Here is a 115,343-nt window from a genome sequence, read left to right on the forward strand (position 1 = left end):
ATCAGGATGGTCGGCGTCATGTCCATGGCCGTGCCGATGACCACGACCAGCGCCATGATCGCGAACATCAGCAGCATCGGGCTGCCCATCAGCGGCTCCAGCAGGTCGGTCAGCTCACCGGGCAGGTCGGCGACCGTGATGAGCCAAGACGACACCATGGCCGCGGCGACCAGGAACATCACCACCGCCGTCGTCTTGGCCGCGGTGGCGAAGACGGCGTAGAGGTCGGCGACGGTCATCTCGCGGTACACGAAAAGCGCGACGACCAGCGAGTAAACCGCGGCGACCACCGCCGCCTCGGTCGGCGTGAAGACGCCGAGCTTCAGCCCGAAGATGATGATGCCCGGCAGCACCAGCGCCCAGAAGGCGTCGAAGAACGCACGCACCATCTCTTTCAGCGGCCGCCGGGGTGGCGGAGCGATGGTCTCCTGCCGCACCACATACCACCAGGCGACGCACAGGCCGAGCGCCAGAAGGACGCCCGGAACGATGCCGGCCAGAAACAGCTTGGTGATGGAGACGTTGGCGGCGACACCGAAGATGATGAAGCCGATGGAGGGCGGAATGATCGGGGCGATGATGCCGGCCGCGGCGATCAGGCCGCCCGAGCGCGCCTTGTCGTGCCCGGCCGCCACCATCATCGGCACCAGCAGCGCGGCCAAGGCGGCCGCGTCCGCCACGGCGGAGCCGGACAGGCTGGCGAGGATGGTCGCCGCCAGAATGGCGACGTAGCCGAGCCCGCCCTTGACGTGCCCGACCAGGGTGAGGGCGAAGGTCACGATGCGCCGGGACAGGCCGCCGGTGTTCATGATCTCGCCGGCCAGCATGAAGAACGGCACCGCCATCAGCGGGAAGCTGTCGGCGCCGTTGATGACGTTCTGCGCGATCACCTGCGCGTCGAACAGGTCGAGGTGCACCATCAGCGCCGCGCCGCACAGCAGCAGCGCGTAGGCGATGGGCATGCCGATGGCCATGGCCCCGAGCAGAGGCACCAGAAAGACGGCGATGGTCATAAGGGCCTCCTCAGCTCTTGTGGCCCGGGGCCGCGGCGGCGCCGGCCGGCGGCACCGGGGTGCCCAAATCCTTGTGCAGGTCGTCGAACTCCGCCTGCTCTTCGGAGTCGACGACCATGACCAACTCATGCTCGGTCAGCCGACCGGTCAGGACCCGGTACAGCTCCACCAGGAGGATGCCGCCGGTCGTGAGGCTGAAGACGACGCCGATGCCGTAGAACAGCCCCATCGAGAGGCCGGTCGCCGGCGCTTGGACATCGCGGTTGATGAGGGTCTGCACCCAGCTTCCCTTCAGCATCAGGAACGTGATGTACAGCATCAGGAGGTGGCCAATGACCAGAAGGCTCTTCTTCCCCGCCGCGGGCAGCCGCCGGACCAGCGTGTCAACCCCGAGATGAGCATGCTCCCGCAGGCCGATGGCGGCGCCCAGGAAGGTCATCCAGATGAAGAAGAACCGCGACAACTCCTCGGACACGGTGATGCCGCTGTTGAAGGCGTAGCGGAGCACCACATTGCCGAACACGAGGACCACCATGGCCGCCAGGCACAGCACGGTCAGCAGCTTCAACACGCGGAAATAGGCGTCCACAAGGACCTGCATGTCCTCCTCCCCTCATTCTGGCTCACCACCCCGGCTTACCGGTCTGGCCGAGCCACTGCTTTATGAGAGCCGCAGCTCCCGCGGCCTCCTTGTGATGGGCCGGCTTTTCGGGAGGCCGGCGGATCGCGCCCCGTGGCCGCGACACGGTGAATGGTGCCCTCCTGCTGTGCTGGCTCGACTATGTACTAACTGGTACGTCCACGTCAACGCGGATTCGTTCTGGGCTGGACTGTTGGCGGCGCAAGCGGTCCCGGCATTCCGTTGTTCACCCGCCGGGCTGGCGGTGACTAACCGGTTCGTTTACATTACCGCCGAGGCGCAGGAAAGGTGGTCGCGGATGAGCATGGCGGAAGACAAAGGGCGCACCGATAAGGCGGCCGCTTCCCGGAAGAACGATCCCGAGAGCACAAGGCGGGACATTCTGGCCGTGGCGACGGAAGAATTTGCCACGCATGGCCTGAGCGGTGCGCGGGTCGACGCCATCGCGGAGCGCACGCGCACCACCAAGCGCATGATCTATTATTACTTCGGCAGCAAGGAGGGCCTCTACATCGCGGTCCTCGAGAAGGTCTATGGCGACATCCGTGCGGTGGAGAGCGACCTGCGGCTGGAGGACCTCGACCCGGAACAGGCGATCCGCCGTCTCGTCGAGTTCACGTTCGACTACGAGGAGGCCCATCCGGACTTCATCCGCCTGGTCAGCATTGAGAACATCCACCATGCCAAGTACATCGCGCAGTCTTCGGCGATTCGAAACCTCAATGTGCCGGTGATCGACACGATCGCAGAGATTCTCGCCCGAGGCCATCGACAGGGCGTGTTCCGCGTTGACGTAGACCCTGTTGACCTGCACATGCTGATCAGTTCCTTCTGTTTTTTCCGGGTGTCGAACCAGCATTCCTTCGGCACCATCTTCCGTCAGGACCTGGGGGCGCCGGAGATCCGCGGGAAACATCGCGCAATGATCGGTGATGCGGTCGTCCGCTACCTGAAGGGCGACTAAACGGGCGCCGAACAGCCCGCCACAACGTGGGGGCTCCGACGATCGACCGAGCCGCAGGGCACGCCGAACTGCGCTGCGCGCCGACACAGAATGACGGCCAGGAACGATGTCCCATAAAAGCGCAAACCTGCGAGCATAGCCCTTACAGCGCGACACGAGCGTGACGACGAGGCAGGCCGGCTGGCGCGGTGACATCCACGCGGCGTCGTTGACGGCGGGGAGAGTCAGTTTCACAGCAACGAGTTGGCCGCTGCTGGTATCGACACCGGCGTGCCTTCGCCGAGATCGGCCCACCTTGGGCCTGTGTTTCTCCACCAACCACTTGCCGGGCCTGCTAAGTTCGCGGCCGCGATTGTCCACCAACTGGGGCTCCGGACCGGCGGTCATCGACCGTGGCGCCGCGGCCTGAGACCGGACCCGTGGGTTCGGGATGGTGTGGTCGCCGCGCTGGACCTTCGCGGGTTCCGGCGCCCGCAGGTCCGGTTGGAGCCGGGGCATCAGCGAGCCGGGCAGCCTTCGGTCGGCGGGAAGGTCTCAACATCGTTTTGATCGCCAGGCCCGATCTCCTCGGCTGCCCACCGCGGGGGCTGCGTGGGGCGGCACGTCACGCCGGAATGACACCCTCGCTGCGCCAGATCGGCAAGCTGCCGCGCTGGCGTAGCCTCGCTTCAGGCGCTGGCTGATTCGTCACGCAGTGTCTGACGCGGGGGAAATGGCGGTGTACAGCATGGTGTTTGAACCGCATCGGTCGGGGAGGCGGCGGGTCTCAACGGAATAGAGCTTCTACGCCAATCCGGAAGTCGCCGCCACGCCAGCCCCGTTTCGCTCGCACACTGCGAAAAAGCTCTAACCTCGGCCCTTTGGAATCAGGCCTGCGGCACGCTGCCGATCAGCCGCGCCAGCCGCTGGAGTGCCAGCGCGTAACCCTGTGTGCCGAAGCCGGCGATAACCCCAGACGCCACCGACGAGACGTAGGAATGGTGCCGGAAAGGCTCCCGCTTGTGGATGTTCGAAATGTGCACCTCGAGGATCGGAAAAGCGCAGGCATGCAGCGCGTCCAGGATGGCGACGGAGGTGTGGGTGAAGGCCGCCGGGTTGATGACGATGCCGCTGGCCACCTCGCGCGCCTCGTGGATCCAGTCGATGATTTCGTACTCGCGGTTGCTTTGATGAAACTGGATCTCCAGTCCGAGGTCCTGGCCGACTTTGCGGCAATCGGCCTCCACGTCCGCTAGGGTTTCGTGGCCGTAGATGTGCGGCTCGCGCTTGCCCAGCAGATTGAGATTCGGGCCGTTCAGCACGTAGACGACGCGGCTCATGAGGTTTCCTCCCCTGTGTTTTCCGTTCACCGCTACCCTACATCAATGTGTGTACCGCGGCCCGGAAATGAGACACCCGGCTTGGCTTATTCAGGCGGCCAAGGGTAGCTCGGCCATGGGCGTCTCATCAACCCCGAGTTGGTCGGCGCGCACCTGGGCTGGGGTGCGGTGTCCATGCCGGGCGACGAGCCAGGTTTCATTGTCGTGACGGGCGAACTCGACCAGAGCGCGACGCAGGTCCTCGACGGTGTCGAAGGTGTGGATCCACAGCAGGGGTGTTGTCAGGTTGGCGGTAGGCGGTCCAGCATGGCAGGTTGCGGACATGAGCACGTCCATCAATCCGTACCGCGGCTTCCGCTTTCCGGCGGTGATCATCAACGAGGCCGTATGGTTGTACCATTGCTTCAGCCTGAGCCTGCGCGAGGTCGAGCTGATCCTGGCGGCGCGCGGTATCGAGGTCAGTTACGAGACCATCCGGGAATGGGGCCTCCGGTTCGGGCGTGACTTCGCCAACACTCTCAGGCGCCGCCGGCACCAGCCGGGCGATAAGTGGTTGTTGGATGAGGTATTCATCCGTATCCGCGGCAAGCAGCACTATCTGTGGCGGGCCATCGACCAGAACGGTGTGGTTCACGACATTCTCGTCCAGAGCCGGCGCAACAAGAAGGCGGCCAAACGATTCTTCCGCAAACTGCTGAAAGGGTTGCGCTACGCCCCGCGTGTCCTCGTGACCGACAAGCTGAAGTCCTACGCGGCGGCGAAGAAGGACCTGAAGCTCGACGGCGCACACAGGCAAAGCCGATACCTGAACAACGCCTGCGAAGTCTCGCATCAACCGACCCGACGGCGCGAGCGGCATATGAAGAGGTTCAAATCCGCCCGACATGGGGACTGTCAGGAATTTTGTGTGCGGGCGGGCGGTTTGCACATGATCAGGCCATGGCCCGGGCGAACCGCTCGGCAAAGAGCACGGCGAACTGGGCCTTGGCCATGCACCACTCCCGTGCCGGCATGGTCCACTCTTTTTCGGCGCGGTTCAAGACCAGGAAGAGCAGCTTCAACACCGCCTCGTCGGTCGGGAAGTGGCCGCGGGCGCGCACCGCCCGCCGCAGCTTCGAGTTGAGCGCTTCAATGGAATTCGTAACTGGTATGATGATGCCCGATGCCGCCCTCGTCCGGTTGGGGCCTCTTGGGCTCTGATGTATGGTGCGACCATCCGGGACAAGGGGCATCGGGAGCGCGTAAGGTGGGCAGGCCGATGTATACGATGAGCTGCGAGCTCGTGTTAGTAGCTGGCCGCCCCTGCGACCCACCCGGTTGCGCTGCGAGCGCGGATCCGTAGTTGTCGTGTTGCCCGCCGCTCCCGCCGTTCATGAGGGAGAGCCATCATGCGACGCATCGTCGGAATGGACATCCATCGCACCTTTGCCGAGGTCGTGTTCTGGGAGGACGGCCGGCTGCGACCGGCCGGCCGGGTCGACATGACCCGCTCGGGCCTGGAAGGCTTCGGCCGCCTGCTGACCACGGAGGACGAGGTCGTCGTCGAGGCGACCGGCAACAGCATGGCCGTCGTCCGCGTTCTCTCGCCCTTCGTGGCGCGCGTGATCATTGCCAACCCGCTGGAGGTCAAGGCGATCGCCCACGCCCACGTCAAGACCGACAAAATCGACGCCGGCGTGCTGGCGTCTTTGCGGGCGGCCGATTTCCTGCCCGAGGTCTGGCTGCCGGATGCCGAAACCGAACGGCGCCGCCGTCTGGTGACGCGGCGCAACCAAGTGGTCCGGCACCGCACCCGGATCAAGAACGAGGTCCACGCGATCCTGCACGCCCATCTGATCCCGCCATGCCCGCACGCTGATCTGTTCGGCCACCGGGGGCGGGCCTGGCTGGCGCGTCAACCACTTCCCGATGACGAACGGGCGGCCATTGAGCGCCACCTGCGCGAACTTGATCGCTTGGGCGAGGACTTGCAGGGGCTCGACCGTGAGATTGCCCAATCCGTCTGTGATGATCCTGCGGTCAGACGGCTTCTGACGATCTCCGGCGTCAACCTCACCGTCGCCGCCGGGCTGGTTGCCGCGATTGGTGATATCCATCGCTTCGACAGCCCGCAGAAGCTGGTGAGCTACGTCGGGCTCAATCCTCGGGTTCACCAGTCCGGGCTTGGGCTCGCCCAATATGGCCGCATCAGCAAGCGGGGACGCTCCCACGCCCGCGCCCTGCTGGTCGAGGCGGCCTGGGCGGCGTCCAAGGCGCCGGGACCGCTGCGGGCGTTCTTCCTGCGCATTCGCGCCCGCCGTGGCCACCAAGTCGCCGCCGTCGCCGTGGCTCGCAAGCTGGCGGTGCTCTGCTGGCATCTCTTGTCCAAGGGCACGGATTACCAGTGGGCACGGCCGGCTCTGGTCGCCCACAAGACCCGCGCGATGGAATTGCAGGCGGGAGCGCCGCTGAAGAAAGGCAATCGGCCTGGTGCGGCCTACGCCTACAACATCAAGGTCCTGCGCGATCATGAGATCGTCATGGCGCAACAGGCCCAGCAGGCTTACGAGGCGTTCGTCAGCCACTGGCAGCCACGCCGCCCTAACAGGATGCGGAAAAACGGGCCGATGCAGCGCCTTCGCCTCTGCTGAGGCTTGAAGATGGCGTTTTGAACGCCCGTTTTGGTCGGGATGGAGCGTTTTTCCTCGCTCCGAGGCTCCCGGAGCCGCCGTTCAGGCGGACTCCGGGCACGATTACGCTGCAGCCAGCAGCTTGGGCAGGCGGATCAGGTTGTAGGCGGCAGCGGTCAGGGTGAACATCCAGCCGACGCGAGCCGTGCCTCGGTGACGGGTCTTGCGCAGCCCGGCCGCTTTGATCCAACCGAACACCTCTTCGATCCGCTTGCGGATCCGAAGGCTGACGGCGTAGCCGGGGTGACGGGTGGTCCGGCCGTCGATCGCCGAGCGGCGGTTGCTGGTGTTCTGCGCGACATGCGGGGCGGCGCCCAACTCGCGCAGGTTCGCCACGAAATCCTTGGTGTCATAGGCCTTGTCGGCGGCCACCGTGATGCGGTGGCGCCCGGGAATGGATCGCGTCCCACCGCGTGGTGTCTGAGGCGTGAGGCTGGCCCGCCGGAGCGCTCCCCCATAGCTGGCGCAGGCGGGCCGGCCGTTCGGGAGCGGCGGTCACCGTGTTCTTCGGCTAAGTTGAGGTTGCTTAACGACCATCAACCAAGACGGAGACCACGATGACCGAGGACAGGATCGCTCTTCAGGAGCTGATTGGGAAGAGCGCCGATGCCGACTTTCTGCGCGAGATGGTCGGCTTCGCCGCCCAGCGCCTGATGGAGCTGGAGGTGGAGAGCCTGTGCGGCGCCGGGTATGGCGAACGCAGCGAGGACCGCCAGACCAAGCGCAACGGCTACCGGGAGCGGACCTGGGAGACGCGCGCCGGGGCCATCGACCTGCGCATCCCCAAGCTGCGGCGCGGCTCCTACTTCCCGGCCTTCCTGGAGCCGCGCCGCACCGCGGAGAAGGCGCTAATCGCGGTGATTCAGGAGGCCTACGTGCAGGGCATCTCGACGCGCAACGTCGATGATCTAGTCAAGGCGATGGGCATGACCGGCATCTCCAAGAGCCAGGTCAGCCGCCTGTGCCAGGACATCGACGAGCGCGTGCAGGCGTTCCTGAACCGGCCGCTGGAAGGCGACTGGCCCTTTGTGTGGCTGGATGCGACCTACGTGAAAGTGCGCCAGGACGGCCGCATCGTCTCGCTCGCCGCCATACTGGCCATCGGCGTCAACAGCGATGGCCGGCGCGAGGTGCTGGGGCTCGGCCTCGGGCTGTCGGAAGCCGAGACCTTCTGGACCGATTTCCTGCGCACCCTCACCCGCCGGGGCCTACGCGGCGTAAAGCTGGTGATCGCCGATGCGCATCTCGGGCTGAAGGCCGCCGCTTCCAAGGTGCTGGGCGCCACACTTCAACGCTGTCGTGTTCATTGCATGAGGAATCTCCTCGCCTGCGTCGGCAAGGCGCACCAGACGATGGTCGCGGCCACCATTCGCACCGCCTTTGCCCAGGAGACCGCTGAGGCGGCGCATGAGCAGTGGCGCCGGGTGGCCGACAGCCTGCGGCCGCGCTTTTCCAAGCTGGCGGCGCTGATGGACGAGGCGGAGTTCGACGTGCTGGCCTACATGAAGTACCCCAAGGACCTGCGCACCAAATTGCACAGCACGAATCCTCTGGAGCGGCTGAATGGCGAGATCAAGCGGCGCACCAACGTCGTCGGCATCTTCCCTGGCGAAGGGGCGGTTGTGCGCCTCGTCGGCGCCTTGCTGCTGGAGCAGCATGATGAATGGGCGGTGGCCCGGCGCTACATGACCATGGAAAGCCTGGCCGAGCTGTGCCACCCTCACACCCCTGATCCGCTGTCCATCGCAGCGGAGTAGACCGGCGGCCTCAACCCGCCGAAGAGCACAGAGGCCCCCTCAGACACCACGCCTCGGGGCACGATCCGGGAATGGCCTCGACCATGGAGACCGCCGCCTCGCGTTCGGCCAAGCCGGTGGCCGCGGTGAGCCGGACATCGACCACCAGGGCGTGGCGGTTCTCCATCAGCGCGTGGCCCATGAAGGCCAGTTTCGCCGGCTGCCCGTGGCCCTTGCGGTACAGCCGCGCCTCGGGATCGCTGGTCGAGGCGTGCGTTTCGTTGGACCGCTTCTCGCCATGGAAGTCGCGTTCACCGTTGCGCCCCGGGCCCGGCGGCTCGCCGCTGCCGTCCTTGGGCCGGAAGCTCTTCACCGAGGCCCACGCTTCGATCAACGTGCCGTCCACCGAGAAGTGCTCGTCCGACAACAACGCCTTGACCTTCGGCTGGCCCAGCACGGTGGCCAGGAACTTGGCCGCCACATCGCCGGCCAGCAGACGCTCACGGTTCTTGGTGAAGACCGTCACGTCCCACACCGGGGCATCCATCGACAGGCCGACGAACCAGCGGAACAGCAGATTGTAGTCCAACTGCTCCATCAACTGGCGTTCCGAACGCACCGAGTAGAAGGCCTGGAGCAGCAGCGCACGCAGCAGCTTCTCCGGCGGGATCGAAGGCCGTCCGATCTTCGAGTACAGACCCTCGAAGGCTGGCGACATCACCTCCAGCGCTTCATCCACGATGGCCCGGATCGCTCGCAGCGGGTGGGTGGCCGGAACCCGCGCCTCGCAACTTACGTAGCTGAACAGACCCTCGCTGCGTTCGTCCGAACCCCGCATCGTCCCCTCGCCGGCCGCTTTCTCCACGACCGGAGGGAATCACGACCGCCCGGCCGGGCAAAGCCTTTTTCCGCGTCCTGCTAAAGCAGCGTCGGCGCCAACGCAAGCCGCACCCGCGGGAGAGCCGTGACGGCGGACCGCCACCGATGCCACCGGCGAACTGAGTGCAAGATCAGCCCGCCTTCGGGACGAAGAAAGGGTCGCGCGGCACGGCTTGCCGTCAAGCCCTGCGCCGAAGGCGCACCGCTGCGCGGCTGCGGGGCTTGACCGCGGCACCGCGCCGCGCAGAGGGGCATTCATGTCCCGAATGCCGGGGAGCGAGCCGATGCTTGCGAGGGCCTGTACCACGGTCACGGGTGAAAAACGCTGTCGGCAGATCAGGTCACATCGGAACTTGTCAATCTCATCCGTGGTGTAGAGAAGGCGCCGGACCTCGCCGGGGAAGGCGTAGAACGGCACCACCTCGGTCCAGGCCCGGCGCCAGCTCTGGCCGATGGCCGGATACTTGCGGCCCCAGGCGCTGTCCTCGAAGGCCGCCAGGGCGGCCGCGCCGGCGTCGGCGTCCACGGCTCGGTAGATGTCCTTCAATGCCGCCGCCACCGCTTTGCGGTCCTTCCAGGAGACGAAGTCCAAGCTGGTGCGAAGCAGATGAACGATGCAGGTCTGGACCGTGGTCTCGGGGAACACCGCCTGAATGGCGTCCGGAAAGCCCTTCAGCCCATCAACGACGGCGATCAGGATGTCCTCAACGCCGCGGTTCTTCAGCTCATTCAGAACGCGCAGCCAGAACTTGGCCCCCTCGTTCTGTTCCAGCCAGAGGCCGAGCACCTCCTTGGTGCCGTCGGCGCGCACGCCCAGCGCGATGTGGACGGCCTTGTTGCGCACCAAGCCCTCGTCGCGGATCTTGACGCGCAGGGCGTCGAAAAAGACCAGGGGGTAGACCGGCTCCAGCGGCCGGGCCTGCCAAGTGGCAACCTCCTCCAGCACGGCGTCGGTCACCGCGCTGATCAGGTCGGGCGACACCTCCACCCCGTACAGCTCCCGCAGATGCCCGACGATCTCGCGCGCGCTCATGCCGCGCGCGTACATCGAGATGATCTTGTCGTCAAAGCCGGGGAAGCGGCGCTGGTACTTGGCGATGAGCTGCGGATCGAAGCTCGCCTGCCGGTCGCGCGGAATGTCCAGCTCGATCTTGCCGGTCTCGGTCAGCACCGTCTTGCGGCTGTAGCCGTTCCGGCCATTGCCGGCGCCTCCCTCGCCGGACAGGTGATGGTCCATCTCGGCGTTCAGCGCGCGCTCGGCGAGCGCCTTCTTCAGGCTGTCCAGCAGGCCGTTCGGATCGAACGCGCTCTTCGGATCGGCGCCGGCCAACAGCTGGTCGAGCAGCGCGTCAGGAATAGCGGGCGGTTTGCGTCGGGCCATCGGAGGTCTCCTTTTTCCTCACTATGCCCGCCCGCACACAAAATTCCTGACAGTCCCCCCGACATGCCCAACGGTTTCTCGCCACCCACAGCTCGATCCACAACCACTTCCAACTGCGTCGCCATCGCCTCTTCGCCACCGAATACCGTGCCGCCCGCACTCGCGCCTTCACCACCTGGCGCGAGGTGACCGGCCTCGCCCGGACCGCCTGAATCTTTCAGCAAGCAGGTTGTTCAGGCCCTCGGTTCGTCAGCCGACCGTGAAGTTGACAGCACCGCTCCAGCCGATCCGTCAGTTCGCCCGGCAGGATGCCGGAAACGCGCGTTGCGCGGAGCGGTGCAAGCGTTTGCTGATTGGAGCCGCTCCAGGGATCGGGCCGACGTGGCCGAAACCAGCACCGTCCGCAACGCTTCACAACCGAGGTGCGGCAATCGGTCTCATTCGGTGATTCCTCGGCCCGCATCGCGTTCGTTTACTTTGTAACACAGTACGACTATATGACGCGGCGCATCGCGGTGACCCAAGGCGGCCGCGCTAGGAGGAATGTGTGAAGAACGGCGATAGTCTGAAGGTGAGCGTTGCTCCGACGCTGCGGAAGCAGATCGCGGACACACTTCGAAACGCCATTGCGCTTGGCGAGTTCGACGCGGGTGAGCGGCTGGTCGAGCGCGTGCTGTGCGAACGCATCGGGTGCTCGAGAACCTCGTTGCGCGAAGCGCTCCGCGAGTTGGAAAACGAGGGGCTCATCACCAATCTGCCGAATCGCGGACTGATCGTCGCGACGCTGACCAAAAAGGAAGCCCGCGCCATTTTCGAAGTCCGCGCGGCCCTGGAAGCGCTCATCTGCCGTCTCTTCTGCGAAAAGGCCACGCCGGAAGACCTGCAGGAGTGCCAAAATGCGTTCGAGGGGGTGGTTGCCGCCTATGAGGCTGGTGTGCCCCGCGACATGATCATCGCCAAGTCCCGGCTTTATGACGTGCTGATGGCCGGGGCGGACAGTGTCATCGCCGAACGGATGCTGCGCAGCATTCACATCCGTGTTTCGCAACTGCGCGTGATGTCCCTCGCCTCCACGGGGCGGCGCGAGGCATCGCTCCAGGAACTCCGCGCGCTCGTGGAGTGCCTGCTGGCGCGTGATGCCAAGCGTGCGGAAGAGTTGAGCCGCCATCACGTCGAACAGGCGACCGAAAGCGCCCTGGCGCGCCTCGATTGATGCTGCCGGCGTCCGACGGCAGAGGAAAGGGGAAAGCCGGGACGCCGCCCGTCAGCGCGGACTGTTCCGTTCCAGGAAGTCGATCAGAAGGGACGCGAACTCGGTCGGTTGCTCATGCATGACCCAGTGGCCGGCATCGAGCGCGTGGAAATCGGCACCGGGGATCAACGCCTGCAGCGCCTGCCCTCGTGCCACCGGGACGGTTTCGTCGCGTGATCCCCAGATCAACAGGCTCGGCAGGGCCAGCGAGGGAAGGAACGGCAGAAGGGTGGCTTCCTGGATCGCGGTGTATCCCGTGTAGCCGGACATCGCCCGCGCGCGCGACAGGAAGGCCTCCCTGTTGCCGGACGCCTGCGCCACCCGGAAGTTCTCGCGGAGGACCGCTTCGAACGCGGGATCCGTGCCGTGGCGCAAGTGCCCTTCCGTGCGTACGAAGGTGTCTTCATCCACCGCCCGCGTCCGATAATCGTAAGCGCGTTCCGACGCCGCGATCCATGCCGCGTCGCGCTGGCCGCCCAGGGACGGGGCGGTGCCACCGCTCGTCACGATGACGAGGCCACGGATGCGGTCCGGACAGTCGATCGCGAGCCGGCTGGCCACGTAGCCACCCTCGGAATGCCCGACCACCGTGACATCGTGCAGGTCGAGTGCCTCGACGAGGGCGCGGGCATGAGCGGCGCGTGCGCGTCGGTCGAGGTAGCCGGGCACGTCGCTGCGACCGAAGCCCGGCTGATCGTAGGTGATCACCCGTGCTCGCTTCTCCAATTCAGGAACGAGCCGGAACCACGTCAGCCGGGCATCGACGGCGATGCTCGATCCGTGGATCAGCAGGACCGGCGCCCCGGCTCCGGATTCCGTGAGGCGGGTGCGATAGCCGCCGATCGTCTGATCCCATTCGAGCATCGTCGGTCGTCCTGTCAATGGCCACCACCCGTCAGCGGACGAGGGGCGTACGCTCCAGCGATGAGCGCGATGTCGTCGGGCGCAAGCTCGATGCCGAGCGCCGCGACGGCCGCGTCGACGTGCTCCTCCGACGTGGCGCCGAAAATCGGCGACGTGATTCCCGGCTGAGCGAGGGTCCAGGCAAGGGAAATCTGGGCCGCGGTCCGGCCGTGCCGTTCGGCAACCGTCGCGACGGCCTCGAACACGGTGAAATCGGCCGGACGGTGATAGTGCTTGGTCGTGTAGTCGTCGCTTTGCGTCCGGACGGTGGTGTTCGCCGGATCGCGGCGGTCCGCGGCGAGGAAGCCCCGGGCCATCGGGCTGAAGGGGATCAGGGCGAGGCCTTCGTGCCGGCAGAGCGGCAGCAGCTCGCGTTCGCATTCGCGATGGGCGGGATTGTATTCACACTGCATCGAAACGAACCGTGGCAGGTGCTTGACCGCGGCCTTGGAGAGCGCGAGCGCCATGGACCAAGCCGGCATCGTTGCCGCGCCGACGTAGAGCGCCTTGCCGGAGCGAACGATGTCGGCGAAGGCATCGACGAGCTCGTCGAGGTCCGTTGCGGGATCCCAGATGTGCGTCTGGAAGAGATCGACGTGGTCCGTGCCGAGCCGGCGGAGCGAGGCATCGACCGCGTCGAACAGGTGCTTGCGGGAGAAGCCTCGGCCGTTGCAATGCGACGCCATCGGGTTGCCCGCCTTCGTCGCCACCACGACGCTGTCGCGCGGAACGCGGCGCAGAAGGACCTCGCCCAGGATCCGTTCGCTCTCGCCGGCGGAATAAAAGTCGCACGTGTCGAAGAAGTTGATCCCGAGGTCAAGCGCACGGCCGACAATCTTGTGCGCTGCGCGCGCGTCGAGGACCCAACGGCGCCACTCGCTGGACCCGAACCCCATCGCGCCGAGGCACAGCTGGGACACTTTCAGATTGCTGCGGCCGAATTTCACGTATCGCATGAGAACTCCTGTGTTGGCATGGTCTGCGCTCGCGCCGGTGCGGTCACGCCTCGTGAAGCACGTCCTGGGCGAATTTGGCGGAACGTTCGATGTAGGCCCGGGTGAGCTGTTCGGCCAAATCGGCATCGCGCCGCCGATAGGCGTCCACGATCCGGTGCAGCATCGCCATGGTCTCGCCGCGGCGTTCGCGCGAGGCCGAGCGCGCGGTGATGGTGCGCAGGTAGGTGACCCGTGCGCGCAGGACGGCGACCATCTGGCGGGCAACGTCATTGCCGGCCCCCGACATGACGATGTCCGACACGGCATCGAGCCGCTGGGCATGGAGCAGCGCGCTGGTGGGCTCGTTCACGGCCTCGGCGGCGTTGACCGCGACCTCGAGCGCATCGATGTCCGCGTCGCTGGCGCGCGCCACAAAAAGCCGCGCGGTCGCGGCTTCGATGATCGCGCGCACCTCATAGATTTGCTGCGCCTCTTCCGCGGTGACACGCGTGACAAACATGCCTTTGCCCGGCACGCGCTGCACCAGCCCCTCGGCCTGCAGTTGGCTCAGCGCTTCGCGAATGCTGGTCCGGCTGACGCCCGTCTCGTCGGCCAGCACTCTTTCGGCCAGCTTCTCCCCCGGTTTGAAGTGCTGGGTCAGAATCGCATCGCGCAGCACTTCCACGGTCCTGTCGCGGAGCGTCGGCGTGTCCGCCATCGTCCATGAGATCGTCCCAATCACTTTTCCGTCACTCCTGTTCGTTCCCGCCCTCGGTGGCCGTCCCGACCCGAGCGCCACGCCATCAATTTGGCCGGTTGACTGTCGGACTGTACGCCGGTATACCGTCATACAAGACAAAACGCCAGACCAAACGATGGCTCGGAGTCCAAATGCCCACCACACGCGACGGCAGCATTCGGTACGAACGCAGCGGACGGGGGCAGCCCCTGATGCTCATCCACGGAGTCGGCGCCAATCTCGAGAGTTGGGACGGGGTGTGCGCCACACTCGGCGGGGAGTTCGATGTCATCCGCCTCGATCTCCGCGGCCACGGCGGCTCCGCTCGCATCGACGGCGCCCTGGCCATCGACGACTTTGCCATGGATGTCCTGAAGGTCATGGACGACGCCGGGGTGTCGCGAGCCCACCTTGTTGGCTTCTCTCTGGGCGGGCTCATCGCGCAGCGGCTCGCCCAGGGATGGCCAGAGCGTTTCGACCGCGTCGTCATCCTCTCGGCGGTCGCCGCCCGGACGCCGGAGGAACGGGAACGCGTGCTTGCGCGGCTGAACGCGATCCGCGAGGGCGGCATGGAGGCCATCGTCGGCGCCGCCACCGACCGCTGGTTCACCGAGGCGTTCGCGCGCACACACCCCGACGTGATCGCCAACCGGATCGCCGAGCTAAAGGCGGTGCACGTGCCGTCCTATCTGGAGGCGTATCGCGTGTTCGGTCAGACCGAGCTGGTCGACAGCCTCCACCTGATTCCGCATGAGACCCTGGTGATGACCGGCGAGTTCGATCAGGGATCGAACGTCCGCATGGCCGAGACCATGAAGGCGCGGATTCCGAACGCCGAGCTTCGCATTCTGCCCGGGCTCAAGCACAGCGTGCTCGCCGAGGCCCCGGACCTCGTCGCCAGCCACGTCAGCGAATTCCTGAACCGCCATTCCACGTAAGGATCGAACAACCCATGGACAACGCTCTCTTCGAGCGCGGACTTGAGAAGCGCAAAGCCACGCTTGGCCCGGACTATGTCGAGCGGGCGATGACGAACGCCACCGAATTCTCGAAAGACTTTCAGTCGTTCATCACAGAATATTGCTGGGGTGCGGCCTGGGGTGACCCGACATTGCCGGCGAAGACACGCAGCATGGTCAACGTGACCATGATCGCGGCGCTGAACCGGATGCACGAATGGGAGCTGCACTTCCGCGGGGCGCTGCGCAACGGCGTCACGCAGGAGGAACTGCGCGCTCTCATCACCCAAATCACCATTTACTGTGGCGTTCCGGTTGGCGTCGAATGCCACCGCATCGCCAACCGTGTTCTGGCCGAGTTGGACGCGGAGCGTGAACGGTCATGACCGACATCGTGATCCGCAAGGTCGTCGACCACGTCGAGGACGTCCTGATGGAAGGCGGCCGCGCCGCGCCGCGACCGCTTCGCATGGCGGCCTGTGCGGCTGTGATCCGCAATCCCTGGGCGGGGCAGGGGTTCGTCGACGATCTGGCGCCGGCCATCCTGGCACATGCCCCCATTCTGGCAGAGGCCCTGGTGCCGCGCCTGGTCGCCCTGATGGGCGGGGCGGAGCGCATTGAAGCCTACGGCAAAGCCGCGGTGGTTGGCACGAACGGCGAGATCGAGCACGCCGCGGGGCTGATTCACACGCTGCATTTTGGAAACGCGTTCCGCATCGGCGCCGAGGGCAACGCCTTTCTGCCCTTCGTCAACAAGCGGTCCGGCGCCGGCGTGCCCATCGCGTTCCCGCTGACGCACAAGCGCGAAGAGCGCAAGGGGACGCGGTCGCACTTCCTTTCGATCGAATTTGCCATTTCCGATGCCCCGACGGCCGATGAGATCGTGGTCGCGCTCGGCGCCGCGGACGGCGGGCGTCCCCACCACCGCATTGGCGACCGCTTTCAGGACATGAAGGCGATGGGGGTCGATCAGACCGGAAAACCGCACGCCACGCCGTAACGCGCGCATCCCACCCGGCGTCAGGCCGAGGCACAGCCGCCTCTTTGGCACGCTGCACAGGGCTTCTGATCCGTGCTCCCCATGGCCCGACCGGGCCGCTGCCGTCGCGATCACATGACGAACGAAACGCCACTCACACGAGAGGGAGAGCAGCATGCTGAAAAAAGGAATGGCGGCGGTCGCCGCGGCCTTGGTCTTCGGAACCGTGTTTGCGTCCGGCGCCCGTGCTGCCGACGATGCCCAACCGGTTCAGGGGGGGACGCTGAACGTCGGTTACCTCAGTGACACCAAGACCTTGGATCCGATCGTCTCGCAGCAGTGGACGGAACGGCCGATCCTGTTCCTGATGTTCGATTCCCTGGTCGACCTCGCTCCAGACTTCTCCCTGAAGCCGGGCTTGGCCGAGAGTTGGACCTTCGAGAATGGGGAGAAGCGGATCGTCCTGCATCTGCGCAAGGGCGTCAGCTTTCACGACGGAACGCCGTTCGATGCGGCGGCGGTGAAGTGGAACTTCGACGTCCGCCTGGATCCGGCGGCGAATTCCAGCCAGCGCAGCCAGCTTGCCTCGGTGGTGACCTCCGTTGATGTCGTCGACGAGCACACCGTCGCCATCAACCTCACCCAGCCCTACCCGCCGCTGCTCGCGCAACTGGCTGACCGGGCCGGCCTCATGGTCTCACCGACGGCGGCGAAGACCTGGGGCAAGGACCTGGGGTCCCACCCGGTCGGCACCGGTCCGTTCAAGTTCAAGGACTGGGTGCGCGGCAACCACATCACGCTCGTGCGCAACGAGGGCTTCTGGCAGCCGGGCATGCCCCACCTCGACGGCGTGACGTTCAACGATATCCCGTCGAACGTGGTCGGCGTTCAGCGCATCGCGATTGGTGAACTCGATTACGTCGGCCAGATCTCCCCGCTCGACACCCGCCTCGCCGCGGCCAACCCCGACACCGCGCTGGTCGCTGCGACGGGCGGCAATTGGTATTCGCTGCAGTGGCGGTGGGACACGGCGCCCTACAGCAACGAGAAGTTCCGGCAGGCGGTTGCCCATGCGCTCAACCGCGATCGCATCAACGCGATTGTGTGGGCCGGGAAGGGGCAGATTTCGGACGGGGTCACGCCCAACGGCCTGTGGTGGACCCCCACAGACCTCGTCCATTACAGCTACGACCCGGCGAAGGCGCGCGCGCTGCTCGCCGAGAGCGGAATTGCGCCGAACACGACGCTGACCCTTGCCGCTCCGAGCGGGGATCCGCTGCGTCGGCTCGCCGAGTTGATCAAGGAAGATCTCGACGCGGTCGGCCTCAAAATCCAGCTCGCGCCGGTTCCCCAGAGCGAATATTACGCCAAGACGGTCGCCGGCGAGATCAAGTTCACGCCCATGCGCTGGACCCAGCGCGCCGATCCGGACGGCCTCATTCAATATCTGTTCGCCAGCAACGGTGCGGCGAACTCGACGGGGTACAAAAACGCTGACGTCGACACCTGGATTCAGGAGGCCCGCGTCACGACGGACGCTGAACTGCGCAAGTCGCTGTACAACAAGATTCAGCGCCAGATTTCGGCCGACCTTCCGTACGTTCCGATCGGCTTCAGCAGCGAATTCAGCGCCATTCGTAAGGTCGCGCATGGGTTCACGCCGATGCCCGACCTGATCCCCCGCTTCCGCTCCATGTGGAAGAGCGCCAAGTGACCCTCCTGGCGGCGCCTTGACCGCCGCCTGCCGACGGTCGGCCCTCCTCCCGGTGCCTCGGGCATTGGAGCGCGCCGGGCCGACCCTCCCCGAAACCGACCGGACACGGCACGAGACGACGATGATGACCATAGACTATCAAATGTACATCGATGGCGAATGGTGCGAGGCGAGCGACGGCAAGCGGTTCGACTCCGTGAATCCGGCAACGGAGGAGGTGTGGGCGACCTTCCCCGAGGCGACCGCCGCCGACGTGAACCGCGCGGTGATGGCCGCGGATCGTGCCTTCCGGGAGGGCCCCTGGTCGCGCATGAGCGCGACGGAACGCGGTCAGGTGCTGCAGCGAATCGCGCGTGAGATCGAGTCCGCGGGCGAGGCCTTGGCGATCGCGGAGACGACGGACACCGGCAAGCTCCTGCGGGAAACCCGCTGGCAGACCAAAAATCTCGTCCAGATCTACGAGTATTATGCCGGTCTCGCCGACAAGGTGGAGGGCCAAATCCCCTCCACCGGCCCGAACGGACCGCTGTCTCTGATCGTGCGGGAGCCGCTCGGCGTTGTGGCGGCCATCGTGCCCTGGAACTCGCAGCTTCACCTCGCCGCGTTCAAGATCGCCCCGGCTCTGGCCGCCGGCAACACCATCGTCGTCAAGCCGTCGGAAGAGGCGTCGGCGGCGGTGACGGCCTTCGCTGGGGTCATGGCGAAAGCTGGACTCCCCGCCGGTGTGTTCAACGTGGTGACGGGGGCGGCCGACCCCTGCGGCCAGACCCTGATTTCACACCCCCGGGTGCGGCGCGTGAGCTTTACCGGCGGTGTCGAGACCGCCCGCAAGATCATCCCGGCAACGGCGGCGAACATCGCCATGATGTCCCTCGAACTCGGCGGCAAGTCGCCGGTCGTGGTCTACGACGACGCCGACCTGGACAGCGTGGTGAACGGCGTCACCTCGGCCATCTTCGCCGCGAGCGGACAGAGTTGCGCGGCCGGCTCGCGGCTTCTGCTCCAGGACGCGGTCTACGACGAGGTGATGGCCCGGCTCGTCGCGCGGGCGAAGGAGATTGTGGTCGGCGACCCGATGGGCGAGGACGTGCACATGGGGCCGCTCGCGACGCGGCGGCAACGCGACCGGATCGAGCGCTTGCTCGCGGAATCGCAGGCCGCCGGCGCCCGTGTCGCCGTCGGCGGCGGCCGGGCAGGGCGGACCCAGGGCTGGTATTTCGAGCCGACCATCGTTGAGTGCGACGGGCAAGATTACCCGGTCGTCCGAAACGAACTGTTCGGGCCGGTGCTCAGTGTGCTGCGCTTCTCCACCGAAGACCAGGCGATCACGCTCGCGCGGGACTCCGAATTCGCCTTCGCCGGGGGCGTGTTCACGCGCGACTTCGCCAAGGCCTACCGCACGGCGCGGGCCATTCCGGCCGGCCGGTTCTGGGTCAACACCTACCGCGTCACCTCGTACATGGTGCCGTTCGGGGGCTTCGCGTCGAGCGGATATGGCCGGGAGGGCGGCATCCACGCGATCCAGGACTACACCCAGACGAAGGGGATTTTCATCGACGTCTCCGGGGCTGCAGTCGCCGACCCCTTTGTCATGCGCTGAAGCCACGGTTCGACGGCGCGCCACGCGCCGTCGCCTTCTCACCCAGCTTCGCGAAGGGATGCCATGCTCGCCTTCATCGGTTTCCGCGTTCTCATGATGATCCCGAACGTCATCATCCTGACGTTCCTGCTGTTTGCCTGTGTCACCACGTTTCTCGGCACGCCGGCCGCGATCATGCTTGGCGAGGAGGCATCCCCGGAGGCGGTGGCGGAACTCAACGCCCGCCTCGGCTTCGACGGGCCATTGCTCACGCGCTACCTGCGCTGGATGGAAAACGCCTTCTCGGGGGACTTCGGGCGCTCGTACGCCACACAGGAATCCGTCGGCTCGATGATCGTGCACGCCCTGCCGCTGACGCTGGAACTGGCGCTGTGGGCGATCGTCATCGCGTTCATCTTCGCTCCGCTCATGAATTCGTTTCCGGTGCTGCGCCGGACCGTGCAGAGCCTCAATTCGGTGATCAGCCTCGTCGGGATCACCATCCCGAACTTCTTCCTGGGGTTGCTCCTCATCTACGTCCTGTCCGTGGAGCTGCGCCTGTTGCCGACCACCGGCTGGGCGCCCTGGAGCGACGGCGTGCTCGCGCATCTTGAGCACATGGTGATGCCGGTGCTGACGCTGACGAACTTCTACTTCAGCACCTTCACGCTCATCTACGTCAGCGAATATCGGGCGGTGCAGAGCAGTCTCTTCGTCCAGGTCGCCCGGTCGAAGGGGCTGTCGGAGACGCGCATCTCCTTCCGCCACATTCTGCCCAACTCGATCCTGCCGCTCATCACCTATGCGGGCCTTTCGCTCGGGCAGTTGGTCGGCGGGGCCGTGGTCGTCGAGACGGTGTTTTCGATGCCGGGGATGGGGCGGCTTCTCGTCAGCGCCATCGCCGCGCGGGACTTCCCCGTAATGCTGGCCGTCGGCCTGGTGATCATCGTCGGCGTGATGGTCATGAATTTGCTCGCGGATCTGGCCTACGGCCTGGTCAACCCGACCGTCCGGACCGTCGCTTAGGAGGTCGACCATGCGCACCCTTTCCTTCAGCCGCATTCTCGGGCTGGTCCTGCTGGCGATCATTGCCGCGGTTGTCGCCTTCGCGCCGCTCATCGCCCCGTATGATCCCGTTGCGGCGAGCGTCGATGTCCTCGCGCCGCCGTCAGCGGATCATCTCTTCGGCACCGACAGCCTTGGCCGGGACGTGTTGTCGCGCATCATCTACGGCACACGGGTCTCGCTGCAGGTCGGCGCCGCCTCGGCGATCGTCGCGGTGCTCGTCGGCACGCCGATCGGGCTCGCGGCCGGCTATTTCCGCGGACGGGTGGACCTGGTCCTGGTGCAGATCATCGACCTCTTCGTCGCCCTGCCGGGCCTCGTTCTGGCTCTCATCATCACCGCGATGCTCGGGGCCACCGTGGCCAACCTGGCGATCACGCTCGGCGTGGTCACGGCTCCAACGGTTGCCCGCCTCGTGCGCGGTCAGGTCTTCGTGGTGCGTGAGATGCTGTTCGTCGAGGCGGCGCGCGCGACCGGGGCGAGCTCCGCCTGGATCATCCGCCATCACATCCTGCCCAACGTCACGCGCGTGATCCTGGGCCAGCTCGCGATCAAGGTGTCCTACGCGATCTTCACCTCCGCCAGCCTCAGCTATCTGGGCCTCGGGGTGCCGCCGCCCGCGCCGGATTGGGGTGGCATGGTGCGCGATGGCGCGAGCTTCCTCCCCATCCTGCCTCTCTTGAGCCTCGGGCCGGGCGCAGCGGTCGCTCTGACGGTGTTCACGTTCCACCTTGTCGGATCGACCAAGAAATGACCCGCGCCGCCACCTCCACACCCATCAGTCGAGAAAAAATCATGTCGGATTCTGCGTACAGTCTGACTCTGCCCGGCTTCTTGGAGGACCGGCTGCGGGAATTCGTCGGCAGCGCCGGGGCGGACGAGGTCCGCGGCTGGCTGCGACCGCCCGACACGGTGATGTCGGTCGAAACGCTGCGCTGCATGAAAGCGTCCCGGCTGAGCTTCGCCGACCTGCTGCTCCGTCGGATGATCAACGAACGCTGGTCGATTCAGCGGCTGTCCGGCGAATGCGACGAGGAGGGCGCGGGCCGTTTCGTCTACCGCATCGACGCGAACGGTCATGCCTTCACCTACATCGCGCGCGCTTACCCTTGGGACGGAAAGGAGAAGGTTGGCCGGCGGTCGGACGGTGCCAATCGGGACATGTTCGGGGCGCTGTTCCTGGGCCTCGCCGATGAGGCCCGGATCGCGCGCGAGTTCGAGGTGTTCGACCTGCGCGATGTCGATGCGATGCGCACCGATGCGGATGTCATCGGTTGGACGCCCGCCAACCGCAGCAGCCGGTTCTTCGATGAGGTGGTCCAAGCCCTCGCGCGTGGCGAACAGCCGGAGCTGGGGCAAGGCGCCCAATATCTGATGCGCAACGGCGGGTTCCAAAGCAGTGGTCGCAACGGGTCGATCTCCTATCAGGGGATTCCGGCCGATCACCCGTTGTGCCATCCGTTTTTTGCCGATCTCTTTGCGATCTATCTGGTCCGGCTCGTGTCCATCGATCTGGTCAACGCCGTTGCCCGCACGCGCAACCCCAACGCGGCGCAGTTGGCGACCGGGATCGCGCGTCAACTCGGCATCGGCAATTCCTCCGGGCAGGGCATGTGCGTGGCGCTGCAGCGCTGGCCGCATTGGGTGTCGACGTGGGTGACCGTGCGCGAGCTGGCGCTCGCGTACGCCAAAAGCCGCCCGGTGACGGCCGAGACACGGACGACGCTGACGCAGCTCATCACGAAAACCGCAGGGCTCTACGATCGCTTGGAGCCGCAGAGCGAAGACTACGTGACGCCGAACACTGTGCTCGCCGCCGACCTGCGCATGATCTCTGACTGGGTGGACGAGACGACCGAGGGGTGCTGGGGCGATGTCGCCGAACGCGTCGCGTCGGCCGTCGACGGCGAGACGCGCGAACAGTTCAACAGCCTTCTGCTCGACCTCGTGCCCGATTTCTGCGACGCGATCGCCCCCTATCTTGTCATCGGCGCGGCGCGGCAACGGCAGTTGAAGCCACAGGCGACGGTGGGCGACCTGCGCACCGTCCTCCGCCGCAACTACCCGTGGGCCTTGCGCACCGATCGGACGTTGGCGACGAGTCACCAGCACTTCTGGTATCATTCCGAGGATCACGGCGAACAGCGGCGGGGCGACCGGATCATCGATCCGCACGAGGAGTTCGAATCCTTCATCGACCACGTTGGGCTGATCCAGCGCTTGGCCTCCGTCCTGGCGAGCTACGACGACACGGTCACGGCCGGCGAGGTCGTGTTCCGCCATCCGGAGCTGCATTTCGCGATTTCCCGCGTTCAGTACCTTGACGGGCTGCCCTACGCGGAGATCCGCAACGGTCTGGCGGATCGTGATTTCCTCCCGGCGCATCTCATTCGGTTCTTTCTGGCCTCGCTTGGAATCCGGTTCGCGACGCCCTTGAGCATCCGCTACGTGCGGGGAACCTTTTTCCAGGGCACGCCGCTGCCGGAGGATGTGAGGACGGGGACAGCGGCCGGCGGAAACGCTCCGCCGTGCGTCGCAAAACTGCGTGAGACTGCACAGTGAAGGATGTCATGACCGTCGCATATTCGGAACTCACGCGCGTCCTGCCGTGGTCGCTCCGTGCCCTCCGCTACCCCTTCGGTGTGGCGGATCGCGCCTCCCACATCGTCGCCACGGCGGCGGCGATGGCGCCGGAAATTCTGGACCAGATCAGCCGTGGGAAGGATCGCGCCGCGGGCAGCGCGCGCTTCGGCGAAACCGACGCCGGGCTGGACATTGACGCCGGTGGCTTGTCGCTGCTCGAGGTCGGGCCCGCGACGATGGACCTTCTCGGCGCGCGCGCGCCGCAAACCGGATGCCTGCGATGTGCGATCCGCGGGTCGACCGATCCAGAACTGATTCCCGCCATTCTTCTGGTCGGCGCGGACTACGGGCTGACCTGCCTCGCCATCGTCACCGACCCCCAAGGGAAGAGCTGGACACTGGAAACCAACGATGGCACGCCGAAGATCGTGAGAGGCGCGGACCTGTCCTCGCTCGAGGCAGCGCTCGCCTCCGCAGCCCCCGACCTGGTCGCAGCGGCGCGCGCGGCGTGGAGCGCTGCGCTGGCGACCGACGAGCTGGTGCTCCTCGCCACGCGGCACGCCATTGCCCTGCCGCCGGAGCTTGACCGCGTCGAGATCGTCGATGCGAAGGAAAGCGTGGCGCGTGCCCACCGCCACGGCATGCCGATCGCCCCCGAAACGCTGTCGGCGATCTATGATCTTGAGAAGCGGACGTGGGCGCCAAGCTCGGAACGGTCGCGGGCGCAGGCTGGCTTCCAACAGTCATCGGGAGGAACGGCGCAATGACGGTCACGGCTGTCGCCTTGGGGAGGAACGGCGCGATGGCTGACAACGCCGGCGCTCCCGTTCTGGACGTGCGCAACCTGAGCGTGGCCATTGGCACTCAGCGCATCATCTCCGACGTCAGCTTTCACATCAACGCCGGCGAGACGCTGGCGGTGGTGGGCGAGTCCGGCTCGGGCAAGAGCATGACGTCGATGGCGATCATGGGGCTGCTGCCGAAGAACCTTGCGCAGATCGGGGGCTCAATCCGTCTGGGCGGTACGGAAATCGTGGGGGCGAGCGAGCGCACCCTGCGCGGCGTGCGCGGGCGCGTCGCCAGCATGATCTTCCAAGAGCCGATGATGAGCCTCAACCCCGTGCTCACCGCCGGCACCCAGATCAAGGAGATGCTGCGCCAGCACAAGCCCCTCAGCGACGCGGAGGCCACCGAAGAGGGCATCCGCCTGTTCGACCGGGTGCGAATTCCCGATGCACGGCGCCGCTTCCACCAGTATCCGCACATGTTTTCGGGCGGGATGCGCCAGCGCATCATGATCGCGATCGCGCTCGCGTGTTCGCCCAAGCTGTTGATCGCCGACGAACCGACGACCGCCTTGGACGTCACCATCCAGGCGCAGATTCTTGATCTGCTCAACGAGCTTCAGCGAGAAACGGGCACGGCCATTCTCTTCGTCACGCATGACATGGGCGTCGTCGCGACCACGGCGGACCGTGTCATGGTGATGCGGAAAGGGGAGGCGGTCGAGACCGGCACGGTGCGGGAGATCTTCGAACGGCCGCAGGCCCCCTATTCGAAGATGTTGATCGAGGCGGTGCCGCGGCTCGGGCAGCGCCGAACCTCGCTTCCCGAACCGCCGGCAGGCGGACGTGACCAACCGATCCTCAGCGTGCGCAACCTCGTCACGCGGTTTCCCATTCGCGGGGGTGCGTTCCGTCGCGCGGTCGGTCGTGTGCACGCGGTCGAGCGCGTCAGCTTCGACATCGCACCGGGCGAAACGCTCTCGTTCGTGGGCGAGTCCGGGTGCGGCAAGTCGACGACCGGGCGCAGCGTTCTGTTTCTCAATCCACCGCAGGAAGGGGAGATCGTTTTCAACGGCCGGCCGGTGCGTGGCAACAACCGGGCCGAGGTGTCCCACCTGCGCCGCAGCGTGCAGATGATTTTCCAAGATCCCTTCAGTTCTCTCGATCCTCATCAGAATGTTGGCGAGATCCTGGCCGAACCACTCCTCTGCCATGGCCTGGCGACGCGTGCCGAAGCGCGGAAGAAAGCGGAAGGGCTGCTGGAGCGGGTTGGGCTCGAAGCGTCGATGGTTTCCCGGCTTCCGCACGAATTCTCCGGCGGCCAGAGACAGAGGATTTGCATTGCTCGTGCCCTCATGCTGAACCCCAAGCTGGTCATCGCCGACGAGGCGGTTTCGGCGCTGGACGTGTCGGTCAAGTCGCAGGTGGTCGACCTGATGATCGACCTGCAACGGGAGTTCGGCTTGTCCTACCTGTTCATCAGCCACGACATCGCGGTCGTCGAGCGGATCAGCCACCGCGTCGCTGTGATGTACCTCGGCGAAATCGTCGAGATTGGTCCGCGCGAGGCGGTGATTGGCAACCCGGTGCACGAGTACACGCAAAGCCTTCTGCAGGCGGTGCCGCATCCGGTCGCCGCCGAGGATCGCCGCAGCCGCATCGCTCGGCCGGCGCGGGACCTGCCGTCGCCGATCCGGCCGCTGGACTATGTTCCGCCGCGGCGGCATTACCACGAGGTTGGCCCGGGCCATTTCGTCGCGGTGTGATGGGCGGGGTCGTTGTGGAACGGCGACGGTGATGGGCGTAACGCCGCGTTCATCGCCGTTTCTCCACAGGCCGTTGTGGCGGAACGGTTCGGGCGGAGCTGCCATTTTCCGGCCGCGGCTGCGTAGCCTCGCCGTGTTCAACACGCGGACACTCGGCCAATCACGTCGATTGGGAACCACGGTCCTTTTCCGGCGGTCGTCGAGCCTATCCGCTCGTTTCACCACCATGGCTCCGTCATGACGTCGTCCACTCCAGGTGACTGGCATCCACTCGATCAAGCCGCCACGACCATCGCCGCCGGCATCCGGTCAGGGCGCATTCGCGCTGAGTTGGCCGTGACCGAGGCTCTCAGCCGCGCCAGGGCACTGGTCGGGCCACTCAACCCCTTCACGCTGTTGCGCGAAGAGCGTGCGCTCGACGCCGCCCGCCGGGCCGATCAAGCGGTCGAGCGGGCGAGATGACCGGTCCATTGCACGGGGTGCCCTTCGTTGCCAAGGACCTCACCCCAACCGCCGGAGACCTGACCACGCTCGGCTCCTGGACGGTGGACTGGACGCCGACGGAGAGCGCCCTGTGCATCCAGCGGCTTGAGCAGGCGGGCGCCATCCTGATCGGAAAGACCACGACGCCCGAGTTCGCCTATTCCAGCTTCACGACCAGTCCGCGCTGGGGTGTGACGCGCAACCCCTGGAATCCGGACCGTACCTCCGGCGGGTCGTCGGGGGGCTCGGCGGTGGCAGTCGCTGCGGGGGTGGTCCCCTTCGCCGAAGGGACCGACATGGGCGGGTCGGTGCGCATCCCGGCCGCGCTGTGCGGCGTCGTTGGACTGAAGCCCAGCCTGGGCCGGATCCCGATGACCATCCTGCCCAGCCTGTTTGACAACATCTCCCATTTCGGCCCGCTCGCCCGGACGGTGGAGGACGCCATCGCTTTCATGGAGGTTGCGTCCGGACCGAGCGACGAGGACATCGGGTCTCTGCCGCTGGCCTTCTCCGGCGATCGGGCGCGAGCGGGCAAACCGCCCGGTGATCTGCGCGGCTGCCGCTTTGCCCTGTCGATCGACCTTGGCTACTACGAGGTGCAGCCCGGGGTCGAAGTGGTGGTGCGCGACGCAGTGCGGGCACTGCGCGCCGCGGGCGCCGTGGTGGATGAGGTGGCGATCCCCTGGACACGGGCAGTGAACGACCAGTGGTTCGATGTCTGGTGCGTGTTCATGAGCGGCTATTTCGGCGATCGGTTGGCAGGCAACCGTGCGCGCATGGATCCGGCGGTCGTGGCGATGATGGAGCGCGGCTTCGCCATGAACGCCACCCAGCAGCGTGGTGCAGGGATGGGGGACTGGCGGCGGCCTACGGATCGGCGTAGAAGCCATGGCCCGTTGATGCTTGCCCCCACCGTCGCCCGATGCCGTTCAAACACCACGCTGCGCACCGCCACCAGTTCCCTCGCGCCACATACCGTGTGACGAATTGGGCGGCCTATGAGGCCAGTCTGCGCCAGCGTGGCAGCCTGACGATCTGGTTCTGTGAGGAGGCCATTCAGGCCTGGCGCGCCGCCCCGCGGACCACGCGTGGCGGACAGCCGCGCTATTCAGCCGTGGCGATCGAGACGGCGCTGACGCTGCGGGCATTGTTTCACTTGGCCTTCCGCCAGACTGAGGGGCTGATCGGCTCGCTGATGCAGATGTTCCAGCTCGACCTGCCGGTACCGGACCACACCACGCTGAGCCGACGGGCCCGCACTCTGGCCGTGCTCATCCGTCCGCAGACCACTGGCCCACTGCACCTGCTGGTTGACAGCACCGGGCTGAAGCTCAGCGGACCCGGGGAGTGGCTGGTCGAGAAGCACGGCTGCAAAACGCGCCGCTCCTGGCGCAAATTCCACGTCGGCGTCGATGCCGCCAGCGGCCAGATCGTTGCCCTGGAGCTGACCACGCCCGATGTCGATGACGCCTCGCAGGTCGGCCCCTTGCTCGAACAGGTGACCGCCCCGGTGGAGCGGCTGATCGGTGATGGGGCCTACGATCGAACCGACGTGTACGCGGCCGTGGCGGCCCGCCATTCGACAGCGGCGGTGGTTGCCCCACCACGCGCCGATGCCGTGCTCGGCGCGACAGCAGAGACCGCGCCCACCCAACGCGACCGCCACATCCAGGCCATCGCCCGGAACGGACGCATGGGCTGGCAGCGCGCGTCGGGCTACAACGAGCGGGCCAAGGTTGAGGCCGCAATCGGCCGCTACAAACAGGTCATTGGCGATCGCCTGCGCGCCCACAGCGATGAGGGCCGGCGTACCGAGCTCGTGATTGCTGCCAACCTGCTCAACCGCATGTTCGGTTTGGCACGCCCGAGCTATGTCCGCGTCTCTTGAAAAGGCCGGGAACACGGGCGCAGTCCGTCCCCGCTCGCCTCGATGCACCACGCTGCCTCGCGGGCGAGGCGGCGCAGCAGATCCTGGGCGGCGGGATTGCGAAAGTCGAGCGTGATGCCGCGCTTGCTGCGGTTGAACATCAGGTAATAGACGCTCTCGCCGCCGAGGTCCGGGGCGAAGGCGCGGGTGTCATCGCCGCGCCGGGGCCGCTCGACTTTCACCACGTCGGCGCCAAGATCGCCCAACACGGTCGCGCAATGCGGTCCGGCGATGTAGCGGGACAGATCAAGGACCTTCAGGCCCGCAAGGGGTCTGGTCATCGTTCCTCCATGAAATCGTTTCTATGGCCGGATCTTTGCGCCCGGTCTGGTCCCTCCGGTCCTAAGCGCGCAGCAGCGAGCGGCCGGGATCGATGCGCGTGCGAATGAGATCGACCTGAGCCGCGGTCGGTGGAGGCGTTTCCGCCAAATCGTCCGCGACCTCAGGTCGGAATCCCATCAGGCCGAAGACCTCGTCGAGCGACACTCCGTGGTGGAGCGAGCGCACCCGCATCGAGCCGCCCTCGCCTTGGAAATCGAACACGGCCTTGTCGGTGACGCAGAGCTGCGGGCCCGGTCCGGGCAGGAGATAGCGCTCGCGGGTCACTCCCCGGCGCCGGTGGCCGAAGCTGGTGACGAAGTCGACCTCCTCGACGAAGACGCGGTGGCTCAGGTCGACCACGATGATCGGCTTGCGCACGAAAGCAAGGTGTTCGGGCTGCGCCAGGCAGCCGATCAGTCGGATCTTCAGGCTGCCGTCCGGGTGATTGATCCGTGTGATGTTGAGGTTGCCGTAGCGATCGACCTGGGCTGCGGATTCGAAGGACACGTCGAAGCGGCAGCGCGCCAGCATGTCGATCTTCTGCGACGTTTCGGTGAGCTGGCTGGCGCAGGGCCAGCGGGTAAAGCTGTCCTGCAGCCAGCTGTCCGGCATGCGGTCAAGGTCGGGAGACAACAGGTTGCCCCAATAGAGCGATGCGCCCGGCGCGTGCGCCGCCTGAGCCAGCCGGGTCGCTACCACCGGCAGCCCAACGGCAAGCGTGAAGGGGCGTCCGGCGGTGCCGACACCGGTGAAGACGAGATCGTCGTCAGCGATCTCGCGCGCGATGACCGCAGCCATCAGCTCGTTGACGGTGTAATCCGTGCTCACGCGTCGCTCCTTGCAACCGAAAGCCGTTCGCGCAGGGCAGCAAGCCCGCCGAAGCGCGCGAGATAGTCGTCGTGTGACGGACCGGCGTGGATATAGGCGTCGAGGTAGGCCCGCGCGCACTCCGGCGTCGAGCCGGCTTCGGCGTAGGCGCGGATGTGGTCGACGTCCTCGTCGTGGACGGTATCGCAGGCGAGCGGGTGGGCGCCGAAGGGAGCCAGCGCAACCGCCTCCACCCATTGGGCCGGGATGTAGGTCAGGTTGGGCTGGCGCAAGATGTCCTCATGCTCGACGATCTCCTCCACCGTCACGATCAGCCGGCGTGAGCCACGTGCGATGATCTGATCGACGTCGTCGGCGTCGCGCGCCAGTGGCCATTGCACGTTGCCAAAGCGGTCGGCGCGGTAGCCGTGCATGATGGTGAATTCGGCGGCGATGGCGCGCACCGCGGCGTAGGGCTCCCCGGTGAAGGGGCAGGTGGTTTCCATCACCACTGACGGGTCCTGAGCCATCATGTCGGTGCCGAGGATCGCCTTCACCGGCATGAAGCTGAGCCCGCTGCACGCCGCTTGGAAGCGCGCCACGATCGAGGACTCGGAGAAATCGCGCACCTCGACTCGGCCAGCTTCGACCGCGCGGCGGAAGCTGGGGGCGAGGCCGTGCCAGAACAACCCAACATAGACGCCTTCGTACCGGCGCAGCAGGCCGGCGGCGGCCAGCATATCCACCGACAGCCCGGTGGCGAAGGCGTAGACGGTGAGATCGCCAATGCCCTGGCGGATGATCTCACGCACGGCCGCGTTGGGCTGCCGACGCATGATGTTGCCGCCGAAGGCCACCCGGCTGCCGGATGGAATGCGACGGATCGCATCGGAAAGGGTGGTGAGCTTGTGTTTCATGAACCTGCCGCACGTTGTGAGAGGGCCAGGGTCCGCCGCGACCAGCGCGGCAATACACTTGTGTGGAGCTATAGAAAAACGATTTTATGTCCGCGTCAACCCCTGATCGCTGCTCACACGAACAATCTGTCGAGTTAACTGATTCGGGAGCGCCGCCGCGTGCGGCGCGTTGCGGCGGTCGGCGCCCCGGTCGAGCCGCGGACCACCAGTTCCGTGGCGAAGATATGAGCCTCAGCGGCGAGGTCCTCGCCCTCGATCAGGCGGATCAGCATCTCGGCCACCCGCACTCCCATTTTGCGGCGCGGTGGCCGGGTGGTGGTGAGGTCGACGCCGGAGAACTTGGCGAACGGAATATCGTCGGCCCCGACCAAGGACATGTCGGCGGGGATGCGGATGCCACGCTCGCGCGCAACTTCGATAATGCCGAGCGCGGTCATGTCGTTGCCGGCAATGACCGCCGTGGGACGCGGATCCAGAGCGAAGAGCTCCGTCGCCACCTTGTGGCCCGCCTCGATGCCATAGTCGTCGCCGACCACGAGGCGTTCGTCGGTGTCAAGCCCGGAGCGGCGGACGATCTCATGATAGGCGTGCAGGCGCTCCTGCACCGTGCTCGACACATGCGGGCCGCAGACGAAGGCGATGCGGCTATGGCCCAGGTCGATCAGGTGTTGCATCGCCACCTCCACGGCCTGCCGGTTGTCCGTACCGACATAGGGGTCGGGGAACTCGCGGCACCGGCGGTGCATCAGCACAAAGGGAACCCCGTCGAGCTGGGCACGCACGGCCGGAGTCCGGCAATGCTGCGAGAGCAGCAGCATGCCATCGACCTGACGGTCGCGCAGGGTCTGCATCAGCATGATCTGGCGAGCTTCCGAATCGTCGGTGTTGCACAGTACGACGCTGAGGTTCTCCCGCGTGGTGACGTCGTCGATGCCGCGCAGATGATCGACCACCGATGGGTTGGCAACATCGGCGACCAGCACCCCGATGGCCGAGGTGCGGTTAATGCGCAGGCCGCGCGCGATGGCCGACGCGCGGTAGCCGAGCCGGGCCGCCGTCTCCTGCACCTTGCGGCGCGTTTCGTCGGTAACGTAGCTCTTATTGGTCAGCGCGTTGGACACGGTTGACAGGGCGAGTCCGCACTCCTCCGCCACGTCCTTGATGGTCACGCGCCGCTTGTTCCCCGTCGTGCCTGCCATTCCCCACCGTCCTTGTATATCCTTCGGCGGTTGTAGTTCGTATCCCCGCAGAAGTTTACTGGAACGCCTTGCTCAATAACCGAAGCGTCTGCGCGATGTTATGCCCACCTGCGAGCATGCGCCCTTGACGGATCTGGCTCCAATACCTTGAGCGGCCTGCGGTTGGGATCGAGCTGGTGCGAAGGGCGGCGCAGCGGCTGTCACCCAACGCGATAATGCAGCCCGATGCGATCTGCGGAAGCGCTTGGTTGAGCGAGTGCGGCTTATCCTTCATGGCTCCGCCATAGTGGTGTGTCCGTTTCCGCCTTGTGTGCGGGCAAGCTCTTCTTAGCATAAAAAGGTTTCTATGGAAAATGCGCGACTGTCAAGGCGCACTCGGTCCGTGGTTGGGTAAGGCTTATCGATGAAGGGAGCGCCAAAGCGGAGAAAAACCGTTTGATTACTGCATAGTAGCCATGTCTTCGCGCGAATGGCGGGGGCGCATAGGGTGCTTCTCTCCCGATCGTAGCCGGAGCATCGCAATGTCACGCACCTCAAAATCGAGCTTGATTGGCCAGCCAATCTGCTCTACCAACGAACATTGCGTGGAAAAACGTTTTTAATGCAGCTTGCCGTCTGACGGCGGTGCTCCCCCTCTTGCCCGGCCAACATTCCGGTCAGAGCGTGGTCGCACCCCGGCTGGGCAGACCGGGAAAAGCCGTGCAGCCACCACTCGGTCGGTGATGACCACCAACGTGCGGGGCGGCCCCTCGCCTACAGGCCAATCGGCGGTTCGGTGACGGGCGAGCCGCGCCACAAGGGAGGACGCAATGAAGAAGCTGATCAACGCGCCAGAAGCCTATGTTGACGAGATGCTTGATGGGCTAACGGCAGCCAACCCATCCCTGGTGCGCGACGGAGCCGCGGGCCGGGTCATCCGGCGCGCCGAGCCGGCCAGCGGCAAGGTCGGTATCGCGGCTGGCGGCGGATCGGGGCACCTGCCGCTGTTTACCGGCTATGTTGGCAAGGGGCTGCTCGACACCTGTTCGATCGGCAACGTGTTTGAAGGGCCCAACGTCGATTCCTGTGTCGACGCCATCCGCCTGGCCGATGGCGGGCGCGGCGTGCTCTGCCTCTACGGCAACTACGGCGGCGACCGCATGAACTTCGATATGGCGGGCGAGATACTGGAGGCTGACGGGGGTGTCACCAGGACCGTGCTCGGTGCCGACGACGTCGCTAGCGCCCAGCCGCATGAGGCGCACAAACGCCGTGGTGTCGCCGGTATCGTGTACGCCTACAAGGCGGCGGGTGCGGCGGCGGAGCGCGGGGACGACCTCAACGAGGTGGCGCGCATCGCCACCAAGGCGGTGGCCGCCACCCGCAGCATCGGAGTGGCGCTTGCCTCATGTCGGGTTCCGACCGCCGCCAGGCCGACCTTTAGTGTCTGTTTGTAGGCGTCAGGCGCTGCAGTCCTGGGCGGTCAGCCGCCGCAGACGCCTGGACAGGATGGAAACGAAGGCGATCTCGACGAAAGCGATGAGGTGGGTCTTGGTCCGCTCGACGATGACGTTCAATCGGCGGTAGCGGGAGAGCCAAGACAGTGAGCGTTCCACGACCCAAGCGATTTCGGTGGGGATGAACACCCCATTGCGGCCGCGGCAGCGTGGTGCATCGAGGCGAGCGGGGACGGACTGCGCCCGTGTTCCCGGCCTTTTCAAGAGACGCGGACATAGCTCGGGCGTGCCAAACCGAACATGCGGTTGAGCAGGTTGGCAGCAATCACGAGCTCGGTACGCCGGCCCTCATCGCTGTGGGCGCGCAGGCGATCGCCAATGACCTGTTTGTAGCGGCCGATTGCGGCCTCAACCTTGGCCCGCTCGTTGTAGCCCGACGCGCGCTGCCAGCCCATGCGTCCGTTCCGGGCGATGGCCTGGATGTGGCGGTCGCGTTGGGTGGGCGCGGTCTCTGCTGTCGCGCCGAGCACGGCATCGGCGCGTGGTGGGGCAACCACCGCCGCTGTCGAATGGCGGGCCGCCACGGCCGCGTACACGTCGGTTCGATCGTAGGCCCCATCACCGATCAGCCGCTCCACCGGGGCGGTCACCTGTTCGAGCAAGGGGCCGACCTGCGAGGCGTCATCGACATCGGGCGTGGTCAGCTCCAGGGCAACGATCTGGCCGCTGGCGGCATCGACGCCGACGTGGAATTTGCGCCAGGAGCGGCGCGTTTTGCAGCCGTGCTTCTCGACCAGCCACTCCCCGGGTCCGCTGAGCTTCAGCCCGGTGCTGTCAACCAGCAGGTGCAGTGGGCCAGTGGTCTGCGGACGGATGAGCACGGCCAGAGTGCGGGCCCGTCGGCTCAGCGTGGTGTGGTCCGGTACCGGCAGGTCGAGCTGGAACATCTGCATCAGCGAGCCGATCAGCCCCTCAGTCTGGCGGAAGGCCAAGTGAAACAATGCCCGCAGCGTCAGCGCCGTCTCGATCGCCACGGCTGAATAGCGCGGCTGTCCGCCACGCGTGGTCCGCGGGGCGGCGCGCCAGGCCTGAATGGCCTCCTCACAGAACCAGATCGTCAGGCTGCCACGCTGGCGCAGACTGGCCTCATAGGCCGCCCAATTCGTCACACGGTATGTGGCGCGAGGGAACTGGTGGCGGTGCGCAGCGTGGTGTTTGAACGGCATCGGGCGACGGTGGGGGCAAGCATCAACGGGCCATGGCTTCTACGCCGATCCGTAGGCCGCCGCCAGTCCCCCATCCCTGCACCACGCTGCCGCGAGGCCGATGTGCTGATCGAGAACTTCCGCCCCGGCACCATGGAGCGCATGGGCTGCGGCTGGGACGCGCTTCACGCCCTCAACCCGCGCCTCGTCATGGCGCGGATCTCCGGCTTCGGGCAGAACAACTCCATGGCGAGCCGGCCCTGCTTCGACGGCGTCGCCCAGGCCACCACCGGTCTGATGGACCTGACCGGTGACCCGGGCGGGGCACCGATGATGGCCGGCACCTTCGTCGTCGACTACAGCACGGCGCTTTATGCCGCCGTCGGAATCCTGGCCGCCCTTCAGAAGCGCGCGGTCACCGGCAAGGGCGACATGGTCGACGTCAGTCTGATGGGCAGCGCCGCTTCGTTGCTGATGACCGCCTTGCCAGAATATTTGATGCACGGCACGAAGCTGACCCGCAGGGGCAATCGCGACCGTTACACCGCGCCGGCCAACACCTTCCAGGCCGCGGACGGGGCATGGCTCCTGGTGCAGGCCGGCAATGATCAGCTCTTCCGGCGGTTCGTGGCCATGATTGGCCGACCCGAACTGCTGGAGGACCCGCTCTTCGCCACCCTTTCGGCCCGCATGGCCAACGTGGACGCGGCGGAAAAGCTGGTTGCTGACTGGGTCGCCGGCGTGACCGCGGATGAGGCGCTGAGCCGTCTCAGCGCCGCCGAGCTTCCCTGCGCCAGGATCGCCACCATCGGGGACGTTGCCGCAAACCCGTACATGCGGGAGGCGCGGAACATCATCGAGGTCGACCATCCCACCGCCGGCCGTGTGCCGATGAGCGGGCCGGTGGTCCGGGTCGGCGGCAAGGTGCCGGACGTCACCCCGCCCCCGCTGCTTGGCCAGCACACCGACGAGGTGTTGGCAGAGTGGCTCCGCCTCGCCCCGTCCGACATCGCGGCCCTGAAATCCGACCGCGTCGTCTGAGCAGCGCGGCCCACCCTTCGGAGAGAGAGCTATGGGTTCCCCCACACCCGCCGAAAGCCGCATCAACGACCGGCGCACCGGCGCCCAGCTGTTCGCCGCGGCCTTGGCCCGGCATGGCGTCGAGGTCATCTTCGGCCAGAGCATTCCGTCCGCCCTGATCCTCGCCGCGCCCAATGTCGGCATCCGCCAGATCGGCTACCGCACCGAGAACGCCGGCGCCGTGATGGCCGACGGTTACGCCCGCGTCAGCCACAAGGTCCCGGTGGTCACCGCCCAGAACGGCCCGGCCGCCACTCTGCTGGTGCCCGGCCTGGCCGAGGCCTACAAGGCGTCGGTCCCCATCGTCGCCGTGGTGCAGGACGTCAGCCGGCCCTTCGCCGACCGGAATGCCTTCCAGGAGCTCGACCACTTGGAACTGTTCCGCGGCTGCGCGAAATGGATCCGGCGGCTGGCCGACGTCGACCGCATTGACGACTATGTCGATATGGCCTTCGCCGCGGCGGCGTCCGGGCGGCCCGGTCCGGCGGTGCTGATCGTGCCGATGGACCTGTTCGCCGACACCCCCGGCGCTGACAGCGGTGTGCGGAGCGCGAGCCTGGGGACGTTCCCACTTGACCGCAGCGCCGCCGATCCGGAGCGCGTCGTTGAGGCGGCGGTGCTGCTGGCCAAAGCGGAACGGCCGCTGATCATCGCTGGCGGTGGGGTCCATCTGTCCGACGCCGCGCCCGAGCTCGCAGCGCTGCAGGAGGCCGCCGGCATTCCGGTGGCCACCACGGTGATGGGCAAGGGCGCGGTCGACGAACGCCACCCGCTGTCGGTCGGGGTGGTCGGCTATTTCATGGGCACCCGCGGCATGGCGCGTGATCTGCGCCGGCTGGTCACCGACGCGGACGTGGTGCTGCTGATCGGCAACCGCACCAACCAGAACGGTACGGACAGCTGGACCCTCTATCCGAAGGGTGCGACCTACATCCACCTCGACGTCGACGGGCAGGAGATTGGACGCAACTACGAGGCCACGGTGCGGCTGGTCGGCGACGCCAAGGTGACCTTGGCGGCGCTGGGCGAGGCCTTGACCGGCCACGACCTGTCCCGCCGCCGCGACGCACGGCCGGCGCTGGAGCGCACCATCGCCGAGGGTCGCAGGACCGCTCGCGCCGCCGCCGCCCCGCAGACCACCTCCTCCGCCATGCCGATCCGCCCGGAACGTCTGATGGCCGACCTCGACACCGTGATCGACGAGGACACCATCGTTGTGGCGGACGCGAGCTACTCCTCAATCTGGGTGGCGAATTTCCTCACCGCACGCAAACCTGGCCAGCGGATTATAACGCCACGCGGTCTGGCCGGCCTCGGCTGGGGCCTGCCGCTGGCCCTCGGCGCCAAGGTGGCACGGCCGGGTGCTAAGGTGTTCTGCCTCGCCGGCGACGGCGGCTTCGCCCATGTCTGGTCGGAGCTGGAAACCGCCCGCCGCATGGGCCTGCACGTCGTGCTGGCGGTGCTGAACAACCAGATCCTCGGCTATCAGAAGCATGCCGAGAAAGTCACTTTCGGCGCCTATACCGACGTCTGCGATTTCACCGCCGTCGATCACGCCGCCATCGCGCGGGCCTGCGGCTGCGACGGCGTTCGCATCGACCATCCCGACGATTTCCTTCCGGCCCTGAAAGCGGCGTTCCAAGCCGAGCGTACGACGCTGCTCGACGTGGTCACCGACGAACGCGCCTACCCGCCGATCACCAGCTTCGAGGCGAACTCGGCATTGGCCTATTGACGCCGGAAGCCGACGAGAAAAACCGCAGGGAGGAAACGGGATGGTGCAGCCAACACCGTTGCTCAGCGTCAGGGAGGTTACCAAGAGTTTCGGACCGAACACCGTTCTGCGCAACGTAGATTTTGACCTCAACGCGGGCGAGGTTCACGCGCTGATCGGCGAGAACGGGGCCGGCAAGTCGACGCTGATGAACATCATCAGCGGTCATTTTCCACCCACTGCCGGGGTCATTCGCATCGCCGGACAGGAGCGGGCCATCCGCACCCCCGGCGAGGCGATCGACCTGGGCATCGCCATGATGCACCAGGAGCCCAAGGTGGCCGGTGCGCTCAGCGTGGCCGAGAACGTCTTCATGGGCCGGCTGCCCAAGCGCGGCGGCATCTTTCTCGACAACGGGGCGCTGCACCGGCAGGTCGACCCGGTGCTGCGGGACATCGGAGCGTCGTTCACGGCCGCCACACCGGTGGGCAGCCTGAGCGTGGCGCAACGCCAGCTCGTTCAGCTCGCCCGCGCCATCACTCAGAACGCGCGGCTGATCGTGCTGGACGAGCCGACCGCCAGTATGACTCCGGTCGAGGCGGCCACGTTGTTCAGCCTGATGCGCCGGCTGACCGAACGCAACGTCGCCTTCATCTACATCTCGCACCACATGGACGAGGTGATCACCATCGCCGACCGAGTCACGGTGCTGCGCGACGGGGCCCGGGTCGCGACCAAGCGGGTGGCCGAGACCTGCAAGGCGGAACTGATCCGGCTGATGGTCGGCCGTGACCTTGGCTCCCACTTTCCGGAACGGCGCGCCTGCAACCCCGGCGCGGTGGTGCTCGAAGCCAAGAACCTGTCAGGGCCGGGGTTCCGCGACGTCTCGCTGACCCTGCGGCGGGGGGAAATCGTTGGCCTCGCCGGGCTGATCGGCGCCGGCCGCACTGAGCTTGCCCGGGTGCTGAGCGGCGCCCATGTCGCCACCGCGGGCGAGATCCGGCTGGACGGTCAGACGGTGCGCCACGCCGCCCCAGCCGACGCGGTTGACGCAGGCATCGCCTATCTGGCAGAGGATCGCCGAGATTCGGTGCTGCGCCCGCTGACCGTCCAGCAGAACATCACGCTCGCCGCTCGTTCCTTGTTCGCCAAGGGTGGCATGGTCGACGCCGGCAAAGAACGCAAGGCGGCGGAGAGTTACGTCCGCCAGCTCAACATCGCGGCGGCCTCCGTCGGCCAGCCGGCCGGCCAGCTCAGCGGCGGCAACCAGCAGAAATGCGTGATTGCCCGCTGGCTGCTCCAGCAGCCCAAGGTGATTCTGTTCGACGAGCCGACCCGCGGCATCGACGTCGGCGCCAAGCGCGAGATCTACGGCTTCATCCACCAGTTGGCCGACCAGGGCTGCGCGATCCTGATGATCTCGTCCGAGCTGCCCGAGGTCATCAGCATCAGCGATCGCATCGTGGTGATGTGCGAGGGCCGGATCAGCGGTGAGCTGGACGCTGCCACCGCCACCGAGACCGCCGTCATCGAGCTGGCGGTCCCCCACAGCCGCCCCCAAACCGAGAGGACGGTCAGCCATGTCCAACACTGATCCGCAAGCCGCCGCCTTGCTGCGGGGAGCCCCGCAGGGATCCACAAGCCTGCGCGCCGTGCTCAGCCGGCATAGCGTGGCGCTCAGCAACATCCTGGCGCTTGTCCTGCTGCTGGTGATCGGCAGCATCCTGTCGCCGCATTTTCTCAGCGTGCCGAACATCTTCAACGTGCTGCGCGGCGCCAGTATGGTGGGCATCGTCAGCATCGGGATGACCTTCGTCATTCTGAACCGCGGCATCGACCTGTCGGTCGGCTCGTTGACCGGCCTGTCCAGCGTGCTGATGGCCGGCATGATGCCGTGGGGAGTCGCCGGCTGGGGCGTGGTTCCGCTGGTCGCTGCCGTGGCGCTCGGGGTGCTGAACGGGCTTTTGATAACCACGTGCCGGCTCCAGCCCTTCATCGCCACGCTGGGTATGATGATTTTCGCCCGCGGACTGGTCTACATCTATTCCGACGGCAGCCCGATCGTCGCCTCTGGCGTCCCCGCCGAGGTCAAGGCGCTTGGGTCCGGCTATCTCGGCGTGGTGCCGGTCCCGGTGTTGGTGTTCCTGGCTTGCGCGGTGATCGGCCACGTCGTGTTGCGCAGCACGATCTTCGGGCGCGAGATCTACGCCGTTGGCGCCAACGAGGAGGCGGCCCGGGCATCCGGCATCCGGACCAAGCTGAACCACATCAAGGTTTACGCGGTCAGTGGTCTGCTCGCCGGCATCAGCGGCATTGTGCTGACCGCCCGCCTCGGCGTCGGTGACCCCAACGCCGGCCAGATGTACGAACTCGACGCCATCGCCGCCTGCCTGATCGGCGGGACAACCTTCGACGGTGGCGTGGGCAGCGTGCGCGGCACCGTGATTGGCGTTCTGATTCTGGCCTTTCTGTCCAACATACTGAATTTGCTTGGCATTTCGCCCTACACGCAGATGCTGCTCAAGGGATTGATCATCATCGTTGCCGTCATCGTCAGCGAATTCCGCAAGCGTTAACAAGCGTCAAAACGGGGAGGAGCGCACCATGACCACCGACAAGACCTTCACCATGAATCGCCGCCGCCTGCTCCAGGCCGGTGCGGCGGGCGCGGCCGGCATCGCCATGCCATGGATCGCGCGCCCCGCCTTCGCACAATCGGCCGCCGGCAAGACCATCGGCTTTTCGCAATCCTTCGTCACCACCGAATGGATCCGGCAGCAGCGTCAGGGCGTACTCGACACCGCCAAGAAGCATGGACTGGAAACGGTGGTGCTCGATGCCGCCAACCGCCCGGCCAAGCAGGTGAGCGACATCGAGGACCTGGTGACCCGGCGGGTCGACGCCATCCTCATCAGTACCTATTTCGCCGAGGCGATCGCGCCCGCCATTCGTGAAGCCAACCGCGCCGGCATTCCAATCATCGTGCTGAGTTCCGGCCTCGTCGGCGACGTCGACTGGACGGTGCACCTCAACGTCGATACCTACGCTTCGGCCAAGACGGCCGGCGACTATTTCGTGAAGCGCCTGGGAGGCAAGGGCAACCTAATCCAGATCGAGGGCTCGCCCGGGTCCACCGTCAACCAGAACCGTGGCAAAGGCTGGCACGAGGTCGTCGACAAGGAACCCGGCTTCAAGCTGGCCGGCCGCGTCATGGCTGACTACGACCGCGCCAAGGCGCTGAAGGGCATGGAAGACATGCTGCAGGCCAACGCCAAGATCGACGGCGTTTACGCCCATTCCGAGGACATGGCCCTTGGCGCCATCCAGGCAATCCACGAGGCGGGCCGCGCCAAGGAGATGTTCGTCACCGGTTACGATGGTGTGGCGGCGGAGACCCTGAAGGCGATCCACGACGGCGATTTGGCCATGGTGATGTCCTACCATCCGTTCGGCGTCGAGGGTGTGGAAGCGGCCGTGCGTGTCCTGGAGAAGAAGCCGACGCCGAAGACCATCGCCTTTGCCGCGCCGATGATCGACAAAAGCAACGTCGCTGACTACTACGACGCCTCGACCGGCAAGGCCAAGCTCGCCCCGTCCCGCCTTGCCGCGATGAACTTGCCGGACAAGTAACGTCGGGCGCTTTTTTCGTACGCCGTCATCCCACGCAAACGAGATTTCTGCGAACGCGCACGCACTCTTCATGCGTCATGCCCGCAACGGCGGGCGTGACGGGAAGGAGACGGTGTCACGGAGTCTCGCCACGGCGGAGATGACGGAAAGGAATATGTCCACAAAATCCAGGACCGCGGACCGCTGTCCGCCGGGCCCCGCGAAGGTGCGCGCATGATCTCACCCGGAAACAAGATCGGCACCATGGCCGATGCGGTCGCCCTGGTGCCGGACGGCACCCGCTTGGCGATTGGCGGCTTTGCCAACTACCAGCGGCCGATGGCCTTCGTCCGCGAGCTGGTGCGCCGGAAGCGCCAGAACCTCGCCGTCGTCGGCATGGTCAGCGGCATCGAAGCCGACATGCTGGTCGGCGCCGGCGCGCTCGACCGGCTGGAGACCTCCTACGTCGGGCTGGAGAAGTACGGGCTCGCCCGCAACTTCCGGCGCGCCTGCGAAGCCGGCGCGCTGACCATGGTTGACTACCCCGAAGTCCTGAGCTTCGACCGCTTCCGCGCCAGCCGGGAAAACCTCAGCTTCTGGGCCTGCGATTATCTCGGCGGCACCGACATCCTGACCCACAACCCGGACATCAAGCCGTTCGATTGCCCGCTCACCGGCCGTCGGCTCTACGCCGTGCCGCCGGCCGACCCGCAGGTGGCGGTGCTGCACGCCATCGCCGCCGACGCGGCTGGCAACGTGCTGATGCCGAGCCACCGGCTGCTGCCGCAGGAACTCGACCTCCACATCGCCAACAGCTGCGACACGCTGATCGTGACGGTCGAGCGCATCGTGCCGGAAAGCTTCATCCGCCGTCATTCGGCGCTCAACCAAATTCCATCCTACCGCACGACACTGATCGTGGAGGCGCCCTGCGGCGCCCATCCGACACCGACGTTGAGCCGCTGGCTGATCGACGCCGAGCACATGGAGCGCTACGTCGCCGCTTCGGCCTCGCCCGAGGCTTTCGCCGCCTACCTCGACGAGTGGGTGTTCGGCACCACCGACCACGCCGCCTACCTGGACCGGCTGGGAACGGCACGGCTCACCGCCTTGCAGGAGTTCGACGCGCTATGAGAACCGGCCCCGCGACGATTCCCGAAATCATCGCCGCTCAACTCGCCCGCAGCTTCCGCGACGGCGAGGTTGGGTTCACCGGGCTGGTGACCGGCGAGGCGGCAACCCTCTACGGCACCACCATCCCGCTCGCCGGCATGCTGCTCGCCAAGCGCATGCACGCGCCCGACCTCACCGTGCTGCTCGCCGGATGGTCGCACAACCCGGACCTCGCGACGCTCGACGTTGTCCCGGACTCGGAGTTCGACGCGGTGCTGCGCGATCTGCCGTGCGACGCCCAGGCGGTCACCTATCCCGGCCCGTTCTCGTTCAAGCGCGGGCACATCAGCTTCGGTTTCAGCTCGGGCGCCCAGGTCGACCGCACCGGGAGCCTGAACAGCGTGTGCATCGGCGCCTATCGCAAGCCGAAGGTCCGGCTGGTCGGCCCCATCCTCCAGCCCGAGCACATGACCATTTTCGGCCGCGAGTACATCATGATGCCGCACCACACGCGGCGGAGCTTCGTGGAGAAGGTCGACTACGTGTCGGGTGTCGGCTACCCGGGCGGACTGGCCGGTCGCGCCGCGCTGGGCCTGCGCCACGGCGGCCCGGAGTGGATCGTCACCCCCCATTGCATCTTCGACTTTGACAAGGAGGCCGGCCGTGCTCGCCTGAAGAGCGTCCACCATGCCGAGGCGCGGGCGACGCTGCAGGACGACACCGGCTTCCCACTCGACGGGGTGGACACCGCCCCGGTTACCCCCGGCCCGACCGACGAAGAGTTGCGCCTCTTGCGCGGCGTGGTGGACCCCAAGGGCATCCTGCTCGGCCGCACCTGACCCATTCCAGGAGACATGTTCGATGACAGCATCCCCGAGCCTGCGTTGGGGCATCCTTGGCACCGGAGCCATTGCGCGACAGTTCGCCGACGCTCTGGTGACCAGCACCCACGGCCGGCTGGTCGCGGTGGCGAGCCGACAGCCCACCTCTGAACTTGCCCAGGCATTCGGCGGCGCCATCGTGCACGCCGGATACGGCGCCCTTCTGGCCGATTCCGCGGTCGATGCCGTCTACATCGCCACGCCGCATCCCACCCACGCCGAATGGGCGATCCGCGCCTGCGAGGCCGGCAAGCACGTGCTGTGCGAGAAGCCCCTCGGCATGAACGCCGCCGAGGCGATGGCAGTGGCCGACGCCGCGGCGCGCGCCGGGGTAGTCGTGATGGAAGCCTTCATGTACCGCGGCCACCCGCAGACGCGCCGGCTGCTGGAGCTCATCGCCTCCGGCGTCATCGGCGACGTCACGATGATTCAGGCCGCCTACGGGTACCACACCGATTTCGCGGCGGACAAACGGCACTTCGATCCAGCGCTTGGCGGTGGTGCGATCCTCGACGTCGGCTGCTACGGCGTCTCCATGTGCCGGCTGATCGCCGGGGTGGCAGCGGGCAAGCCCTTCGCCGAGCCGGTGGAGATCCAGGCCCAGGGGCATCTCGGCTCCACCGGGGTTGACGAACGGTCCACGGCAGTCCTGCGTTTCCCCGGCGGGCTGTTGGCCCAGGTGGCGGCCAGCATCACCACGGTGCAGGACAATGGGTTGCGCATCTACGGCACCAAGGGCCGCATCGAGGTGCGTTCGCCCTGGTTCTGCTCCGGCAAGACCGGCGGCGTCGGCACCATCACCCTGACCAGCCGCGCCGGCGCCGTGGAGGTCATCGAGGTCGAGACGACGGAGTGGCTTTATGCGCTGGAGGCCGACCTGTTCGCCAAGGCGGTCGCAGCCGGTGTCATACCCTGGCCGGCGCCCAGCCTTCCGGACAGCATCGGCACCATGCAGGCGCTCGATACCTGGCGCCAAGCCATTGGCCTCGACTATCCGTGCGAGCGCCCTGGCCGGCCTCAAACCGTCGCGGGGCGCCCGTTGCGCCGGGCCCCCGATACCGACATGCCTTACGACGACCATCTCGGCCTCGGCAAGCTCGCCTCCCGTATCGTGACCGGCGGCATGGCGCTGAAAACCTACCCACTCGCCGCCACGGTGTATGACGCCTTTTTCGAGGCCGGCGGCACCATGTTCGATACTGCCTACGTCTACGGCCAGGGCAACGTCGACCGGCTGCTCGGCCAGTGGCTGCGCAGCCGCGGCGTCCGCGAGGAGGTGGTGATCATCGGCAAAGGTGCCCACACTCCGCACTGCACACCGGACGCCATCCGGCCCCAGCTCTTTGAGACGCTGGATCGGCTGGGTACGGACTACGTCGACCTCTACTTCATGCACCGCGATGACCCGTCGGTGCCCGTGGGCGAGTTCGTCGACGTGCTGGACGCGCTGGTCCGTGAAGGCCGCATCCGCAAGTTTGGCGGCTCCAACTGGACCATCGCGCGGATGGACGAGGCCAACGCCTACGCCGCCCGTCACGGCAAGCGCGGTTTTGAACTGCTGTCCAACAACTTCAGCCTCGCCGAAATAGTCGAACCGATGTGGGAGGGCTGCATTGCGTCGTCCGACGACGACAGCGTGGACTGGCTGCGCCACACCCAGATCCCGCTGTTCGCGTGGTCGAGCCAAGCGCGCGGCTTCTTCACTGACCGTGCTGGCCGCGACAAGTTCGACGACCCGGTGATGGCGAAGTGCTGGTACAGCGAAACCAATTTCCAGCGTCGCGACCGCGTCCACGCGCTGGCAGCCAAGCTCGGCGTCACGCCAGCCCAGGTGGCGCTCGCCTGTCTGCTGGTCCAGCCACACCCGATCTTTCCGATCATCGGCCCGGCCACGCTGGCCGAACTGCGCGACTCCCTGGGCGCCTTGCGCACCCGCCTCACCCCCGAAGACGCCGTATGGCTGAAAACCGGCCACACCGAGGAGAGACACCATGGATAACTGGCCCGTGGCTGACTGGCAGTCACTGCCCGAGTTGTCGTCGCTGAAGACCGGCCCCCACCTGCGCGAGCCGACCTATGACGGTATTGTGGTTCCCGAGGAGACGCCGGCCGTCCGCTATGTGGCGGACGACGCAGCGATCAAGGCCTATTGCTACGCGGTCGACTGCCAGGACCCCTGGTATTTCGGACCAACGAGCCCGTTCGGCAAGCGCATCGCCCCCAGCGCCATGGTGCTGAAGGAGTTGATGTGGCTTTACCAGACTCAATACAACCGTGATCGGATCCGCGGCTTCCACCAACACGAAGATGTGATCTTCCATGCTCCGATTCCGGCCGGTGCCGAGCTGGTGCTGACCGGCCGCAACACCGAGAAATTCACCAAGCGCGGCAAGGGGTACTTCCGCCATCTGAGTGAGGCGCGCGGGTGCGACGGGCGCCTCTACGTCTCGCAGGTCAACACCGAGCTGATCGACCTGTCACGGTCGGGCATCCCAGACGACCCTGACCCCCGCCAAAGCCGTCGCCTCTCGACCGTCTGGATGGGTGACGCGCCGGTGAGTGTCGGCCTATCACCACCACCGAAGGGGGGCATGCGCCTGCCCGAGGGCACGATGACGGTGGACCGAGCCCAGGCGTCGGTCTTTTCCGGTCTGATTGATGGGTTTGTCAACCTGCACACAGACCGCGGTGTCGCCGCTGAAATGGGGTTTCCCGATCTCGTCGTTCAAGGATTGATGAGCGTCTGCTGGTTGTCGGAGACGCTGACCCGCTGGGCGGGGCCGGTATGGCTCTCCGGCGGATCGATGTCGGCCAGCTTCCTGAAGCCGATGTTGGCCGGTCGTATGACCACGGTCCGCACCATGGTGGCGCAGGCGAAGGACGGGGCCGTAGACCTGGAAACCAGTTTTGTCAACGCCGCGGGAGAGACCCAGGCGGTGGCGTTCAGCCGCCTGAGAACGGGTTGACCGGGCACCGTCCTGTGTGGCCCGACTTGTGAACCCAAAGCCGTTCAATTAAAGCGGCCCCTTGCCTGTTGAGGAGGGATCAGTCCCACTCACAGGCGGACGGGAGCGCGATGGCTGGCAAACCCGTACATTCCGGCGGGTTTCGCGCCATCTTGCCGGTGGTGCGGCAGCTGCCGTAGAGGATCGCCTCCCTTCCGGAGGTGATGGATGCGCTGCCCACACGACCGATCGACGGCAACCCCCGAGCGCTCGGATCGGACGGCGCATGGCGATCGGCGGATTCGGTGCCAGGAGTGCGGCCGGCAGTTCAACGAGCGCACCGGCTCGGTGCTGAACCGGTTGCCGGTGCCGCCGATGTGGTCTTCCTCATCGTGCTGTTGCGGCTGCGCTTGAAACCGAGCCTGCGGGACTTAGCATTACAGTTGCGCTCTGCCCTTGAGGTGAGCCTCTCTGGCGAGAGCTTGGTGGCATCGCCTCCAGGCGGACCAGGCGATCACAAAGGCCGGCTCGATGCGCCGCTGGGCTAAGCGGTTGGCAACACGACGGATCTCCTGCATCGACCAGCGGACCATCGGCGGGGTACTTTCCTCGCCGTTTTTGGGGGCGCGGCCAGGGCATCAGCCTTGTGGCGGACCACCGCGAGCAGAGCGAAAGCGAGCATCACCAGCGAGACATGCCGGTGCCAGCCATGCCAGCTCCGCGTCTCGTTGTGGTCCAGCCCGAGTTCAGTTTTGGCCGTCTCAAACGCGTCCTCGATCGCCCACCTCTGGCCCTCAACCCGGACCAGCGTGTCGATCGGGGTGCCTTCGGGGCACCAGGTCGTGAAGAACGCCAACTCACCATCGGCGGGACGCCGCCGGATCAGCAGGCCGCGCGTCCAGAGGCCCAGGCCGGGTGGCGCCCCGACATAGTCCGGATCGAGATCGGCCAGTTCCAGATAGGCCCAGTCGAACAGCCGCGGCCCCTTGCTGCCCGCGCCCGCCGACAGGCGGACCCAATCGTCCTCAGCAAGAGCCTTGGCGATGTCCTCCGCCGTGCCACCGACGTCGGGCCGCGCGCCCCAGGAGTTGAAGTGGGCGGCCCCCGTGACACCGAGCACATAGCCCTTGCCGGCACGACGCAAGGCCATCTCCAGTTCGCCGACACCGTAGACCGTGTCGGCCGCCACCCAGGCGAAGGGGACCGCCGCCTCCAGCGCCCGGCGCACCATCGCGACGGCGATGGCCGGCTTGGTGGCGAAACGGACGGCTTCGGGGACATGGGCCATGGCCAAGCGGTCCGGATTGCTGGTCCAGTCCTTGGGCAGGTAGAGCCGACGGTCGATGAAGGCGTGCCCCTTGGCCGAGACGTAGGCGGCGAAGACGCCGATCTGGCAGTTGGTGATCTTGCCCGCCGAGCCGGTGTACTGGCGCCCCACGCCACACGATGCCTTGCCCTGCTTGAGAAAGCCGGTCTCGTCGATCACCAGGGTGGCGTCGGGCTCCGTCAGGGCCTCAAGGGCGTACTCGCGCACCACGTCGCGCAGCGCGTCGGCATCCCAGGCGGTGCGGCCGAGCACCGCCTGCTGGCGCCACGGGCCCTTGTCACCCGCGGCTTCCGCGCGCATCCACCCGGTCTTACGCCGCTCCGGCCCGAGCAGCCCATCCAGGAACATGGCGGCCGAGACCGCTGTGCTGGCCTGCAAGAACAAGGGCGGCAGCCGGGACTTGACCTCGCGCAGCTCGGCAGACCACAGCTCCAGCAGGTCCTCGATCGCAATGCCGGACATGGCGACCTCCCAAAGCCCAGATCAACAGGCGGGTGGCCGCTTCATCGCAACTGTAATGCTAGACAGCGGTGCTGATATGAAATGCATTGGAGGAAACGCGTCCGTCTCCGGAGTCGTTTCACAGACGACGCCGGAGCAAACGGCGTCCGCCACCATCGCCACCCTCCTGACGCCGGAAACCTCCAAGGACAACATCCAGAACCGGCCTACCGCGTTGGCTCAGCGGCGTTGGAGTGACGATGCGGGCGTTCAGCCGATGGGCGCACAAGCTGAGCGGTGCGGGGGCTCCGGCTTACCCGAGGCTTCCGCCTCGCGGTGGTGGGTTCTGGCGACCCTCGCGCTTTGCGTGGTGTTGACGATGACCACGTGGTTTTCCGCCACGGCGGTCATCCCTCAACTGCGGGAGGCATGGGGGCTCTCGAACAGCGCAGCCGCCTGGTTGACCATCGCCGTGCAGATCGGCTTCGTGATCGGCGCGGTTGGCGTCAGCGTGCTTGGCCTGTCGGACGCTGTGTCGCCGAAGACGCTGATGGTGACCGGCGCGATGGGGGCTGCCGTTGCCAACGGCGGCATCCTTCTGGCACACGGCGCTTGGACCGCGATGGGGTTACGCATGCTGACGGGGGTTTTCCTGGCCGGTGTCTATCCGCCTTCCCTGAAGCTGATCGCCACATGGTTCACGTCAGGACGGGGGGCGGCGTTGGGCACCTTGGTCGGCGCGCTGACCCTTGGGTCGGCCGCCCCGCACCTGGTCAACGGCGTGGGCGGCCTGGAATGGGACGCCGTCATTGCGAGCACCACCGCGGCCACCCTGGCCGGAGCGCTGATCGTCGCGCTGTTCGTACAAGAAGGGCCGTATCCGTTCCCGCGCGCGGCCTTCAACCCTCGGCAGGTGACGCACATCTTCCGCAACCGCGGCATCGTGCTGGCCACCCTCGGGTATTTTGGCCACATGTGGGAATTGTACGCGATGTGGGCGTGGTACCTCGCCTTCGCGCGTGAGTATCTCAGCGGCCGCGGTCATGATGGCCAAGTCATGGGATCCCTGCTGAGCTTCACGGTTATCGCCGTTGGGGCGCTCGGCTGCGTCGTGGGAGGCCTATTGGGCGACCGCTGGGGCCGGACCACGCTGACCAGTCTGATGATGGCCCTGTCCGGAGGGTGCGCCCTGGTCGCGGGCTTTGCCTTCGACGGGCCAACTTGGCTGTTCATCCTCATCGGTCTGGTCTGGGGCTTCACGGTGGTCGCTGACTCCGCGCAGTTCTCGGCGGTCGTGACGGAGGTCGGCACCCCGCAGCTCATCGGGACCGCGCTGACCCTACAGCTCGGCCTCGGCTTCATCCTGACAGTCCCGACCATCTGGCTGCTGCCGCTCGCGGCCGATCTGTTCCGAAGCTGGCAGTGGGCGTTCGTGATCCTGCTGCCGGGACCCTGCCTGGGCGTCGTCGCGATGCTCGCGCTGCGCCGATTGCCCGAAGCCCGAAAGATCGCCGGCGGGAAACGCTGACGCGCGTTCCGCACCGAAAACAAAAGGAGGGAGGAATCTGTATGAGCAAAATGGCTCCAGTTCAGTATGACGAGAAAACGCGCCGGTACATCGACGCGATGATTGAGGCGGAAGAGCAGGACCGCGCGGCGCTCCGGGCGGCCGAAGGCAACAGCGCGGATGCGGAATGCCCGTGTCGGGAGGGAATGTTTCCAACACGGGCGCCGAGCCGCCGCCGCTTCCTCGTCGCGGCGGGCTCGACGGTGGGGGCTGGCGCCGCCGGGCTGTTGGGAGCCCGGGCCGCGGTGGCCGCCGACCGGAAGGCGCCGCCCGGGGCCGAATACTTCGATGTGCCGGACGATCCGACCAAGCAGCAGGGCCGTCCCGTGGCCGGTGACGGCGGCTATGGCACGCGCTCGCAGTTCGAGACCGAAGTCCGGCAGCGTTACCCCACGCCCAACGAGAACACCTCCTGGTCGTTGACGCCGCTCGACAAAATGCTCGGCAACCTGACCGCATCGGGGCTGCATTTCGAACGCCATCACGGCGGCATCCCGACCATCGATCCGGCCCGGCATCAACTCGTCGTCCATGGGCTGGTCGGCACGCCCAAGACCTTCACCATGGCCGACCTGAAACGCTTTCCGTCGGTGACGCGGAAGCATTTCATCGAGTGCTCGGGCAACGGCCTCACCGAGTGGAACAAGCCGACCCTGAAGACCGTCCAGGGCACCCACGGGCTGCTCAGCACCTCGGAGTGGACCGGGGTGCTTTTCGCCACGATCGCGCGCGAGGTCGGCCTGAAGGAAGACGGCGCCTGGGTTCTGGCCGAGGGTTCCGACGCCGCCGTCATGACGCGCTCCATACCCATGGAGAAGATGCTCAGGGACGCCATCATCGCCTACGGCCAGAACGGCGAAGCGATCCGCCCCGAGCAAGGCTATCCGGTCCGTCTCGTCCTGCCGGGGTACGAGGGCAACACCCACATCAAGTGGCTGCGCCGCCTGGAGGTCAGTGACAAGCCCTTCATGACGCGCGAGGAGACATCGAAATACACGGACCTGCTGGGGGACGGCAAAGCGCGGCAGTTTTCGCTCGACATGGACGCCAAGTCGGTCATCACATTTCCATCGGGCGACATGAAGCTGCCCGGGCCGGGCTTCTACAACATTGGGGGCCTCGCGTGGTCCGGCCGCGGCCGTGTCCAGTCGGTGGACGTCTCCGTGGACGGTGGGACATCCTGGTATCCGGCGCGCATCGAGTCCACACCCGAGCCGATGTGCACGGTGCGTTTCAGCTTCCCCTGGATGTGGAATGGCCAGCCGGCCGTGCTCCAGAGCCGCTGCATGGACGACACGGGCTATCTCCAGCCCACCCTGAAGGAGCTTGTGGCGATTCGGGGATCGAATGGCCCATTCGGGTCGATCTATCACCTGAATGCGATCCAAAGCTGGGCCGTAGCCGCCGACGGGAGTGTGAGCAATGTCCACGCATAAACCTTTCATCACCGCTGTCTGCGCGGTGGTTATGGCCGCATGTCCTATCGCCGCGATCGCACAGATGCCCAACGACGCTCGCTTTGGCTTCGGGACGCCGGCCAAGCCGGAGGATATGGCGCGGTATTTCTCCATTCCGCCGAGCGGGCGGGGGTTGCCGCCCGGCAATGGGACCGCGGAGCAAGGTGCCAAGGTTTACGCGGAGAACTGCGTGGCTTGCCACGGTGAGCGCCTGGAGGGCATTCCCCAACCCGGTCTCGGTGGCGACAAGCTGATCGGTGGGCGCGGGACGCTGGCGACCCAAACCCCCGTGAAAACGGTCGAGAGCTACTGGCCCTACGCCACGACGCTGTTCGATTACGTGAAGCGGGCGATGCCGTTCAGTGTGCCCGGCTCGCTCTCGGACAACGATGTCTACGCGGTCGTCGCTTACGTCTTGTCCGAGGCAAAGATTATTCAGCCGACCGATGTCATGAATGCGGAATCGCTGCCGAACGTCCGGATGCCGAACCGTGACGGCTTTGTGCCGGATGCGCGGCCAGAGGTTCAGCTCTATCACTGACCGCGTCGCCAAAGACCGATGAGGGGCATATCGTGTGTGCCTTTCATCGGCGATACGCCTTCAGTCCGATTCTGTCTCCGGCCCTTTATGGATGAGGCGCACGCAATTCGGTCCGAACCCGATGATTGCAGGTCCGTCTCAGCAAGATGGGTTTGATCTCACCGAATTCAGGTTCGCGCGGTGTAATACCGGCGACGAAAAGCGGTGACTCACTGGCACTACTTTGGCAGTTCTACTCCCGCCTGTATGGAGCGAGCCAGCACCGACAACACGGACATCGGATCGGTGCCGTCTGAAGGATGTGCGCGAGAATGGCTCGGCGCACGGCGGGCAGCGTCGGTTGCGGCGGCGGTCCGCTGTTGCGCTTTGGCCTTTTTCCCCCACTCCGGGGCGGCAGCGAGCCGGAGGTGCTGGAGGAATGCCAAGGCGATCATCACCAGAAGCGCATGATGGTGCAGGCCGGACCAGCTGCGGCCCTCGAAATGATCCAGCCCCAGCTCTTCCTTCATCTGCTGGTGTCCCTGTTCGCAGACCCAGCGCGCCTTGATCCAGGACGCCAGGGTGCGGAGCGGCGTGTCTGGGGGCAAGTTGCTCAGGTAATATTTGGTCTCGCCGGAGCCGCGGCGTTCGCCGACCAACCAGACTTCGTCACCCGGCAGCGGGGTGCCCCCGCGCTGACGCGGCCCATCAGCGACGCGGACGCGCACGGCGGCGAAATGGGCCGTGAGGGGCCCCTTCGTGCCGGTGCGCCACGTGAGGCGACGCCACACGGCGGTCTTCAGCATGGCCTGCGCGGTGACCGGCTTCTCGCTGGCGACGGCCCGCTTGCGTGGCCGACCGGTCGTGGCGACCGGCCAGGTCAGGGACACCGTGGTGGCGTACACCGCTTGCGTGCTCGTCACCCCCACCGCCCAGGCCAAGCCGCGCTGGCTGAGAGCGTGACGGAACGGGGCGCCATGGCCGTAGCCGGCATCGGCAACGACACAGCCAAACCGCACCCCCAGGGCCAGGACCCGATCCACTTCCTCGATCGCCAGCTCCGGCTTGGTCCGCGGCTTCTGCTGGGCTTCCGGCACCTGCGCGCGCCGGCACCGATCGGGCTTGCTCGTCCACTCCTCAGGCAGGAACAGGCGCATGACCATCGGGACCGGCACCTCGCGGCGGGCCAGGGTCAGGGTGACCAGGACCTGGCAGTTGGCGGTCTTGCCCACGACGCCGGCATACTGCGCGGCGACACCGACGGAATGCTCGCCCTTCTTCAGCACGGCGGTGTCGTCAATGGCCAGGATCGCATCCGGGCCGCCGACCAGCTGATCCGCCGTTCGCGCCAGGAGCGGTTCGAGCGGAGCCGTGTCCCAGGAGCGGCTGGCGATGAAGTTGTGCAGCTGGTCGTAGTCGCCGGGCGTCAACGCCGCGGCGATCGGCTGGACGCTCTTGCGTTCGGTGCGGCCGTACAGACCGCGGATGTACACCGGGGCCCAGCGCCGTCGGGCCTTGTGGCCCAGAGCGTCCAGAAACGGCTCCAGCCAAGCGTCCAACGCGGCTTCCCAGCTCCGCACCTCCAGCATGATCGCCTCCAGCGCCGGTCACCCCCTGAGCTGTACAACAGACCTCACCTCGCGCCCTCACGCGGGAACTGCCAAAGTAGTGCTGGGAGGGATACCCAAAGCCGGCAAGCCGTGATTCGATTCCCTCATTGCGATGGGGAGGAGCGAATGCCAGCGGCGTTGCCGATTCGGGAAGACCTGAGCGCGAGCGCGTTGCGCGCCTTGGCGCGGCGGGAGAGCAAAGGGCGGGTGGCGGCGCGGATGTTCGCCATCGACCATGCGCTTGACGAGGTGAGCCGGGCGGAAGCGGCGCGGCTGGCCGGTATGGACCGCCAAGCCCTGCGCGACGCGGTGGTGCGCTACAACGCCGAAGGCGTGGCCGGGCTCTATGATCGTCCTCTGCGCGGTCGGCCGGAATGGCTGAGCGAGGGCGAGCAGGCGACGCTCAAGGCCATCATCCTGGCCGGCCCCGATCCCAAGCGGCACGGCTGCGTGGAATGGACCCTGCCAATCCTGTGCGAGGTGATCGCCGAACGCTTCGCCAAGACGCTGCATCCGGCCAGCCTGTCGCGCATCGTGCGGCGGCTGAACCTGTCGAAACAGAAGACACGGCTGCGGCACCCGCAGTCCGACGCCAAGGCCCAGGCCGCCTTCCAAAAAGGGGGCTGCGCGAAGCGCTGAAGGCCGCGGCGGCTGCACACCCTGAACGCCGCCTCCAGCTCTGGTTTCAGATGCTATGAGGCGGGGCTCCGTGGATGATGGATCATAGGGATGTCCCTCATGTGCAAGGAGCCAGCGATGCCGCTTACCAGCCCCGTTGTCGACAGCACGATCTACTTGGCGCTCGAACTCAGCCGCTCCACCTGGCTCGCCGCCATGCGCTTGCCAGGGGCCACCAAGAGTGTCCTGCATCGCATAGCGGCCGGCGACACGGCGGCGCTGCTCGCGGTCATCACGACCCAGCGCGCACGCGTGGAAGCGCGCCTGGGCGCCCCGGTCGCCGTCGTCTCCTGCTTCGAGGCGGGGCGTGACGGCTTCTGGCTGCACCGCCTTCTGCTCGCCAATGGTGTGAACAACCATGTCGTTGAGCCGACCAGCATTCTGGTCAATCGCCGTGCTCGGCGGGCCAAGACGGATCGGCTCGACGCGGAGGGGCTGCTGCGGGTGCTGGCGGCTTATCACCGAGGCGATTATCAAGTGTGCAGTGTGCTTCACGTGCCAAGCCCGGCGGAGGAGGATGCCAAGCGCCCGCACCGGGAGCGCGAACACCTGGTCCAGGAACGGGTCCGGATCGAGAACCGCATCGAGGCGCTTCTGGCCACCCAAGGCATTCAGAAAAGGCATTCAGAAACGGCCATCGTTGCGCTCTTGGACGGACGATCTCGCCGCCTTACGGACGGGTGACGGGCGGGAACTGCCGCCGCATCTGCGCGCGGAGCTCGATCGTTTGCGACGGCGGCTCGTCCTCACCATGGAGTTGATCCGGGAGATCGAAGCCGAACGGACAACGGCCCTTGCGGCCTCGCCATCCGACCCGACCCAGCGGAAGATGGCGGCCCTCACCCGCATCCGCGGCATCGGCGACAACTTCGCCGCCGTGCTCACGCGCGAGGTCTTCTACCGCGGCTTCGGCAACCGCCGCCAACTCGCCAGCTACGTCGGCATCGCCCCGATGCCGCACCAAAGTGGAGCCATGGACCGGGATCGGCGGATTGGGCGAGCCGGAAACCCTCGAGCGCGGACAACCCTCATCCAGCTGGCGTGGTTGTGGCTCCGCTACCAGCCGGGAAGCGGGCTGGCGGAATGGTTCCGCAACCGTGTTGGCGAGCTCGCCGGACGGACGCGGCGGATCGCCATCGTCGCCATGGCTCGCAAGCTTCTGGTCGCGCTCTGGCGCTACCTCGAGACCGGAGTGGTGCCGGAGGGCGTCGAACTCAGGGGATAGCACATCGGCGCCGGGCGACATCGACCGGCGGCGATAAGGGAGCGCGACCGTCTTCATCATTGGCGACCGAGAGTTGCCGCGTTTCAGGTGGGTCGCGTCTCACCGGGGCCACGCCTCGTGCAAGAGGCATTCTGGTGCGGGACCGCGGCGCGGGCCCGACCGCATGTAAGGTGATGCAGCCGCGGCTGCGTGATTGATCCGCCCCGGACCTTTGCCATGGCACGACCAGGCCAGTTCATTGGCCAGCGACAGGGAGGAAAGGAATGCGCGAGACCCGTTGACAGCTGAACCCTCATGTAAGGACGAAGCCCGCATCGGCCAGAAGGGCCGCACCGCGCATCGCTGGTGGGAGCGCGGGCAGCGTCCGGCCGGGCTGTGCGACAAGCGCTTTACCTCGGCCTACCTCTACGCCGCCCTCTGCCCGGCAACCGGCGCCGACTTCGCGCTGGTCATGCCGACCGTCTCCACCGCCGGCATGAGCCTGTTCCTGGACCGCTTCTCCTGGAGCCTGGAACCGGACGTCCACGCGGTGCTCGTGCTCGACCAGGCCGGCTGGCACGGATCGCGGGCGCTGGTCGTGCCGGACAACATTACGCTGGTGCCCCTGCCGCCCTTGTGTCTTGGCAAGGCCCTAACAGGACGCGGAAAAAGGCTTTGCCCGGCCGGGCGGTCGTGATTCCCTCCGGTCGTGGAGAAAGCGGCCGGCGAGGGGACGATGCGGGGTTCGGACGAACGCAGCGAGGGTCTGTTCAGCTACGTAAGTTGCGAGGCGCGGGTTCCGGCCACCCACCCGCTGCGAGCGATCCGGGCCATCGTGGATGAAGCGCTGGAGGTGATGTCGCCAGCCTTCGAGGGTCTGTACTCGAAGATCGGACGGCCTTCGATCCCGCCGGAGAAGCTGCTGCGTGCGCTGCTGCTCCAGGCCTTCTACTCGGTGCGTTCGGAACGCCAGTTGATGGAGCAGTTGGACTACAATCTGCTGTTCCGCTGGTTCGTCGGCCTGTCGATGGATGCCCCGGTGTGGGACGTGACGGTCTTCACCAAGAACCGTGAGCGTCTGCTGGCCGGCGATGTGGCGGCCAAGTTCCTGGCCACCGTGCTGGGCCAGCCGAAGGTCAAGGCGTTGTTGTCGGACGAGCACTTCTCGGTGGACGGCACGTTGATCGAAGCGTGGGCCTCGGTGAAGAGCTTCCGGCCCAAGGACGGCAGCGGCGAGCCGCCGGGCCCGGGGCGCAACGGTGAACGCGACTTCCATGGCGAGAAGCGGTCCAACGAAACGCACGCCTCGACCAGCGATCCCGAGGCGCGGCTGTACCGCAAGGGCCACGGGCAGCCGGCGAAACTGGCCTTCATGGGCCACGCGCTGATGGAGAACCGCCACGCCCTGGTGGTCGATGTCCGGCTCACCGCGGCCACCGGCTTGGCCGAACGCGAGGCGGCGGTCTCCATGGTCGAGGCCATTCCCGGGCGCCACCGCATCACGGTGGCCGCCGACAAGGCCTATGACACCAAGGATTTCGTGGCGAACCTGCGCGAGTTGGGCGCCGCCCCGCATGTCGCGCAGAACACCAGCAACCGCCGCTCGGCGATCGACGGCCGGACCACCCGTCACCCCGGCTACGCCGTCAGCCTTCGGATCCGCAAGCGGATCGAAGAGGTGTTCGGTTGGATCAAAGCGGCCGGGCTGCGCAAGACCCGTCACCGAGGCACGGCTCGCGTCGGCTGGATGTTCACCCTGACCGCTGCCGCCTACAACCTGATCCGCCTGCCCAAGCTGCTGGCTGCAGCGTAATCGTGCCCGGAGTCCGCCTGAACGGCGGCTCCGGGAGCCTCGGAGCGAGGAAAAACGCTCCATCCCGACCAAAACGGGCGTTCAAAACGCCATCTTCAAGCCTCAGCAGAGGCGAAGGCGCTGCATCGGCCCGTTTTTCCGCATCCTGCTAAATTGATACCCGGACGGCACACCTGCAGTGTGCCGTCCGGGCTGGCCGACCTCGAGCCGCCTTTGGCGCAAAAGCCGTACTGTAGCATGACGGCGGCCAGCCTTCCTTGAAGTCCGAACGGTTGCTCGGGCACGAGCCCGCACCACAAGGAAGGAACACAAGGATGTCCAACATGGTCACGACTGCCGGAATCGATTGCGGCAAGCGCTTTTTGGATGTGGCGGTTGTCTTCAGCAGCGACAAGATCCGGGTCACCAACACGCCGGACGGGCACCAGGATTTGGTAGCTTGGCTCGCTCGGAGGGGTGTCGCTTTTGTCGGTCTGGAGGCCAGCGGTGGCTATGAACGATCGGTTCGCGATGCCTTGCGGGCCGCCGGCCTGTCGGTGCGCGTGTTCGACCCGGCTCGCGTGCGCTATTTCGCCAAGGCCAAGGGCCAGCGGGCCAAGAACGACACCATTGACGCCGCGTTGATCGCTGAGTTTACCGCCTCCCAGGCGGCTCCAGCCACCACGCCACCCGATCCGGCCCGTGAGGAACTGGCGCGCCTGGTCAAGGCACGCCGCCTGCTGGTCGACAAGCGCGTCGATCTGCGCCACGCTTCGGCCGGCGCCCCAGCCATGGCGCAGGCCGCGTTGGAAGAGGCTGCCGGGGGGCTGACTTCGGCGATCGAGGCGCTGGAAGCCGAGATCCGCAGCAGGGTCAAGGCCCAACCGGAACTGGCCGACAGAGTGGCTGCGCTCCAGACCGCACCCGGCGTCGGGCCGGTGGTGGCCACCACGCTCGCGGTTCTGCTCCCGGAACTGGGAAAGACAACCGGAGAACGCATCTCTGCCCTGGTCGGTGTTGCCCCCTTCGATCATGACAGCGGCCAATCACGCGGCCAACGCCACATAGCCGCTGGGCGCGCCGACGTTCGCCACACCCTCTACATCGCGGCCGAAGTCGCCGCCACCCACAGCAAAGGCGTGATTGCCGACTTCTACGTCCAGCTGAAAGGGCGCGGCAAACCGTCGAAGGTGGCGCTGACCGCCTGCATGCGCAAACTGATCGTGCGCCTCAACGCCATGCTTGCGAAAGGCCGGACCTGGGAGGCCGATCCCACCTGACGATGCCGACGGTCGGCGCTCGCCGCCGACCGAATGCCAAGCACACCGAACCGCGGGCGCGGACCGGTCAAGGCCGAAGCCGCCCGAAGGGCGGGCGCGCCTCGGTGCGTGCCTTGACAGGGAGCACCCACGGTTCACTCTTTCCTTCGGAAAAGGACGGTTGCTACAGTCCCGAACTGAACCCGGTCGAAGCTGCATAGGCAAGGAACCTCTGAATATGAGGTTCTGTTGACGCCACGATTGGGGCATGACGCCCTGCGCGCGCTCGCTCAGTGGGTGGAAAAGCGCCATGAGAACCCCACCCCCGATGCCGATCCATTGGCTGGACCTTCCGCTCGACCGACGCCGCCGGCTGGCTGTGTGGATCGGCCGGCTGATCCGCAAGCAGGTCGAAGCGAGCAATCCGGAGGTGGACCATGAGCGTCATCTCCCCGGCGGCGGACCCGATTCCGAGCAAGATCAACGCGCGTCATCGTGATCGTCAGGCCGTTGTTTACGTCCGACAATCGACACCCCGCCAAGTCGAACGGAACCGCGAGTCCACCCGGCTGCAGTATGCCCTCGTCGAGCGCGCCCGGGCACTGGGATGGCGCGTGGATCAGGTGGTCGTGATCGACGATGATCTCGGCCGGTCCGCCGCGTTCACGGTTGATCGCCCGGGCTTTCAGCGCTTGGTCGCGGAGGTCGGCCTCGGCCGCGTCGGGTTGGTGCTCGGCATCGAGGTCTCGCGCTTGGCGCGTTCCTGCCGCGATGGGCACCCGCTGCTCGAAATGTGCGCGTTGTTCGACACGCTCATTGCCGACGCCGACGGCGTTTACGACGCAGCGAACTACAACGATCGGCTTCTCCTCGGGCTCAAAGGCACGATGAGCGAAGCGGAGCTGCATCTGCTTCAGGCACGGCTGCTGGAAGGGCAGCGGGCCAAGGCGCAACGCGGCGAGTTGGCCATGAACCTGCCGCGCGGCTACGTCCGCCACCCCTCCGGCCAAGTCATCTTCGATCCCGACGAACAGGTCCAAGCGGTCATCCGGCTCGTCTTTGAAGTCTTCGACCGCCGTCGTTCGATGCGAGCCTTGTTGCGTTACTTGGTTGATCACGACATCCTTTTGCCCGACCGCGTCCGCTCCGGCCCGCACAAGGGCGAGGTCGGCTGGAATCGGCCGAACCGGGCGACCCTCGGCGATATGCTGCATCACCCGGGATACGCTGGCGCCTACGCGTATGGGCGCCGCCTGACCGACCATCGCCTGCGCCGTCCCGGTCAACCGCACAGTGGTCGCCGCTATCAGCCCGATCCGGAGCGCTGGATGGTGCTACGCCGCGACTGTTGGCCGGCCTACATTGACTGGGAGACCTATGAGCGGAACCAGGCGCAGATGACGGCCAACCGGATCAAGCATCATGGCGTCCCACGCGGCGGTCCGGCCCTGTTGAGCGGCTTGGTCCGGTGTGGGCGATGCGGCCATCGGATGGCACTTGCCTACTCGGACAACGGGCGGGAAGCTCGATACGTTTGCAATCATCTGGCCACAACCTTCGGAGCACCACGCTGCCAATCGATCAGCGCGCAGCCGGTGGACACGCTGGTGGCCGACCTTATGCTCGCCGCTCTGGCGCCTTCCAGCATCGAGGTGGCCCTGCAACTGGCGGAAGACCTGGAGGTTGAGCGCGCCACTCTGCACCAGCAGTGGACGCACCGCCTGGAACGGGCGCGCTATGAGGTGACGTTGGCACGACGCCGTTACGAGGCGGTGGATCCGGACAATCGTTTGGTCGCGCGAACCTTGGAGTGGGAGTGGGAAGCGGCCCTGGCGAGCGAACAGATGTTGCTCGTGGAGCACGAGCACCATTGCGCGCGCGCCCCGGTCCGGCTGAGTGAGGCTGAGCAGAGCGCGATCCGGCGCCTGGCGGAGGACATTCCAGCGCTTTGGTCGGCGCCCACCACCACGGCCGCCGACCGGCAGGCGATCGCGCGGCTGATGCTCGATCAGGTGGTGATTGAGGTGGCGGGCGCGACCGAGCACGCCCGGGTCGACTGTCAGTGGGCCGGCGGTCCGCGCACGAGCCATGATCTCATTCGCCCGGTCCGACGCTTCGAGCAATTGCGGGATTTCGACCGCCTGCTGGCCCGCCTCACCGAACTCCGCCGACAAGGCTTGGCGGCGCGGGCGATCGTGGATCAGCTGAACAGCGAAGGCTGGCGCGCTCCCAAGCGGGACCGATTCAACGAGCCCATGGTGCGGCAGCTGCTCCAGCGCCATGGGCTCGGCAACACACGGCCGATCTGGTCCGGGCAGGTGCTGCGCCGCCATGAGGACGAGTGGACCTTGCAGGAATTGTCTGAACGGCTCGGCGTCGGCCGGCAAGCCGTCTATGGTTGGCTGCGTCGCGGCCGCCTGCAAGCGCGGATGGCCAAGGTCGGAGGGCAACGGATCTGGCTGGTCACGCTTACCCAGGCCGACATCACGCGGCTCCGATCCCCCGTGTCGGTCAATGCTGGCAAACAGGAACCGTAAACAGAGAGGCGCTATGACAAACCCGTCGAGCGCGTCTGGCTGTACCTGCGCGAGCGCTTTCTGTCCCACCGGCTTCTGGACGACTACGACGCCGTCGTCCAGAACTGCTGTGACGCCTGGAACGCCCTCACCGCAACACCAGAGCGTCTACGCTCCCTCACCAGCTACCCGTGGCTCCCATGTCTCAATGCTTAGGCGCCGCGGTATTAATGCTGAGTTGATCTTTTTGAATGCGTCAGACGGGCGTTCTGCTGGAACCTTCCGGAGAGGATCTTGGTTCGGGCTCTGGACCTCCTGCGTGGTCAGATCCTTATCCTTCGCGGTCGGCATGGCGGGTCCCGTCGCAGTGCGCGCGCCGAGGTGTCGGCGGTGACCGAGCACGCTGGAGCGTATACGAGACGCGGGCGTCCTGCGTTGCGCCGCCCGCAACGGGGCCGGCATGTTGATCATGGACAGCGCCGGGCAGTGGCAGGCTTTTACACCGACATATGCCGCGCGGGATTTTAGACGGCCGTGCAACGGAATGCGCCATCGTCGTACGAACGTTAGTCGCACAAACCGAACGCCCGGCGGATCGTTTGTCCGGCTGTAATATTGTTGCGCACCTGCCCTGAGGTCTCTGCGTATCTGGTATTTGGTATACCAGACTATACTCCCTCCATCAGATCACTGGAGGACACGCCATGACGACCACGACCTTCTCCCACGCCGGTGCCGCTCACACCGCGCCGACCGCCGTGCAGGCCATCCGCGGGTTTCTGGTTTCCTGGTTCCACGCAACGCCGGTCTACATCGTTTACAGCGCCTTGGCCAAGTGAGAGGACGTTCTGGGACGTGCAGCGTTCGCTTTGATGCTGCCGCCCTGCTGATTGCCTGAAGAGATTGAGAACCGAAAAACGGGCGGCGCTCTGCGCAGCCCGTTTTCGTTTGTGCAGAAACTCTCGGCATTATCCGTCATCGACCAGAAGCGAAGAAGTTTACTGGCCTGTCGTGGTTCTCTCACGTATCCGCGCCTCGGCTTCTTGCGTTCAGGGCCAAGTTTCCTGAACGAGAGCGGATAGCTTTCCCGCTAAGGCTTTCGGCCGGCGTCTTGTCGCGATCGTCTTCTCTTCCTGATGACCAAGGAGAACTGGCCGATGCTTGGGGAAGCCATCCCGCTGAAACTGACCGGGTGGGCGTGGCTTCAAACCGGGATTGACCGCCGCATCATCGGCTGGGATGCGGACGCTTGCGCGTGGGTGGCGTCGCCGCCGGTGGCCACCGTCGGGTCGAGTGCGCTAGGAACGCCGCCGCGCCGGGCAATGACCGCGAGCCACCGCGCTGTCCAGTTGTCGGAACCAGCGCGCGTGCTGTCGGACGATATGCTGGGGGCCATCGACCAATTTCGAGCCGAGCATCACTTCGTCGCCAGCCAAAGCAACGCCGCGATTTCCGTCCGTCTGTGGTGGCCGCAGCTCACGGGTCGCTCAAGCCCGGCTTCGCGCCGATCCGCCTGAGGCTGGCGTGTGGCGTGTGGCGTGGCAAGTTCGCTGCTGCGCCCCCTTTGCCAATGGCCACGACGCGAGCGCGATCCGGATCACGCCCGAACTTCATCGGCGCGCCGAAATGGGCAGACTTCCCTCATCAGAGCGCTCGAAATGAGAACCGCTCTGGCATACGGTATCCCAAGCACGGCAGTCCTTGTCTCGGGTTGTGTTTTTCTTTGAGCTTTAAGCCGCCTTTGGGCGGCCTCATTCTTTGGCTCCGCAGGACAAACCGAGGGCCGGCGTGGTGCAAACCAATCTCCCAGTCGATTGCCCGGCAATTGCATCACTCGTGAGAGCGGGCTCCCGAAGGCTCGAATGGGCTCCGCACAATGTCCATCGCGGATATGGGAGCGGCGGCACCGGGAACGTCAAACGCCGGCATGTGGCTTTGTTCAACCACGCCGAGGAGCGACACTGCGGCGGCGCCACCGCCGATCAGCGCGGCGCCCAGAATGGCCCACCGCAACAGCCCAGCCAAGCGGCGGATCGCCTGCTCCACCAGAAACCACGTCGCCATGCCGAGGAGGAACGCGGTCCGCCCATCCAGCCCCTTCGCCTGGTCACCGACGGCCGCGATCAGGTGGCCAGCCCAGCTGATGAAGCCTTCAAAGGTCGAGATTTCCACGTTTTGCCTCCGGTGTTTGGCGCGGGACCGTAGCGCCTAAGCTGGTCCAACGACAGAGGCAGTTTTGAGGCGCAGACCATTCGCTTAGTTTCCAAGCAACGGAAGCCTTTGCGCCGGTCGTATCATTGGTCCTTACCAAACGGGATCGTCAGAATTAAGCCTGGACCACCGGGCGGCAGGATTGAGTCCTGGTTTGTTGGGGTGATCGGCATCTCGTCAGCTTGCGTTTGAGCTGCAGGCGGATCATCCAAACTAAGCCAGCCGCCCGATATTGTCGGCGTGTTGCCGGGATGAGTGGAAGAAGGAGGCAACGGTGCGAGCCGCAGGTCGCCGAGGTTGGCGCTCGGCATCTGGAACCCGGCAGTGCCTTGCTGGAAGGTGCTCGCAAGCCGCGGATTGCCGGCGGTCGAGGCTTCAGTGCCGACGCTGTTCTGCGCCAGAGCCAAGCAGCCGGACAGAGATGACAGAGAAAGGCTCAGGCCCAACCTCATGGCCGCCGTTCGCCCCATGTCGGCCTCCATTTTTGAGAAAATCATGCCGGCAGACGAAGGAGCAGGGGAGAGATCCTAAGAGATACGTCCGTCAGCGAGCAGCGGCGCGTCGATGAGCGGTAATCCTGACGATCCTTGGTGTCGCGAAGGTACAGCACCTCCTGGGTTCTGACGCCGTCCTCGCCCGAAAACGTCAAGGTTTCGAAACGGACAGCAGACTCGCGCCACTAGCCCGGCCGAGGCAGTGTTTTTCTCCACCAATTCTATTCAGAGGGTACTCCGCGGCGCGCGCGGGTCCCCCCGTGGACACCCTGGACAACGGGTTCTGCAGCCTTAGGTGTGGCTGGATATTGGACGCCGACGCTCGCTGGCTTTTGAAAACCGATTGACACCTTCTGCCGACTGAACGGCGACCGCTCAACGTCAACTCATGTCAGCCGGCCGAAGAAATCTTTCGTTCCCGAATCGTTCGACCTTGGCGTTGTTTATCCGACAACAGGCGCTATGCCCTCGATTCCGCATGAGACGGGTGGCGGTTCCGTCATCGTCCGGACCCATGGGCGATGCCTGTCCAGAAGTGCAGGGGAAAGGACATTTTTACGCCGCGTTAACCATGTCGTCCCAGAAATGTGCCTCCCTGACGCGGCCGATGGTCGCCCAATTCTCTGCAACGGTAGCGAGGACCGAACCAGTGAGCGTTTACTCTCTTCCCAGCGTTTCGTCGGTCAATCACAGCACGGCGCGCATGGCCGAGGTCATTGCCCGGGTGGCTTTGGTCGAAGCGGATGATAGCCACCGTGAATCGTTGGGCCGCAGCTTGGCGGAAGAGGGGTATGATGTCCGGTCATTCGACCGCGGCGAGGCCGCCTTGGAGTACCTGACGCACGGTGGCGAGACCGATCTCCTCTTGCTCGACTGGAACGCGCCCGGCATGGCGGCTGCCGCGCTCCTGCGACAGGTGACCTCCCGCGGGATCAGCGCCCCGGTCATTTGCCTGGCCGAAGAGGCTGAAGACGGCGACGAAGAGAGCGCGCTGGCCCACGGCGCTCTCGATTACATCGACAAGTCGCGCCGGCTGCCGATCCTCCTGAAGCGGATGTCGCTGGTCCTCGATGGCACCAAAACCAACCCCAGCGACGTGCCAGAGCAGGTTGAGAGCGAGGCGCAGGTCCAAATCCACGGAGATCTGGGACTGCGTTTGGCCCAGGGGCGTGCCTTTTGGAAAGGAACGCGCGTCGATCTTACGTTGACCGAGTTCAACATGGTCGCCCTGCTGGTCAACCGGCTGGAGAGCGACGTGTCCTACCGTGAAATCTACGACCTGGTGCACGGCCAAGGTTTCATGGCCGGGTACGGAAGCAACGGTTATCGGGCGAACGTGCGCGCCTTCATCAAGCGCATCCGGGCGAAGTTCCGCGCGGTTGATGCTGAATTCGACGGCATCTCCAATTACCCCGGCTTCGGCTATCGCTGGAACAGCACCCCGGTTGCCGGGGCTGTGGCCGTGGCCGATGACGGCAAAACGGCGCTCGCCGCCGCCTGACAGGCTGGGAGAGTGGCGCCCGACATCGATGACGCCTCGCAGGCCGACCCCTAGCTCGAGCGGGTGACCGCCCCGGTGAAGCGGCTGATCGGGGACGGCCGTTATCATTGCCGGCAACCCGCTCAACCGCATGGTCGGCTTGGCAGGCCCGAGCTACGTCGGCACCTCCTAGCAAGGCGGGAAAACCGGAGTTCTTCCCTCCCCATTCTCCTCTATGTACCACGCTGCCCACCGAGGAACTTCGGGCTCTCCGCGCGCCGGGTCAGTTCCCGTGACCGAGCCGCGTCACCGTCTCAGCGCCACGAAGATCGGCATGGCGACGTGGTGGACCAGCGGGATCAGCATTGCGCCGAGCATGAGGCCAACCAAACCTGCCACCGCCGCAGCGACCAACCACTCCACCACTGCGGCGCCTGCCGGCATCGCCTGGCCGACCGCCGCGGCGGCATCCTGAACCGCGTGGCCGATCTGCGACAGCCCGTAGCCCTCGAGCCCATGGATGATGATGCCGCCGCCGACCCAGAGCATCGCGGCGGTGCCGACGAGGCTAAGCAGCTTCAGGAACACGGGCATACCGTAGACAAGACCGCGGCCCAACCCCTGCGTCAGTGGACGCAGCGTCCAGTCCGCCCCGCTCGGCACACCGGTGGCCAACCGCCGTAGCCCGAAGAGACTGGAGACGGGCCGGTCGTTCTGCGCCAGGGAAACGCCAGCGTCGTCAGCTTTCACGATCAGGGCCACCGCGCCGTAGACCGCGACGGTGATGCCAGTCCCAACAACGCCCAGGATCAGCGCCTGCATCCAGAAGGAAGAGGTCTCTGCAGCGACCGTGGACAGGGTGATCGCCATGATTTCGGCGGACAGGATCAGGTCTGTCTTGATTGCACTGCTCACCTTCGTGTCTTCGAACTGCCGGGTCGTCTGCTGAGCGGCCGTGACCTCACCACCATGCCGATGATGGGCCGCGTGCGGCCAGGCGGCCTCGTAGATCTTTTCCGCTCCTTCGTAGCAGAGGAAGGCACCGCCCAGCATCAGCAGCGGCGTAATGGCCCAGGGCGCCACGAGGCTCAGAACCAAAGCCGCCGGCAACAGCAACACCAGCTTGTTTTTCAAGGAACCCAGAGCGATCTTGCCGATGATCGGCAGCTCCCGATCCGCGGTGAAGCCCACAACGTAGCGCGGCGTGACCGCAGCGTCATCGACCACCACACCGGCGGCTTTGGCTCCCGCTCGCGCGGCCTGCCCGGCGGCATCGTCCAGAGAAGCGGCGGCAACTTTCGTCAAACCAACCACGTCGTCAAGCAGTGCGATCAATCCCGTGCTCAAGGAAGTGGCTCCTCATAGTCGGTGCATCACTCCAACAAACACGGAGCGGCGACATTGTTGCGCCGAGGGACCTTGTTGCAGCCAAGTGAACTCGGCCGCAGGAACCCCTTTCCCGGCCTTCGGATTACGCGACGCAGATGGAGTCCGGGCGTCCGAGGTCGAGCATGCGCTTCAGGGCCCGGACCGGGAAGGGCCACAGATCGCGCCCGGCAACCACTACGATGATCCGGCGTGCGTTTTCGGCACCTTGTATGCCGGCGAGACGCTGGAGATCACCTTCGTCAAGACCATGCTCCGGAACCCCAAGCTGCGCCTGGTTTCGCTGGCGGAGGTCGCCGCCCGGCGGTGGACAGCCAGGCACCGTCAAGTTGCTGGCAGTTGAGCAAACAGACGGCGGGCTGATAGTGCGGATACAGGGATGGTGGTCGCTTACGCGACCAAGCGGGCGTCGGCGACCTCGGCCCAAGCCTGGAAGGCCTGAGCGCGGGCGGTGCGGAATTCGCGGGCGGAGAGATGGTTGCGGCGGAGGTGGAAAAGGTTATTGATGGGATCATGGATGGCCCCAGGAAGCGCTGGACCTGCCGGGGTGACTTGAAGCGCTTCATCTGTCGCTCGCGGCGTCGGGTCGGCTGGTGGCTGTTCTCGGCGCGGTTGTTCAGCCCCTTGTGCTGGCGGTGCTCACACCGCACCTTCAAGTCCTTCTTGGCGGCCGCGTAAGACTTCAGTTTGTCCGTGATCACCACACGAGGCACTCGGCCCTGCTTCTTCAGCAGCTTGCGGAACAGGCGCTTGGCCGCTCGTTTGTTGCGCCGGCTCTGCACGAGGACGTCGAGGACGAAGCCGTCCTGGTCGCCCGCCCGCCACAGGAAATGCGTGGTGCTGGCGATACTGTTCACGACCTCGTCCAAATGCGATTTCTCACCGCGCGCCAAACGGCGTTGGCGGATGCGGTTGGCGATCACCTGGCCAAACTTCCGGCTCCATTGTCGCACCGTCTCGTGGCTGACGACGATGCCGCGCCGCGCCAGCATCTCCTCGACTATGCGTAGGCTCAGCGGGAACCGGAAGTATAGGTACACCGCGTCGCTGATCACCTCGGCGGGGAACCGGTAGCCGGCGTACCGGGCATCAAGGCGCGTCGTCATGTCGGCTCTATACCTTCAGCCCGCCTGCCCAGCCAACCCCAACTTGACGGTGCCCCCTGCGTGGCACGGCCAAAAAAGGCCGGCCGGAAAATCCAGCCGGCGTCCATAGCAACAGAGATCCTTGGGAAGGCGGGCCTCGTTACAGGACGAAGTCCGAGGCCGAGATCGTGTGCAGCCCATTCAATTGGATCTCGAACTCGGGCTGGGCATCGGTGTCGGTGTTGCCGAGAATGAAGGTGTTGCCGTTCGCGTAAGCGACGGTGAGGTCCCCCTCGAAGGCGAAAGGACCGGTCCCGGCGAAACGGAAGGCCTGATTGCCCGCAATGTCTGGCACCGCGTCGATGCTGGCGAGGTTGATCTTGTCAATCCCGTGCTCGTAGTCCGTGATGATGTCGTGGTTGGAGGCGCCGACCTTGCTCTCCGCGCCAAAGGCGTACTGGAAGGTGTTCACGCCGGCGCCACCGGACAGCACATCCTGGCCGCCGCCGCCCAGAAGGGTGTCGATGCCGTTTCCGCCGCTCAGGAAATCGTTGCCGGCGCCGCCGACCAGCGTGTCGTTGCTGTCGTTGCCGAACAACGCGTCGTTGCCGGACAGGCCGAAGATGTGATCGTCGCCTCCCAGGCCATTGATGGTGTCGTTGACGAAGTCGAAGCCCTTGAGGGTCTCGGAAGCGTTGGTGCCGTTGATCGTCATGGTAACAGCGTCCTTTCACGGATGGAAGGAAGCCCAGTCGTCGTCATGGGCCATGGGTTTGTCGGGCGCGAGCTGTTGCTTTCTTCCCGATGCCGCAGATATTAGGGAGGCGGTGTTTCGCGATGACGTCTCCCGACCAGAATGTTGTTTCCATCGTGTTTCAGTTGTTGCCGGCGATGCTTTCCGAACCTTTGCCGATCGTGCTGCCGCTCAGGCATTCTGGGGACCATGAGGGGGCGGCAAGGCCCGGTGAGGCACCGGGCTGCGGTGGGCTGAACCGCCGCTCAGCTTTCGCGGAAAGCGCGGCGGACGCCGTCGTAGAGTGGGCGCAGGAGATAATCGAGGGCGGTCTGCTCGCCGGTCATGACGAACACCTCGGCCGGCATTCCCGGCGCGAGCGCGATTCCGGCCAAGCGGGCGATTTCGGCACGATCAACCCCGACACGCGCGCTGAAATAGGGCCGCCCGGTCTGCTCATCGGCCAGCGCGTCGGCCGAGACCTGCCGGAGTTCGCCATGGATCCGCGGCAGGTTGCGCTGCTTGTACGCCGTCAACATGACCTGTGCGCGCAGACCCGCATGGACCACGTCGATGTCCGTCGGCGCGATCCGGGCGTCGATCAACAACTCTTCATTGGCGGGCACGACATCGAGGATCGGCGCGCCAGGTTTGACGACACCGCCCTGGGTGTGGACGCGGAGCTGCACGACCGTGCCGTCAATCGGCGCCGTGACCACCGTACGCGCCAGAACGTCCCGGCTTGCCGCCAAGCGCTGCCCGACTTCAGCCAGTTCGGCCCGGACCTTGGCCAGATCGCCGTTGACCTCGTCGCGGTTCGCGGTGTCCAACCCAACGATCTGAAGCGTCGCCTCGCCGATCGCCTGGCGTGCGCGGGCGATGCCCGCCTGCCGTTCGCCACGGTCGCCCTCGATGTCCGATTTCGCGCGCTTCAACGCCAGGAGCCGCGGCTTGCGCTCAAGACCCGCGCGATAAAGATGTTCGACGTCGGCGATCTCTTCGCCGATGAGGGCGATCTGCCGGTCGGCGGCAGCGATTTGAGCGGCGAGCCCCACGATCTCCTCCTGCAATTCCGCAACCCGTTGCTGAAGAATGCCGCGCCGCTCGGCGAGCACCTGACGCCGGCTTGCGAACAGGTCTTCCTGGCTGCGCATCGCCTCACGCGCGCTGGTCGAGGCGGCGGCCGACGCTACGAGCCGGCCGGGAAAGGCAAAAACGGTACTGTTCTGCTGCTCCGCGAGGAGACGCGCCTCGGTCGCGGCCAAGGTGTCGACGCGCGCCTGCAGCGTCTCGACCTCGGCCCGCGCCTGGGCGTCGTCCAGCGTGAGGAGCGTGTCGCCGGCATGGACGGACGACCCGTCCTTGACCAGGATCGTCCGCACGATGCCCCCTTCGAGATGCTGCACGGTGCGACGGTTCCCGTCCGGGACAACCACGCCGGGGGCCATTGCCGCGCTGGCCAGCGGCGCCGTCGCCGACCAGCCGCCAAGGCCGCCAAAGAACAGCGCGATCACGGCGGCGCCGGCCCAGATTACGCCCTTCAACTGCCGGAGAACCGGTTCATGCGTCATGGTGGTGATCTCCTCGAAACTCCAGGCGTTCAGGACGCCGCCCGCTGGGCGGGACGGGGGGCAATGAGCTGCGGCAAAATCCGGTCACGCGGGCCGAACATCGCGACGGCGCCGTCCTGCATCACCAGGAGCTTGTCGACATGGGTCATGATGCTCGGCCGGTGGGCGACCAGAATGACGGTGGCGCCACGGCTCTTGACGCGCTCGATGGCATCGGCAAGCGCCGCCTCGCCGGCGTGATCGAGGTTGGCGTTGGGTTCGTCGAGCACGATCAGCCGCGGCTGGCCGAACAGGGCGCGGGCCAGACCGATGCGCTGCCGTTGGCCGCCCGACAGAACGATGCCGGAGATGCCGATTTCGGTCGCATAGCCCTGCGGCAGGCGCAGGATCATCTCGTGCACGCCCGCGGTCTGCGCCGCCTCGATCACCGCCGCGTCCGAAGCGTCGGGCGTCAGGCGCGCGATGTTCTCGGCCACGGTCCCCGCGAACAGTTCGACGTCCTGGGGCAGGTAGCCGACATGGCGGCCGAAGTCCGCGCGGTCCCAGCTCCGGACCTGGGCGCCGTCCAGCCGCACCTCGCCGGCCGTGGGCGCCCAGATGCCGACCAGCAGCCGACACAGGGTCGACTTGCCACAGGCCGACGGTCCGACCACCCCGAGCACCTCGCCGGGCGCCAGATCGAACGAGATTTGGCGCAGGATCGGTGGTCGGGAACCACCGCCCGGCGGGACGTAGGCGAGCTGATCGACCGTCACCTGCCCCTCAGGCGTCGGCAGGCGGACAGGCGCTGGGTGGGTAGGGTGCTTCAGGAGCAAGGCCTCCAACCGGCCGTGCGCCGCGCGGGCGCCGATGAAGCCCTTCCACGCGCCGATCGCCTGCTCGACGGGAGCAAGGGCGCGGCCGAGCAGGATCGAGGCCGCGACCATGCCGCCGCCGGTCAGCTCCCCGCGCAGCACGAGATCCGCACCGAGCCCCAGAACGGCGAGCTGGACGAGAATGCGCAGGGCCTTGGTGATGCCCAGGATCACGCCGGTGCGGTCGCTCGCCGCCGTTTGCCACGCAAGCACCCGGTCGTTGACCGCGTCCCAGCGGGCGAGCAGAGCCGGCAGCATGCCCATGGCTTCGATGACCTCGGCGTTGCGCAGGGCGGCCTCACTCTGGCGCAACGCGATCACCGAGGTCTGGTTCGCCTCCTGGAGCGGCGCGCGGGTCGCGACCTCGTTGGCGACGGCCAGCAACGACAAGAGAAGCGCCGCGACGAAAGCGAGAATGCCGAGCCAGGGATGCACGATCCAAATAAGGACGATGAAGACCGGCGCCCAGGGCGCGTCGAAGATCGGGGCGATGCCCGGACCGGTGATGAAGCCGCGAATTTGCCCGAGATCGCGGATGGCCTGCGTGCCCGACGGCTGGCCGGCGAGCGCTTCGCGGACGCTGACCTCCAGCAGCGTGCCGGCGAGCGCGCGTTCGAGCCAGAAGCCGATCCGCGCGAGCGCACGCGAGCGCAGGATGTCGAGCAGGGCCATCACGACCAGCGCGAGCCCTGCGGCGGCGGTGAGCGCCACCAGGGTTTCGACGCGGCCGCTGGACAGCACCCGGTCGTAAACCTGGGTCGAATAGACGGGCGACACCAGGACGAGCATGTTGAGGAACAGGCTGAACACGGCCACCACGAGGAGACCGCGACGAACCTCGCGGAGCGCGTGGCGCAGCGGGGTGGTGTCGGGACGGTTCCGGGTGCGGGCGCCGGGTGTGCGCGTGGCCGTCGCTGGAACGGACATGGGGTAAAATCCGCTGTTTGTGCGTTCGGGAGAAAGGGCGGCCGGCCGGGCGGACCCGGCCGGCCGAAGAGTCAGAGGATGAAGTCCCCGACCGAAAGGTTGACGTGACCGTCGAGCTGGATCTCGCTCTCGGCGACGCCCGCACCGCTGATGTTGGCCTGAACGACGGTGTGGTCGCCTTCGAAGAAGAACCGGATCTGCCCCTCGCCCGAGAAGCTGTTCCCGCCGACGAGGGTGAAGGCTTGGTTGCCCGAGACCCCGGCCTGGGCGTCGACGGCGCTCAGATCGATCTTGTCCACGCCGTGCGTGAAGTCGGCGATGTCGTCGCGGCTGAGCGAGCCGACACCGCTCTCGTTCGCGGAACCGGACAGGTTGAAGTATTTGAAGGTGTCGGCGCCGTCGCCGCCGCTCAGCCGGTCGGCCCCCGTGCCGCCGTTGAGTATGTCGTTGCCCAGGTTGCCGACGAGGTTGTCGGCACCGGAACCGCCGTTGAGCCGGTCATCCCCCGCACCGCCGTCGAGGAAGTCGTTGCCGCCGGCACCCTGGAGGATGTTGTTGCCGGCATCGCCGACCAGACCGTCGTTGAAGTTGGTGCCGGTCACGTTTTCGATGGAGATGAGCTTGTCGAGGGTTCCCGCCCCGAAGGTCAGGCCCTGGACGAGGTTCACGGTCACGCCGTGCTGGACCTGGCTGTACGTGACGGTGTCGATGCCAGCCCCGCCGTCGAGCGTGTCGGAGTCGCCGGCATCGTCGATGCCGCCGTCGAGGACGTCGTTGCCATCGCCTCCGATCAGCTTGTCGGCTCCGCTTTCCCCGGCCAGAAGGTCGTTGCCGCCAAGGCCGAACAGCGTGTCGTTGCCGGCGCGGCCAAACAGGCCGTCGGACTCCGCAGTGCCGATGATGGTTTCGGAAGCGTTGGTACCGAAGATGTTCGACATGTGAAATACTCCTCCTGAGTTTCGATGATGTCGGCTGTGGGCTTTCGCTCCATTGCCGGTCGATTGGGAAGATGCGGGGGCGGCTTTTCGCGCGTGTGTCCTCGGCGGACTTTGTTGTATCCGTCTTGTTTCAGTTGTTTCGCGCTGGGAGAGACCGGGGGATCAGGCGTCGGGTCGATTGGCGATCAGGTCGCGCACCCGGCGGCGGACCTCGTCCGGGTCGAGCGGCTTTTCCAAAAGCCGGTCACGGGCCTCCAACGGCAGCGCGGCGGCCGCGCGCAGCGCGTCGCCGGTCATGAGGAGGAGGCGCGCCGCCATCTGCGGGCGTTCTTCCGCAAGCGCCGCGGCCAGGCCGAGGCCGTCGAGGCGCGGCATGCGCAGGTCGCAGATCACGGCATCGAACGATGCTGCGCGCAGAAGCTCGCGGGCAACGGCGCCGTCGGGCGCGGTCACCACCCGGTGCCCGTCGCGCCCGAGAGCCTCCTTGAGCATCACCACCACCTCGGGCTCGTCGTCGACGACCAAGACGTCGCCGTGCACGCCCCCGTCTGCCGCCGCCGCCGGCTCCGGCTCGGGCGCGGCAAGGGCCGCGTCGAAGGCGGGCAGCGTTACGACGAAGCGCGCCCCGCCGTCCGGATTGTCCTCGACCCAGACCATGCCCCCGTGACCGGTGACGATGCCGTGGGACACGGACAGGCCGATTCCCGTGCCGGAGCCAACCGGCTTGGTCGTGAAGAACGGATCGAAGATCTGGTTCCGCAGGTCCGTTGGTACCCCTGGGCCGTTGTCCGCCACCTCGATCCGCACACGGCCGTCCGCGCGCGCGGCGCGCAGGCACAGACGGCGTGGGGGCGGCACCGCATCGAGCGCCTGCTGGGCGTTGACGATGAGGTTCAGGAACACCTGATGCAGCTCGTCCTCGTCGGCGAGGACCGGCGGCATGTCGGTGGCGAAGTCCTTGCGGATCTCGATACCGGCGCTTCGCAGCACGCCGGCGAGGATGTCGAGGACGGCGGCGAGCACCGCGCGGACATCGACCGGTTTTGGCTCCCGCGGCTTCTGACGGGCGATCGCCAGGAAGCTTTTGATGATCCGCGAGCAGCGTTCAGCCGCGGCGCGCAGGCGCCCAAGGGAAGCCTGCGCCGCCGGATCCGTGACCTCGTCTTCAAGCATGATGGCGCGGCCGATGACCACGGACAGCGGGTTGTTGAGTTCATGCGCCACACCGGCCAGGAGGGAGCCGAGAGCGGCCAGCTTCTCCCGCTGGTGGATCGCCTCGCGCTGGCGGTGGAACTCGGCCTCGGCCTGTTTCTGCCGGGTGATGTCGACGTCGAAGCCGGCGATGTGCGTGATCCGTCCCGTGTCGTCGCGGACGGGAAAGCGGATCACCATGCTCCAACTGTAGTCCTGAAGGCCGGACAGATATTCTTCCTCGACGGTCGCCGCGCCGGTCTCCAGCACGTCGCGGTCATAGCGGCGGATCATCGCCGCCTCGTGCGGTTCGAACACGTCCTCGGGCGTTCGCCCGATCATCTCCGCGACCGGGCGGGCGAACACCTTGGCCATTTCCGGATTGGCCATGACGTAGTGGCCGTCCGCGTCCTTCAGATACATGCCCACCGGCGCGTACTGCATGAAGGCGGCGAGCCGCGCCTCGCTGGCGCGCAGGGCCTGCTCGGTCCGGCGGCGCTCGCTGATGTCGGTGATGGCGGATAGCACCGCCGGGATGCCTCGGAAATCGATGGTCCGTGCGGAAATCAAGGCCCAGACCGTCGAGCCGTCCTTGCGGCGCATCTGGACCTCGAACCCTTCCGCCCAGCCGGTCTTCGTGAGGATGTGGAGCAGGCGCCGGCGGTCCTCGGGGTTCTGATAAACCCTCATGATCCCATCGGGATGACAGCCCGGATGGAGCCCGAAATCATCCTGCGCTTGGCCGTTGGCGAACAGAACCTCCGCTTGGTCGATCCGGGAAATGGCGACCGCAAGCGGCAGGCCATCGGCAATCGCGGCAAGCTCGGCCGCGCTGGCCCGGAGCACCGCTTCGGTCCGCTTCGCCTCGGTGATGTCACGCAGATAGGCCGTGAAAAGCCGCCGGCGCCCCAGGCGGACTTCGGCGATGGCCAGTTCGACCGGGAACAGCCTGCCGTCGGCACGCATGCCTTCGATCTCGACGCGCCGGCCAAGCATGTGCCGTTCGCCGGTCTCGATGTAGCGGCGCATGCCCTGTCTGTGGCGCTCGCGCAGATGGGGCGGAACGATCAGGTCGGCGATGGGCCGGCCGAGCGCTTCTTCGCGGCGGTAGCCGAAAGTCCTCTCGGCCCCGGCGTTGAACTCCAACACGCACCCCGCCTCGTCGACGGTGATGATGCAGTCGAAGGCGGCCTCGATGACCGCGTCCTTGAGCGCCTGCTCCTCGCGCGTCCGGGCGAGATGCCGGCGTCTGGACTGAAACGCGTCGTCAACCGCCGCAAACCACGGGCGCCAGAGAGCCGGCACGCGGCGCATCCGCAGTGGCTTGCCCTCGCTCTGCTCGCGAACCCGGTTGGCGAGCGCGATCGCCGGGCTGACAAAGAACCGCTGCAGCAGTTGCTGCGCGAGCACGAGCGTTGCGAGCACACCGGAAAGCAGGAGGACGTAGGGCCACAGGCGCTCGATGACGAGCGTCGCAATCTCGCCCTCCTCGGCCACGAAGACGAGATGCCAGGGAGCCGCCGCAAGAGGCAGCGGCAGAATATCCCAGCCGTCGATTTGCCGCGGCAATCCCGAAGGCCTGAGAAGCTCGGCCAACGGTCGCGCGGCGAGCGGCCCCGGAAGGACGTCCGTAAGGGCGGGCGGCCGTGCGCCGTCCGGAACCGGCGGACCAGCGCTGTCGGCCAGCACGTCGCCCCGATCATCGACGATCCACACCCGGCCCGGTGGTTGGTGGCGGTCGGCCAGGAACGCGCTCAACTCGTCGAGCCGGACGTCGGTACCGACCAATCCCATGAAGTCCGATCCCACATAGACCGGGGCTGCGTGGCTGACCATCCAGCCAGCCCCGCCGGCATCGGCGTGGACCGACGACCAGTGGGGGTCGCGCTCCGCATTCTCGGTGGGACGTGCCTGCCCGAGTGTCAGGGCCAACGCGTGGCCGCTCGCGTACGGATAAACGACGAGGAAGTCGCCGCGGCCGGACACATAATAGCTCCGGCGCAAGAAGGGGGCGGTCAGGTGGGCCAGCCGCATCGGTTCGAACAGCCCGAGCGCCGCATCGACCTCCAGCGTGTCGCCGCCGCGCCGGATCAGGAAATCCGCCCGGCCGTGCAGGTTGCCGACCAGCGCCTCCGTCGGGGTGCCGGCGACGGCGTCGAGGAACAGGGTTTCGCCGGGGCTTCCCCCGTTGTCCCCGCGCTCGGGCCGCAGCAAAGGGCGAAGGGGCGACGCGGGCGTCGCGAGCCTGCCGGAGAGATGGTCCTCAGCGGATTGGCGCAACTGCCGCACATGGTCGTCGGCCGACTTGACCATCGAGTCGAGCGCCAGTTGCAGATCGTCGGCGCTGCGGGCGATTCGGGTGAGCCGGGCGGAGCGCTCCACCGTGAACTGCGCAACGGCGAGGCCCGTCATCAGCAGCAAGAGCGGCAGGGCAACGGCGATCAGGCCCAGGACATAGTGGCGAACCAACCCGCGTGCCCGGTCTTCCGTCATCACCGGCCTCCCCCGGACGACGCATTCCGTTCACGGCTGGTATCCGGATCGGAGACAGCCCCGGCGACGCGGCGCCGCATCAACCCTCGGCGCTTGGTCCCTGTCCGCTCGGGACGAAAACGTAGCCGATTCCGTGCACGGTCCTTATCGCCTGCGGTTTTTCGGGGTTCGGCTCGATCTTCTGCCGCAGGCGCGCCACACGAATGTCTATGCTGCGGTCGAAGGGGTCGCTGCCGCGCTTGTGCGCAAGGTCGAGGAGACGGTCGCGTGACAGGACCCGATTGGGATTGTTGGCAAACGCCTCCAAGAGTTCGAGTTGCATGGCCGTGATCGGCACTTCGCTGCCGTCGAGGGCGTAAAGGCGACGCGCTTCGAGGTCGAAAAGGCAGCGGCCGAAACGAACGGTGCGTCCGTCCACAACCGGCTCCGCTGCGGACTCGCGCCGGGTCCGCCGCAGGACGCTCCTGATCCGCGCCAGAAACTCGCGCGGGTCAAAGGGCTTCGCCACATAATCGTCGGCACCGACCTCAAGCCCGACCACCCGGTCGATGGTGTCGCCGGAGGCTGTAAGCATGACGATAGCCACGCCGCTGCGGCGGCGCAGATCCCGTGCGAAACTGAGCCCGTCCTCGCCCGGCATTTGAAGATCGAGAACGACCAGATCGACAGCCCTCGTGTCGAGCACGTCGCGGGCACAGGCCGCACTTTCAGCGGGGGTGACGACGAATCCCTGCTTAGCAAGGTATTCGATCAGCAGGTCCCGCACCTCGGCATCATCGTCCACGACGAGAATGTGCTCGTTGCCGCTCATGACGGTCCACTCGGGCTGATTGGTCGAGCGTGGGCACTGTAGCACATTCAGGCCGTCAGGTTTGGCAGCAAGTCGAGGATGATCGGAAGCAACTGGAGGCAGGGATTACCTCTGACGACGGAAACAAACCGAAGCATTAGGGATAGGCCGGCGCGGCGACGGCCGCCGTCGTATGATCAGCCCGGCCATCGGACGGTCCGGTGCGCATTGCCATGCACAAATGATCGGGCAAGACTGGTCGGTCGGCGTGTCCCCGATCCAGGACATCACACCATCAAGCAGCCGGCTTGCATTAGTTTGAGAAGGCAACAGGATCCCGTGATGAAAGTAAAAACCGCCCAAAAACAGCAGGCCGCAATGGTGTTCGCCGTGCTTTCATCGGCCAGAGCATTCTCATATTTACGTGACCGGAACATGGCTATTCGAGCACGATCCAAATTTTTCATGCGATTTGCTCTCTGTCGCATTGGTCTGCGTCAGGACGGTATACAAGATGGCCGTAGTTTTCTGTGAGCTGAGGCACAGAAACGGCGGCTTGCTTTGTCGGGTGGACATTCCAGTTCCGGTGAAACGTTTGACGGCGGGCGGCGATCGGACCAAACCCGGCCCCTTTCGGTGGCGGGGGTGAGACAGTGATGCGCAGCGGGAAGAACCCATTCGAGGGCCGGCCGGTCACGGCGGCGCTGATCCTGTGGGCGGTACGCTGGTACCTGCAGTTCCCGATCAGCGACCGCGCCTTGGAACGTATGTTGGCCGACCGTGGTGTGGCGGTCGATCACACCACTACCTTCCGCTGGATCCAGGCCTACGCACCTGAACTGGACAAGCGCCTGCGCCCGCGCCTCGGATGATTACCGGCGATGAGATCCTGGCGATGGTGTGCGAGGGGCAGGTTGCCGTCATGCCCGTCAACGACATGCCCGCCCAGGCGGTCTTTATTGCCGACCTGTTCGCTGTTGCCGCCTGACGACGCGGACGACGCGGCTCTCCGCGCCTACCGTCAAACTTTGCAACGGAACCAGCTGTAGCGCGACAAGGTCCCAACCTAGGCCGCCGTGGGACGGCTTTCCCTTTGCCTGGAAACGGAGAGAGGCGGCCATCGCTGACCGCCCCTCAGTTTTGGCCGAGATGCCTCGGCCAGGCTCCATTCCCCGCCGTGGATGCTCATCGGGTCGGAGCTTGGCGTGCCCGGACCAGCCGCGCGTCCGCTTTGTACAATGAGGGCAGATTGCCTGCGGCTGGCCTGCTCGGCAATTGACGCATCAGCCTCGCTCGCTGCGAATTCGGGGCAATGCGGCGATCATGATAGCGCTCGGCCTAGTGGAGGCATGAGAGCTCACTCAAGCCTGTCGTCGTTTGGTGGCGCCGGCTCAATCACGAGTTCCACTCCTTCCTCCCGGAGGGATGAGCCTGGGGCGATGCGCCCCTTCGCGATGTCAGCATTGATCAACAGTTGCGCATCGGCGAGCGAGATGGGTTTGCCGGAATAGTAGACCGGCCCATTGGCGTACCGGATGTGATGATAGAGGGTGTGCAAGTCAGGCCTCCAGGTCTGTCCACCTCTCCCAACGCCAGATTCCCCTCATGCATCCCCTCTTGCCCATCTCGCCTCCCTGCAACACGCCGATCCAGAAGACCTGATCGGCGCGCGGCATTTGGATCAAAGGGGCGGCCGCTGGTCTTCGACAAGCCGTGCCACCGCATCAAAGCGGGTAAGCACGCGTTCGACCGCCGCGGTGCGCGTTTGTGGCGACAATCGGAGGCCAACCGCGGCCAGCAAGGCGAGGTCATCGTACCCTTCGGCCAGGGCCAACACAGCATCGCGAAGAGGGCAGGGTTCCGAGGCTTCGGCGATCGGCACCAGGTCCGCCAGGCCGTCCCGCAGGCATGCATACGGCCCTACGGTGCTGCGCCCACCAAGCACGTCGATGGTGGCCAACCAGCATGCAACGGCGTTTTGCAATGTGGTTGTCATTCGGCCTCGCTCCTCCGCTCGACTGTCCCTGCAAACAACGCTGAGCGGGAACTGGAGGGCCTTTTCGGAGTTGGTGGGCCTTTGCAATTTGGCAGCCCCACTGTCTGGTCGGGATCACGTTCAGGTGAGTGGGGAGCCTGGGCGGGTGACGCGTCCCATCCAAGCGAAAAATGCGGGCGTGGCATAACGGGTTTGCGTCAGGACATTCATGACCTCAAAGGTAAAGCGGCGTCTGCTTTACGCGCGATTTGATTCGATTTCCTTGTGACATCGACCGTCTATCGCCATTGGCGGGCTGGTGATGTGGCGTTGCGCCAAATTACGATTCCAAGCACCAAGCATAAGGTTGAGATTGATCCCAATCTGTTCATGATGAGGACCGAATGGCATTCAACGCTCGACGGAAGGTACACTGCGGAACAGGGCGGGTGAGGTCGTTTGACATCGTTGAGGAGTTGCTGAGCCACGAACAACAATACCTTCTGGCGGTTCGGCGCGGGGCCGAAAGGCGCCTCGCCAAACGGCGCCGAGTTGCTGTCCTGGCTGCGGCGATGGCCGTGGTGGTTTCGTCAGCATCAACGGCGTGGCTGTCGGGCCTGGTGCCCTCGCGCATCAATACCGCTTTCACTTTATCGTCGGCAGCTGACGAATGAGGAAGCGATTGGGCTGTTTCAATTGCCTCCACCTATCCTGCGGAGAAAACTTCCGACAGGTCAGTGATTTGCCGTAGCGGGCATCAGCGACTCCCGTCGGCAGAGAGCGGTTGGCCGCATTCGGCCAACCGCTGCCGCTGGCACACGGCCCAGGCGCCGCCGCCTACTGCGGTGACGGATAGACCGTCGAGGGGTTGGTCAGCGTGTCGGTCCGCGTCCGCGAGCCTTTGCCGCTGCTGCCCATATGGTTGATTCCTGCCGATCCGCCCGCCGCGGGGGACTCGCGGAGAGCACCGGAACTGCCCGACATCCGCTGCGGCGACCCGCTTTCGAGTGCCGCCAGCGTGTCGCGGTTGGGGCGGCCCGTCGCTGCCAAGCCGTGCGCCTGCTGGTAGTCCCGCAACGCCCGTTGGGTGTTCGGCCCCCACTTGCCATCGACCCTGACGTCATACCCAGCGTGGTTCAGAGCACGTTGGACGTGTTGGACCTCGGTCCGGCTCATGGTCGAGGATCGGGCGTCGGCCCCCCCCTGCAAACGCCACCAAGCCAACGGCCAGCATCATGGCCGAAACACTCCGCAGTCGCATTTCATCCTCCCTCACGCTTCATCAGGGGCGATCACCGTCCCGAAGGACAAGACGATCTCACCTAATGAGCTATGTGGATGGTGTGATACGGCAGCACTCTCCTTCGGTGTACCCTGTGAGCGCTGGTCGTACTCACAGTTGGTTGCCTCCTCTAAGCCGCGGCGCGCTCGACCGAACGGCGGCCGATGCCTCGACCGTGAACACGGAGCAACGGGCGAGGCGTGATCGGACCGTAAGCATCCGGTGAGTCTTTCAATTGCCCACATCCGTTAGAATCGCTGGTGACGGCGGCCTCCACCTCGAACGCGGGCAATCAGCGGCCTGTTGACATCGAACGATGTTCGAGAGGAGCCGATGATCACGGGAACCAACGCCTGGATCGAGGATGAACTTGCCGGCTGCCACTTTGCCGACGAGCGAGTGGGGGGACGCGGACATTCTCGCCGGCCACTTCGACTCGACCCGCCAGCGGGTCGCCGCGACGTCCGGCCCGCTCCCGGTCATTCAGGACACCACGGAGTTCTCCTTCCAGCGCGAGCATCCCGAGAAGATCGGCCAGACCGTCCGGGTGAACAGCGGTCAGGACCAGGAGGGCCGGTTCCGCATGCACACCGTGTGTGGGTTGCTGATGCACGCCAGTCTGGCGGTCACGACCGAGGGCCTGCCGCTGGGCCTCGGCGCCGTCAAGTTCTGGACCCGGACCAAGTTCAAGGGCACCGCCGCACTGAAGAGGAAGATCAACCCGACGCGGGTTCCCATCGAGCAGGAAGAGAGTGTCCGCTGGTTGGAGAACCTGCGCCGGACCAGCCTGCGCCTCCTCGGTGTGGAAGCGCAGCGCCTGACCGATGACGCCTTTCCAGCGCGCCATTTGGCTCTCCACGGCCGCCCTTTTGTTGTATCCGCTGCTCCGCGGCCAAGCCATCCGCCCTTTCTCAGCGATGGTCTGGATGTGGCGGTCGCGTTGCGTGGGCGCCGTCTCGGCGGTGTCGCTGAGCACAGCGTCACGGTGTGGCGGTGCCACGACCAGAGCCTCGGGATGGCGTTCGTGGACGGACGCGTAGACTTCGGTCCGGTCATACACGCCATCACCGGTCACCGAGGCCACGGGCTCGGCGATCTGATCGAGCGAGGGGCCGACCTGGGAGGCATCATCGACACCATAGTCGGTCAGCGTGGCGGCGACAGTCCGACCCGTGCCGGCGTCTATGCCGATGTGCAAGGCCCGCCAGGAGCGCCGCCGCTTGGTGCCGTGCTTCTCAAACAGCCATTCGCCCGGGCCGCCCAGCTTCAGCCCCGTGCTGTCGACCAGCAGGTGGACGGGCCCGCCGCTCGAGCGCGGCGCGGAGGGCAGCGTCACCGTCCGAGCCCGGCAGCGATGGTGGAGTGATCCGGAACCGGCAGATCCAGCCCGAGCAACGGGAAGATGGAGGCGAGCAGCCCCTCGGTCTGCCGCAGCGCCAGCCGGAACACCGCCCTCAGCTTCAGCGCCGTTGTGATCGCCAGGCCCGAAGAGCTCGCCTGTCCACCCGGCGTTCGGCGCGGCGCCGCTTTCCACTGCTCGATTGCCTCCTCGCTGACCCAGAGCGTGAGGCTGCCACGCTGGCGCAAGGCGGCGTCGTACTCGGCCCAATTCGTCACTGTGCGCTTCGGCCGGGCAATGTGATGGCGACGAGCGGCATTGGCCTGGTGCGGCATAGCGGGCGACCAGAACGGAGACGGGGCCTGGACCTACGACACTGACCGCATCCGTGAAACACGGCGTTGTGGCGGCCGAAGTATAGGGAGGAAACGCTCTGCGGCCTGAACCGCAGCATTGGCGCAAACATTAGCCTTTCACGACGCCTCAAACGAATGAATAACAATGCGTTATGAATGAATTGGATTCATGCAGTCTTCACCCCGAGCGAATGGATCGCCCGTCGGCGCGCCTTGGGGACGTGTTGCTTGCGCAGCTCACGTCGCGCGGCTGCCCGGCGCGCTCGCCAGCAGACGGCGGGCATACAACCCGTCGGGCAGAAGAGCGGTCAAACAGCAGCCGGTCAGCAAACGAAGTCGGCAGTTCGTTGGATGTGCCCTTTTCCTCGGTTACGATACCTGGTTTATGGTGGTGTGCCGGCCGTGATCCCGGAGCCAGAAGCATGCCACCATCTGGAAGCGCTCAAGCCACAGCAGTCTTGATGGAGAGCCGCGTGTCGTCAGGGGGCCTTAAAGGGAAACGAAAAGTTCCCGGAGGCCGGTTTGCCCGCCGACTCGCCGATTGTCGTGGGCCGTCCGCCTTGCCGGAGCCCACCTCACCCGGCCAGGACCTGTTTGGCGCGCCGCCGAACGATCAGATCAAATTCCTCGCCAATATGGCGGAATGCGGAAATAGGCGTGCAGCTCCTCTTCCGCGTCTCGATCGAGCCGGTCGTAGTTTTCGTCTCTGGTGATGTCTGGCGCCCCTTGGATCTCATGCTCGCTGACATCGGCATGATACCCGCCCAGCGACGTGTCATAGGTGAGCTTTGGCCATGGAATGGTGTGGCGGCCCTTGCCGAAGCCCAAATGCCCGCCAAACTCCACCACCGCGTACACGACCTGCCCACTCACCTTTTCGATGAGCAACCGCTTTATGACACCGATGTACTGACCGTCACTGCCATGAACGGAGGTGCCCTCGACCCGGTCACTTTCGATGAGGGGGTTCGTCGACGCTTCTGATGACTGCGACATGTTTTCCTCCTGAGGGTTTGATATCCCTCCGCGGTTTGAGTTTCCGGTTCCAGAAGCCCGCATGACCGACATGACCATGGGGCGGTTGGTCGGTGGGAAGCGCCCCGCCGCCGATCGATGGGGCTTGTGGTCCGTCACTCGAGAAAGCCGATGGAGATCCACGGCACCGGCGACCACAGGCCGAGAGACGCGTGCAAGACCGCTCACCGATCCGGTGACGGCTGCGGCGCGTGTGGGATTGGGTCGCTGGCCCTCATCTTTGAGGACGAGCGGCCCAGCGCAATGCTCGCGTCATCCGGAGTGAAGTCCGGCATGGCCGCGATGCCGCCGCGGGTCAGCCCGGTGATACGGACGCCCTGCTCTGGCCGGACTTGCACCCGACCCATGTCGACGGCCACCGTCTTATGCCCGCTGTTGGACAGATCGGTGCCCTCGATCACCAGTTGGTGAATCGCATGGGTGTGCGGGTCGAGCACGATGTCGACCACCGTTCCAATCTGCTCCTCGCCCTCACCGTAGACGGTCCGGCCAAGCAGGGCCGCGCCGGTCATCTCCGTTCCCAGGGCCGCCGAAGGTGCTGGCGGAGCGATGGCCGCAGTTGGGATGTCGTTCTGGTTCATTTGGGTCGGAGTGACACCTCCGCTGAATGGCGGCGGCGTCCGCCCCCCCGCATTCTGAGCCCATGCAGGTCCTGTGAGCAAAAGCGCCAAGGCTGCGGTGGCGCATATCGCAGGGCGCATGATGGCCTCCTTCGCCCGCCCTTGCGGGCCGTTCGTGGGACAATCAGGAAACAGCTGGGCGAGCCCAAACTCCCATAAGGCTGCTGAAACCAGTTCCCAATTCCATTCTCCCTACCGCTTCCAATCTGCTGCACGCGCCTACTGCCTTCAGGGTTGGGCAGGCGGTCGCGCCGGCGCGGCGCCTCCGGCTTGGGAAGCGGTCGATCCTCCAGAAGCCCTTGCGCGACGGCTCGGCCGAGCAGGTTCTGCACCGACGACACCGACCAGCGCGTCTCACCGCGCGGCGTCGGGCAGTGAATGCCCTCCAGGTGCCGGGCGATCACTCCAGTGGGGCGAGTCGAACAGGGGGTTAGGTTCTACAAGGGATGTGGGCACGCTGCGGGAGATGGATGTCTCTCGCTGGTCCATTGACCTGAAACTCGCTCCCGCCGACCGGCGTCGGCTGGAGGATCTTCGTCGGCAACGGCAACACCGCGCAGAAGCTGGTGCCACGCGCCCGCATCGCTCTGCTGAGCGACGGCACACGTCTGAACGGCGCCATTGCTCAGGATGTCGGGGTGTCGTTACCAACCGTCCATCGCTGGCAACGCCGGGTTCAGGAGCAGGGTGTGGATGGGCTGCTGCGTGACAAGACCCGCCCGTCCCGTATCCCGGTCCTGGCTCCGGACGTGGTCGAGCGTGTGGTGGAGATGACGTTCCACGAGCCGCCCGGCGAGGCAACGCACTGGAGCAGCCGCACCGTGGCGGCGGCCAGCGGCGTCAGCGTTGGCAGCGTGCAATGCATCTGGCGCGCCCACGGCCTCTAGCCGCATCGGGTGCGCACATTCAAGCTCTCACGCGACCCGCGGTTCGCCGAACGGGTCCAGGACGTGGTCGGCCTGTATATGGACCCGCCCCAGCACGCGTTGGTTCTGTCGGTGGATGAGAAATCGCAAATCCAGGCTCTGGAACGCACTCAGCCGGGGTTGCCGCAGGCCAAGGGCCAGCCCGCCACGCACACCCACGACTATACCCGCCACGGCACGACGACGCTGTTCGCCGCGCTCAACGTGCTCGACGGCACCGTGCTCGGCCAATGTGCGGCCCGCCACCGGCACCAGGAGTTCCTCCGCTTCCTCAACACGGTCGAGGCCGCGGTGCCGATCGGCAAGGTGGTGCACGTGATCCTGGACAACTATGCCACCCACAAGCACCCGAAGGTTCGGGCCTGGTTGGCAAAGCACCCGCGCTGGGTCTTCCACTTCACGCCGACCTCCGCGTCCTGGCTCAACGCCGTGGAGGGCTTCTTCGCCAAGCTGACGACCAAACGCCTGCGCCGCGGCAGCTTCCGCGGCATCGTCGATCTCCAGGCCGCCATCCACCGCTTCATCGCTGAGCACAACAGGACGGCCAAGCGCTTCGTCTGGAGCGCCGATCCCGACCGCATCATCGGAAACGTCAACAAAGCGAAGCGGGCGTCAGACTCGAGCCACTAGGGTTGCCTACAAATACGATACTTGGACGAGAATGCCTGGAAGGCCACTGGAAAGCCGCCGATACATTCGAAATGTTAATGCCTTGCCTCAAGACCACTCATCCGAAATGCCCGCAATACTGATAGCTAGAGTTAGGTTTGGGTGGGACTTGCCAGGTTGCGTCAGCGTACGCGCGAAGGAATTGTAAAGAGCAAAGTGGAGCCATTGTCATCTACTCGCCCCAGAATGGAGGAGGTAATATTGGCCATACACACCTGACTTGGATGAAAATAGATCGATCTTACCGGCATTCCCATATGGGAACTGATCATGCGCCGTCCGCATCGGCACATGCGGGTCTGGCGATTCAGCAAGGACGTCGGCTTGGTCAGGAACGACCGCCCCAACCTGTTCGGCGTGGTGGACAACGGGCCGGCCATCAATCCAGCCTGACACCGCCGCTGCACGATCGTCATCCTGCCAACGGGCTTTGACGCGCTCGTTTGGCTGAGGACAAAACCGGATTATGCGCATTGCCTCGACGAGCGTTGTCGATGTGATGCGGTGCGGGAGAGGAGACCTTGGCGTTGATGGGGGATCCACTCCGGCAGCACGTCTTTAACGCTTCTCCTGGTACATGCGCAGGCCCTTTGCGGGCGGGCGCTCCAGGCGGACGCGCCGGCACAGCCGGCGGAAACACGCCCCGGCCAGCCGGCCTCAAACGTAACGCCGTCAGACCGGACGGAACTGACCATCGAAGGTCGATGGCGGGTCGGATGAACCACCCGAGGCGCACCATCACCCATCCGCCGATGGACGGTTCTTGGCCAAAGTGTCCCGTGTCACCGCGAGGGCCGCCCGAGTGGCGCGCAGACGGTGTGCGGTCAGTTCCGCAAGGACGGCGTGGTTCCGAGCCCGCTGCAGGCTGTCCACCGCATGCTCAACGGCGGTGGAGCGCCGTTGTGCAGCGTGCTCGCCCGCCGTCGCAGGAGCGCGGGGAACGACATGCGGCTTGACCGTCTTGATCACCCCCTGCTTGACGGCCTCAAGCCGGACGACGTTAACGCGGACGGCGCGAACCCGCTTCACCACGTCAGTGAGTGACAGGTCGCGGCACATCCCGGTGCACCAAGCCCCACCGGGCTCGGCATGCAGACAGAAGCCGCAGGTCGCGTCTTCGTTCCACAGACGTCGCAGCGTGTGCCCCGTCATGGCCGCCTCCCCGATCCGGTTGTTCCCGTTTTCCCTAGGAGACGGGAAGCGAGGAGCGGTGGCAAACCGGCAGGCGGCAGAAGCCCTAATTGGCGATGGGTAGTTCCATCGTCATCGGCCGACCGTTACACTTAGCGGGCCATCGGACCTTGCCGTTTGGGCGACCCAAGCCATGACCTCGGCGGTTTGGTCCTTCCGGCTTTGTCGCCAGCCCCCATGTTCCGGTGTCGAGACGCCAAGCTGACCGCCGATGGCTGCCGCCGTAGAATTGAGAACGAGGATGGGTGATGGTCGACTGGTCGAGCCGAAGTATGAGGGAGACCCACACTCGCATCGAGTGCAGTCGTCGCGTCCTCGCCGCCAGCCGACGCCGCCAGGATTATGGAATGGAAATACGAAAAGTTCGTGCCGTTACCAGCTTCAAATTGAAGCCGCTATTGGGTGATTTTGGTGGACCCGGGTTCACGCGTATCGTAGCTCGGCCTGTTCGGGCGTGATGCAGCCGATGGCCGAGTTGGCACGCTGTCGATTGTAGGAAGTCTCGATGTCGGCGAACATCTCTCGGCGGGCCTGGTCAAAACGCGCCCACCACCTGCACCGCTGCCAAAGAGTTGACGGTGCCTCTTGCCTTTCATCCGGGTGTCGCGTCGGGTGATCGCCCCTTGTCCAGAGCATCGAGCATCTCACGTGCGTCCCGCAGATCGACCCCGTCAAAGCCTTCCTCGTAAAGACGGTAGACCGAGGCAAGCCGGTCGCGCGCGTCATTGCATCGAACGTTGGTGGCGGCCAGTGAAGCAAGTTTGGTGGAGGCCCGAAGCACAAGGGACCGAGCGCCCTGCCTTTGCGCGATTGAGAGCGCCCGCCGGAAGCAGCGCGCCGCTACGGATGCTCCCCCGCACTCATGCGCCAGCAGCAACTCGCCGGCGAGCAGGCGCAGCGTCCCATCGTTCCATCGCTCCCCGGTGCGTCGAGCTGTGGTCATGGCCTCCGACAGCGCCTTGCGCGCTTGGTCCAATTCCCCAGCACGCCGATGCAGGTCCGCCAGGATGCCCAAATAGAAGGGCATGCGCAGCTCGGCCCCAGTCGCCCGCAGATCCTGGATGCCGTTGCGCACCAAGCGGATTCCCTGCACGGGATCGCCGGCTTCGGCGCCGACCCAGCCGAGGAGGATGGTGGCCCACGCACGGTAGTAGCTGAACCCGTGCTCTGTGCAGATCCCCAGCGCCAGTTCCGCCCAATCGCGCGCCCGGTCCGGCTCGCGTCGGAACTGGTGCAGCATGGCGGCGTAGATCAACGCCACTGCCACGGTGAAGGGATGCGCGAGCCGTTGGGCCTGCGCAACCGCGTCCTCCACGGTGCGCAACGCACGTTCTGGATGCCCGAGGAACCAGTCGATGTGGGCTCCGTAGGCTTGTTGGAAGACTGCTATGTTGACCCCAAGGAACAAGGCTCGCTCAGGGGCTCCGATCCGCGCCAGAGTCTCGCGGCCGATGCGGATGTGCTCGTGCGCTAATGCGAAGTGTCCTTGATGGAACAGTACAAACGCCCGAGCATGGTGAGCATCGGCCAGAATGATCGGGTCTTGATCGTCACGGACCATATCCAGGAGTTCGGCACTCAGGGCATCGACGCGCGTGAGCCTGGCTCGGACATGATGCACATAGCAGAGGCCGCGCAATGCTGTGGCGAGGTGGGCTCGATGAGCCAGGCGTCGTGCCAACTGCTCCGCCCTGCCATAGGCCGTTTCAACCTCCGCGGCCGCGAAGCCCTTCGTCGCGATCAACGGGCCGCTGAGAGCAATTTGCGTCTCGAGTTCCTGGTGCCAATGCCCTTCCGTCGGCTCTTGTTTGCCCAGCAGTGCGAGAGCTTTGCGGAAGTGGCCGATGGCCTCCTGGTTCGCTGATCTGCCACTGGCGAGGCGCCCGGCCTTCAGCCAAAGATCGACCGCCCGGTTGATGGAGCCACCCTCGGTCAGATGATGGGCGAGCAACTCGGGTTGGCGCTCGCCGATCTCTGGAAACCGTGCATCGAAGGCGGCGGCAATCCGGCGGTGCAGATCGGTCCGCCGACTCTTGAGCAGAGTCGCATACGCGACATCCTGAACAAGCGCATGCTTGAAGACATACGTCGCCTCTACCCCCACTCCGCGACGGAAGACGAGCTCCGATTGCAGCAGACGCTCGAGATCGTCATCGAGTGCCCGCGGCTCGAGCCCGGCCACCGCCTCAAGAAGCTCGTGGCGGAACTCTCGGCCGATCACGGCCCCGATCTGCGCCAGTTCCTTGACCGAGCCAAGCCGGTCCAATCGTGTGACCAGCGAATCGTGAAGGCTGGCGGGAATGGAAAGCGGCGCGGGCGTCCCGGCGAGAGCAGGTCCGTTTGCTGGTTCCTGAAGCAGTCCGGCCTCCAAAACCGCTTTTGTGAGCTCTTCAATGAAGAGGGGAACACCTTCGGTCTTTGCCAGGATGTCCTTGACCACTGCGGCAGGCAGGTCACGCCCGTTGGCGGTGCGCTCGATCAAGGCGGCGGCCGCGTGCTGATCAAGGTGATTGAGCGTCAAAAGGGTGACGTGAGGATAACAGGACCATGGGGGTGGGGGCATCGGTCGCGTCGTGACGACGAGCAGGACCGGCATCCGGTCGATCTCCTCAGCCATTGACGCGAGCAGTTCGGTCGACGTCGGGTCGAGCCAATGCAGATCCTCGACCATGAACAGCACCGGCCGGTGCCGGACCAGGCACTTCAAGTGGTGCCGTAGCGCCTCAAACGTTCGCTGCTTCCGCTCTTGCGGGGTTAAGTCGCAGAAGGGATCTCCACCGTCGACCGGCACGCCCAGCAGAGCCGCAAAGGTGATCACGGTGTCGGCGGCGACCTCGTCAGCGAACGACTCAACAAGGGTCTTGAGCTTGGCAAGCCGAACGGTGGAATCGTCCTCGCGGACAAAGCCGGCCGCATTTTCAAGATTTTCAATAAACGGCCACAGCGCGGTTTGGGTCTGATGGGGCTGGGCTTGGAGGCACAGCGAACAAAGCGGCATCGGCGCAAGGTGTTCGCGCAGAGCACGTATCAGTCGGGACTTGCCGATGCCGGCCTCGCCCGACAGCAGGACAACCTGCCCTTCGCCCCGGCTGGCGTGGTGCCAGAGGCGCAAGAGCACGCCCAGTTCGGCGTCTCGCCCGACGAGGGGGGCAATGAACCCGCTATGCAGCCCATCGAAGCGAGTTGCCGCTCGGCTCGGCCGCAGCGCCCGAAACACGCGCTGCGGGGCGGCCAATCCTCGAACCTCCCATAGCCCCAAATCCTCCACGTCAAACAGCCCGCCGATGAGCCGCCGTGTCGCTTCCGCAACGACAACCCATCCCGGTTCGGCGAGGCCTTGGAGGCGTGCCGCAACATTGGGAGTTTCTCCAACCACGGCTTCCTCCCGTGCCGAGCCTTCGCCGATCAGATCGCCAACGACGACGAGCCCGGTTGCGATGCCGACACGCGCCGCCAGCGCGGTAGCCTCCGGCGTGGCGAGCCGGCTGACGACATCAACGATCGCCAGACCGGCCCTGACCGCCCGCTCGCCCTCGTTTTCATGGCTCTTCGGCCAGCCAAAATAAGCGAGGATTCCGTCGCCCATGTACTTGGCGACGTGTCCCTCGCACCGGGCGATTTCGCCGGCCCCGGAGTTCTGGTAGCGGCGCAGAAGGTCGTGCATTTCCTCAGGGTCGAGACGGGCGGACAGGGCCGTCGAGCCGACAAGATCGACGAACATCACCGTGAGCTGACGACGTTCCGGGCCCGAAACGACCATTGCCGGTCCCGCAGCCCCAGCCCCGTCCGGAGTGGTGCGGAGCGCCGCGATAGCCTTGAGCAGTCTCTTTCGATGTCCGAGGAGGACGCCCAGCTTGGCAAGATCCTCGTCGGTCAATTCAGACAGCACATCCGCGTCGATCGCGTTGTCGCGAAAGACCAGCCCGTAGCGAGCGAGCCCAAGTTGATCCAGCCAAGCGTCAACATCCATGCTGCACCTCGCCGCTCACACCCGCGACCAGCAGCGGGCTCGATCGCCCCACAAGTTGCATAGCCGATGATCGCTCCGTCGTTATTACAATCCCAAGCGGAAAGCGATCAACACAAGCATAGCGCATCCCCGAAACATACAAAAGGCATTTCGGACATTGTCTCTCAATCAACCAATCTCATGCCCGGGACGTTCTTTGATGTGCTTGGCGCGAACTGCGTGCTTCATCAGTGTTTTCTGGAGTGGGTGCGCCCGCCTGTGACTTTGGCATTGACGAGATGCTGGCCAAAGGGGGTGAGAGCGAGCCGCAAGGGACGTTGTTGCATCGAGGCGGTATCGGCTGCTGCCGGCGCGGTCGGCGCTGCTGATTATGCGATGCGGACGGAGTCAGGGCGTCCGAGGTCGGGCTTACGGTTGTGAACCGCGCCGGGTTTCCCGGAGGCCCTGCTTTCTGAGAGAATGGGGGCATCATTACGAAACCGGCATCACCAAAATACGCTCCTGAAGTCCGCGAGCACGCGGTGCGGCACCGTCAAGTTAGGGCTGGCTCGGAGGCAGGGGAAGTCGGTATAGGGCGGGCATGACGATGCGCCCTGATGCCATGTACGCCGGCTACCGGTTTCCCGCGGAGGTGATCAGCGACGCGGTGCACCTTTATTATCGTTTTCCGCTCGGCTTACGGATGGTCGAGGAGATGCTGGCGCGGCGCGGCATCGTGGTCAGTCATGAAACAATCCGAGCCGGGGGGCTGACGTTTGGCAGACGATCGCCAACCGCATCCGCCAGCGTCGTCTGGCTCACAGTGCCAAATGGCACTTGGACGAGGTCATGATCAGCATCGCGGGCACCAAGCACTATCTCTGGCGCGCCGTCGACCAGGACGGCTTTGTGCTCGATGTGCTGGTCCAGAGCCGGCGCGACAAGCGGGCGGCCAAGCGTCTGCTGCGCAAGCTGCTCAAGAAGCAGGGCCGGGCACCCCCGTGTCCTGATCACCGACAAACTGCGCTCTTACGCGGCCGCCAAGAAGGACCTGACGCTGCGCGGCGAGCACCGCCAGCACAAGGGCCTGAACAACCGGGCCGAGAACAGCCACCAGCCGACCCGGCGACGTGAGCGGCAAATGAAGCGCTACAAATCACCACGGCAGATCCAGTGCTTTCTCGCCATCCATGACCCCATAAACAACCTTCTCCACCTCCGTCGCGCTCATCTCACGGCCTCTGAATACCGCGCCACCCGTGCCCAAGCGTTCCATGCCTGGGCGGAGATGGCTGGAGCCCGCTTGGCCGCGTAAACCCGATCCGCACCTCCATGTCTGCGCCATGTGTCCGACCTCGGCATGACGAGCCGCCACTAACTTGACGGTGCCGCCTGAGGTATTGCTCGCGCCCTCCTGACCGGCGATGGCAGACACGATGCCCCGAAAAATGGCGGACGAGCCCGACTTACATGTTCTTGTGGCCGATGATGAGCCGATTCTGGCGTTGGCTGTTGGCGAAACTTTGAGAGGGGCGGGCTACCGGGTCACCGTGACGTACAACGGCGAGACCGCTATCCGAAGCTTTCTCAACGATCCGGCCGATGTGCTGCTGACCGATCTTCAGATGCCGCGCGTCGATGGCCTGGAGGTGATTCGTCAGCTTCGTGCCATCGCCCCCGACCTGCCCGTGGTGGTGATGACCGGGCATGAGACGTCTGGCGCGCTGGAGACGCTGAGGTCCATGAAGGCGGGTGAGGTGACCGTTGTGGCGAAACCGATGCCTCTGCGGGAGGTCCTCCGCGCCGTTCAGTCCGTGCGGTCAGCCTGAGTATCGATTTCCAATCACTCGGCACGTCGCGAAGGATCGGCGCCGCTTTGAAACATTGTGGCTCAATGTCGCGCCGGCCGCGCGGTGAAGGTCTCGACCGTCATCGGTATGCGGCTTGGTGCACGGAAACGGTTGCGCAGAAGGCAAAGGTTCTCCGCGATCCCGCTCTGCCGAACACGGGGCAGCCGGGACGCCGACGCTTAAGCTCGCCTCATGGGAACTCGCGCTCAACGCGGTACCAGTGCTCGGCATACTGCCGGCACAACTCCGCTTCGACAGCGTCGCCGCGGCGCTCGGCATCGGCGGCGCGGGCAAGCCATTGGGCTTGCTTCTGCTGCGCGGAACCGCCAACCCGCGCCGGCGGTCGGGCTGGCGAATGGCCAGACCCGATCTGTGGCGGAGCGGGCTGACCGAACCGCGGGCGCTTTGGTCCGCGGGCGCCTCTCGGATTGTCAAAAGGCATTCTGCTCGAAGTCTCCGTGATAGCGATTACCATTCCATATGCATACATCTGAAACGCCAATGAGCGCCGCAATCACGACTTCGGAGGCCCGAGGCAGGCTGGCGTGATGGCGACCGGCAGGTGCTGCGTGCCAGATGCCGTGCCTTTCCCACCAATGGAAAGCACCTATGGAGCAGTCCGTTGAGTATGGGGCCGGTCCTTTCGACCTGACCGTACTCGCGATGCTCACTCCGCCGGGGGTGGCTCACTGGGTTGCCGCTCGATCCGGCAGAACAGCAGGCCGTACCAGTCGAGCGCCAAAACCGCTGTGGTGGCGAAAAGTCCAGGGATCGTAATCATAAGCACCCCCAGGTGCCGACGTCCGTCGGCGCGAGGGCGCCCTCCCTGGGACCATGTTGCGTCTGTTTGTTCGTCGTTGTGTATGAAACGCTTTGGGGAGCGACTTTGCTCCCGACGAACACCGCAAAAAAGGCGGTGGGCACTTCATTGCGTCACATTCTCTTTGGCCTTCGATGAGGGTTGGTTGTCGCAACAGACCCGGATCTCGCAGCCGGTCAACAGGAGCAGGGCAAGCATCAGCATCATCAAGGGGCGCATGGGTCACTCCAGCGGCTCTGCCATGCGTTAACACCGGCAAGCCGCATCCGGCCTGACGACAAGGCGCGGTCACTGCGTGCCACGACTGGAGGGAGCGCCGATGGGAAGAGGGGCCACCGATGCTTAAGCTTTGCTGGACAGGGACGCCGCATCGCCGAGGGGTACCTCACTGATGCTCACCTACTCCTGCTTCGCATTGCACATGTGTGGCCGTTCGACGTTGTATGTCTCGAAAAGTGAAAACGGTGATGGAACGGTCGAAGAACACACGGCGCTGGTTGCCCGGCCGCCCATGGACGCAGGGCCTTCTCACGGCCGCGCCACTTGTGGCCGCGACCATGGTCGCTCCCTCGACGTGGGCGGCCAGCATCGACTGCTGGCTGCTCGACGGCGCCAAGCTGGACCAGGCGCGCGAGGAGGGTTTGTGCGGGGACGCCTTTTCCCGCAACACAGAGCCCGGCGCCCCCCCGACCGTGCCCACATCCGGGCCGGCGACAGGTGGGACACCAACCAGTGAATCGACGCCTGTGTCGGCGGCCAGCGGAGCGTCGGTGGCGGCCCTGCCCACAGCCGCCACAAAGCCGCCCACCAGCGCTCACGCTCCGGCGAAACGCGCGCGTCACCAAGCGGCCAAACCGAAACGCCCTGCGGTCACGGCGCCGGTGACCGAATCTTCGCCAACGGGCAACTCTCCGCGCGTGCCCGCCGGCGATGCCGCCGCTGCTGCGGAGCGGCGAGCCGCGCCCGAAGAGCTTTCCCCTTTCTTGCACATGGACCACCGGGGCCACTGACCGAAGGGAACCTTGGCACGCATGCTCGAATCCACGCGGCGCGGCAATGCGGCCAGCTTTCGGCATCGAACGGCCGCGGTCGTGCTTGTTCCGGCATGGTGGTGGACGGCGTGCGCGATAGAAGGTTCAATTGGACGCCCGGCCAGTGCCAACGCGACCACGAGGTTCTCATCTTACGCCTAAAGTGGCGGCCACGCCGGGCACATCGTGGCGAAACCAATGCGACAGCTTCGTTAATGCGAGGACGGGCGCGTTGCCGGGTGATCGACGCGCCGATCGGGCATTGGTTGCGCGAGGTCGGCAGGGTCGAGTGCGGCGTCAGTCCGGCGCCGCACCAGTTCACAGCGGATCAGGATCGACCCCGACAGCAGCTCCCGGCACCGGGCCTCGCCGGGTTGGCGCAGGACCGCCAATTGGTTCCACCGGAGCAGAGTCTGAAGCGCGTCAGCACTCAAGGAACACAGCCACTGACGCTTGCGGGCCACATCGGTGACGTCTTGCAGATCGACACCGAATGTCGGCATCACCGTCCTCCTGAGGGCCCGTACGGCCGATGGTTGGTGAAGAACAGGCCAAACGGGCCTATGTTCCACCAATGCGTCCGCACAAAGGCGAGAGGGCGGGGCGAGAGGATACGCAAACGGAGGTACGCCCGGCATTCGTGCGCACATGTTGTCCGACCATTTTTGGAGTTTCGGTAAGGGGCCATGGCGACACTCCACGAGCCGGCACATGGGCGGCTGTTCTTCAGGCTGATGGAAGCCCGGCACAGCCCTGACGTCGGGGACTGCTGCGCGCAATTTGCAATCCCCGGTGCCCGCGGATGGCCGCGGAGGCTACGGCCCTAGTGACGGGAGCGCCGCTGCCCCGGACTGTCGCCTCGTCGGCTCGCGCGGTTCACAGTCCGGAACGCGACGACCGGTCCATGCGCTCGCGTTGGACACAGCGCCGCGTCAGGCGTCTCTAAAATCGTTCGTGTTACTGACCATCGGCCTATTGATGCGCAGAAAAAAGGCCGCTAGACAGATGTCCGCGGCCCGAGTCTAGGGAGGAAACGCCCCAAAAAGGGCATGTCGCGCAAAGCGACAACGGATCATGTGACGCTGCGCCGCACCAAATCCAGCCCTCGCGGGGCTGGATTTTGCGTTTCGGGGTGCGCTGTCGCCAAAACGCCACAGCCCAGACCGCTCCCCCCGACCGGCAGAGAGTTGTGCTCACGCTTTCCTCCTACGTCTTCGTCCGATTTCCGGCCCTCCCTCCGAGACCGATGGGCTTTGCCAACTCGGAACAGGTTGCCGGCCGCCGCCCCCGCCGCGTTGCCCCCACGGTCCGCCTTACGTCAGCTCAAAGGCCAACTCGCCAAGCTTTTCCAGGCTGCAAGCGATTTTGTCGCCCGGCTTCAGCCAGACCTGCTGGTCCTTGGGCTTTCCGGCGATCACGCCCTGTGGCGTGCCGGTGAAGAAAATGTCGCCGGGTTTGATGGTCATCATCTTGGAGGCGAAGCTGATGAGTTGGCGGCAGTTGAAGATCATGTCGTTGGTGTTCCAGTCCTGCCGTTGCTCGCCGTTGACACGGCACTCCAGGCGCAGATTGTTGGGATCGCCAACGAGGTCGCTGGTCACCAGATACGGCCCGAGCGGTGCGAAGCCGTCGCACGACTTGCCGATCATGTACTGCGAGGTGAGGAACTGCAGATCGCGCGCCGAGAAGTCATTGCCCGTACAATAGCCAGCCACATAGTCCAGGGCCTGCTCCTCGGAGACGTTGCTGCATTCCTTTCCGAACACAATGACCAGCTCGACCTCATAGTCGAACTTGGTGGCGGCGCCGGTTGGCAGCTTGATGGTGCCGCCATGGCAATTGAGCGCGTTGTTGTATTTGTTGAAGAGAATGGGGTTTTTGGGAATGGGGGTGTTCGTCTCCTCCGCGTGTTTGCGGTAGTTGAAGCCCATCATGATGATCTTCTCGGGCCGGGTGACGGCGGGGGCATACTCGATGCCACGTTCCGGAACCACCGCCCGCTCGGCGGCACTGCTCGCCTTGGCCGCGTCCACCACAGCTTTGAGCATTCCGCCCTTGCTGTTCTGCAGCAGGTCGTCGATGTCCACCGGTGCCGGCATGTTCAGCGCTTGGGCCGCCAACGTCACGTCAAGGATGCCGCGTTCCGTCTTCACGCCGAGTCCGAAGCCACCATCACGCCGCATGTTCACCAGCGTCATGCCGCGTGCCATCTCCAACGCGTGAGGGACGGGGCTTGCCGCGGCCTGTGCCGGGACGGTGGGCAGCGCCATGCCGGCGGTTGCGGTGACGGCGCCGACGGCGCCGGTGGTCTTGAGGAACGTCCGCCGATTCTGGTCCATGCTGTTTCCTCCCCAGGAACTCTGTTTTGACGTTCCAAGTAGTTTGTCACCCCAACGATGGAGCGTCCAAGGGCACCAAGGGGGCATGCGGCATGCGGTAGCCCACCTGCGCCGGCCGTCTGAGCTTGAGCGGCTTCCGCTGGAGCAAGGCCGTCAAAAGCGGTTTACCCTCCATCCAGAGCGCCACATCGCTGCACGGGGAGGCCGCTCTTCATAGGTTAGGCAAAGCGTTCCGTCGAGGTGCCGCATATAGCCCAAAGGGCAGGTTTTAAGCGGCGGCATATGGTTAATTTTTTACTAACGCTAGGGTGGTTTGTACGCAAATGATCGGGTAGCGTCCGGCCGAGTTAATCGCTTTTGAGAGTGACTGAACGATGCACCCTGTTTCCATCTTTCTGATTGACGCCAACAAGTTGTTCCGCGAAGGCATGAAGGCCCTGTTCTCCGACGGGGAGTTCCGCGTCACGAACGAGGCTGCGAACGCGGAAGGAATGCTGTCGGGCGCAGAAGGCGAAGCGCCCCAACTCATCATGCTCGATCCGGCTTCGACGCGGGACACGGTGCAGGCGGTGACGGCGCTGAAGGGCCGGTTTCCGGAAGCACGCCTGGTTCTGCTCGCCACCGAACTGGACACCACGGAGATGGCCAACGCCATCCAGGCGGGCGCCGATGCCTTCCTGATGAAGGACATCTCGCCGGCAGCGCTCGCCCAGTCGCTGCGCTTGGTGATGATGGGGGAAAAGGTATTCCCCACCCATCTGGCCGCCCTTCTGATCGCGGGCAAGGTGAACGCCAACGCCAACGGGCCGTCCATGCCAAAGGGCCTGTCGGGGCGCGAGGTGCAACTCGTGCAGCGCCTCCTCCTGGGCGACAGCAACAAGATGATCGCCATTCACTTGAACATCACCGAGGCAACGGTGAAGGTCCATCTCAAAAGCCTGCTGCGCAAGATCAACGTCTCGAACCGCACCCAGGCGGCGATCTGGGCGCTGGAGAATGGCTTCGGCAGCAAGGTGGAAGGGACTACCTTGGAGGTCGCCTGACCAATGTCGCGTGCCTCTCTGGATGAGAAGGCCGGGCTCCGGCGTGCGGGGAAAACGTACGACAGAGCCTGACTAAGAGCACGGTCTCACACTGCTGCCGATATGAACGTCGCAGCTGAGGAGGGTCTCTCCATCACGCGGAAGAGCGTATTGCGACGAGGCGCTCCGGCTTCGAGCCAGGGGTGCGACAACCGCACCGTTTGAGGCTTTCCTCAGCGCTCTTGCATAGCCCGAAGGAACTCAACCAGCGTGGCTCGTTGCGCATCCGTCAGCCGGCTGATCCGCTCGGCCAACTCATCGGTCGATTGCGACAAAGCGGAGGCGCCACTCGCCGCTCCGTCTGGTCCGGTGGCGGGCTCCGTGCCTCCTGACATGAGCCAGTCCGGATCGACGTGGAAGGCGTGCGCGTAAAGCTTCGCGCGCATGGCCGTCAGCACCCGTTGCCCACTCTCGTCCAGGGGGTAGTCAGGCCAGCCAAAGGCGTCCGCAGCGGCGTGGGCGCTAGCATACCCGGCGCGCTCGCGTGCGCGCCGAAGGCGCTCGGCCGTGAGAACATCAGCTTGCGACGGCATGTCGGGACATTGCCAGATGTTGGGCGTGTGGACAAAGCCGCGAAAGAGTTACCGTTTCCCGACCATCGGTCGGAAGAGCGCAGGCGAGGCTTTCCGCATCGAGCGGCCTGATCACCATACGTTACCGACTGAGCGCCGCCAGCCACGCGTGAATGGCCGGCCAGACGATGGCGTGGGCCGAGCGGCCGACCAGGACGCCGACGTGTTGAAGCGCGACCCCTCGGTCGCCGGTGTAGTGGAGCACGTGCGCGTCGCGACCGGCGAGCACCGCGAGCGCCGAGGCTGGCGGAATGACGGTGCTGCGCGGATCCACCACGGCCAGGATCGGCATGCGAAGCCGGTCCGGCCCCACGTTGCACTCATGGATGCGGAGAAGCCCGCGAGCGAAAAGATCCTGGCGGTACAGGGCTTCCAGAATGTCTTCGAAGAGACGTGTGGGGATCGGGCACTCGTCCAGCGCCCAGCGCATTACCCGACTGTGCAGGACGGCGTCGCGCGGATCCGCGATGCTGGCCAGCCAGTCGCGCCACACCGCCGCGGCGAAGGTGTCCGGTGCGGCCGCGACGCTGATGGCGGTGAGAAAAGACCCCGGAACCGTGCCGAGCAGCGCATGCATGCCGCCGAGCGGCGGCGTGCTGGCAACCAGCGGCGCGAAAACGCCGGCTTTCGCCCCGAAGGAGAGCGGCGCCTCCAGCAGGACCAGCCGCTTCACCCGGTCCGGATGACGCGCGGCGAAGATGGCCGCCAGCGTGCCGCCCAGCGAATGGCCGGCGAGCGGTACGCGCCTCTCACCGGTTTCCGCCGCGACGGCATCAAGCGCGCGCAGGATGAGGCGGTCCGCGTAGTCCGAAAGTCCGAATTCCGCCGTCGCGGCGTCGGGTGTGGTCCACTCCACCAGGTACACGCGCCAACCGGCGGCGCGTGCATGGCGCACGGCGCTGGCGTCCGGGGCCAAGTCCCAGATGTAGGCGCGCTTGATCGGTGCGGGTACGAGCACAAGCGCAGGACCGGAAGCCGGACCGCCATAGGCGCGGATCCGGATGCCGGGTTGCGAGGACAGGACCCGGAAGGGCGCTTCGTCAGGGCCAAGGCCGGCAGCGTCCATCAGCCGGCCGCGGAACCGCCTTACGTGATCAAGGGCGTGCAACATCAACGCTTCTTCCACAGCGTTCCGCGCCGGCCAGTCCGCCGTTGTGCTCCAGCGGCTTCGGTCCGGCTGCGCCAAGCAAACCGATATCCGCCGTAAACGTTGCTGGCCAGGCGGGCGTCCGGGAGATCGGCGTGGCAAGAACAATCATTTCAGTGATGACGGCACAGGCGATCCATGCCGCCGCTCGCCAAATCCGTGCTTCCGCAGCGGTGACAGAAAACGGCAAATAACGCGCCGCGGTGGAACCACAGCCCTCCGTCGAAATTTATACACATGTATGACGCGCTGATAGCGCAGAACGGGAGGGAAAACATGATCAGACTGAACGAAGCGGTCATATCCGCCAGCCTGCTTCTGGCTCTTGCTGCGTGCGGCAGCACGGACACCTCGCGCACCGCCACCGGCGCCGGCACCGGTGCCGTGGCCGGAGCCGTGGTCGGTGGCCCGGTCGGTGCGGTGGTCGGCGGCGTCGGGGGAGCGGCGGCGGGCCACTCCATGGACGAGAGCTTGGGAACCAAGACCGACCGCCTGACCGACCAAGCGGCGAATAAGACATCCGAGGCGGTCAACCATACCTCCGACCGCCGGGAGACGGTGGGGCGGACCTCGTCGATGCCTCCCGAGCGGGTTCGCAACGTCCAGCGGGCGCTGAACGACAACGGCAGTCAGGTCGCCGTGGACGGCCGGTGGGGCCCCGCGACGCGCAAAGCCCTGGAGGACTTCCAGCGCTCTCATGACCTGAAGCCGACCGGTCGGCTGAACGCCGAAACCCAGGCGGCGCTCAACCTGGATCAACCCCGGGCCGGCACCGGCAACTCCGGCAACCGGTAGAGTGGCCATCGGCCAAGGGCGGACCGTGGGCGTGCCCGCGGTCCGCTCTCTGGCCGGCTGCGTGCTCCCTGTCGACACGACCGCCGAAGTTCGATGAACGCTTGGCAGACGTTTGGATATCAGGAATGCGGGGCGATCCGTGCCGACAAACCGCCTGCTGGGCGGAGCGTGATGAGGGCCTGCATGGGAATGGGGGACGTGATCCCCAAGCTGACCTCGAAGTGTGGCACCAGCGTCGCCAAGGTGACCACCATCTCGGTCATCGCGAAATGAGCGCCAATGCAGGTGCGTGGCCCGCCGCCAAACGGGAAGTAGGAATAGGGAAGCCGGACCGGTTGGTCCGGCGCGAAGCGCTCCGGGACAAAGCGCTCAGGCTCTGCCCAGAAGCGCGCATCCCGCTGAACCACATAGGGGCTGAACAGAACGGTCGAGCCTGCCGGCACTTCATACCCATCGATCATACCGGCGGCCACCGCCCGCCGGCCGAACCACGCGATCGGCGGATACAGCCGCAGGGTTTCCTGCACCACCATGCGGGTGAAAGCCAAGCGCTCCACATCCTCCCACACGGGCTGATGGCCGGCCAGAACGCTGCGTGCCTCCTCGCGCACCCGTTCGGCGGCCTCGGGATGACAGGTGAGCAGGTACCAGGCCCAGCTCAAGCCCGCGGCCGACGTCTCATGCCCGGCGAGGAACATCGTCATGACCTCGTCACGGAGTTGCGTCGGGTCCATGCCGGTGCCCGTCTCCTCATCACAGGCGGCCAACAGCATTGCGAGCAGGTCCTGTTCTTGCCCATTGGCCTCTGATCGCTCCGCGATGATCGCGGCGACGGCCGCATCTAAGGTGGCGAGCGCGCGGCGGAAGCGGCGGTTGGCCGGCGTGGGCAAGCCATGGAAAAGGCCGGTCAAGGACCAGAACCGGGACGCCAACTGTTCTTGAACCATTTGGACGGCGTTGCCGATTCCGGCGTGACGGTCGTCCCGGTGGAACATTGCACGCAGGATGATGGTCAGGGTGAGACATGACATCTCCGCCGCCAGATCGATGCGCATGTCCGCCTGTGCGACTCGCTGCCAACGTTCCGCCGTCTCGGCCGCGGCAGCGGCCATCACCGGCACGAAGCTGCGGATGCGTTTGGACTGGAACGCCGGCTGCACGAGGCGGCGTTGCCGGCGCCACAGTTCGCCCTCGCTGGTCACCAGTCCGTTGCCGAGGACGGGTTTGAGCATGTCATGGAAGGGCGTGCGCCCATAGTTGGCGTGGTGGTCCTGGAGGACACGCCGGACGTAATCGGGATGTCCAATCAAAATAACGGGCCGACGGCCGGGCACCTGAAGGCGCACAAAATCTCCGTGCTCACGCTGCGCTGTCTGGAAAACGGCCAGTGCGTCATGGCGCAGTTGTGGCAGAAGGCCGACGACGGGCAACCCACGGTGCACCGGCGTGTGTCGTCGGGTGTTTACCGCAGCCCCCTCTTCTGACGGCACGGACATCGGTCTGTGCCCCCGCATCCGATGATCGCTGTGTGAGACACCGCGTCCCGAAGGCCAGTACGGCTCTCAGTCGCAAGGACGAAGGTACAGCATGGAACCCCCCACAACCCCTGGGCATATGGAATACAGGCTTCCGATCAAAACCGAACGGGGGCTTAGCAAAAGGCGGTTCACGCCATCAACGACGCGGGGTGGATCCGCTTTTCGCCGAACCGGCTGTTGCTAACCACCCCGCGTCGTTGATGGCGTGAACCGCTGTGGTCAGGGCGCCCCCTCTTCCAGCCCGCTCTTACGCATTAACGTCCGCCATGTGAAGAAGCTGAGCATCGGCGTAAGCATCGCCTTCTGCTGGGTGCTCAGCCGCGCGCCGAGTACGTCGCGGTAAGTCCGTATGTAGGGCCCGATCCGCAGTTCGCTCATTTCCTTTGTGAAGCTCCGGTTGGCCGGAGCCCCCACGGCCGGTCATCTCGCCTTTGACCTGCCGCGCCACCATTCTTGAACGGATCACTCGAAGCGTGGACCACAGCTGGAGAGACACCCAATGACAGCCCACAAGGTTCCGCTCCCTTTCGAGCGCACCTTCACGAACTTCCTTCCCGCCGGGCTGGCGCCCTGGCTGTGCCGCCTGCTGCAGGTGAAACAGGGCGTCCATTTTGTCATGGAGCCCGATACCGCGGCCGGCTCGATCCGTCTTCTGGCCTGCAACCAGCAGATCATCCTCTGTGCCGTCCGTGCCGTGGAGGATGCCGGCTACATGCAACGGATTGGCGCATGACCCACTAGCCCCGGCTGAAGCGTTCCCCGCGGCGGCGTAGGCAATCCGTGGGGTTCCGTCATCTGTCGCGCCACGCCCGGAGCTGAAGCGGAGGAGGCGCGGAGGGTGCCCGCTATGCAACGGCGAGCATGTCATGCAAGGCGGCGACCCTCTGGACATGAATCGCCCATCGGCGTGCGGCGAGGACATGCTGCTTGCGCCAGGCCACCGGCCGCAGGGCGTTGCGCACCTCGTCGTGAGCCCGGCAGAACCGGGCCGCACTGACCGCGGATTTGAATCCACGCATCGGGCGCGTGCGCCCTTTGACCCCGCGGTGGTCTTGCCCCAAATGGTTGTTTTTGTATTTGGATGTTCGCCGCTCGACGTCGGCGCCGAAGACCGCGTCGAGCGCCGGCGGATAGCCGGCGTGCTTGTCGGAGGTGATGGTTTCCGGAATGATGCCGGTGACCGCCACGGCCGAGCGGAAGAACGCCTCGGCGGCGGCTTGGTCACGCGTCGCGCTAAGGAAGACGTCGACCAGGTTGCCGTTTGTATCGATTGCTCGATACAGGGACTGCCACTGCCCCGCGACCTTCAGGTAGGTCTCATCGACGTCCCAGCTCCGGCCGATCTGACCCTTCCGGCGTTTGCGTAGGGCCTCGGTGAGCAACGGCGCCAGCTTGGCTTCTCAATCGCGCCCCGCCTCATGCGAGACGACCAAGCCACGCAGCAGCAGGATTTCCGCGAGGTCCCGCAGGCTAAGCTTGAGCCGTAGCCGCCACAGCACGCTGAGAAAGGCCACGTCGGTGGGGAGCAGCCGGTTCAGCACCGAGCCGGTGCGTTCGTTGAACTGGCGCCCACACCCGCGGCAGCGGAAGCGCCGATACCCGTGTGCCGCCCGGTCCGAACGCTCCGCCGTCGCGGTCGAAGAGCAGTGCGGGCAGCGCATGCGTAACCTCCAAAAGCGGAGAAAAGCGGAGGTGACCCTCTACGACAGCTCCAGTGCGACGATCAAGCTGACGCGAGCCCTGACGGAACCCGTTTGCGCGCTGGCCCTCTTTCTTTCGTCCTCCGGCATCCCGCGATCACGGCTTTGCGCGGGCGCTGCCCTCAGGCCGGCGCCTTGCCCAGGCCGTAGCGGGGCGCGACGGTCGCGCTGGACAGGTGGGGCAGCATCGCTTGCCGGGCCGCCTCGTAGGCATCCCACTGGGCGCCGTCCTGGAGGGAGGGAATGGTCGCGAACTCGCCGCGGTCCAGCCCGACCAGCGCCGCGTCCACCAGGTCGGTCGCGGACATCACCCAGGCTTGCGGCAGGTTGTCGACCGGCAGGCCGGCGGTATTCCAGAAGTCGGTCGCCGTGGCGCCGGGCAGCACCACCTGGACGCGGACGCCCTGGTCGGACAGCTCCTTGCGCAGCGACTGGCTGAAGGCGAGCACGAAGGCCTTCGTCGCGCCGTAGACACCGTTCAGGATCTCCGGCCCGATCGCCACGATGGACGCGATGTTGACGATGGTGCCGCCGCCGCGGGCGACGAAGCGCGGGGCCACCGCGTAGGTCAGCCGCGTCAGGGCGGTGACGTTGATGCCGATCATCTCTTCCATGCGGTCGGCATCGGACTGGAGGAGCGGCCCGGCACCGCCGAAGCCCGCGTTGTTGACCAGCAGGGTGACGGCCTCGTCCGTGGCCAGGATGCGCTCCACCGACCGGAGCTGCTCCGCGTCGGTCAGGTCGGCGGTGACCGTGCGCACCACGACGCCGTGCCGGCGGCGGATGGCGTCGGCCTGCTGCGCAAGGCGGTCGGTGTTGCGCGCCACCAGGATCAGGTCGTGCCCGCGCGCGGCCAGACGGTCGGCGTAGACGGCGCCGATGCCGGACGAGGCGCCCGTGACGAGCGCGGTTCCCTTGCTGCTCATGTTCTCGTTCCTTCTGCTGTCCGCCAGCGATCTTGCGGCGGCGTTGGTTGAAGCCTATGCGATGAGGTCGGTGACTGGAATGTCATAGAGGCAACGTTTTCGGACATGTTCGGGGGCGTCGGCGACCGGCCGCGGCCCTGCCGTTCGCGCGTCGTCACGTCGGATCGGGCACCGTGAATGTCACCGTCTGCGCGGCGAGGATGCGGTGCTCCGGGTCGGACAGCTCGACCAGCAGCTTGTGCGGGCCGGGCGGCATGCCGACCACGACGATGGTGTCGGTGTTGCTGAAGTCCCCCCAGTGCCAGGGCAGGTCGTCGACGGTCACATGCAGATGCCCGACCCGTGGAGAGACGTTGCGGGCGGGCGCCCCGAGCACCGGCACGACGCGGAAGTTCTCCGTCCGGTAGGAGATCAGGACGGCGCCCCGCGCCAGCGGACCTGGAAGCGGAGGGTCGACGACCAGCTTGGGCGCGGGCTCGTTCTCCATGGGGATGATCGGCGAATGGCCGGCTCCGTCCTTTGCGCCGTGGGCGAAGGCGGTGCCCGCGGTCGGCGCGGCAGCCGCCAGGGCGGTGGCCAGGGCGAGGATGGCGATGCGGCGGATGGTCATGGTGCGCTCCGGTGCGTTCATTCCTGCTGTTGTGACGCACCCATGTCGCCCGAATGTGTCCGATGGAACGGCTTTATGTATCGGACTGTGCAGCGCCTGCGCGTGGACACACGGGTGTACAAAGTCGCCTCCGCGGCTTGGGCCGCGGCTGCCTCCTTTCGCCGGAAGGGACCGGCCACCCGAACCGCTGGGCGCGCCCCCGTTCACCGCTTCGCGTAGGCCGTGAACACATAGTCCTTGGAGGCCACGATCGTGTGGCACGCGTACCCACAACCGGCGTCGGTCCCATCGGGCGTGAAGCTGTCGGACGCGGCGTCGTGGTTGAACTGGGCGTATCCCCACCCGCCGCTGTCCGCGAAGCGCCGGCTGTCCCTCACCATGAAATCGACGTTGTCCAGGCCGTCGGGCACCGTCGTCGGCGCGGGCGCTTCCGCGCTCGTCGTCGGCTTCCAATGGACCTTCGCGATTCTGGAGCCGTCGGGGAACGGCTTGCCGTTGCCGGGAACGCCGGCGCGGTAGGCCTCGATCGCCACGGGGTTGGCGAGGATCACGGCGAGTTCCTCGTCGGTCTTGCTGACCGCGACCGTCTGCCAGTCTTCGTAGCCCCGGAATTCGGCGAGGGCGAGCCCGTTGGGCACCTGCACGGCGTGCTTGTCCTGCGCGGAGATGGCGGCGCCGCCAAGCACGGTGAGCGCGACCGCAATGGTCCCCATCAGCCAGTAGGGCGTTCTCGTCATGGTCATTCCTCGTGTGGGATGTGAAAATCGACCCGGCCGGGGCCGCGTCCTGGTCCGGCCCCTTAGTCCGGCGGGTCAGCCGAACCAGGACAGCAGCCGCACCAGCCGCCGGATGCGTTCGCCGAACAGCTTCGGCGTGTAGAAGCTGCCCGCGGCGCGCTTGCTGACCTCGCCCAGCGTCGGGTAGGGCACGATCATCCCGGCCAGCGCCTTGACGGTGAGCCCCTGGCCGATCGCCAGCGTCCAGACCTGGATCAGCTCGCCGGCCTCGGCACCCAGGATGGAGGCGCCGAGGATCTTGCCCGATTTCGTCGTGACCGCCTTCACGAGGCCGGAGGTCTTGCGCTCCGTCTGGGCGCGGTCGTTCTCGACGAACGGCCAGCGCAGGACCGTGATGACGTCGCCGTGCGCGGCGCGGGCCTGCTCCTCGGTCAGGCCGACATGGGCGAACTCCGGCTCCGTGTAGGTCACCCAGGGCAATGCCCGGTAGTCCACCTTGGCGGGCAGGCGGAACTGCGCGTTGCGGATCACGATGCCGGCGTGGTAGCCGGCCACATGGGTGAACTGCGGCCCGCCGGCCACGTCGCCGATGGCGAAGACGCGCCGGTTGCTGGTGCGCAGCCGCGCATCGACGGTGATGCCGCGCGGGCCATACGCGATGCCGGCCTTCTCAAGGTCGAGCCCGGCGACGTTTGGCCGCCGTCCGGCGGCGACCAGAATATGCGAGCCCGTGATCCGCTCCTCGTCGCCCTCCCCGGTGTCGAGCACCAAGGCGACGCCGTCCCCGTCCGGCTCGACCCGCAGGATTTTGACCCGCTCGCGGACGGCGATGCCCTCGTTGACGAACTGCTGGCGCAGCAGCGTCGCCAGTTCGGGGTCGTCCTTCGGCAGGACGCGGGCGGCCTCCAGTACGGTCACCTCGGCGCCGAGGGCGCGATGGGCCTGCGCCATCTCCAGGCCGATCGGCCCGCCGCCGATGACGATGAGGTGGCGCGGCAGCACGGTGTTGTCGAACACCGTCTCGTTGGTGAAATACGGCACGCCGTCCAGTCCGGGGATCGGCGGCACGGTCGCGCTCGACCCGGTGGCGATGACGAAGCGCCGGGCGCGGATCCGCGTGTCCCCGGCCACGACCTCGCGCGGGCCGGCGAAGCGGGCGGTGCCCTGGATGACCCGGACGCCGAGCCCTTCAAAGCGCTCGATAGAATCGTTCGGCGCGATCGCGGCGATCACCTCGTGGACGTGCCGGTTGACCGCCGCGAAATCGACGCCGGGCGGCGCATACTCGACGCCCAGCGCCCGCTCGCCGCGCCAGCGGTGGGCCGCCTTTCCGGCGGCCAGCAGGGCCTTCGACGGCACGCAGCCGGTGTTGAGGCAGTCGCCGCCCATCCGGTGGCGCTCGATGAGCACGGTGGAGGCGCCGAGCTGGGCCGCGCCGGCGGCCACCGACAACCCGCCGGAGCCGGCGCCGATGACGCAGATGTCGACGTCGAGGATGCTGTTGCCGATGTTGCTCTTGGTCGTGTTGCTCATGGCAGTTTCCCCGCGGGCTGCGGCGCGCCGCGCCGGAACCGCTTGTGGATGACCGGAACCAGGGCCAGGACGGCGAGGCCGATGACGGGAAGGAGCACGCGCGGCTGGAGAAAGGCGGAGCCGTCCGGCGTGCCGCCGCTGTCCAGGATGGCGCTGAGGCCGGTGCCGACGCTGGTGTAGACCAGGACCCCCGGGATGATCCCGACGAAGGTGCCGATGACGAAGGTCGCCGTGCGGACCCCCAGGAACGCGGGCGCCAGGTTGACGAGCCAGAAGGGGAACAGCGGCACCAGCCGGAGCACGAGCATGTAGCTCAGTTCGTCCTCGCGAAAGCCTGCCTCCAGCTTTTGCAGAAAGGGGCCGGCGCGGGCGCGCAGCAGGTCGCCGAGGACGGTCTTGGCCGCCAGGAAGACGGCCGTGGCGCCCAGTGTCGCCCCAATCAGGGTGCACAGCCCGCCCCACGCGGTTCCGAACAGGAAGCCGCCCAGCGTCGACAGCAGCAGGCCGGTGGGCAGCGACAGAGCGGTGCAGACGGCGTAGACGAGGACGAACAGCACGGGCGCGCCGACGCCCAGGCTGTCCATCCGGCCGACCAGCCAGTCGTGGTTGCGGGCCAGGGCGGCGAAGCTGAGGTAATCGAACGCTCCGGTGATCTTCAGGACGGCGACGACCGCCGCGACCACCAAACCGACGGCCAGCAGCCGAAGCGTCAAGGACGTTGCCGGCGCTGCGGCGACCGGGCCGCCGTCGCCGTGCGGTCGATGGGGTGTAACGTTTGGGGGTGTAAAGCTTGTCATTGCCGGATCTCTCCGTGTGTGCAGCGGCGGGGGAAGCCGAGGAGGACCCGGAAGAAGACCACCGTGCCGATGCCGAAAATCGTGTTGAAGGCGATGTCGAACGGCACCGCCGCGGAAGGGAAGCCGCCGCCGACGCCCAGCCCCTTCAGCGGCAGCACGACGAACCAGTGCACAAGCAGGGGGAAGATGCCGAAGAGGAGCCCGCCCAGTTCTCGCCCGACGCTGGCGGTCAGCCGCCGCTCGACCAGAGCGTAGGCCAGTCCCCAGAGCCCGTCCCAGAACGCCGCGTTGAGGCTTGCCGGAACGCCGAGGGGAGGTACGGGCGCCAGGCTCCAGGGCAGGGCGGGGACGAGGTGCGCGAGGTAGAGGAGAACGCGGAGCCCGTCTTCCAGGAGCAAGTGCGACAGGATTCCAGCGAGGAAGCCGACGCACAGGCGCGTTGATGTGCGAAACATGGGAAAAAACCTGTCGACGATCCGGGCGGTCAGCCGGGCAGCGCGTCCGGTGACGTCCGGTCCGGCCGCCGTGCGGCGGCGAAGGCGGACCGGAACAGGATCGCCGTGCCGAGGCCGTAGATCAGGTGAAGGGCGATGTAGAGCGGGTTGAAACCGCCACCGACGCCGAGCCCCTTCAGCGGCAGCACGACGAACCAGAAGACGGCCAGCGGCGGAATGCCGTAGACGAGCCCGCCCGGAAGCCAGCCGAAGCGGGCGGTCAGCCGCGGTTCGAGCGCGGCGTAGGCCACGCCCCAAAGCCCGGCCCAGAAGGCCAGGTTGAGGCTCAGCGGCACGCCCAGCGGCGGCACCGGCTTCAGGCTCCAGGGCAGGGCCGGCTCCAGATACGCGAAGTGGAGGATGGCCAGCAGGCCGTCCTGAAAAATCAGGTGTGATAGGCCGCCGGCCAGAAAGCCGAGGAACAGCCGTGTCGGAATCGTGCGCATGGAAAGACTTTCTCGTGATGGGGGTGCCGCCACGTCAGCGGACGGTGGGCGTCTGCCCGTCCACGCGCCGGGCCACGGTGACGGCCGTCGGCGCCGTCTTCAGCCCGAGAAAGCCGCGCCCGAAGGTCAGGAACTGCTGCGCCTTCGCGGCGTCGCCCTGGTCCCACAGCGACGCCGCCATGGTGAGATACTTACTGGCCTCGTTGCGCTCCTCCCGGCCGATCGTGCCGGTGTTGCGCTCCACCAGAGCGGTCTTCGCGTCGCTGAGTTGGGTAGCGAAGCTCTCGGGCGTGCCGGATGCGCCGTTGGCGGCGGCGGCGATGCCGGCGGTGGAGGTCAGCAGCGCGGACGAAAGAACGGCGGACGCGGCAATCGTGCGAATGTTCATGATCGTCTCCATGGCGGTGTTGGGGTCGGACGGCCTGCCCGCGGTGCGTAGACAGGCCGTCCGTGATGGGGCCGGGTCAGACGACGGTGCGGGTCAGACGACGGTGATCGTCACGTCGATGTTGCCGCGGGTGGCCAGCGAGTAGGGGCAGGTGCGGTGGGCCGCCTGGACCAGGGCCTGCGCGGTGTCGCGCTCCACACCCGGCAGGCTGACGTTGAGGCGGGCGGCGAGGCCGTACACGCCCTCGGTCAGGCCGAGATCCACCTCGGCGTCGACCGCGAGTTCGGCCGGCAGAGCGACCTTCGCGTTGCGGGCGGCGATCTGGATCGCGCCGATGAAGCAGGCGGACCAGCCCGCGGCGAACAGCTGTTCTGGGTTGGTGCCGTTGCCCGGCTTGCCGGGCGACCTCAGCGCGATGTCCAGGCGGCCATCGTCGCTGCGGGCGGTGCCGTCGCGCCCTCCGGCGGAGGTGTGGGTCTTGCCGGTGTACAGCACTTTCTGCAGGTGGGGCATGGTGGGGTCCTTCGTCGGGAGCGTTTGTGTTCGGTTCCGATAAGATCGGATGCGATTGAAAAATGCGCCAAGCGGGCCGGAGAGTCAACTGTCCGATCTCATCGGATGCGACTGACTTGGGTCTCAGCCGATCACGTTTTTGCGAGCGGAACGGCGGGAAGGGTGTCCGGCGCCCCGGCGGCGCGCCGGAGCGGGTTCAGGAACCCTGGGCGAGGGCGGCGGGAGCCGCTTGGCGGGCCCGCAGCACGATGAACGCGTAGGCCGCCTCCGCCAGCACGAAGGCGACCGCGATCAGCGCCGCGCCGACGAGGCTCAGATAGTGCTGGTCGATGACGACGATCACCACGCCGCCGAGGACGCTCGAACAGGCGATGCCGGCGTAGAGCGCGGTGTTGTTCAGCGCCATCAGCAGGGGGGCCACCTGAGGCGCCGTCTTCACGAGGCGATGCTGCTGCGGAACGATCAGCCCCCAGCCGCAGCACCCCCACACCAGCAGGGCGAGCACGGCGGTCACGGGGTGGGCGGAGGTCCAGGGCAGCAGGCAGAAGTTCCCGATCGCGATCGCCAGCGCGGCGACGATGATCGTCCGGCTCTCGAAGCGGTCGACCAGACGGCCGGCCAGCAGATTGCCGAGCGTCGCGGCGACACCCCAGAACAGGAACAGCGCGGCGAGCGTGCGCTCGTCCCCGCCGGTCACGCGGTCGAACACGAGGCTGGAATAGTTGTAGACCATCAGGAACCCGCCGAAGGCGAAGAGCGTCGTCAGCAGCGTCAGCGCGATGCGGATGTCGCGGACCGGAGCGAAACGTTCGCGCAGCGTGACGCGCGGGGGCTGCGGCACGGACCGGAGCAGGATCCCGACGCCGATCATCGTGACGAGGCCGAGCGCCGCGACGAACCAGAGCGTGGTGCGCCAGCTGCCGAATCCCCCGATGAAGGTGCCGAGCGGTGCGCCCAGCGCCGTGGCGCCGGCAAGGCCGGCGGTCACCGTGGCCAGGGCGCGGCCCCGCCGTTCGGGGGCGACGAGCGCGGCGGCGATGCCGAGTGCGGCGGGCGAGAACAGCGCCGCGCCGAGCCCGGCCACCGCGCGGCCGACCAGGACCGTGTTCAGGTCGGACGCCAGCGCGTTGATCGCGTTGCCCAGGACGAAGATGCCCAACGCCGCCACCAGCAGGGGCTTGCGCGGCCATCCGCCGGCCACCGCGGCCATGACGGGGGCCAGCACCGCGACTGTCAGCGCGTAGACGGTGACCATCTGCCCGGCGAGGCTCACGGAGGTGTTCAAGGAGGCGGCGACGCTTGGCAGGATGCCGGCGACGACGAAGCTGTCGGTGCCCATGGCGAACATGCCAAGGGCGAGCATGAGAAGGCGACGATCCATGGAAAGGACCTTTCTGTGTTGACAGGAATTAGCCTGGAGGGGGAGTGGACGGCTCAGCCCGCGGGAAGGGCTTCCGGGGGAACCGGACGTTCGCCTTCCAGCCGGGCGCCCTCCAGCCGGGCGGCTTGAAGGCCGCCGGCATCTGCGGGCCGCACGCGGAACCAGAGGGCGTAGAGGGCCGGCAGGAAGACCAGGATCAGCACCGTGCCGACTGCGGTCCCGCCGATCAGCGTGTAGGCCATCGGCCCCCAGAACACCGAATGGGTCAGCGGGATGAAGGCCAGCACCGCGGCGAGCGCCGTCAGGATGACCGGCCGGGCGCGCTGCACCGTGGCCTCCACCGCCGCGTGGTAGGGGGCGAGGCCCTCTTCCTGGTTGGTGTGGATCTGGCCGATCAGGATCAGCGTGTTGCGCATCAGGATGCCGGCCAGGCCGATCAGGCCCAGGATGGCGTTGAAGCCGAACGGCTGGTGGAACAGCAGCAGCGTCGGGACCGCGCCGACCAGCCCGAGCGGGGCGGTCAGCATCACCATGAACAGCGCCGGGAACGACCGCACCTGAAGCATCACGACCGTGAGCATCAGCACCAGCATCAGCGGGAAGACCTTGGCGAGCGCCGCGTTGGCCTTGCCGGCTTCCTCGATCGGGCCGGCGATCTCGATGCGGTAGCCCTGGGGCAGTTTGGCGACGACCGGCTGCAGGGCCCGCCAGACCTCCAGGGAGACGTCCGGCGGCTGCCGCGCCTCGTCGATGTCGCTGCGCACGGTGATGGTCGGGGTGCGGTCGCGCCGCTTGAGGATCGGGTCCTCCATGCGCACCTCCGCGTGGCCGATCTGGTCGAGCGGGATCGTGCGGCCATCCTGGGACAGCAGCGTGAAGTCGCCGAGCCGCGCCGGGTCGAACCGACCGGCCCCCAGGCTGCGGGCCACCAGTGCCACGGTGCGGATGTCCTCGCGCACCTGGGTGACGGTCACGCCGGTCAGCAGGAACTGGAGTTGCTGGGCGACCTCGGCGGACGTCAGCCCGATCTGCCGCAGCCGCTCCTGGTCGAGCACGAAGCGGACGGTCGGCGACCGCTCGCCCCAGTCCTGGCTGACCTGGCGCGTGCTGCTGTTGGCGCGCATGACGTCCCGCACCTGGTCGGCGATGCCGCGCACCACCGCCGGGTCCGGCCCCATGACCCGGAAGGCCACGGGGAAGGGCGAGTAGGGCCCGAAGACGAGCTGGCTGACGCGCACCCGCGCCTCGGGGGCCAGACCCTCGGCGATGCGGACGCGCAGGCGCTCCTTCAGGGCGTCGCGCGCCTCCGCGTCCGGGGTCAGCACGATGACCTTGGCGAAGGACGGGTCGGGAAGCTCCGGGTTGTAGGCGAGGAAGAAGCGCGGCGCGCCCTGGCCCACATAGGCCGTGACCACGGTCGCCTCGGGCTGCTGCTTCAGCCAACCCTCCAGCTTGGTGGTGGCGGCCTGGGTGGCCTCGATGCCGGTGCCCTCGGGCATCTGCACCTCGACCAGCAGCTCGGGGCGGTCGGAGGTCGGGAAGAACTGCTTCTTGACCGAGCCCATCCCGGCGCCCGCGGCGACAAACAGGGCGAGCACCGCGACGGCGACCAGCGCCTTGTGCCGGATCGACCAGGCGACGAGGCCGCGGAAGCGCCGGTAGGTCGGCGTGTTGTAGATCGCACCGTGCCCACCGGCCACCGGCTTGATCGCCGGCAGCAGCTTCACGCCCAGGTACGGCGTGAAGGACACGGCCACGATCCAGGAGGCGATCAGGGCGAAGCCGACGATCCAGAAGATGTTGCCCGCGTATTCGCCGGCGCTGGACTGGGCGAAGCCGACCGGCATCAGGCCGATCACCGTGACCAGCGTGCCCGACAGCATGGGGGCGGCCGTGTGGCTCCAGCTGTAGGCGGCGGCCTGGATGCGGTCCAGCCCTTCCTCCATCTTCACGACCATGGCCTCGATGGCGATGATGGCGTCGTCGACCAGCAGGCCGAGCGACAGGATCAGCGCGCCCAGCGTGATGCGGTCGAAGGCGCGGCCGGTTTCCAGCATGATCAGGAAGACCATGCCGAGCGTCAGCGGCACGGCCGCAGCGACCACGATCCCGACGCGCCAGCCGAGGCTGAGCAGGCTGACCAGCAGCACCACGCCCAGCGCCATGAAGAACTTGACCATGAACTCGCCGACGGCCTGGGTGATGTTGACCGCCTGGTCGGTGATCTTCGCGACCGTCATGCCCAGCGGCAGGCCGTCGGCGATGGCCTTGGTCTCGGCCTCCAGCGCCTTGCCGAGGTCGAGACCGTTCCACCCCTCCTGCATGATCACGCCGAGCACCAGCGCGGGCTCGCCCTGGTGACGGATCAGGAAGGTGGCAGGGTCCTCGTAGCCGCGGCGAATCTCGGCCACGTCGGACAGCTTCAGGGTCCGGCCGCCCGCCGCGATGGGCGTGTCGGCGATGGCCTGCAGGTCGTCGTAGGCACCGTCCAGCCGGATGAAGATCTGCGGCCCCTTCGCTTCGATGGACCCGGCCGGCGTGACCGTGTTCTGCCGCTGGAGTGCGGCGAAGATGTCCTGGGCGCGCACCCCCAGCGTGGCGAGGCGCGGGTAGGAGAACTCGACGAAGATCCGCTCCGGGCGCTCGCCCAGGATGTTGACCTTCTTGACGCCGGGGACGTGCAGCAGGCGCTGGCGGATCGTCTCGGCCTGCCGGGCGAGCAGGCGGGGCGCCATGCCCGGCGCCTTCAGGGCGTAGAGCGCGAAGGTGACGTCGGAGTATTCGTCGTTGACGAACGGCCCGAGCGCGCCGACGGGCAGGGTGCGCGCCTCATCGCCGAGCTTCTTGCGCGCCTGATAGAACTGCTCCGGCACCTCGGCCGGCGGCGTGTTGCCGAGCAGCGTCAGCGTCATGAAGGCGAAGCCCGGCCGGGTGATCGTCTCGACGCGGTCGTACCAGCGCAGCTCCTGCAGGCGCTTCTCCAGCGGCTCCGCGACGAGGTTCTGCATCTCTTCCGCGGTGGCGCCGGGCCAGGCCGCGGTCACGGTCAGCACCTTGACGGTGAAGGACGGATCCTCGGCGCGGCCGAGCTTCAGGAAGGCGAAGGATCCGGCCAGCGCCACGGCCAGGATCAGGAACAGGGTGACGGCGCGCTCACGCACCGCCAGGGCGGACAGGTTGGGGAGTGTCATCGGGCGGCCATCCTTGGGCTGGCGTTGCGGACGCGCTCCCCCTGGTGGAGCAGATGGGCGCCGAGCGCCACGACCTGCTCGCCGGCGCTGACGCCGGAGACGAGCGCGGTCTCCTCGGCGACGCTGCGGACGGCGACGGCCCGGAAGGAGACGGAGGAGGACGCGGCGTCCACGACCCACACGCCGCTGGCCCGGCCATCGTCGTGGACCGCGCCGATCGGCACCGCGACCAGATCGCCGGCGCCTCCGCTGGTGATCGACAGGGACACCGTCGCGCCCAGCGGCGCGTCGGCCGCGTTGCCCTCCAGGACATAGCGGGCCTCGTAGGTGCGGGTCAGGGGATCGGCGGCGTCGGCCAGTTGGCGCAGGCGCGCGGGCGACGGGGCGGACATCCCGCCGTAGAGGCGGGCCTGCGCCACGGAGCCGAGCGCCGGGCGCAGCGTCTCCGGCAGGGAGACCGTCGCCTCGCGCGGGCCGGCGTGGGCCAGCCGCACCACCGTCTGGCCGGGGGCGACCACCTGCCCCGGTTCGGCCAGGGTCTCCACCACGGTGCCGTCGGCGTCGGCGAGCAGGGCCGAATAGTGGGCCTCGTTGCGCGCCACCTTCGCTTGGGCCTCGGCGGTGGACAGCTGGGCCCTGGCGCTGTCGAGGCTGGCCTTGACCTGGTCGTATTTCTGGCGGGCCGCCCAGCCGTCCGCGACCAGCTGGCGGTAGCGGGCCTCGTCCGCCGTGGCCTGGACCGCCAGGGCGCGCGCCGCGGTGACCGCGCTCTCCCGCGCGGCCAGCGCGAGGTCGAGATCCTTCTGGTCGAGCCGCATGAGCGGCTGGCCGGCGCGGACGCTCTGCCCGACATCGACCAGACGTTCCACGACCTTTCCGGGAACGCGGAAGCCGAGGTTGCTTTGGACGCGCGCCGACACCACCCCGGTGAAGGCGCGCTCCGACGGACGGGCCGGCGTGACGGTGGCGGTCTGGACGAGGGGGGGATCCTGCCGGGGATCGGGCCGTTCGGCCGCCGCCGGCCCCGCGTGGTTGATCGCCGCGAAGCCAACGCCGGCCACCACCGCCAGCGCGCCTCCGGTGAGGAGCAGCGTCTTGATCGTGTTCATCGTTGGCCTCGCTCTTCTGGCATCGATGGGTGGTTACGGCAGAGCCACCGGGCGGCCGGCCTGCTGCAGGGCGGGATCCGCCGGCACGCGGCGCAGCCCCAGCTTGCCGCGCGCGAAGTTCAGGTAGGACAGAGCCTGGGCCTGCTCCCCGCGGGCCCAATGCCACTCCGCGGTCGACAGATGCGTGTTGATCGTGCCGGTGTCGGACGGGGAGGGCGTCTTGGCCCGCGCCTCCGCGACGAGGGACGGGAAGAGCGTCGCCAGATTGCCCGCGCCGGCCGCCTGGGTGGCCGTCTGGGGGGCCGTCTCGGCGAAGGCGGACGGGATCGGGGCGGCCGACGCGAGGGCGGCGGCGATGATGGCGAGACGAAGGGTGGTGTTCATGGTCGTTCTCTCTGTGGATGGTAAAAAGTCGGGGATGATCGCGTCGGTCATCGACGCTCGAAACGTTTATATCAACCTATTGGGTGATGTGGCGGCGTAACAATTGATATCAAACTATATGCCGCCAGACAAACCGGGGAGGGTTCAGGAACCCAGCCGGCGCAACGCCGACCGGAACACTGCCAGTTCGGCGGGATCCAGGTCCTGTTCGACCGAGGCGTTGACCTCCCGCCACCGTTCCACCGCCTCGGCCAGAAGCGAGCGTCCGGAGTCCGTCAGCGCAACGCGCCGGGTCCGCGCGTCCGCCTCGTCGCGCCGGACCTCCAGAAGGCCCCGGCGCTCCAGCGGTTTGACGTTGGCGGTGATGGTCGTGCGGTCGGTGCCCAGGGCATCGGCAAGTTTGCCAATCGACGGCGGTTCCGCCTTGAGCAGATTGATCAGCAGCGAAAACTGCCAGTTGTTGAGCCCGAGGGGCCGCAGGGCCTCGTCGAAGCGGCGGCCGATGATGCGGCTGGCGCGTTGCACGCCCAGGCACAAGCAACGGTCGGCAATCAGCTTGGCCGTTTCGCTGGGGATGGAGTGTTCGTGGTCCATGAG

Annotated in this window: 100 protein-coding genes and 11 pseudogenes; 51 read left to right on the forward strand and 60 right to left on the reverse strand. The window is 66.3% G+C overall.

Features of this window, described 5'->3' with window-relative positions:
• Both M2351_RS34390 and M2351_RS34395 read right to left on the reverse strand, forming a co-directional pair.
• On the reverse strand, positions 1–1,013 hold a 1,013-nt coding region (locus M2351_RS34390; protein ID WP_264660522.1), incomplete at its 3' end, for a TRAP transporter large permease subunit.
• Positions 1,014–1,023: 10 nt separating this feature from the next.
• Positions 1,024–1,614, reverse strand: a complete 591-nt coding sequence (locus M2351_RS34395) for a TRAP transporter small permease (RefSeq protein WP_264660523.1) — start codon at positions 1,612–1,614, stop codon at positions 1,024–1,026.
• A gap of 337 nt (positions 1,615–1,951) precedes the next feature.
• Here M2351_RS34395 and M2351_RS34400 point away from each other — a divergent pair, with 337 nt between their 5' ends.
• Complete coding sequence (locus M2351_RS34400) at positions 1,952–2,617, forward strand: TetR family transcriptional regulator (RefSeq protein ID WP_264660524.1); 666 nt, start codon at positions 1,952–1,954, stop codon at positions 2,615–2,617.
• A gap of 866 nt (positions 2,618–3,483) precedes the next feature.
• Here the strand turns inward: M2351_RS34400 and aroQ are convergent.
• Together aroQ and M2351_RS34410 are read right to left on the reverse strand one after the other, a co-directional pair.
• On the reverse strand, positions 3,484–3,936 hold the full coding sequence (gene aroQ / locus M2351_RS34405; RefSeq protein WP_264660525.1) for a type II 3-dehydroquinate dehydratase: 453 nt from the start codon (positions 3,934–3,936) through the stop codon (positions 3,484–3,486).
• Positions 3,937–4,026: 90 nt separating this feature from the next.
• Positions 4,027–4,209 (reverse strand): annotated as a pseudogene (locus M2351_RS34410) (hypothetical protein); the annotation flags it as partial.
• A 49-nt stretch (positions 4,210–4,258) separates the two neighbouring features.
• On the opposite strand from M2351_RS34410, the pseudogene M2351_RS34415 reads away from it, so the two are divergent.
• Positions 4,259–4,810 (forward strand): annotated as a pseudogene (locus tag M2351_RS34415) (IS6 family transposase); the annotation flags it as partial.
• A 58-nt stretch (positions 4,811–4,868) separates the two neighbouring features.
• Here the strand turns inward: M2351_RS34415 and M2351_RS34420 are convergent.
• Positions 4,869–5,090: pseudogene (locus M2351_RS34420) on the reverse strand (transposase); the annotation flags it as partial.
• Positions 5,091–5,342: 252 nt separating this feature from the next.
• On the opposite strand from M2351_RS34420, the gene M2351_RS34425 reads away from it, so the two are divergent.
• A complete protein-coding gene (locus M2351_RS34425; protein ID WP_264660736.1) occupies positions 5,343–6,566 on the forward strand; it encodes an IS110 family RNA-guided transposase in 1,224 nt (407 codons plus the stop codon).
• Between the two features lie 102 nt (positions 6,567–6,668).
• Here the strand turns inward: M2351_RS34425 and M2351_RS34430 are convergent.
• Positions 6,669–6,995 (reverse strand): annotated as a pseudogene (locus tag M2351_RS34430) (transposase); the annotation flags it as partial.
• A 167-nt stretch (positions 6,996–7,162) separates the two neighbouring features.
• Between M2351_RS34430 and M2351_RS34435 the strand changes: the two are divergent.
• Positions 7,163–8,362, forward strand: a complete 1,200-nt coding sequence (locus M2351_RS34435; RefSeq protein WP_264654291.1) for an IS256 family transposase — start codon at positions 7,163–7,165, stop codon at positions 8,360–8,362.
• A gap of 76 nt (positions 8,363–8,438) precedes the next feature.
• Here M2351_RS34435 and M2351_RS34440 read toward each other — a convergent pair.
• Both M2351_RS34440 and M2351_RS34445 read right to left on the reverse strand, forming a co-directional pair.
• Positions 8,439–9,179, reverse strand: a pseudogene (locus M2351_RS34440) (IS5-like element ISAzs10 family transposase); the annotation flags it as partial.
• A gap of 378 nt (positions 9,180–9,557) precedes the next feature.
• Positions 9,558–10,601: pseudogene (locus tag M2351_RS34445) on the reverse strand (IS256 family transposase); the annotation flags it as partial.
• A 547-nt stretch (positions 10,602–11,148) separates the two neighbouring features.
• Between M2351_RS34445 and M2351_RS34450 the strand changes: the two are divergent.
• Positions 11,149–11,814, forward strand: coding sequence for a GntR family transcriptional regulator (locus M2351_RS34450; protein WP_264660526.1), 666 nt, complete (start codon positions 11,149–11,151; stop codon positions 11,812–11,814).
• A 51-nt stretch (positions 11,815–11,865) separates the two neighbouring features.
• On the opposite strand, the gene M2351_RS34455 is transcribed toward M2351_RS34450, so the two are convergent.
• Genes M2351_RS34455 through M2351_RS34465 form a run of 3 tightly spaced genes read right to left on the reverse strand, consistent with a single transcriptional unit; the run spans position 11,866 to position 14,433 of the window.
• A complete protein-coding gene (locus M2351_RS34455) occupies positions 11,866–12,717 on the reverse strand; it encodes an alpha/beta fold hydrolase (protein ID WP_264660527.1) in 852 nt (283 codons plus the stop codon).
• A gap of 14 nt (positions 12,718–12,731) precedes the next feature.
• Entirely contained in the window at positions 12,732–13,712 is a 981-nt protein-coding gene (locus M2351_RS34460) for an aldo/keto reductase (protein ID WP_264660528.1), read from the reverse strand.
• Between the two features lie 43 nt (positions 13,713–13,755).
• Positions 13,756–14,433, reverse strand: coding sequence for a GntR family transcriptional regulator (locus tag M2351_RS34465; protein WP_264660529.1), 678 nt, complete (start codon positions 14,431–14,433; stop codon positions 13,756–13,758).
• A 149-nt stretch (positions 14,434–14,582) separates the two neighbouring features.
• Here M2351_RS34465 and M2351_RS34470 point away from each other — a divergent pair, with 149 nt between their 5' ends.
• From M2351_RS34470 to M2351_RS34530, 13 genes are all read left to right on the forward strand, one after another.
• On the forward strand, positions 14,583–15,368 hold the full coding sequence (locus M2351_RS34470) for an alpha/beta fold hydrolase (RefSeq protein ID WP_264660530.1): 786 nt from the start codon (positions 14,583–14,585) through the stop codon (positions 15,366–15,368).
• A 14-nt stretch (positions 15,369–15,382) separates the two neighbouring features.
• Positions 15,383–15,775, forward strand: a complete 393-nt coding sequence (locus tag M2351_RS34475; protein ID WP_264660531.1) for a carboxymuconolactone decarboxylase family protein — start codon at positions 15,383–15,385, stop codon at positions 15,773–15,775.
• Complete coding sequence (locus M2351_RS34480) at positions 15,772–16,389, forward strand: amino acid synthesis family protein (RefSeq protein WP_264660532.1); 618 nt, start codon at positions 15,772–15,774, stop codon at positions 16,387–16,389. Before M2351_RS34475 ends, M2351_RS34480 begins: the two co-directional genes overlap by 4 nt.
• Positions 16,390–16,543: 154 nt before the next feature.
• On the forward strand, positions 16,544–18,082 hold the full coding sequence (locus tag M2351_RS34485; RefSeq protein ID WP_264660533.1) for an ABC transporter substrate-binding protein: 1,539 nt from the start codon (positions 16,544–16,546) through the stop codon (positions 18,080–18,082).
• A 121-nt stretch (positions 18,083–18,203) separates the two neighbouring features.
• The gene (locus M2351_RS34490; RefSeq protein ID WP_264660534.1) at positions 18,204–19,682 is read left to right on the forward strand and encodes an aldehyde dehydrogenase; all 1,479 of its coding nucleotides are present in this window, start codon (positions 18,204–18,206) and stop codon (positions 19,680–19,682) included.
• Positions 19,683–19,745: 63 nt separating this feature from the next.
• The gene (locus tag M2351_RS34495) at positions 19,746–20,687 is read left to right on the forward strand and encodes an ABC transporter permease (RefSeq protein WP_264660535.1); all 942 of its coding nucleotides are present in this window, start codon (positions 19,746–19,748) and stop codon (positions 20,685–20,687) included.
• Between the two features lie 10 nt (positions 20,688–20,697).
• Positions 20,698–21,480 (forward strand): ABC transporter permease, encoded by a 783-nt coding sequence (locus M2351_RS34500; protein WP_264660536.1) that lies wholly within the window; start codon positions 20,698–20,700, stop codon positions 21,478–21,480.
• Positions 21,477–23,288: a hypothetical protein gene (locus M2351_RS34505; protein ID WP_264660537.1), complete on the forward strand. Its 1,812-nt coding sequence runs from the start codon at positions 21,477–21,479 to the stop codon at positions 23,286–23,288. The genes M2351_RS34500 and M2351_RS34505 overlap by 4 nt, the downstream gene beginning before the upstream one ends.
• Positions 23,289–23,296: 8 nt before the next feature.
• Positions 23,297–24,076: a hypothetical protein gene (locus M2351_RS34510; protein WP_264660538.1), complete on the forward strand. Its 780-nt coding sequence runs from the start codon at positions 23,297–23,299 to the stop codon at positions 24,074–24,076.
• A 35-nt stretch (positions 24,077–24,111) separates the two neighbouring features.
• Positions 24,112–25,860: an ABC transporter ATP-binding protein gene (locus tag M2351_RS34515; protein ID WP_264660539.1), complete on the forward strand. Its 1,749-nt coding sequence runs from the start codon at positions 24,112–24,114 to the stop codon at positions 25,858–25,860.
• Between the two features lie 336 nt (positions 25,861–26,196).
• Positions 26,197–26,322 (forward strand): hypothetical protein, encoded by a 126-nt coding sequence (locus M2351_RS34520; protein WP_264660540.1) that lies wholly within the window; start codon positions 26,197–26,199, stop codon positions 26,320–26,322.
• A complete protein-coding gene (locus tag M2351_RS34525) occupies positions 26,319–27,326 on the forward strand; it encodes an amidase (RefSeq protein WP_264660541.1) in 1,008 nt (335 codons plus the stop codon). The genes M2351_RS34520 and M2351_RS34525 overlap by 4 nt, the downstream gene beginning before the upstream one ends.
• Entirely contained in the window at positions 27,266–28,231 is a 966-nt protein-coding gene (locus M2351_RS34530; RefSeq protein WP_264660542.1) for an IS5 family transposase, read from the forward strand. Before M2351_RS34525 ends, M2351_RS34530 begins: the two co-directional genes overlap by 61 nt.
• On the opposite strand, the gene M2351_RS34535 is transcribed toward M2351_RS34530, so the two are convergent.
• From M2351_RS34535 to M2351_RS34550, 4 genes are all read right to left on the reverse strand, one after another.
• Positions 28,213–28,551, reverse strand: coding sequence for a CoA transferase (locus tag M2351_RS34535; protein WP_264660543.1), 339 nt, complete (start codon positions 28,549–28,551; stop codon positions 28,213–28,215). The two genes, M2351_RS34530 and M2351_RS34535, sit on opposite strands and share 19 nt — an antisense overlap.
• 61 nt (positions 28,552–28,612) lie before the next feature.
• A complete protein-coding gene (locus M2351_RS34540; protein ID WP_264660544.1) occupies positions 28,613–29,419 on the reverse strand; it encodes a CoA-transferase subunit beta in 807 nt (268 codons plus the stop codon).
• The gene (locus M2351_RS34545; RefSeq protein WP_264660545.1) at positions 29,416–30,315 is read right to left on the reverse strand and encodes a CoA transferase subunit A; all 900 of its coding nucleotides are present in this window, start codon (positions 30,313–30,315) and stop codon (positions 29,416–29,418) included. Before M2351_RS34545 ends, M2351_RS34540 begins: the two co-directional genes overlap by 4 nt.
• A gap of 134 nt (positions 30,316–30,449) precedes the next feature.
• Positions 30,450–31,514 (reverse strand): LacI family DNA-binding transcriptional regulator, encoded by a 1,065-nt coding sequence (locus M2351_RS34550; RefSeq protein WP_264660546.1) that lies wholly within the window; start codon positions 31,512–31,514, stop codon positions 30,450–30,452.
• A gap of 809 nt (positions 31,515–32,323) precedes the next feature.
• Here M2351_RS34550 and M2351_RS34555 point away from each other — a divergent pair.
• Positions 32,324–32,950 (forward strand): dihydroxyacetone kinase subunit DhaK, encoded by a 627-nt coding sequence (locus M2351_RS34555; protein WP_264660547.1) that lies wholly within the window; start codon positions 32,324–32,326, stop codon positions 32,948–32,950.
• Positions 32,951–32,953: 3 nt separating this feature from the next.
• Here the strand turns inward: M2351_RS34555 and M2351_RS34560 are convergent, their stop codons facing one another.
• A complete protein-coding gene (locus M2351_RS34560) occupies positions 32,954–33,109 on the reverse strand; it encodes a hypothetical protein (protein WP_264660548.1) in 156 nt (51 codons plus the stop codon).
• 101 nt (positions 33,110–33,210) lie between these two features.
• Positions 33,211–34,176, reverse strand: a complete 966-nt coding sequence (locus M2351_RS34565) for an IS5 family transposase (RefSeq protein ID WP_264660542.1) — start codon at positions 34,174–34,176, stop codon at positions 33,211–33,213.
• Positions 34,177–34,278: 102 nt separating this feature from the next.
• Here M2351_RS34565 and M2351_RS34570 point away from each other — a divergent pair, with 102 nt between their 5' ends.
• The 10 genes from M2351_RS34570 to M2351_RS34615 all read left to right on the forward strand — a co-directional run bounded on the left by M2351_RS34570 (position 34,279) and on the right by M2351_RS34615 (position 46,045).
• Positions 34,279–35,196: a CaiB/BaiF CoA transferase family protein gene (locus M2351_RS34570; protein ID WP_264660549.1), complete on the forward strand. Its 918-nt coding sequence runs from the start codon at positions 34,279–34,281 to the stop codon at positions 35,194–35,196.
• A 31-nt stretch (positions 35,197–35,227) separates the two neighbouring features.
• Positions 35,228–36,970, forward strand: coding sequence for an acetolactate synthase catalytic subunit (locus M2351_RS34575; RefSeq protein ID WP_264660550.1), 1,743 nt, complete (start codon positions 35,228–35,230; stop codon positions 36,968–36,970).
• 40 nt (positions 36,971–37,010) lie between these two features.
• Entirely contained in the window at positions 37,011–38,543 is a 1,533-nt protein-coding gene (locus M2351_RS34580) for a sugar ABC transporter ATP-binding protein (protein WP_264660551.1), read from the forward strand.
• Positions 38,530–39,525, forward strand: a complete 996-nt coding sequence (locus tag M2351_RS34585; protein WP_264660552.1) for an ABC transporter permease — start codon at positions 38,530–38,532, stop codon at positions 39,523–39,525. The genes M2351_RS34580 and M2351_RS34585 overlap by 14 nt, the downstream gene beginning before the upstream one ends.
• 28 nt (positions 39,526–39,553) lie before the next feature.
• Positions 39,554–40,579 carry a substrate-binding domain-containing protein gene (locus M2351_RS34590; protein WP_264660553.1) on the forward strand — a complete coding sequence of 342 codons (1,026 nt, stop codon included), beginning with the start codon at positions 39,554–39,556 and terminating at the stop codon, positions 40,577–40,579.
• Positions 40,580–40,792: 213 nt separating this feature from the next.
• Positions 40,793–41,692 (forward strand): CoA transferase subunit A, encoded by a 900-nt coding sequence (locus tag M2351_RS34595; protein WP_264660554.1) that lies wholly within the window; start codon positions 40,793–40,795, stop codon positions 41,690–41,692.
• Entirely contained in the window at positions 41,689–42,510 is an 822-nt protein-coding gene (locus M2351_RS34600) for a hypothetical protein (protein WP_264660555.1), read from the forward strand. The genes M2351_RS34595 and M2351_RS34600 overlap by 4 nt, the downstream gene beginning before the upstream one ends.
• Before the next feature lie 22 nt (positions 42,511–42,532).
• The gene (locus tag M2351_RS34605; protein WP_264660556.1) at positions 42,533–44,551 is read left to right on the forward strand and encodes an aldo/keto reductase; all 2,019 of its coding nucleotides are present in this window, start codon (positions 42,533–42,535) and stop codon (positions 44,549–44,551) included.
• Positions 44,544–45,518, forward strand: coding sequence for a MaoC family dehydratase (locus tag M2351_RS34610; RefSeq protein ID WP_264660557.1), 975 nt, complete (start codon positions 44,544–44,546; stop codon positions 45,516–45,518). The genes M2351_RS34605 and M2351_RS34610 overlap by 8 nt, the downstream gene beginning before the upstream one ends.
• A 203-nt stretch (positions 45,519–45,721) precedes the next feature.
• On the forward strand, positions 45,722–46,045 hold the full coding sequence (locus M2351_RS34615) for a hypothetical protein (RefSeq protein ID WP_264660558.1): 324 nt from the start codon (positions 45,722–45,724) through the stop codon (positions 46,043–46,045).
• Here M2351_RS34615 and M2351_RS34620 read toward each other — a convergent pair.
• A complete protein-coding gene (locus M2351_RS34620) occupies positions 46,042–47,286 on the reverse strand; it encodes an IS701 family transposase (RefSeq protein WP_264657671.1) in 1,245 nt (414 codons plus the stop codon). The genes M2351_RS34615 and M2351_RS34620 overlap by 4 nt on opposite strands.
• On the opposite strand from M2351_RS34620, the gene M2351_RS34625 reads away from it, so the two are divergent.
• From M2351_RS34625 to M2351_RS34635, 3 genes are read left to right on the forward strand one after another with little or no spacing between them, the layout of a single operon-like run.
• Complete coding sequence (locus M2351_RS34625; protein ID WP_264660559.1) at positions 47,285–48,793, forward strand: MFS transporter; 1,509 nt, start codon at positions 47,285–47,287, stop codon at positions 48,791–48,793. The two genes, M2351_RS34620 and M2351_RS34625, sit on opposite strands and share 2 nt — an antisense overlap.
• Positions 48,688–50,268, forward strand: coding sequence for a sulfite dehydrogenase (gene soxC, locus M2351_RS34630; RefSeq protein WP_264660560.1), 1,581 nt, complete (start codon positions 48,688–48,690; stop codon positions 50,266–50,268). Before M2351_RS34625 ends, soxC begins: the two co-directional genes overlap by 106 nt.
• Positions 50,255–50,830: a c-type cytochrome gene (locus M2351_RS34635; RefSeq protein WP_264660561.1), complete on the forward strand. Its 576-nt coding sequence runs from the start codon at positions 50,255–50,257 to the stop codon at positions 50,828–50,830. The genes soxC and M2351_RS34635 overlap by 14 nt, the downstream gene beginning before the upstream one ends.
• 218 nt (positions 50,831–51,048) lie before the next feature.
• On the opposite strand, the gene M2351_RS34640 is transcribed toward M2351_RS34635, so the two are convergent.
• Positions 51,049–52,398 carry an IS701 family transposase gene (locus M2351_RS34640; protein WP_264660562.1) on the reverse strand — a complete coding sequence of 450 codons (1,350 nt, stop codon included), beginning with the start codon at positions 52,396–52,398 and terminating at the stop codon, positions 51,049–51,051.
• 147 nt (positions 52,399–52,545) lie between these two features.
• Here M2351_RS34640 and M2351_RS34645 point away from each other — a divergent pair, with 147 nt between their 5' ends.
• The 9 genes and pseudogenes from M2351_RS34645 (at position 52,546) to M2351_RS34685 (ending at position 61,385) form a co-directional block, all read left to right on the forward strand.
• Positions 52,546–53,058 (forward strand): winged helix-turn-helix domain-containing protein, encoded by a 513-nt coding sequence (locus tag M2351_RS34645; RefSeq protein ID WP_264660563.1) that lies wholly within the window; start codon positions 52,546–52,548, stop codon positions 53,056–53,058.
• Positions 53,059–53,379: 321 nt separating this feature from the next.
• Positions 53,380–54,322: pseudogene (locus M2351_RS34650) on the forward strand (IS110 family transposase); the annotation flags it as partial.
• Positions 54,323–54,599: 277 nt separating this feature from the next.
• Positions 54,600–54,998, forward strand: a complete 399-nt coding sequence (locus M2351_RS34655; RefSeq protein WP_264660564.1) for a transposase — start codon at positions 54,600–54,602, stop codon at positions 54,996–54,998.
• 39 nt (positions 54,999–55,037) lie between these two features.
• Entirely contained in the window at positions 55,038–56,114 is a 1,077-nt protein-coding gene (locus M2351_RS34660) for an IS5 family transposase (protein WP_264656639.1), read from the forward strand.
• Between the two features lie 323 nt (positions 56,115–56,437).
• Entirely contained in the window at positions 56,438–57,373 is a 936-nt protein-coding gene (locus M2351_RS34665) for an IS110 family RNA-guided transposase (RefSeq protein WP_264660565.1), read from the forward strand.
• 289 nt (positions 57,374–57,662) lie between these two features.
• Positions 57,663–57,851 carry a hypothetical protein gene (locus M2351_RS34670; RefSeq protein ID WP_264660566.1) on the forward strand — a complete coding sequence of 63 codons (189 nt, stop codon included), beginning with the start codon at positions 57,663–57,665 and terminating at the stop codon, positions 57,849–57,851.
• Positions 57,790–59,889: a recombinase family protein gene (locus tag M2351_RS34675; RefSeq protein ID WP_264660567.1), complete on the forward strand. Its 2,100-nt coding sequence runs from the start codon at positions 57,790–57,792 to the stop codon at positions 59,887–59,889. The genes M2351_RS34670 and M2351_RS34675 overlap by 62 nt, the downstream gene beginning before the upstream one ends.
• 683 nt (positions 59,890–60,572) lie before the next feature.
• A complete protein-coding gene (locus M2351_RS34680; RefSeq protein WP_264660568.1) occupies positions 60,573–60,707 on the forward strand; it encodes a hypothetical protein in 135 nt (44 codons plus the stop codon).
• Positions 60,708–61,004: 297 nt separating this feature from the next.
• On the forward strand, positions 61,005–61,385 hold the full coding sequence (locus tag M2351_RS34685; protein WP_264660569.1) for a hypothetical protein: 381 nt from the start codon (positions 61,005–61,007) through the stop codon (positions 61,383–61,385).
• Positions 61,386–61,698: 313 nt separating this feature from the next.
• Here the strand turns inward: M2351_RS34685 and M2351_RS34690 are convergent, their stop codons facing one another.
• A complete protein-coding gene (locus M2351_RS34690) occupies positions 61,699–62,040 on the reverse strand; it encodes a hypothetical protein (RefSeq protein WP_264660570.1) in 342 nt (113 codons plus the stop codon).
• A 122-nt stretch (positions 62,041–62,162) separates the two neighbouring features.
• Complete coding sequence (locus tag M2351_RS34695) at positions 62,163–62,561, reverse strand: hypothetical protein (protein ID WP_264660571.1); 399 nt, start codon at positions 62,559–62,561, stop codon at positions 62,163–62,165.
• Positions 62,562–63,276: 715 nt separating this feature from the next.
• Between M2351_RS34695 and M2351_RS34700 the strand changes: the two genes are divergently transcribed.
• Positions 63,277–64,074: a response regulator transcription factor gene (locus M2351_RS34700; RefSeq protein ID WP_264660572.1), complete on the forward strand. Its 798-nt coding sequence runs from the start codon at positions 63,277–63,279 to the stop codon at positions 64,072–64,074.
• A 285-nt stretch (positions 64,075–64,359) separates the two neighbouring features.
• Here the strand turns inward: M2351_RS34700 and M2351_RS34705 are convergent, their stop codons facing one another.
• Positions 64,360–65,400 (reverse strand): DUF808 domain-containing protein, encoded by a 1,041-nt coding sequence (locus M2351_RS34705; protein ID WP_264660573.1) that lies wholly within the window; start codon positions 65,398–65,400, stop codon positions 64,360–64,362.
• A gap of 85 nt (positions 65,401–65,485) precedes the next feature.
• On the opposite strand from M2351_RS34705, the gene M2351_RS34710 reads away from it, so the two are divergent.
• A complete protein-coding gene (locus M2351_RS34710) occupies positions 65,486–65,782 on the forward strand; it encodes a hypothetical protein (RefSeq protein WP_264660574.1) in 297 nt (98 codons plus the stop codon).
• Positions 65,783–65,829: 47 nt separating this feature from the next.
• Here M2351_RS34710 and M2351_RS34715 read toward each other — a convergent pair.
• The 7 genes and pseudogenes from M2351_RS34715 to M2351_RS34745 form a co-directional block, all read right to left on the reverse strand.
• Positions 65,830–66,545, reverse strand: a pseudogene (locus tag M2351_RS34715) (IS6 family transposase).
• Between the two features lie 139 nt (positions 66,546–66,684).
• Entirely contained in the window at positions 66,685–67,239 is a 555-nt protein-coding gene (locus M2351_RS34720; RefSeq protein ID WP_264660575.1) for a M10 family metallopeptidase C-terminal domain-containing protein, read from the reverse strand.
• 284 nt (positions 67,240–67,523) lie between these two features.
• Entirely contained in the window at positions 67,524–68,828 is a 1,305-nt protein-coding gene (locus tag M2351_RS34725; RefSeq protein WP_264660576.1) for an HlyD family type I secretion periplasmic adaptor subunit, read from the reverse strand.
• A gap of 29 nt (positions 68,829–68,857) precedes the next feature.
• Complete coding sequence (locus tag M2351_RS34730) at positions 68,858–70,609, reverse strand: type I secretion system permease/ATPase (protein WP_264660577.1); 1,752 nt, start codon at positions 70,607–70,609, stop codon at positions 68,858–68,860.
• A gap of 71 nt (positions 70,610–70,680) precedes the next feature.
• The gene (locus M2351_RS34735; RefSeq protein ID WP_264660578.1) at positions 70,681–71,547 is read right to left on the reverse strand and encodes a calcium-binding protein; all 867 of its coding nucleotides are present in this window, start codon (positions 71,545–71,547) and stop codon (positions 70,681–70,683) included.
• 162 nt (positions 71,548–71,709) lie between these two features.
• Positions 71,710–75,231 carry a PAS domain S-box protein gene (locus M2351_RS34740; protein WP_264660579.1) on the reverse strand — a complete coding sequence of 1,174 codons (3,522 nt, stop codon included), beginning with the start codon at positions 75,229–75,231 and terminating at the stop codon, positions 71,710–71,712.
• A gap of 79 nt (positions 75,232–75,310) precedes the next feature.
• On the reverse strand, positions 75,311–76,042 hold the full coding sequence (locus M2351_RS34745) for a response regulator (protein ID WP_264660580.1): 732 nt from the start codon (positions 76,040–76,042) through the stop codon (positions 75,311–75,313).
• Between the two features lie 635 nt (positions 76,043–76,677).
• Between M2351_RS34745 and M2351_RS34750 the strand changes: the two are divergent.
• Positions 76,678–76,878 (forward strand): annotated as a pseudogene (locus M2351_RS34750) (IS6 family transposase); the annotation flags it as partial.
• 500 nt (positions 76,879–77,378) lie between these two features.
• Here M2351_RS34750 and M2351_RS34755 read toward each other — a convergent pair.
• The 7 genes from M2351_RS34755 to M2351_RS34780 form a co-directional block, all read right to left on the reverse strand.
• Positions 77,379–77,579 (reverse strand): hypothetical protein, encoded by a 201-nt coding sequence (locus tag M2351_RS34755; RefSeq protein ID WP_264660581.1) that lies wholly within the window; start codon positions 77,577–77,579, stop codon positions 77,379–77,381.
• Positions 77,580–77,702: 123 nt separating this feature from the next.
• Positions 77,703–78,017 carry a hypothetical protein gene (locus tag M2351_RS34760; RefSeq protein ID WP_264660582.1) on the reverse strand — a complete coding sequence of 105 codons (315 nt, stop codon included), beginning with the start codon at positions 78,015–78,017 and terminating at the stop codon, positions 77,703–77,705.
• Between the two features lie 816 nt (positions 78,018–78,833).
• The gene (locus M2351_RS45370; RefSeq protein WP_406567477.1) at positions 78,834–79,172 is read right to left on the reverse strand and encodes a peptidoglycan-binding domain-containing protein; all 339 of its coding nucleotides are present in this window, start codon (positions 79,170–79,172) and stop codon (positions 78,834–78,836) included.
• 443 nt (positions 79,173–79,615) lie between these two features.
• Positions 79,616–80,614: a transposase gene (locus M2351_RS45375; protein WP_406567478.1), complete on the reverse strand. Its 999-nt coding sequence runs from the start codon at positions 80,612–80,614 to the stop codon at positions 79,616–79,618.
• Complete coding sequence (locus M2351_RS34770; protein ID WP_264660584.1) at positions 80,611–80,895, reverse strand: transposase; 285 nt, start codon at positions 80,893–80,895, stop codon at positions 80,611–80,613. The genes M2351_RS45375 and M2351_RS34770 overlap by 4 nt, the downstream gene beginning before the upstream one ends.
• Before the next feature lie 696 nt (positions 80,896–81,591).
• Complete coding sequence (locus M2351_RS34775) at positions 81,592–81,969, reverse strand: PRC-barrel domain-containing protein (RefSeq protein ID WP_264660585.1); 378 nt, start codon at positions 81,967–81,969, stop codon at positions 81,592–81,594.
• 203 nt (positions 81,970–82,172) lie between these two features.
• Positions 82,173–82,589: a PRC-barrel domain-containing protein gene (locus tag M2351_RS34780; RefSeq protein ID WP_264660586.1), complete on the reverse strand. Its 417-nt coding sequence runs from the start codon at positions 82,587–82,589 to the stop codon at positions 82,173–82,175.
• 505 nt (positions 82,590–83,094) lie between these two features.
• Here M2351_RS34780 and M2351_RS34785 point away from each other — a divergent pair.
• Positions 83,095–84,184: pseudogene (locus tag M2351_RS34785) on the forward strand (IS630 family transposase).
• Between the two features lie 309 nt (positions 84,185–84,493).
• Entirely contained in the window at positions 84,494–84,616 is a 123-nt protein-coding gene (locus tag M2351_RS34790) for a hypothetical protein (RefSeq protein WP_264660587.1), read from the forward strand.
• Between the two features lie 345 nt (positions 84,617–84,961).
• Here the strand turns inward: M2351_RS34790 and M2351_RS34795 are convergent, their stop codons facing one another.
• On the reverse strand, positions 84,962–85,375 hold the full coding sequence (locus M2351_RS34795) for a hypothetical protein (RefSeq protein WP_264660588.1): 414 nt from the start codon (positions 85,373–85,375) through the stop codon (positions 84,962–84,964).
• Positions 85,376–86,006: 631 nt separating this feature from the next.
• On the reverse strand, positions 86,007–89,384 hold the full coding sequence (locus M2351_RS34805; RefSeq protein ID WP_264660589.1) for an AAA family ATPase: 3,378 nt from the start codon (positions 89,382–89,384) through the stop codon (positions 86,007–86,009).
• 580 nt (positions 89,385–89,964) lie between these two features.
• Between M2351_RS34805 and M2351_RS34810 the strand changes: the two are divergent.
• Both M2351_RS34810 and M2351_RS34815 read left to right on the forward strand, forming a co-directional pair.
• Positions 89,965–90,678, forward strand: a pseudogene (locus M2351_RS34810) (IS6 family transposase).
• A 133-nt stretch (positions 90,679–90,811) separates the two neighbouring features.
• Positions 90,812–91,192 (forward strand): response regulator, encoded by a 381-nt coding sequence (locus M2351_RS34815; RefSeq protein ID WP_264660590.1) that lies wholly within the window; start codon positions 90,812–90,814, stop codon positions 91,190–91,192.
• 211 nt (positions 91,193–91,403) lie between these two features.
• Here M2351_RS34815 and M2351_RS34820 read toward each other — a convergent pair whose 3' ends face one another.
• From M2351_RS34820 to M2351_RS34830, 3 genes are all read right to left on the reverse strand, one after another.
• Positions 91,404–91,703 carry a DUF4167 domain-containing protein gene (locus M2351_RS34820; RefSeq protein WP_319801963.1) on the reverse strand — a complete coding sequence of 100 codons (300 nt, stop codon included), beginning with the start codon at positions 91,701–91,703 and terminating at the stop codon, positions 91,404–91,406.
• Between the two features lie 1,573 nt (positions 91,704–93,276).
• Complete coding sequence (locus M2351_RS34825) at positions 93,277–93,567, reverse strand: hypothetical protein (RefSeq protein ID WP_264660592.1); 291 nt, start codon at positions 93,565–93,567, stop codon at positions 93,277–93,279.
• Positions 93,568–94,377: 810 nt separating this feature from the next.
• Positions 94,378–95,403 carry a fumarylacetoacetate hydrolase family protein gene (locus tag M2351_RS34830; protein ID WP_264660593.1) on the reverse strand — a complete coding sequence of 342 codons (1,026 nt, stop codon included), beginning with the start codon at positions 95,401–95,403 and terminating at the stop codon, positions 94,378–94,380.
• Between the two features lie 374 nt (positions 95,404–95,777).
• Here M2351_RS34830 and M2351_RS34835 point away from each other — a divergent pair, with 374 nt between their 5' ends.
• Entirely contained in the window at positions 95,778–96,446 is a 669-nt protein-coding gene (locus M2351_RS34835; protein ID WP_264660594.1) for a LuxR C-terminal-related transcriptional regulator, read from the forward strand.
• A gap of 212 nt (positions 96,447–96,658) precedes the next feature.
• Here the strand turns inward: M2351_RS34835 and M2351_RS34840 are convergent, their stop codons facing one another.
• Both M2351_RS34840 and M2351_RS34845 read right to left on the reverse strand, forming a co-directional pair.
• On the reverse strand, positions 96,659–96,871 hold the full coding sequence (locus M2351_RS34840) for a hypothetical protein (protein ID WP_264660595.1): 213 nt from the start codon (positions 96,869–96,871) through the stop codon (positions 96,659–96,661).
• A 268-nt stretch (positions 96,872–97,139) separates the two neighbouring features.
• Complete coding sequence (locus M2351_RS34845) at positions 97,140–98,243, reverse strand: alpha/beta fold hydrolase (RefSeq protein WP_264660596.1); 1,104 nt, start codon at positions 98,241–98,243, stop codon at positions 97,140–97,142.
• 237 nt (positions 98,244–98,480) lie between these two features.
• Between M2351_RS34845 and M2351_RS34850 the strand changes: the two genes are divergently transcribed.
• Complete coding sequence (locus tag M2351_RS34850) at positions 98,481–98,999, forward strand: peptidoglycan-binding domain-containing protein (RefSeq protein WP_264660597.1); 519 nt, start codon at positions 98,481–98,483, stop codon at positions 98,997–98,999.
• A gap of 119 nt (positions 99,000–99,118) precedes the next feature.
• Here the strand turns inward: M2351_RS34850 and M2351_RS34855 are convergent, their stop codons facing one another.
• Complete coding sequence (locus tag M2351_RS34855) at positions 99,119–100,429, reverse strand: cytochrome P450 (RefSeq protein ID WP_264660598.1); 1,311 nt, start codon at positions 100,427–100,429, stop codon at positions 99,119–99,121.
• 607 nt (positions 100,430–101,036) lie between these two features.
• Between M2351_RS34855 and M2351_RS34860 the strand changes: the two genes are divergently transcribed.
• Positions 101,037–101,270 carry a hypothetical protein gene (locus M2351_RS34860; protein ID WP_264660599.1) on the forward strand — a complete coding sequence of 78 codons (234 nt, stop codon included), beginning with the start codon at positions 101,037–101,039 and terminating at the stop codon, positions 101,268–101,270.
• A gap of 112 nt (positions 101,271–101,382) precedes the next feature.
• Here M2351_RS34860 and M2351_RS34865 read toward each other — a convergent pair whose 3' ends face one another.
• The 16 genes from M2351_RS34865 to M2351_RS34940 form a co-directional block, all read right to left on the reverse strand.
• The gene (locus M2351_RS34865; protein ID WP_264660600.1) at positions 101,383–101,919 is read right to left on the reverse strand and encodes a transposase; all 537 of its coding nucleotides are present in this window, start codon (positions 101,917–101,919) and stop codon (positions 101,383–101,385) included.
• An 18-nt stretch (positions 101,920–101,937) separates the two neighbouring features.
• Entirely contained in the window at positions 101,938–102,198 is a 261-nt protein-coding gene (locus M2351_RS34870) for a hypothetical protein (RefSeq protein ID WP_264660601.1), read from the reverse strand.
• A gap of 161 nt (positions 102,199–102,359) precedes the next feature.
• Positions 102,360–103,163: an SDR family NAD(P)-dependent oxidoreductase gene (locus M2351_RS34875; RefSeq protein ID WP_264660602.1), complete on the reverse strand. Its 804-nt coding sequence runs from the start codon at positions 103,161–103,163 to the stop codon at positions 102,360–102,362.
• Positions 103,164–103,317: 154 nt separating this feature from the next.
• The gene (locus M2351_RS34880) at positions 103,318–103,773 is read right to left on the reverse strand and encodes a DUF4399 domain-containing protein (protein ID WP_264660603.1); all 456 of its coding nucleotides are present in this window, start codon (positions 103,771–103,773) and stop codon (positions 103,318–103,320) included.
• 203 nt (positions 103,774–103,976) lie between these two features.
• Entirely contained in the window at positions 103,977–104,510 is a 534-nt protein-coding gene (locus tag M2351_RS34885; protein ID WP_264660604.1) for a cytochrome P460 family protein, read from the reverse strand.
• A 75-nt stretch (positions 104,511–104,585) separates the two neighbouring features.
• Entirely contained in the window at positions 104,586–106,043 is a 1,458-nt protein-coding gene (locus tag M2351_RS34890) for a dihydrolipoyl dehydrogenase family protein (RefSeq protein ID WP_264660605.1), read from the reverse strand.
• Entirely contained in the window at positions 106,040–106,756 is a 717-nt protein-coding gene (locus M2351_RS34895; RefSeq protein ID WP_264660224.1) for a TVP38/TMEM64 family protein, read from the reverse strand. Before M2351_RS34895 ends, M2351_RS34890 begins: the two co-directional genes overlap by 4 nt.
• A gap of 80 nt (positions 106,757–106,836) precedes the next feature.
• Positions 106,837–107,295 carry a hypothetical protein gene (locus M2351_RS34900; protein WP_264660225.1) on the reverse strand — a complete coding sequence of 153 codons (459 nt, stop codon included), beginning with the start codon at positions 107,293–107,295 and terminating at the stop codon, positions 106,837–106,839.
• A gap of 29 nt (positions 107,296–107,324) precedes the next feature.
• Positions 107,325–107,780 (reverse strand): hypothetical protein, encoded by a 456-nt coding sequence (locus tag M2351_RS34905; RefSeq protein ID WP_264660226.1) that lies wholly within the window; start codon positions 107,778–107,780, stop codon positions 107,325–107,327.
• Positions 107,781–107,814: 34 nt separating this feature from the next.
• Entirely contained in the window at positions 107,815–108,168 is a 354-nt protein-coding gene (locus M2351_RS34910; RefSeq protein ID WP_264660227.1) for a hypothetical protein, read from the reverse strand.
• Between the two features lie 93 nt (positions 108,169–108,261).
• The gene (locus tag M2351_RS34915) at positions 108,262–108,681 is read right to left on the reverse strand and encodes an organic hydroperoxide resistance protein (protein WP_319801956.1); all 420 of its coding nucleotides are present in this window, start codon (positions 108,679–108,681) and stop codon (positions 108,262–108,264) included.
• 196 nt (positions 108,682–108,877) lie between these two features.
• Complete coding sequence (locus M2351_RS34920) at positions 108,878–110,062, reverse strand: MFS transporter (protein WP_264660606.1); 1,185 nt, start codon at positions 110,060–110,062, stop codon at positions 108,878–108,880.
• Between the two features lie 53 nt (positions 110,063–110,115).
• Complete coding sequence (locus M2351_RS34925; protein WP_264660607.1) at positions 110,116–113,253, reverse strand: efflux RND transporter permease subunit; 3,138 nt, start codon at positions 113,251–113,253, stop codon at positions 110,116–110,118.
• Positions 113,250–114,362, reverse strand: a complete 1,113-nt coding sequence (locus M2351_RS34930) for an efflux RND transporter periplasmic adaptor subunit (RefSeq protein WP_264660608.1) — start codon at positions 114,360–114,362, stop codon at positions 113,250–113,252. Before M2351_RS34930 ends, M2351_RS34925 begins: the two co-directional genes overlap by 4 nt.
• Before the next feature lie 33 nt (positions 114,363–114,395).
• Positions 114,396–114,746: a hypothetical protein gene (locus M2351_RS34935; protein ID WP_264660609.1), complete on the reverse strand. Its 351-nt coding sequence runs from the start codon at positions 114,744–114,746 to the stop codon at positions 114,396–114,398.
• A 144-nt stretch (positions 114,747–114,890) separates the two neighbouring features.
• Positions 114,891–115,340: a MarR family winged helix-turn-helix transcriptional regulator gene (locus M2351_RS34940; protein WP_264660610.1), complete on the reverse strand. Its 450-nt coding sequence runs from the start codon at positions 115,338–115,340 to the stop codon at positions 114,891–114,893.
• Between the last annotated feature and the right edge of the window lie 3 nt (positions 115,341–115,343).

Source organism: Azospirillum canadense, from assembly GCF_025961225.1.
GTDB classification, from domain to species: Bacteria; Pseudomonadota; Alphaproteobacteria; order Azospirillales; family Azospirillaceae; genus Azospirillum; species Azospirillum canadense.

Coding starts and splice junctions, on each gene's coding strand:
- M2351_RS34675 (WP_264660567.1), top strand. CDS start 57,790: ATGAGCGTCATCTCCCCGGCGGCGGACCCGATTCCGAGCAAGATCAAC.
- M2351_RS34585 (WP_264660552.1), top strand. CDS start 38,530: ATGTCCAACACTGATCCGCAAGCCGCCGCCTTGCTGCGGGGAGCCCCG.
- M2351_RS34850 (WP_264660597.1), top strand. CDS start 98,481: ATGATCAGACTGAACGAAGCGGTCATATCCGCCAGCCTGCTTCTGGCT.
- M2351_RS34900 (WP_264660225.1), bottom strand. CDS start 107,295: ATGTTTCGCACATCAACGCGCCTGTGCGTCGGCTTCCTCGCTGGAATC.
- M2351_RS34890 (WP_264660605.1), bottom strand. CDS start 106,043: ATGAGCAACACGACCAAGAGCAACATCGGCAACAGCATCCTCGACGTC.
- M2351_RS34625 (WP_264660559.1), top strand. CDS start 47,285: ATGGCGACCTCCCAAAGCCCAGATCAACAGGCGGGTGGCCGCTTCATC.
- M2351_RS34880 (WP_264660603.1), bottom strand. CDS start 103,773: ATGACCATCCGCCGCATCGCCATCCTCGCCCTGGCCACCGCCCTGGCG.
- M2351_RS34535 (WP_264660543.1), bottom strand. CDS start 28,551: ATGACCAGACCCCTTGCGGGCCTGAAGGTCCTTGATCTGTCCCGCTAC.
- M2351_RS34830 (WP_264660593.1), bottom strand. CDS start 95,403: ATGGACCAGAATCGGCGGACGTTCCTCAAGACCACCGGCGCCGTCGGC.
- M2351_RS34490 (WP_264660534.1), top strand. CDS start 18,204: ATGATGACCATAGACTATCAAATGTACATCGATGGCGAATGGTGCGAG.
- M2351_RS34940 (WP_264660610.1), bottom strand. CDS start 115,340: ATGGACCACGAACACTCCATCCCCAGCGAAACGGCCAAGCTGATTGCC.
- M2351_RS34595 (WP_264660554.1), top strand. CDS start 40,793: ATGATCTCACCCGGAAACAAGATCGGCACCATGGCCGATGCGGTCGCC.
- M2351_RS34435 (WP_264654291.1), top strand. CDS start 7,163: ATGACCGAGGACAGGATCGCTCTTCAGGAGCTGATTGGGAAGAGCGCC.
- M2351_RS34525 (WP_264660541.1), top strand. CDS start 26,319: ATGACCGGTCCATTGCACGGGGTGCCCTTCGTTGCCAAGGACCTCACC.
- M2351_RS34870 (WP_264660601.1), bottom strand. CDS start 102,198: ATGCGCTGCCCGCACTGCTCTTCGACCGCGACGGCGGAGCGTTCGGAC.
- M2351_RS34455 (WP_264660527.1), bottom strand. CDS start 12,717: ATGCTCGAATGGGATCAGACGATCGGCGGCTATCGCACCCGCCTCACG.
- M2351_RS34495 (WP_264660535.1), top strand. CDS start 19,746: ATGCTCGCCTTCATCGGTTTCCGCGTTCTCATGATGATCCCGAACGTC.
- M2351_RS34640 (WP_264660562.1), bottom strand. CDS start 52,398: ATGCTGGAGGTGCGGAGCTGGGAAGCCGCGTTGGACGCTTGGCTGGAG.
- M2351_RS34775 (WP_264660585.1), bottom strand. CDS start 81,969: ATGTCGCAGTCATCAGAAGCGTCGACGAACCCCCTCATCGAAAGTGAC.
- M2351_RS34485 (WP_264660533.1), top strand. CDS start 16,544: ATGCTGAAAAAAGGAATGGCGGCGGTCGCCGCGGCCTTGGTCTTCGGA.
- M2351_RS34505 (WP_264660537.1), top strand. CDS start 21,477: ATGACCCGCGCCGCCACCTCCACACCCATCAGTCGAGAAAAAATCATG.
- M2351_RS34425 (WP_264660736.1), top strand. CDS start 5,343: ATGGACATCCATCGCACCTTTGCCGAGGTCGTGTTCTGGGAGGACGGC.
- M2351_RS34875 (WP_264660602.1), bottom strand. CDS start 103,163: ATGAGCAGCAAGGGAACCGCGCTCGTCACGGGCGCCTCGTCCGGCATC.
- M2351_RS34915 (WP_319801956.1), bottom strand. CDS start 108,681: ATGCCCCACCTGCAGAAAGTGCTGTACACCGGCAAGACCCACACCTCC.
- M2351_RS34610 (WP_264660557.1), top strand. CDS start 44,544: ATGGATAACTGGCCCGTGGCTGACTGGCAGTCACTGCCCGAGTTGTCG.
- M2351_RS34670 (WP_264660566.1), top strand. CDS start 57,663: ATGAGAACCCCACCCCCGATGCCGATCCATTGGCTGGACCTTCCGCTC.
- M2351_RS34515 (WP_264660539.1), top strand. CDS start 24,112: ATGGCTGACAACGCCGGCGCTCCCGTTCTGGACGTGCGCAACCTGAGC.
- M2351_RS34600 (WP_264660555.1), top strand. CDS start 41,689: ATGAGAACCGGCCCCGCGACGATTCCCGAAATCATCGCCGCTCAACTC.
- M2351_RS34700 (WP_264660572.1), top strand. CDS start 63,277: ATGGCCGAGGTCATTGCCCGGGTGGCTTTGGTCGAAGCGGATGATAGC.
- M2351_RS45370 (WP_406567477.1), bottom strand. CDS start 79,172: ATGAGCCGGACCGAGGTCCAACACGTCCAACGTGCTCTGAACCACGCT.
- M2351_RS34735 (WP_264660578.1), bottom strand. CDS start 71,547: ATGTCGAACATCTTCGGTACCAACGCTTCCGAAACCATCATCGGCACT.
- M2351_RS34745 (WP_264660580.1), bottom strand. CDS start 76,042: ATGAGCGGCAACGAGCACATTCTCGTCGTGGACGATGATGCCGAGGTG.
- M2351_RS34660 (WP_264656639.1), top strand. CDS start 55,038: ATGCGGGGTTCGGACGAACGCAGCGAGGGTCTGTTCAGCTACGTAAGT.
- M2351_RS34615 (WP_264660558.1), top strand. CDS start 45,722: ATGGATGCGCTGCCCACACGACCGATCGACGGCAACCCCCGAGCGCTC.
- M2351_RS34780 (WP_264660586.1), bottom strand. CDS start 82,589: ATGAACCAGAACGACATCCCAACTGCGGCCATCGCTCCGCCAGCACCT.
- M2351_RS34470 (WP_264660530.1), top strand. CDS start 14,583: ATGCCCACCACACGCGACGGCAGCATTCGGTACGAACGCAGCGGACGG.
- M2351_RS34500 (WP_264660536.1), top strand. CDS start 20,698: ATGCGCACCCTTTCCTTCAGCCGCATTCTCGGGCTGGTCCTGCTGGCG.
- M2351_RS34590 (WP_264660553.1), top strand. CDS start 39,554: ATGACCACCGACAAGACCTTCACCATGAATCGCCGCCGCCTGCTCCAG.
- M2351_RS34840 (WP_264660595.1), bottom strand. CDS start 96,871: ATGCGCGCGAAGCTTTACGCGCACGCCTTCCACGTCGATCCGGACTGG.
- M2351_RS34680 (WP_264660568.1), top strand. CDS start 60,573: ATGACGACCACGACCTTCTCCCACGCCGGTGCCGCTCACACCGCGCCG.
- M2351_RS34460 (WP_264660528.1), bottom strand. CDS start 13,712: ATGCGATACGTGAAATTCGGCCGCAGCAATCTGAAAGTGTCCCAGCTG.
- M2351_RS34790 (WP_264660587.1), top strand. CDS start 84,494: ATGCGCCGTCCGCATCGGCACATGCGGGTCTGGCGATTCAGCAAGGAC.
- M2351_RS34575 (WP_264660550.1), top strand. CDS start 35,228: ATGGGTTCCCCCACACCCGCCGAAAGCCGCATCAACGACCGGCGCACC.
- M2351_RS34545 (WP_264660545.1), bottom strand. CDS start 30,315: ATGAAACACAAGCTCACCACCCTTTCCGATGCGATCCGTCGCATTCCA.
- M2351_RS34825 (WP_264660592.1), bottom strand. CDS start 93,567: ATGCCGACATTCGGTGTCGATCTGCAAGACGTCACCGATGTGGCCCGC.
- M2351_RS34720 (WP_264660575.1), bottom strand. CDS start 67,239: ATGACGATCAACGGCACCAACGCTTCCGAGACCCTCAAGGGCTTCGAC.
- aroQ (WP_264660525.1), bottom strand. CDS start 3,936: ATGAGCCGCGTCGTCTACGTGCTGAACGGCCCGAATCTCAATCTGCTG.
- M2351_RS34725 (WP_264660576.1), bottom strand. CDS start 68,828: ATGACGCATGAACCGGTTCTCCGGCAGTTGAAGGGCGTAATCTGGGCC.
- M2351_RS34400 (WP_264660524.1), top strand. CDS start 1,952: ATGAGCATGGCGGAAGACAAAGGGCGCACCGATAAGGCGGCCGCTTCC.
- M2351_RS34530 (WP_264660542.1), top strand. CDS start 27,266: ATGCCGTTCAAACACCACGCTGCGCACCGCCACCAGTTCCCTCGCGCC.
- M2351_RS34550 (WP_264660546.1), bottom strand. CDS start 31,514: ATGGCAGGCACGACGGGGAACAAGCGGCGCGTGACCATCAAGGACGTG.
- M2351_RS34795 (WP_264660588.1), bottom strand. CDS start 85,375: ATGACGGGGCACACGCTGCGACGTCTGTGGAACGAAGACGCGACCTGC.
- M2351_RS34475 (WP_264660531.1), top strand. CDS start 15,383: ATGGACAACGCTCTCTTCGAGCGCGGACTTGAGAAGCGCAAAGCCACG.
- M2351_RS34815 (WP_264660590.1), top strand. CDS start 90,812: ATGGCGGACGAGCCCGACTTACATGTTCTTGTGGCCGATGATGAGCCG.
- M2351_RS34510 (WP_264660538.1), top strand. CDS start 23,297: ATGACCGTCGCATATTCGGAACTCACGCGCGTCCTGCCGTGGTCGCTC.
- M2351_RS34555 (WP_264660547.1), top strand. CDS start 32,324: ATGAAGAAGCTGATCAACGCGCCAGAAGCCTATGTTGACGAGATGCTT.
- M2351_RS34885 (WP_264660604.1), bottom strand. CDS start 104,510: ATGACGAGAACGCCCTACTGGCTGATGGGGACCATTGCGGTCGCGCTC.
- M2351_RS34635 (WP_264660561.1), top strand. CDS start 50,255: ATGTCCACGCATAAACCTTTCATCACCGCTGTCTGCGCGGTGGTTATG.
- M2351_RS34905 (WP_264660226.1), bottom strand. CDS start 107,780: ATGCGCACGATTCCGACACGGCTGTTCCTCGGCTTTCTGGCCGGCGGC.
- M2351_RS34580 (WP_264660551.1), top strand. CDS start 37,011: ATGGTGCAGCCAACACCGTTGCTCAGCGTCAGGGAGGTTACCAAGAGT.
- M2351_RS34910 (WP_264660227.1), bottom strand. CDS start 108,168: ATGAACATTCGCACGATTGCCGCGTCCGCCGTTCTTTCGTCCGCGCTG.
- M2351_RS34645 (WP_264660563.1), top strand. CDS start 52,546: ATGCCAGCGGCGTTGCCGATTCGGGAAGACCTGAGCGCGAGCGCGTTG.
- M2351_RS34395 (WP_264660523.1), bottom strand. CDS start 1,614: ATGCAGGTCCTTGTGGACGCCTATTTCCGCGTGTTGAAGCTGCTGACC.
- M2351_RS34760 (WP_264660582.1), bottom strand. CDS start 78,017: ATGACAACCACATTGCAAAACGCCGTTGCATGCTGGTTGGCCACCATC.
- M2351_RS34935 (WP_264660609.1), bottom strand. CDS start 114,746: ATGAACACCACCCTTCGTCTCGCCATCATCGCCGCCGCCCTCGCGTCG.
- M2351_RS34835 (WP_264660594.1), top strand. CDS start 95,778: ATGCACCCTGTTTCCATCTTTCTGATTGACGCCAACAAGTTGTTCCGC.
- M2351_RS34730 (WP_264660577.1), bottom strand. CDS start 70,609: ATGTCCGTTCCAGCGACGGCCACGCGCACACCCGGCGCCCGCACCCGG.
- M2351_RS34695 (WP_264660571.1), bottom strand. CDS start 62,561: ATGGAGGCCGACATGGGGCGAACGGCGGCCATGAGGTTGGGCCTGAGC.
- M2351_RS34920 (WP_264660606.1), bottom strand. CDS start 110,062: ATGGATCGTCGCCTTCTCATGCTCGCCCTTGGCATGTTCGCCATGGGC.
- M2351_RS34565 (WP_264660542.1), bottom strand. CDS start 34,176: ATGCCGTTCAAACACCACGCTGCGCACCGCCACCAGTTCCCTCGCGCC.
- M2351_RS34860 (WP_264660599.1), top strand. CDS start 101,037: ATGACAGCCCACAAGGTTCCGCTCCCTTTCGAGCGCACCTTCACGAAC.
- M2351_RS34820 (WP_319801963.1), bottom strand. CDS start 91,703: ATGTATGCATATGGAATGGTAATCGCTATCACGGAGACTTCGAGCAGA.
- M2351_RS34740 (WP_264660579.1), bottom strand. CDS start 75,231: ATGACGGAAGACCGGGCACGCGGGTTGGTTCGCCACTATGTCCTGGGC.
- M2351_RS34620 (WP_264657671.1), bottom strand. CDS start 47,286: ATGTCCGGCATTGCGATCGAGGACCTGCTGGAGCTGTGGTCTGCCGAG.
- M2351_RS34480 (WP_264660532.1), top strand. CDS start 15,772: ATGACCGACATCGTGATCCGCAAGGTCGTCGACCACGTCGAGGACGTC.
- M2351_RS34685 (WP_264660569.1), top strand. CDS start 61,005: ATGACCAAGGAGAACTGGCCGATGCTTGGGGAAGCCATCCCGCTGAAA.
- M2351_RS34665 (WP_264660565.1), top strand. CDS start 56,438: ATGGTCACGACTGCCGGAATCGATTGCGGCAAGCGCTTTTTGGATGTG.
- M2351_RS34605 (WP_264660556.1), top strand. CDS start 42,533: ATGACAGCATCCCCGAGCCTGCGTTGGGGCATCCTTGGCACCGGAGCC.
- M2351_RS34805 (WP_264660589.1), bottom strand. CDS start 89,384: ATGGATGTTGACGCTTGGCTGGATCAACTTGGGCTCGCTCGCTACGGG.
- M2351_RS34925 (WP_264660607.1), bottom strand. CDS start 113,253: ATGACACTCCCCAACCTGTCCGCCCTGGCGGTGCGTGAGCGCGCCGTC.
- M2351_RS34930 (WP_264660608.1), bottom strand. CDS start 114,362: ATGAACACGATCAAGACGCTGCTCCTCACCGGAGGCGCGCTGGCGGTG.